Annotated in this window: 121 protein-coding genes (2 of these 121 running past the window's edge); 72 read left to right on the forward strand and 49 right to left on the reverse strand. The window is 66.3% G+C overall.

What is annotated here, in order from left to right; genetic code table 11:
* The 3 genes from QQ25_RS13645 to ald all read right to left on the reverse strand — a co-directional run.
* On the reverse strand, positions 1-167 hold the 5' end (the start) of the coding sequence (locus QQ25_RS13645; RefSeq protein WP_039379126.1) for an Hsp20/alpha crystallin family protein. It extends 304 nt beyond the left edge of the window; 167 of the gene's 471 nt are visible here — the first part of the coding sequence; the start codon lies at positions 165-167; its stop codon lies beyond the left edge, outside the window.
* A gap of 101 nt (positions 168-268) precedes the next feature.
* Entirely contained in the window at positions 269-820 is a 552-nt protein-coding gene (locus QQ25_RS13650) for a DUF4334 domain-containing protein (protein ID WP_039320474.1), read from the reverse strand.
* Positions 821-914: 94 nt separating this feature from the next.
* Entirely contained in the window at positions 915-2,030 is a 1,116-nt protein-coding gene (gene ald / locus QQ25_RS13655; RefSeq protein WP_039379128.1) for an alanine dehydrogenase, read from the reverse strand.
* Positions 2,031-2,123: 93 nt separating this feature from the next.
* Between ald and aldR the strand changes: the two genes are divergently transcribed.
* Entirely contained in the window at positions 2,124-2,636 is a 513-nt protein-coding gene (gene aldR, locus QQ25_RS13660; protein ID WP_039319193.1) for an HTH-type transcriptional regulator AldR, read from the forward strand.
* A gap of 16 nt (positions 2,637-2,652) precedes the next feature.
* Here aldR and QQ25_RS13665 read toward each other — a convergent pair whose 3' ends face one another.
* Entirely contained in the window at positions 2,653-3,423 is a 771-nt protein-coding gene (locus QQ25_RS13665; RefSeq protein WP_101906291.1) for an META domain-containing protein, read from the reverse strand.
* 419 nt (positions 3,424-3,842) lie between these two features.
* Here QQ25_RS13665 and QQ25_RS13670 point away from each other — a divergent pair, with 419 nt between their 5' ends.
* Genes QQ25_RS13670 through QQ25_RS13690 form a run of 5 tightly spaced genes read left to right on the forward strand, consistent with a single transcriptional unit; the run spans position 3,843 to position 7,188 of the window.
* A complete protein-coding gene (locus QQ25_RS13670) occupies positions 3,843-4,994 on the forward strand; it encodes an MCE family protein (protein WP_082017568.1) in 1,152 nt (383 codons plus the stop codon).
* Between the two features lie 60 nt (positions 4,995-5,054).
* Positions 5,055-5,792 (forward strand): 4-hydroxy-tetrahydrodipicolinate reductase, encoded by a 738-nt coding sequence (gene dapB, locus QQ25_RS13675; RefSeq protein ID WP_039319197.1) that lies wholly within the window; start codon positions 5,055-5,057, stop codon positions 5,790-5,792.
* The gene (locus QQ25_RS13680) at positions 5,789-6,259 is read left to right on the forward strand and encodes a hypothetical protein (protein ID WP_039319199.1); all 471 of its coding nucleotides are present in this window, start codon (positions 5,789-5,791) and stop codon (positions 6,257-6,259) included. Before dapB ends, QQ25_RS13680 begins: the two co-directional genes overlap by 4 nt.
* Positions 6,256-6,711: a flavodoxin family protein gene (locus QQ25_RS13685; protein ID WP_039379134.1), complete on the forward strand. Its 456-nt coding sequence runs from the start codon at positions 6,256-6,258 to the stop codon at positions 6,709-6,711. The genes QQ25_RS13680 and QQ25_RS13685 overlap by 4 nt, the downstream gene beginning before the upstream one ends.
* 12 nt (positions 6,712-6,723) lie before the next feature.
* Complete coding sequence (locus QQ25_RS13690) at positions 6,724-7,188, forward strand: hypothetical protein (RefSeq protein WP_039319204.1); 465 nt, start codon at positions 6,724-6,726, stop codon at positions 7,186-7,188.
* A gap of 7 nt (positions 7,189-7,195) precedes the next feature.
* Here the strand turns inward: QQ25_RS13690 and QQ25_RS13695 are convergent, their stop codons facing one another.
* Positions 7,196-8,113: an HpcH/HpaI aldolase/citrate lyase family protein gene (locus tag QQ25_RS13695; RefSeq protein ID WP_039319206.1), complete on the reverse strand. Its 918-nt coding sequence runs from the start codon at positions 8,111-8,113 to the stop codon at positions 7,196-7,198.
* Between the two features lie 22 nt (positions 8,114-8,135).
* The gene (locus QQ25_RS13700) at positions 8,136-8,885 is read right to left on the reverse strand and encodes a dienelactone hydrolase family protein (protein WP_039319209.1); all 750 of its coding nucleotides are present in this window, start codon (positions 8,883-8,885) and stop codon (positions 8,136-8,138) included.
* A 42-nt stretch (positions 8,886-8,927) separates the two neighbouring features.
* On the opposite strand from QQ25_RS13700, the gene QQ25_RS13705 reads away from it, so the two are divergent.
* Both QQ25_RS13705 and QQ25_RS13710 read left to right on the forward strand, forming a co-directional pair.
* Positions 8,928-9,728, forward strand: coding sequence for a thymidylate synthase (locus QQ25_RS13705; RefSeq protein WP_039319211.1), 801 nt, complete (start codon positions 8,928-8,930; stop codon positions 9,726-9,728).
* Complete coding sequence (locus tag QQ25_RS13710; protein WP_052235811.1) at positions 9,725-10,231, forward strand: dihydrofolate reductase; 507 nt, start codon at positions 9,725-9,727, stop codon at positions 10,229-10,231. Before QQ25_RS13705 ends, QQ25_RS13710 begins: the two co-directional genes overlap by 4 nt.
* Here QQ25_RS13710 and QQ25_RS13715 read toward each other — a convergent pair.
* Positions 10,213-11,454 (reverse strand): DUF4303 domain-containing protein, encoded by a 1,242-nt coding sequence (locus QQ25_RS13715; RefSeq protein WP_039379136.1) that lies wholly within the window; start codon positions 11,452-11,454, stop codon positions 10,213-10,215. The two genes, QQ25_RS13710 and QQ25_RS13715, sit on opposite strands and share 19 nt — an antisense overlap.
* Before the next feature lie 162 nt (positions 11,455-11,616).
* On the opposite strand from QQ25_RS13715, the gene QQ25_RS13720 reads away from it, so the two are divergent.
* On the forward strand, positions 11,617-12,819 hold the full coding sequence (locus tag QQ25_RS13720; RefSeq protein WP_039379138.1) for a winged helix-turn-helix domain-containing protein: 1,203 nt from the start codon (positions 11,617-11,619) through the stop codon (positions 12,817-12,819).
* Here the strand turns inward: QQ25_RS13720 and QQ25_RS13725 are convergent.
* Positions 12,796-14,202, reverse strand: coding sequence for an APC family permease (locus tag QQ25_RS13725; RefSeq protein ID WP_039379141.1), 1,407 nt, complete (start codon positions 14,200-14,202; stop codon positions 12,796-12,798). The genes QQ25_RS13720 and QQ25_RS13725 overlap by 24 nt on opposite strands.
* 29 nt (positions 14,203-14,231) lie before the next feature.
* Entirely contained in the window at positions 14,232-15,161 is a 930-nt protein-coding gene (locus tag QQ25_RS13730; protein WP_039379146.1) for a proline iminopeptidase-family hydrolase, read from the reverse strand.
* A 69-nt stretch (positions 15,162-15,230) separates the two neighbouring features.
* Here QQ25_RS13730 and QQ25_RS13735 point away from each other — a divergent pair, with 69 nt between their 5' ends.
* Positions 15,231-16,019 (forward strand): FadR/GntR family transcriptional regulator, encoded by a 789-nt coding sequence (locus QQ25_RS13735; RefSeq protein ID WP_039379148.1) that lies wholly within the window; start codon positions 15,231-15,233, stop codon positions 16,017-16,019.
* 24 nt (positions 16,020-16,043) lie between these two features.
* On the opposite strand, the gene QQ25_RS13740 is transcribed toward QQ25_RS13735, so the two are convergent.
* The 7 genes from QQ25_RS13740 to QQ25_RS13770 form a co-directional block, all read right to left on the reverse strand.
* Entirely contained in the window at positions 16,044-17,300 is a 1,257-nt protein-coding gene (locus QQ25_RS13740) for a sulfotransferase family protein (protein WP_039379150.1), read from the reverse strand.
* Positions 17,297-18,373: a DUF1214 domain-containing protein gene (locus QQ25_RS13745; RefSeq protein ID WP_039319228.1), complete on the reverse strand. Its 1,077-nt coding sequence runs from the start codon at positions 18,371-18,373 to the stop codon at positions 17,297-17,299. Before QQ25_RS13745 ends, QQ25_RS13740 begins: the two co-directional genes overlap by 4 nt.
* Positions 18,370-18,981: a TetR/AcrR family transcriptional regulator gene (locus QQ25_RS13750; protein WP_039379159.1), complete on the reverse strand. Its 612-nt coding sequence runs from the start codon at positions 18,979-18,981 to the stop codon at positions 18,370-18,372. The genes QQ25_RS13745 and QQ25_RS13750 overlap by 4 nt, the downstream gene beginning before the upstream one ends.
* A 147-nt stretch (positions 18,982-19,128) precedes the next feature.
* Positions 19,129-19,914: a bestrophin-like domain gene (locus tag QQ25_RS13755; protein ID WP_039379163.1), complete on the reverse strand. Its 786-nt coding sequence runs from the start codon at positions 19,912-19,914 to the stop codon at positions 19,129-19,131.
* A gap of 71 nt (positions 19,915-19,985) precedes the next feature.
* Positions 19,986-20,267, reverse strand: a complete 282-nt coding sequence (locus tag QQ25_RS13760; RefSeq protein WP_039319236.1) for a hypothetical protein — start codon at positions 20,265-20,267, stop codon at positions 19,986-19,988.
* A gap of 415 nt (positions 20,268-20,682) precedes the next feature.
* Positions 20,683-21,549, reverse strand: a complete 867-nt coding sequence (locus QQ25_RS13765) for a DMT family transporter (protein ID WP_039379181.1) — start codon at positions 21,547-21,549, stop codon at positions 20,683-20,685.
* Positions 21,550-21,713: 164 nt separating this feature from the next.
* Positions 21,714-22,676, reverse strand: coding sequence for a DUF3558 family protein (locus QQ25_RS13770; protein ID WP_039379183.1), 963 nt, complete (start codon positions 22,674-22,676; stop codon positions 21,714-21,716).
* Positions 22,677-22,778: 102 nt separating this feature from the next.
* On the opposite strand from QQ25_RS13770, the gene thyX reads away from it, so the two are divergent.
* The 4 genes from thyX to QQ25_RS13790 all read left to right on the forward strand — a co-directional run bounded on the left by thyX (position 22,779) and on the right by QQ25_RS13790 (position 26,937).
* Positions 22,779-23,543 carry an FAD-dependent thymidylate synthase gene (gene thyX / locus QQ25_RS13775; protein ID WP_039319244.1) on the forward strand — a complete coding sequence of 255 codons (765 nt, stop codon included), beginning with the start codon at positions 22,779-22,781 and terminating at the stop codon, positions 23,541-23,543.
* A 146-nt stretch (positions 23,544-23,689) separates the two neighbouring features.
* Positions 23,690-24,538: a 4-hydroxy-tetrahydrodipicolinate synthase gene (gene dapA / locus QQ25_RS13780; protein ID WP_234706119.1), complete on the forward strand. Its 849-nt coding sequence runs from the start codon at positions 23,690-23,692 to the stop codon at positions 24,536-24,538.
* Positions 24,538-26,214 (forward strand): ribonuclease J, encoded by a 1,677-nt coding sequence (locus QQ25_RS13785; protein WP_039319248.1) that lies wholly within the window; start codon positions 24,538-24,540, stop codon positions 26,212-26,214. The genes dapA and QQ25_RS13785 overlap by 1 nt, the downstream gene beginning before the upstream one ends.
* Before the next feature lie 48 nt (positions 26,215-26,262).
* Complete coding sequence (locus QQ25_RS13790; protein ID WP_131546163.1) at positions 26,263-26,937, forward strand: MFS transporter; 675 nt, start codon at positions 26,263-26,265, stop codon at positions 26,935-26,937.
* On the opposite strand, the gene QQ25_RS13795 is transcribed toward QQ25_RS13790, so the two are convergent.
* Together QQ25_RS13795 and QQ25_RS13800 are read right to left on the reverse strand one after the other, a co-directional pair.
* Positions 26,923-27,360 carry a hypothetical protein gene (locus tag QQ25_RS13795; RefSeq protein WP_039379187.1) on the reverse strand — a complete coding sequence of 146 codons (438 nt, stop codon included), beginning with the start codon at positions 27,358-27,360 and terminating at the stop codon, positions 26,923-26,925. The two genes, QQ25_RS13790 and QQ25_RS13795, sit on opposite strands and share 15 nt — an antisense overlap.
* Positions 27,360-27,992, reverse strand: a complete 633-nt coding sequence (locus QQ25_RS13800) for a helix-turn-helix transcriptional regulator (protein WP_039379188.1) — start codon at positions 27,990-27,992, stop codon at positions 27,360-27,362. The genes QQ25_RS13795 and QQ25_RS13800 overlap by 1 nt, the downstream gene beginning before the upstream one ends.
* 72 nt (positions 27,993-28,064) lie before the next feature.
* On the opposite strand from QQ25_RS13800, the gene QQ25_RS13805 reads away from it, so the two are divergent.
* Positions 28,065-28,472, forward strand: a complete 408-nt coding sequence (locus tag QQ25_RS13805) for a group III truncated hemoglobin (RefSeq protein ID WP_039319256.1) — start codon at positions 28,065-28,067, stop codon at positions 28,470-28,472.
* Here the strand turns inward: QQ25_RS13805 and QQ25_RS13810 are convergent.
* Genes QQ25_RS13810 through QQ25_RS13820 form a run of 3 tightly spaced genes read right to left on the reverse strand, consistent with a single transcriptional unit; the run spans position 28,469 to position 30,479 of the window.
* Positions 28,469-29,338 carry an SAM-dependent methyltransferase gene (locus QQ25_RS13810; protein ID WP_039379190.1) on the reverse strand — a complete coding sequence of 290 codons (870 nt, stop codon included), beginning with the start codon at positions 29,336-29,338 and terminating at the stop codon, positions 28,469-28,471. The two genes, QQ25_RS13805 and QQ25_RS13810, sit on opposite strands and share 4 nt — an antisense overlap.
* The gene (locus tag QQ25_RS13815) at positions 29,335-30,162 is read right to left on the reverse strand and encodes a mycofactocin-coupled SDR family oxidoreductase (protein ID WP_039379193.1); all 828 of its coding nucleotides are present in this window, start codon (positions 30,160-30,162) and stop codon (positions 29,335-29,337) included. Before QQ25_RS13815 ends, QQ25_RS13810 begins: the two co-directional genes overlap by 4 nt.
* Positions 30,163-30,164: 2 nt before the next feature.
* The gene (locus tag QQ25_RS13820) at positions 30,165-30,479 is read right to left on the reverse strand and encodes a putative quinol monooxygenase (RefSeq protein WP_029111111.1); all 315 of its coding nucleotides are present in this window, start codon (positions 30,477-30,479) and stop codon (positions 30,165-30,167) included.
* Positions 30,480-30,638: 159 nt separating this feature from the next.
* Here QQ25_RS13820 and QQ25_RS13825 point away from each other — a divergent pair, with 159 nt between their 5' ends.
* Positions 30,639-33,197, forward strand: coding sequence for a DNA translocase FtsK (locus tag QQ25_RS13825; protein WP_201774227.1), 2,559 nt, complete (start codon positions 30,639-30,641; stop codon positions 33,195-33,197).
* Positions 33,198-33,217: 20 nt separating this feature from the next.
* On the opposite strand, the gene QQ25_RS13830 is transcribed toward QQ25_RS13825, so the two are convergent.
* On the reverse strand, positions 33,218-33,739 hold the full coding sequence (locus QQ25_RS13830) for an amino-acid N-acetyltransferase (RefSeq protein WP_039319266.1): 522 nt from the start codon (positions 33,737-33,739) through the stop codon (positions 33,218-33,220).
* A 42-nt stretch (positions 33,740-33,781) separates the two neighbouring features.
* On the opposite strand from QQ25_RS13830, the gene pgsA reads away from it, so the two are divergent.
* The 5 genes from pgsA to pspM all read left to right on the forward strand — a co-directional run bounded on the left by pgsA (position 33,782) and on the right by pspM (position 37,174).
* Entirely contained in the window at positions 33,782-34,387 is a 606-nt protein-coding gene (pgsA, locus tag QQ25_RS13835; RefSeq protein WP_039379199.1) for a CDP-diacylglycerol--glycerol-3-phosphate 3-phosphatidyltransferase, read from the forward strand.
* Entirely contained in the window at positions 34,365-34,853 is a 489-nt protein-coding gene (locus tag QQ25_RS13840; protein ID WP_039319271.1) for a CinA family protein, read from the forward strand. Before pgsA ends, QQ25_RS13840 begins: the two co-directional genes overlap by 23 nt.
* Before the next feature lie 105 nt (positions 34,854-34,958).
* Positions 34,959-35,312: a transcriptional regulator ClgR gene (clgR, locus tag QQ25_RS13845; RefSeq protein ID WP_039379202.1), complete on the forward strand. Its 354-nt coding sequence runs from the start codon at positions 34,959-34,961 to the stop codon at positions 35,310-35,312.
* A 207-nt stretch (positions 35,313-35,519) separates the two neighbouring features.
* Positions 35,520-36,335, forward strand: a complete 816-nt coding sequence (gene pspA / locus QQ25_RS13850) for a phage shock protein PspA (protein WP_039319276.1) — start codon at positions 35,520-35,522, stop codon at positions 36,333-36,335.
* Between the two features lie 20 nt (positions 36,336-36,355).
* Positions 36,356-37,174, forward strand: coding sequence for a phage shock envelope stress response protein PspM (pspM, locus tag QQ25_RS13855; protein ID WP_039319279.1), 819 nt, complete (start codon positions 36,356-36,358; stop codon positions 37,172-37,174).
* A 7-nt stretch (positions 37,175-37,181) separates the two neighbouring features.
* Here the strand turns inward: pspM and QQ25_RS13860 are convergent, their stop codons facing one another.
* A complete protein-coding gene (locus tag QQ25_RS13860; protein ID WP_039319281.1) occupies positions 37,182-37,616 on the reverse strand; it encodes a limonene-1,2-epoxide hydrolase family protein in 435 nt (144 codons plus the stop codon).
* A 40-nt stretch (positions 37,617-37,656) separates the two neighbouring features.
* Between QQ25_RS13860 and QQ25_RS13865 the strand changes: the two genes are divergently transcribed.
* The 5 genes from QQ25_RS13865 (at position 37,657) to recX (ending at position 41,023) form a co-directional block, all read left to right on the forward strand.
* On the forward strand, positions 37,657-38,826 hold the full coding sequence (locus QQ25_RS13865) for a glycosyltransferase (RefSeq protein ID WP_039319284.1): 1,170 nt from the start codon (positions 37,657-37,659) through the stop codon (positions 38,824-38,826).
* Between the two features lie 10 nt (positions 38,827-38,836).
* Positions 38,837-39,031: a DUF3046 domain-containing protein gene (locus tag QQ25_RS13870; protein WP_039319286.1), complete on the forward strand. Its 195-nt coding sequence runs from the start codon at positions 38,837-38,839 to the stop codon at positions 39,029-39,031.
* A 45-nt stretch (positions 39,032-39,076) separates the two neighbouring features.
* The gene (locus tag QQ25_RS13875) at positions 39,077-39,280 is read left to right on the forward strand and encodes a hypothetical protein (RefSeq protein ID WP_039319289.1); all 204 of its coding nucleotides are present in this window, start codon (positions 39,077-39,079) and stop codon (positions 39,278-39,280) included.
* 158 nt (positions 39,281-39,438) lie between these two features.
* Complete coding sequence (gene recA, locus QQ25_RS13880; protein ID WP_039319292.1) at positions 39,439-40,494, forward strand: recombinase RecA; 1,056 nt, start codon at positions 39,439-39,441, stop codon at positions 40,492-40,494.
* Complete coding sequence (gene recX, locus QQ25_RS13885; RefSeq protein ID WP_039319295.1) at positions 40,463-41,023, forward strand: recombination regulator RecX; 561 nt, start codon at positions 40,463-40,465, stop codon at positions 41,021-41,023. The genes recA and recX overlap by 32 nt, the downstream gene beginning before the upstream one ends.
* A gap of 25 nt (positions 41,024-41,048) precedes the next feature.
* Here recX and QQ25_RS13890 read toward each other — a convergent pair whose 3' ends face one another.
* The 4 genes from QQ25_RS13890 to QQ25_RS13905 are packed head-to-tail and all read right to left on the reverse strand — an operon-like array spanning position 41,049 to position 44,262.
* Positions 41,049-41,942, reverse strand: coding sequence for an amino acid ABC transporter permease (locus QQ25_RS13890; RefSeq protein WP_039319297.1), 894 nt, complete (start codon positions 41,940-41,942; stop codon positions 41,049-41,051).
* A 31-nt stretch (positions 41,943-41,973) separates the two neighbouring features.
* Positions 41,974-42,654: an amino acid ABC transporter permease gene (locus QQ25_RS13895; RefSeq protein WP_039379204.1), complete on the reverse strand. Its 681-nt coding sequence runs from the start codon at positions 42,652-42,654 to the stop codon at positions 41,974-41,976.
* A 22-nt stretch (positions 42,655-42,676) separates the two neighbouring features.
* The gene (locus QQ25_RS13900; protein WP_039319302.1) at positions 42,677-43,495 is read right to left on the reverse strand and encodes a glutamate ABC transporter substrate-binding protein; all 819 of its coding nucleotides are present in this window, start codon (positions 43,493-43,495) and stop codon (positions 42,677-42,679) included.
* A gap of 38 nt (positions 43,496-43,533) precedes the next feature.
* The gene (locus QQ25_RS13905; protein ID WP_039319304.1) at positions 43,534-44,262 is read right to left on the reverse strand and encodes an amino acid ABC transporter ATP-binding protein; all 729 of its coding nucleotides are present in this window, start codon (positions 44,260-44,262) and stop codon (positions 43,534-43,536) included.
* 158 nt (positions 44,263-44,420) lie between these two features.
* Here QQ25_RS13905 and miaB point away from each other — a divergent pair, with 158 nt between their 5' ends.
* A complete protein-coding gene (gene miaB, locus QQ25_RS13910) occupies positions 44,421-45,971 on the forward strand; it encodes a tRNA (N6-isopentenyl adenosine(37)-C2)-methylthiotransferase MiaB (RefSeq protein WP_039319306.1) in 1,551 nt (516 codons plus the stop codon).
* Positions 45,959-46,591 carry an Rv2732c family membrane protein gene (locus tag QQ25_RS13915; protein ID WP_039379206.1) on the forward strand — a complete coding sequence of 211 codons (633 nt, stop codon included), beginning with the start codon at positions 45,959-45,961 and terminating at the stop codon, positions 46,589-46,591. The genes miaB and QQ25_RS13915 overlap by 13 nt, the downstream gene beginning before the upstream one ends.
* Before the next feature lie 24 nt (positions 46,592-46,615).
* Here the strand turns inward: QQ25_RS13915 and QQ25_RS13920 are convergent, their stop codons facing one another.
* A complete protein-coding gene (locus tag QQ25_RS13920) occupies positions 46,616-47,983 on the reverse strand; it encodes a DUF349 domain-containing protein (RefSeq protein WP_039319310.1) in 1,368 nt (455 codons plus the stop codon).
* A gap of 272 nt (positions 47,984-48,255) precedes the next feature.
* Between QQ25_RS13920 and QQ25_RS13925 the strand changes: the two genes are divergently transcribed.
* Genes QQ25_RS13925 through hflX form a run of 4 tightly spaced genes read left to right on the forward strand, consistent with a single transcriptional unit; the run spans position 48,256 to position 52,188 of the window.
* Positions 48,256-48,942, forward strand: coding sequence for a class III extradiol ring-cleavage dioxygenase family protein (locus QQ25_RS13925; RefSeq protein WP_039379209.1), 687 nt, complete (start codon positions 48,256-48,258; stop codon positions 48,940-48,942).
* Positions 48,939-49,847: a tRNA (adenosine(37)-N6)-dimethylallyltransferase MiaA gene (miaA, locus tag QQ25_RS13930; RefSeq protein ID WP_039320480.1), complete on the forward strand. Its 909-nt coding sequence runs from the start codon at positions 48,939-48,941 to the stop codon at positions 49,845-49,847. Before QQ25_RS13925 ends, miaA begins: the two co-directional genes overlap by 4 nt.
* 19 nt (positions 49,848-49,866) lie before the next feature.
* The gene (gene dapF, locus QQ25_RS13935; RefSeq protein ID WP_039320482.1) at positions 49,867-50,733 is read left to right on the forward strand and encodes a diaminopimelate epimerase; all 867 of its coding nucleotides are present in this window, start codon (positions 49,867-49,869) and stop codon (positions 50,731-50,733) included.
* Positions 50,734-50,778: 45 nt separating this feature from the next.
* Positions 50,779-52,188 (forward strand): GTPase HflX, encoded by a 1,410-nt coding sequence (hflX, locus tag QQ25_RS13940; RefSeq protein WP_039319315.1) that lies wholly within the window; start codon positions 50,779-50,781, stop codon positions 52,186-52,188.
* A 31-nt stretch (positions 52,189-52,219) separates the two neighbouring features.
* On the opposite strand, the gene QQ25_RS13945 is transcribed toward hflX, so the two are convergent.
* From QQ25_RS13945 to QQ25_RS13955, 3 genes are all read right to left on the reverse strand, one after another.
* The gene (locus QQ25_RS13945) at positions 52,220-52,795 is read right to left on the reverse strand and encodes a cupin domain-containing protein (RefSeq protein WP_039379211.1); all 576 of its coding nucleotides are present in this window, start codon (positions 52,793-52,795) and stop codon (positions 52,220-52,222) included.
* Entirely contained in the window at positions 52,792-53,529 is a 738-nt protein-coding gene (locus QQ25_RS13950; RefSeq protein ID WP_131546165.1) for a hypothetical protein, read from the reverse strand. The genes QQ25_RS13945 and QQ25_RS13950 overlap by 4 nt, the downstream gene beginning before the upstream one ends.
* Before the next feature lie 193 nt (positions 53,530-53,722).
* Positions 53,723-54,499: an IclR family transcriptional regulator gene (locus QQ25_RS13955; RefSeq protein ID WP_082017571.1), complete on the reverse strand. Its 777-nt coding sequence runs from the start codon at positions 54,497-54,499 to the stop codon at positions 53,723-53,725.
* A 173-nt stretch (positions 54,500-54,672) separates the two neighbouring features.
* On the opposite strand from QQ25_RS13955, the gene QQ25_RS13960 reads away from it, so the two are divergent.
* The 15 genes from QQ25_RS13960 to QQ25_RS14030 all read left to right on the forward strand — a co-directional run bounded on the left by QQ25_RS13960 (position 54,673) and on the right by QQ25_RS14030 (position 66,812).
* Positions 54,673-54,942, forward strand: a complete 270-nt coding sequence (locus QQ25_RS13960) for a nickel-binding protein (protein ID WP_101906180.1) — start codon at positions 54,673-54,675, stop codon at positions 54,940-54,942.
* A complete protein-coding gene (locus QQ25_RS13965; protein ID WP_052235814.1) occupies positions 54,939-55,961 on the forward strand; it encodes a TAXI family TRAP transporter solute-binding subunit in 1,023 nt (340 codons plus the stop codon). The genes QQ25_RS13960 and QQ25_RS13965 overlap by 4 nt, the downstream gene beginning before the upstream one ends.
* A gap of 15 nt (positions 55,962-55,976) precedes the next feature.
* Positions 55,977-56,312 (forward strand): ferredoxin family protein, encoded by a 336-nt coding sequence (locus QQ25_RS13970; RefSeq protein WP_039379218.1) that lies wholly within the window; start codon positions 55,977-55,979, stop codon positions 56,310-56,312.
* 1 nt (position 56,313) lies between these two features.
* Entirely contained in the window at positions 56,314-57,492 is a 1,179-nt protein-coding gene (locus QQ25_RS13975; RefSeq protein WP_039379220.1) for an FAD-dependent monooxygenase, read from the forward strand.
* 2 nt (positions 57,493-57,494) lie between these two features.
* Positions 57,495-58,202, forward strand: a complete 708-nt coding sequence (locus QQ25_RS13980; protein ID WP_052235815.1) for a class II aldolase/adducin family protein — start codon at positions 57,495-57,497, stop codon at positions 58,200-58,202.
* Complete coding sequence (locus QQ25_RS13985) at positions 58,199-59,257, forward strand: cupin domain-containing protein (RefSeq protein WP_039379223.1); 1,059 nt, start codon at positions 58,199-58,201, stop codon at positions 59,255-59,257. The genes QQ25_RS13980 and QQ25_RS13985 overlap by 4 nt, the downstream gene beginning before the upstream one ends.
* A complete protein-coding gene (locus QQ25_RS13990; RefSeq protein WP_039379226.1) occupies positions 59,254-60,090 on the forward strand; it encodes a fumarylacetoacetate hydrolase family protein in 837 nt (278 codons plus the stop codon). The genes QQ25_RS13985 and QQ25_RS13990 overlap by 4 nt, the downstream gene beginning before the upstream one ends.
* Complete coding sequence (locus tag QQ25_RS13995) at positions 60,080-60,784, forward strand: maleylpyruvate isomerase family mycothiol-dependent enzyme (RefSeq protein ID WP_039379229.1); 705 nt, start codon at positions 60,080-60,082, stop codon at positions 60,782-60,784. Before QQ25_RS13990 ends, QQ25_RS13995 begins: the two co-directional genes overlap by 11 nt.
* A gap of 33 nt (positions 60,785-60,817) precedes the next feature.
* Positions 60,818-61,477: an MBL fold metallo-hydrolase gene (locus tag QQ25_RS14000; protein ID WP_039379231.1), complete on the forward strand. Its 660-nt coding sequence runs from the start codon at positions 60,818-60,820 to the stop codon at positions 61,475-61,477.
* Between the two features lie 39 nt (positions 61,478-61,516).
* A complete protein-coding gene (locus QQ25_RS14005; RefSeq protein WP_039379234.1) occupies positions 61,517-62,440 on the forward strand; it encodes a fumarylacetoacetate hydrolase family protein in 924 nt (307 codons plus the stop codon).
* Between the two features lie 48 nt (positions 62,441-62,488).
* The gene (locus QQ25_RS14010) at positions 62,489-62,944 is read left to right on the forward strand and encodes an anthrone oxygenase family protein (protein ID WP_157847816.1); all 456 of its coding nucleotides are present in this window, start codon (positions 62,489-62,491) and stop codon (positions 62,942-62,944) included.
* Positions 62,945-63,055: 111 nt separating this feature from the next.
* Positions 63,056-64,657 (forward strand): bifunctional 3-(3-hydroxy-phenyl)propionate/3-hydroxycinnamic acid hydroxylase MhpA, encoded by a 1,602-nt coding sequence (gene mhpA / locus QQ25_RS14015; RefSeq protein ID WP_039379238.1) that lies wholly within the window; start codon positions 63,056-63,058, stop codon positions 64,655-64,657.
* Between the two features lie 28 nt (positions 64,658-64,685).
* Complete coding sequence (locus QQ25_RS14020) at positions 64,686-65,561, forward strand: fumarylacetoacetate hydrolase family protein (RefSeq protein WP_039379241.1); 876 nt, start codon at positions 64,686-64,688, stop codon at positions 65,559-65,561.
* 7 nt (positions 65,562-65,568) lie between these two features.
* Positions 65,569-66,498: a VOC family protein gene (locus QQ25_RS14025; RefSeq protein WP_039379244.1), complete on the forward strand. Its 930-nt coding sequence runs from the start codon at positions 65,569-65,571 to the stop codon at positions 66,496-66,498.
* Positions 66,495-66,812 (forward strand): Dabb family protein, encoded by a 318-nt coding sequence (locus QQ25_RS14030; RefSeq protein ID WP_131546168.1) that lies wholly within the window; start codon positions 66,495-66,497, stop codon positions 66,810-66,812. Before QQ25_RS14025 ends, QQ25_RS14030 begins: the two co-directional genes overlap by 4 nt.
* Positions 66,813-66,818: 6 nt before the next feature.
* Here the strand turns inward: QQ25_RS14030 and QQ25_RS14035 are convergent, their stop codons facing one another.
* The gene (locus tag QQ25_RS14035) at positions 66,819-67,583 is read right to left on the reverse strand and encodes a FadR/GntR family transcriptional regulator (protein WP_039379249.1); all 765 of its coding nucleotides are present in this window, start codon (positions 67,581-67,583) and stop codon (positions 66,819-66,821) included.
* Positions 67,584-67,833: 250 nt separating this feature from the next.
* Here QQ25_RS14035 and QQ25_RS14040 point away from each other — a divergent pair, with 250 nt between their 5' ends.
* Genes QQ25_RS14040 through QQ25_RS14095 form a run of 12 tightly spaced genes read left to right on the forward strand, consistent with a single transcriptional unit; the run spans position 67,834 to position 78,919 of the window.
* Positions 67,834-68,598, forward strand: a complete 765-nt coding sequence (locus tag QQ25_RS14040) for an MlaE family ABC transporter permease (RefSeq protein ID WP_052235816.1) — start codon at positions 67,834-67,836, stop codon at positions 68,596-68,598.
* Positions 68,595-69,443, forward strand: a complete 849-nt coding sequence (locus QQ25_RS14045) for an ABC transporter permease (RefSeq protein WP_039379252.1) — start codon at positions 68,595-68,597, stop codon at positions 69,441-69,443. Before QQ25_RS14040 ends, QQ25_RS14045 begins: the two co-directional genes overlap by 4 nt.
* 4 nt (positions 69,444-69,447) lie before the next feature.
* A complete protein-coding gene (locus tag QQ25_RS14050) occupies positions 69,448-70,749 on the forward strand; it encodes an MCE family protein (protein ID WP_052235817.1) in 1,302 nt (433 codons plus the stop codon).
* Positions 70,750-70,777: 28 nt separating this feature from the next.
* On the forward strand, positions 70,778-71,806 hold the full coding sequence (locus QQ25_RS14055; protein ID WP_039379255.1) for an MCE family protein: 1,029 nt from the start codon (positions 70,778-70,780) through the stop codon (positions 71,804-71,806).
* Positions 71,803-73,044: a virulence factor Mce family protein gene (locus QQ25_RS14060; protein ID WP_039379940.1), complete on the forward strand. Its 1,242-nt coding sequence runs from the start codon at positions 71,803-71,805 to the stop codon at positions 73,042-73,044. The genes QQ25_RS14055 and QQ25_RS14060 overlap by 4 nt, the downstream gene beginning before the upstream one ends.
* Positions 73,041-74,351 (forward strand): MCE family protein, encoded by a 1,311-nt coding sequence (locus QQ25_RS14065; RefSeq protein ID WP_039379257.1) that lies wholly within the window; start codon positions 73,041-73,043, stop codon positions 74,349-74,351. Before QQ25_RS14060 ends, QQ25_RS14065 begins: the two co-directional genes overlap by 4 nt.
* Positions 74,348-75,484 (forward strand): MCE family protein, encoded by a 1,137-nt coding sequence (locus QQ25_RS14070; RefSeq protein ID WP_052235819.1) that lies wholly within the window; start codon positions 74,348-74,350, stop codon positions 75,482-75,484. Before QQ25_RS14065 ends, QQ25_RS14070 begins: the two co-directional genes overlap by 4 nt.
* Before the next feature lies 1 nt (position 75,485).
* Positions 75,486-76,913: an MCE family protein gene (locus QQ25_RS14075; protein WP_039379260.1), complete on the forward strand. Its 1,428-nt coding sequence runs from the start codon at positions 75,486-75,488 to the stop codon at positions 76,911-76,913.
* Positions 76,877-77,419, forward strand: a complete 543-nt coding sequence (locus QQ25_RS14080) for an Rv1363c family protein (protein ID WP_101906179.1) — start codon at positions 76,877-76,879, stop codon at positions 77,417-77,419. The genes QQ25_RS14075 and QQ25_RS14080 overlap by 37 nt, the downstream gene beginning before the upstream one ends.
* Positions 77,416-78,039, forward strand: a complete 624-nt coding sequence (locus QQ25_RS14085) for an Rv1363c family protein (protein ID WP_039379262.1) — start codon at positions 77,416-77,418, stop codon at positions 78,037-78,039. The genes QQ25_RS14080 and QQ25_RS14085 overlap by 4 nt, the downstream gene beginning before the upstream one ends.
* Positions 78,040-78,059: 20 nt before the next feature.
* On the forward strand, positions 78,060-78,419 hold the full coding sequence (locus QQ25_RS14090; RefSeq protein WP_101906178.1) for a DUF732 domain-containing protein: 360 nt from the start codon (positions 78,060-78,062) through the stop codon (positions 78,417-78,419).
* Entirely contained in the window at positions 78,371-78,919 is a 549-nt protein-coding gene (locus QQ25_RS14095) for a CAP domain-containing protein (RefSeq protein ID WP_409371004.1), read from the forward strand. Before QQ25_RS14090 ends, QQ25_RS14095 begins: the two co-directional genes overlap by 49 nt.
* A 22-nt stretch (positions 78,920-78,941) precedes the next feature.
* Here the strand turns inward: QQ25_RS14095 and QQ25_RS14100 are convergent, their stop codons facing one another.
* The gene (locus QQ25_RS14100; protein WP_052235822.1) at positions 78,942-80,450 is read right to left on the reverse strand and encodes a PE-PPE domain-containing protein; all 1,509 of its coding nucleotides are present in this window, start codon (positions 80,448-80,450) and stop codon (positions 78,942-78,944) included.
* Positions 80,451-80,557: 107 nt separating this feature from the next.
* Positions 80,558-82,846, reverse strand: coding sequence for a molybdopterin guanine dinucleotide-containing S/N-oxide reductase (locus QQ25_RS14105; protein ID WP_039379264.1), 2,289 nt, complete (start codon positions 82,844-82,846; stop codon positions 80,558-80,560).
* A 101-nt stretch (positions 82,847-82,947) separates the two neighbouring features.
* On the opposite strand from QQ25_RS14105, the gene QQ25_RS14110 reads away from it, so the two are divergent.
* The gene (locus tag QQ25_RS14110) at positions 82,948-84,108 is read left to right on the forward strand and encodes an acyl-CoA dehydrogenase family protein (protein WP_039319318.1); all 1,161 of its coding nucleotides are present in this window, start codon (positions 82,948-82,950) and stop codon (positions 84,106-84,108) included.
* A 179-nt stretch (positions 84,109-84,287) separates the two neighbouring features.
* Positions 84,288-86,642 (forward strand): LGFP repeat-containing protein, encoded by a 2,355-nt coding sequence (locus tag QQ25_RS14115; protein ID WP_039379267.1) that lies wholly within the window; start codon positions 84,288-84,290, stop codon positions 86,640-86,642.
* Between the two features lie 57 nt (positions 86,643-86,699).
* On the opposite strand, the gene lexA is transcribed toward QQ25_RS14115, so the two are convergent.
* Positions 86,700-87,419 carry a transcriptional repressor LexA gene (lexA, locus tag QQ25_RS14120; RefSeq protein ID WP_039319323.1) on the reverse strand — a complete coding sequence of 240 codons (720 nt, stop codon included), beginning with the start codon at positions 87,417-87,419 and terminating at the stop codon, positions 86,700-86,702.
* A 254-nt stretch (positions 87,420-87,673) separates the two neighbouring features.
* Here lexA and QQ25_RS14125 point away from each other — a divergent pair, with 254 nt between their 5' ends.
* Together QQ25_RS14125 and nrdR are read left to right on the forward strand one after the other, a co-directional pair.
* Positions 87,674-88,159, forward strand: coding sequence for a LysM peptidoglycan-binding domain-containing protein (locus QQ25_RS14125; protein WP_039320487.1), 486 nt, complete (start codon positions 87,674-87,676; stop codon positions 88,157-88,159).
* 164 nt (positions 88,160-88,323) lie between these two features.
* Positions 88,324-88,779 carry a transcriptional regulator NrdR gene (nrdR, locus tag QQ25_RS14130; protein WP_019348288.1) on the forward strand — a complete coding sequence of 152 codons (456 nt, stop codon included), beginning with the start codon at positions 88,324-88,326 and terminating at the stop codon, positions 88,777-88,779.
* An 8-nt stretch (positions 88,780-88,787) separates the two neighbouring features.
* Here nrdR and QQ25_RS14135 read toward each other — a convergent pair whose 3' ends face one another.
* The 3 genes from QQ25_RS14135 to QQ25_RS14145 are packed head-to-tail and all read right to left on the reverse strand — an operon-like array spanning position 88,788 to position 91,618.
* The gene (locus QQ25_RS14135; protein WP_039379270.1) at positions 88,788-89,474 is read right to left on the reverse strand and encodes a PhzF family protein; all 687 of its coding nucleotides are present in this window, start codon (positions 89,472-89,474) and stop codon (positions 88,788-88,790) included.
* 59 nt (positions 89,475-89,533) lie between these two features.
* On the reverse strand, positions 89,534-90,556 hold the full coding sequence (locus tag QQ25_RS14140; RefSeq protein WP_039379272.1) for an alpha/beta fold hydrolase: 1,023 nt from the start codon (positions 90,554-90,556) through the stop codon (positions 89,534-89,536).
* Between the two features lie 36 nt (positions 90,557-90,592).
* Positions 90,593-91,618 carry a proteasome assembly chaperone family protein gene (locus QQ25_RS14145; RefSeq protein ID WP_039379275.1) on the reverse strand — a complete coding sequence of 342 codons (1,026 nt, stop codon included), beginning with the start codon at positions 91,616-91,618 and terminating at the stop codon, positions 90,593-90,595.
* 168 nt (positions 91,619-91,786) lie between these two features.
* On the opposite strand from QQ25_RS14145, the gene QQ25_RS14150 reads away from it, so the two are divergent.
* Positions 91,787-92,614: a trypsin-like serine peptidase gene (locus QQ25_RS14150; RefSeq protein WP_039379279.1), complete on the forward strand. Its 828-nt coding sequence runs from the start codon at positions 91,787-91,789 to the stop codon at positions 92,612-92,614.
* Here the strand turns inward: QQ25_RS14150 and sthA are convergent.
* The gene (gene sthA / locus QQ25_RS14155; RefSeq protein WP_039319334.1) at positions 92,611-94,026 is read right to left on the reverse strand and encodes a Si-specific NAD(P)(+) transhydrogenase; all 1,416 of its coding nucleotides are present in this window, start codon (positions 94,024-94,026) and stop codon (positions 92,611-92,613) included. The two genes, QQ25_RS14150 and sthA, sit on opposite strands and share 4 nt — an antisense overlap.
* A gap of 169 nt (positions 94,027-94,195) precedes the next feature.
* On the opposite strand from sthA, the gene QQ25_RS14160 reads away from it, so the two are divergent.
* Positions 94,196-95,263, forward strand: a complete 1,068-nt coding sequence (locus QQ25_RS14160) for a DUF4192 domain-containing protein (RefSeq protein ID WP_039320492.1) — start codon at positions 94,196-94,198, stop codon at positions 95,261-95,263.
* A gap of 4 nt (positions 95,264-95,267) precedes the next feature.
* On the opposite strand, the gene QQ25_RS14165 is transcribed toward QQ25_RS14160, so the two are convergent.
* From QQ25_RS14165 to QQ25_RS14175, 3 genes are all read right to left on the reverse strand, one after another.
* The gene (locus QQ25_RS14165; RefSeq protein WP_039319336.1) at positions 95,268-95,957 is read right to left on the reverse strand and encodes an iron-dependent transcriptional repressor DtxR; all 690 of its coding nucleotides are present in this window, start codon (positions 95,955-95,957) and stop codon (positions 95,268-95,270) included.
* Between the two features lie 194 nt (positions 95,958-96,151).
* Positions 96,152-97,141 (reverse strand): sigma-70 family RNA polymerase sigma factor, encoded by a 990-nt coding sequence (locus QQ25_RS14170; RefSeq protein WP_255376491.1) that lies wholly within the window; start codon positions 97,139-97,141, stop codon positions 96,152-96,154.
* A gap of 117 nt (positions 97,142-97,258) precedes the next feature.
* On the reverse strand, positions 97,259-97,687 hold the full coding sequence (locus QQ25_RS14175; protein ID WP_039319339.1) for a DUF3099 domain-containing protein: 429 nt from the start codon (positions 97,685-97,687) through the stop codon (positions 97,259-97,261).
* 106 nt (positions 97,688-97,793) lie between these two features.
* Between QQ25_RS14175 and QQ25_RS14180 the strand changes: the two genes are divergently transcribed.
* Positions 97,794-98,030, forward strand: a complete 237-nt coding sequence (locus tag QQ25_RS14180; protein WP_039320495.1) for a DUF3039 domain-containing protein — start codon at positions 97,794-97,796, stop codon at positions 98,028-98,030.
* Here QQ25_RS14180 and QQ25_RS14185 read toward each other — a convergent pair.
* On the reverse strand, positions 98,020-99,003 hold the full coding sequence (locus tag QQ25_RS14185; protein ID WP_039319342.1) for a YihY/virulence factor BrkB family protein: 984 nt from the start codon (positions 99,001-99,003) through the stop codon (positions 98,020-98,022). The genes QQ25_RS14180 and QQ25_RS14185 overlap by 11 nt on opposite strands.
* Positions 99,004-99,076: 73 nt before the next feature.
* Positions 99,077-99,268 carry a DUF7455 domain-containing protein gene (locus tag QQ25_RS14190; RefSeq protein ID WP_029111051.1) on the reverse strand — a complete coding sequence of 64 codons (192 nt, stop codon included), beginning with the start codon at positions 99,266-99,268 and terminating at the stop codon, positions 99,077-99,079.
* A gap of 158 nt (positions 99,269-99,426) precedes the next feature.
* Between QQ25_RS14190 and QQ25_RS14195 the strand changes: the two genes are divergently transcribed.
* The 4 genes from QQ25_RS14195 to QQ25_RS14210 all read left to right on the forward strand — a co-directional run bounded on the left by QQ25_RS14195 (position 99,427) and on the right by QQ25_RS14210 (position 102,813).
* On the forward strand, positions 99,427-99,798 hold the full coding sequence (locus QQ25_RS14195) for a DUF952 domain-containing protein (RefSeq protein WP_052235823.1): 372 nt from the start codon (positions 99,427-99,429) through the stop codon (positions 99,796-99,798).
* Between the two features lie 43 nt (positions 99,799-99,841).
* On the forward strand, positions 99,842-100,480 hold the full coding sequence (locus tag QQ25_RS14200) for a TetR/AcrR family transcriptional regulator (protein WP_039319348.1): 639 nt from the start codon (positions 99,842-99,844) through the stop codon (positions 100,478-100,480).
* A gap of 87 nt (positions 100,481-100,567) precedes the next feature.
* Positions 100,568-101,764, forward strand: coding sequence for an LLM class flavin-dependent oxidoreductase (locus tag QQ25_RS14205; RefSeq protein WP_039379951.1), 1,197 nt, complete (start codon positions 100,568-100,570; stop codon positions 101,762-101,764).
* The gene (locus tag QQ25_RS14210) at positions 101,764-102,813 is read left to right on the forward strand and encodes an alcohol dehydrogenase catalytic domain-containing protein (protein WP_039319350.1); all 1,050 of its coding nucleotides are present in this window, start codon (positions 101,764-101,766) and stop codon (positions 102,811-102,813) included. The genes QQ25_RS14205 and QQ25_RS14210 overlap by 1 nt, the downstream gene beginning before the upstream one ends.
* 88 nt (positions 102,814-102,901) lie before the next feature.
* Here the strand turns inward: QQ25_RS14210 and QQ25_RS14215 are convergent, their stop codons facing one another.
* Genes QQ25_RS14215 through QQ25_RS14230 form a run of 4 tightly spaced genes read right to left on the reverse strand, consistent with a single transcriptional unit; the run spans position 102,902 to position 107,139 of the window.
* A complete protein-coding gene (locus tag QQ25_RS14215) occupies positions 102,902-103,684 on the reverse strand; it encodes a glucose 1-dehydrogenase (protein WP_234706092.1) in 783 nt (260 codons plus the stop codon).
* Between the two features lie 2 nt (positions 103,685-103,686).
* Entirely contained in the window at positions 103,687-104,484 is a 798-nt protein-coding gene (locus QQ25_RS14220; RefSeq protein WP_039319352.1) for an SDR family NAD(P)-dependent oxidoreductase, read from the reverse strand.
* Between the two features lie 10 nt (positions 104,485-104,494).
* Positions 104,495-105,496, reverse strand: coding sequence for an alpha/beta hydrolase (locus QQ25_RS14225; protein WP_052235824.1), 1,002 nt, complete (start codon positions 105,494-105,496; stop codon positions 104,495-104,497).
* Complete coding sequence (locus QQ25_RS14230) at positions 105,493-107,139, reverse strand: AMP-binding protein (RefSeq protein WP_052235825.1); 1,647 nt, start codon at positions 107,137-107,139, stop codon at positions 105,493-105,495. Before QQ25_RS14230 ends, QQ25_RS14225 begins: the two co-directional genes overlap by 4 nt.
* Positions 107,140-107,285: 146 nt before the next feature.
* On the opposite strand from QQ25_RS14230, the gene QQ25_RS14235 reads away from it, so the two are divergent.
* A complete protein-coding gene (locus QQ25_RS14235) occupies positions 107,286-108,725 on the forward strand; it encodes a wax ester/triacylglycerol synthase family O-acyltransferase (protein ID WP_039379283.1) in 1,440 nt (479 codons plus the stop codon).
* Here QQ25_RS14235 and QQ25_RS14240 read toward each other — a convergent pair.
* The gene (locus tag QQ25_RS14240) at positions 108,672-109,703 is read right to left on the reverse strand and encodes an acyl-CoA dehydrogenase family protein (protein WP_039379286.1); all 1,032 of its coding nucleotides are present in this window, start codon (positions 109,701-109,703) and stop codon (positions 108,672-108,674) included. The genes QQ25_RS14235 and QQ25_RS14240 overlap by 54 nt on opposite strands.
* 74 nt (positions 109,704-109,777) lie before the next feature.
* On the opposite strand from QQ25_RS14240, the gene QQ25_RS14245 reads away from it, so the two are divergent.
* Positions 109,778-110,699, forward strand: partial view of an acyl-CoA dehydrogenase family protein gene (locus QQ25_RS14245; RefSeq protein ID WP_039379290.1) — the 5' portion only. The gene runs 176 nt beyond the window's last position; only the first 922 of its 1,098 coding nucleotides appear in the window; its start codon is at positions 109,778-109,780; its stop codon lies off the right edge, out of view.

Raw genomic sequence — 110,699 nt, forward strand, 5'->3', positions numbered from 1 at the left:
ATCTCGGCCCGCAGCTCGTAGTGATCCTCGGTGACCTCGTCCTCGATGCGCATGAGGTTGCGCTCGAAGATGGGGCGCAGGCTGGCGAACGGCGTGATTCCGGCGAAGAACTCCGAAAGCTCGGGCAGCAATGGGCGGGGCTGGTGCGCGACGGGCAGGTTAACCATGGGTGACTCCTAAGTTGGTGTAACGCTTGCTCTTTCGATCCAAGCATCGCTGTGGAGCCACCAGCGGAATGCGCGGTGAACACCCCGCGTACGCCGGACTGCTAGGCCAGCGCCAGTGAGTCGTCGCGGTGTAGGACGAAGAAATACGGCTTGCGGGAGTTCCGCAGGTCCATCGCCCCGATGACCGCGTCGGGGGACAGGCGCCGGAACACGTCGTTGATGGGCAGCTGGTCGTAGACCATCGTCGCGGTGTCGACGCCGCGGTAGCGGGTGGTGCGCAGCCGGGCCTTGGGCGCGCGGGTCTGCAGCACGGGCCGCAGCGCCGCGATGGGGGCAACCATCGACCTGCCTCGCAGTAGCGGGATCTTGGTCGACACAGCGAGGCCGCCGAACGCCAGCGCCGGATTGAGAGCCCACAGCGACGCGCCGTCACGGTTGGGGAACAGCAGCGGATGGACGGTCTCCCCGTCGACGAACTGCTTGCCCCACCAGCCGCTGGCCGCAAGCAGTCCGTCCATGGGATGTCCGGTTGGTAATTCGGCCCCGTGCCAGGTACCGAGCATGAACTCCGGTTCCACGGCCGGGGCAGCGTCGAATACCTCGAGTGCCTCGGGCGTGGTCGTCGGAACGGTGGCGAACAGCTGCTGCAACATGGACGCCACCATACTTGACACGTGTCAAGAATGGCTATGGCCAGAAGCGCGTCGCCCGGCTGGAGCCAACTCCAGCCGGGCGATCGGTGGGGCCTCAGGCCAGGATGGCGGCCGGATCGGTGAACGGCATGTCGAGGTCGGCGGCGACCTGCTCGGACAGCAGCGCACCCTCGTGCGTCGAAAGGCCCTTGGCCAGCGCCTGGTCGGCGGCGCAGGCGGCCTTCCAGCCCTTGTCGGCCAGCTTGAGCACGTACGGCATGGTGGCGTTGGTCAGCGCGAACGTGGACGTGCGCGGGACTGAGCCGGGCATATTGGCCACGCAGTAGAACACCGTGTCGTGGACGGCGAACGTCGGGTCGTCATGGGTGGTGGGCCGCGAGTCCTCGAAGCAGCCACCCTGGTCGATGGCGATGTCGACCAGCACCGCGCCCGGCTTCATGTGGGCCACCGTCGAATTGGTGACCAACTTGGGGGCCTTGGCGCCCGGGATCAACACGGCGCCGATCACCAGGTCGGCCTTCTTGACGGCCTCTTCCAGTTCCAGGCTCGACGAGTACCGGGTCTCGATGCTGCCGTTGTTCTCGTTGTCGATCTTGCGCAACGTGTTGATGTTCAGGTCGAACACCGTGACGTGTGCGCCCATGCCCTTGGCGATGCGGGCCGCGTTGTAGCCGGCCACGCCACCGCCGATGACGACGACCTCGGCAGGCGCGACACCGGGGACGCCGCCCATGAGCACGCCGCGGCCGCCCTGTGTGCGCATCAGGTGGTAGGAGCCGACCTGCGCGGACAACCGGCCCGCCACCTCGCTCATGGGAGCCAGAAGGGGAAGTGCGCCGTCAGCGGTCTGCACCGTCTCGTAGGCGATCGACGTGGTGCCCGAGGACAGCAGCGCGTCGGTGCATTCTTTGGACGCCGCCAGGTGCAGGTAGGTGAACAGCGTCTGGCCCTTGCGCATGCGCGAGTACTCGGCCGCGATGGGTTCTTTGACCTTGAGGAGCAGTTCGGCCTCTGCCCACACCTGGTCGGCCGTGGTCACGATCTCGGCACCGGCAGCCTTGAAGTCGTTGTCGGTGATGGCTGAGCCCTCGCCCGCGCCGGCCTGGACGATCACATCGTGGCCACGTCGGGTCAGCTCCGCCACGCCCGCCGGGGTGATCGCCACTCGGTACTCGTTGTTCTTGATCTCGGTCGGGATGCCGACGAGCATGCTCGCTCCTTCAAAGTTGATGTGCTGAAATAATTGTGAAGAACCTTCGATTAATGAGCAATATCTCGGATGAAGATTCGTTACGCTCGGTGAATGGCAGAAGAATCATCAATCGCGGCCGCGCGGGCGGCCCGTTCGCCGAAGGATGTTCGGCCTGAGCTCGATGAAGTCGACCGGCGCATCCTGCTGGCGTTGCACGCCGATGCCCGCATCTCCAACAGTGCATTGGCCGACGCGGTCGGGATCGCAGCGTCAACCTGCCACGGACGCGTGCGCAGGCTCCAGGAGATCGGCGTGATCCGGGGCTTCTACACCGACATCGATCCGGCCGCCGTGGGCCTGAGTCTGCAGGCGATGATCTCGGTGAGTCTCCAGTCGAACGCGCGGGGCAAGATCCGTAACTTCATCGCCCACATCCGCACCAGGCCACAGGTGATGGACGTGTACTTCCTGGCCGGCGGCGATGATTTCATCCTGCACGTGGCCGCGCGTGACACCGACGATCTGCGGGCGTTCGTGGTCGAGAACCTCAACGCCGACGCCGACGTGGCGGGCACCCAGACCTCGCTGATCTTCGAGCATCTGCGCGGGGCGTCACCGCTGTGAACTCACCGCTCTGAATTCACTGTGCCCGCAATACCAATCCGTTGCCGTCGGCACCGGAGAGCGTCAATTGGTCGGAGTCGACAGCGGTTTGCACTGTGCCCTTGAGGACCCGCAGCACAGCCTGCTCGATCTCGGCGACCTCTGGTGCGCAGGCCATCCTGGTGGTGGCCAGCGGACCGAACTCGATGATTGCCGGTGACCCCGAAACCGTTGCGTGGCCGGTGATCCGGTTGCAGCCGGTCGAACCGGTGACGGCGCCGTCATCGCCGATTCTCAAGGTGGGCTTGGACTGTTCGAGCGCGACCGACGTGCTGACCGCCTGCGCCGACACGAGGCTCGTGACCTGCCAGGTGGTGCCGGTGAGCGGGCGATCGGGATCGGCCACTTTCTTGTCCCGCAACGTGACGGTCGCAGCGTCGGTGCGCAACGTGAGCGTGTCGCCGGATAGGGACCAGCTTGGCCGGGCGTCGAAGAATTTCGATACCCAGGCATCTGAATCGCCTGCCGGCGGCGGGCAGGCCATCATCGTCATGGCCAGTTGTGTGCTGACCCGCCCTTCGGCCAGTTCGGCTCTGCCTGATCCGTGGTTGCAGCCTGCGAAGGTGCTGATCTGATCCCCCTCGAAAGCGACCGTCAGCGGCCCACCGCCGGGGATCTGCTCGCCTTCCACCTTCTCCGAGATGAACGTTCGGCCGGTGAGGTCCGCATCGTCGGCGGCTGCGTTGTCGGAACACCCCATGAACGCGAGCACGGCAACGGCGAACGGCACCACCTGGATCAGTCGCATGGCTCCACCGTAGATGCCGGGTGCACCCACGGGTCAGGCATGCGCAATCAGGCTGGGTGACAGTCAGTTTCGTCGTCATTCCCGGTCGTATCGATGCCGGACATCGCGGGGATGGCGCGGTCGGTGTGAGCCCGGTCCGCGCTGCTGCGGAGCGCTCGCGGGAGTTATGTCAGTTACTTCTACCCACAACTGTGACGCCCGCCGCCCGGCGGGGGCGATTTGATGTTTGCCGCACTCGGGGCCGTGCAGTTGCAGTCGTCTCTGATCGTTTGCGAGAGTTCTGCTCGCTCACTCGCTGACCAACTGGTTGGCCGTGTCAACAGTTTGGAGATTTGCGCGTGGCCTCATCGCGGTTCAAGCCCGAACGGCGGTTCAAGCACTGGCGATACGACCCGCCCTACAAGACGGCGTGCGCGGGGATGATCGTCGTGCTGGTCGCGGTGCTGACGCTGACGTGGATGCAGTTCCGTGGGTCTTTCGAGAAGAAGACCCAGTTGACTGTGCTGTCGGGCCGGGCCGGCCTGTCCATGGATCCGGGATCGAAGGTGACCTTCAACGGTGTTCCGATCGGCCGGTTGGCGTCGGTTGACGTCGTCACCGTCGATGGCAACCCGGAAGCCAAGTTGACGCTGGACGTCAAACCCCAGTACCTGAAGCTGATCCCGGAGAACGTGACCGCCGAGTTGCGGGCCACCACGGTGTTCGGCAACAAGTACATCTCGTTCTTCGCGCCGGAGAATCCCTCAGCGGCCCGGGTCTCGCCCTCCACGCCGATCCGCGCCCAGGGCGTGACGACGGAGTTCAACACCCTGTTCGAGACCATCACCGCGATCTCCGAGCAGATCGACCCGATCAAACTGAACCAGACGCTGACGGCGACCGCACAGGCGCTCGACGGTCTGGGGGACAAGTTCGGTCAGTCGATCGTCAACGGCAACGACATCCTGTCCGACCTGAATCCACGGATGCCCCAGATCCGCCGCGACATCGCGGGTCTCGCCGATCTGGGTGAGGTGTACGCGAATGCGGGCCCGGACCTGTTCGACGGACTGAACAACGCCGTCACCACCGCGCGCACTCTCAACGAGCAGCGCGGCAACCTGGATCAGGCACTGGTCGCGGCGGTCGGCTTCGGCAACACCGGCGGCGACATCTTCGAGCGCGGCGGGCCCTATCTGGTCCGCGGCGCCCAGGACCTGCTGCCGGTCAGTGAAATGCTGGACCGCAACAGCCCGGCGTTGGCGTGCTCTGTCCGCAACTATGCGGAGGCCGCGCCGAAGTTCGCCGCGCAGACCCGCAACGGGTACGCGCTTGAGCTGCACGATTTCCTGATCGGCGTGGGTAACCCGTACGTCTATCCCGACAACTTGCCGCGGGTCAACGCCAAGGGCGGGCCCGAGGGCCGCCCCGGCTGCTGGCAGCCGATCACCAAGGACCTGTGGCCGGCGCCATACCTGGTGATGGATACCGGTGCATCGATCGCACCGTACAACCACCTCGAACTCGGTCAACCGGTGATGGCCGAGTACGTGTGGGGCCGCCAGATCGGCGAGAACACCATCAACCCTTAGTCAAAGCCTCTCGGACCGGTCCGAACATCCACGACCGCGCCGGGCAGTAGGCTCCCCACCATGCGAGTTGGTGTTCTCGGGGCTAAGGGCAAAGTCGGTGCGACCATGGTGCACGCGGTCGAATCCGCGGAGGATCTGACATTTTCGACCGGGGTCGATGTGGGCGATCCGCTGACGTTGCTCACCGACACCAAGACCGACGTGGTCATCGATTTCACCCATCCCGATGTGGTGATGGACAATCTGAAGTTCCTCATCGACAACGGTATTCACGCCGTGGTCGGCACCACGGGATTCACCTGGGACCGCATCGAACAGGTCGAGGCCTGGCTCAAGGCAAAGCCCGATGCCGCCGTGCTGATCGCGCCGAACTTCGCCATCGGTGCGGTGCTGTCCATGCACTTCGCCCAGCAGGCGGCGCGCTATTTCGAGTCCGTCGAGATCATCGAACTGCACCACCCGCACAAGGCCGACGCGCCGTCGGGCACAGCGGCGCGCACCGCGAAGCTCATCGCCGAGGCGCGAAAAGGCATGCCGCCCAATCCGGATGCCACGAGCACTGGCCTCGACGGCGCCCGCGGCGCCGATGTCGACGGCGTCCCCGTCCACTCGGTGCGGCTGGCCGGCCTGGTTGCCCATCAGGAGGTGCTCTTCGGCACCCAGGGCGAGACGCTGACCATTCGGCACGACAGTCTGGACCGATCCTCGTTCGTACCGGGCGTGCTGCTGGCGGTGCGCAAGATCGGCGAGCGGCCCGGTTTGACCATCGGCATTGAACCGCTGCTCGATCTGTCGTGAACGACGGCGCGCGGTCGCTGCGCATCCAACTGGTGATCGGCTTCATGTGCCTGGCGCTGATCGTCTACTTCCTGATGCTGGGGCGCGCCGCGTTCGTCTTCATCACCTCGGGGGAGCCGGCCGCGATCGGACTGGGCGTGGCGCTGCTGGCGTTCCCCCTCATCGGCATTTGGGTGCTGGTCACCACGCTGCGCGCCGGCCTGGCGCACCAGCGGCTGGCCCGTCTCGCCCGTGAGCAGGACATGGAACTCGACGTCAGCGAGCTGCCGACACGGCCGTCGGGGCGCATCGAACGCGACGCGGCCGATGAACTGTTCGCGACGGTCAAGGCCGAACTGGAATCCGACCCGGACAATTGGGTTCGCTGGTACCGGCTGGCCCGAGCCTATGACTTCGCCGGTGACCGTGGCCGTGCGCGCGAGACGATGCGCACGGCGGTGCGGATGCAGGAACAACAGTCGGCATGACCAAGACGCTGCTGGTGGTGCATCACACGCCGTCTCCGGCAACGCGGGAGCTGCTGGAGGCGGTGTTGGCGGGAACGCACGATCCGGACATCTCCGGAGTCACGGTCGAATCGAAACCTGCGTTAGCTGCGACCGTCACGGACATGCTCGCGGCCGATGGCTATTTGTTCGGCACCACAGCCAATTTCGGTTACATGAGCGGTGCGCTGAAGCACTTCTTCGATACGGTGTATTACCCGAGCCTCGATCATGTGGCCGGGCGCCCGTACGGGCTGTGGGTGCACGGCAACGACGACACCGTGGGTGCGGCGAATGCGGTCGACAAGATCGTGACGGGGCTGGCGTTGGCCAGAGCGGCGGACGTGCTCGAAGTTACGGGTGCGGTCGATGCGGGGGTGCGGGAACGGGCCTACGAGCTGGGCGGCACCCTGGCCGCAACACTGATGGAGTGATGGAGGGACGTAATGCCAGGAATCGCCGAACTTGCGCTCGGGGCGGCGCCCATCGCCGGTGGTGCCCTGCTGGGCGCGGCCGCAGGCAACCTCAAACCACCAGACGTACGCGGTTTGATCACCAAGGATCTCGACCTTCTGGCGCGCATTCCAGCGGACCAGGTCGAACGGCGCGCCAGAATGCAGGCCAGCATCGACCGGCGGATCGATGAGCTGATCGATGCGGGCGAGCGCACCCGCGAGATCCGCGAAGCCGCGCTGTCCTATCGCGGCAATTGGCGCGACATCCTGGTGTTCATCTGCGCGCTGCTGTTCACGTTCATCTGGTGGAACGTCAGTCACAGCCGGCCCAACTGGACCCTGACTTTCGTGTTGATGATCGTGGTCTCAGTGGCGGCGGGCATCTACGCGGGCCGCGGTATCGCCCGCGCGATCAGCAGCTTCATCCACCGGCACGACGACAAACCGCGGGCCTGAGCGAACCTCAGTAGTGATACGTGTCGGACGGCGCCGGCACGTGATCGGGGTCGTCGCTGTACTCGGGCTCGTGGATGCCATAGGCCCGCGCCAAATCGAGGATCTTGTTGGCCCGGGCGATTCGAGGAAGGTCTGACCCGTTGCGGATCTCTCCGCCGTCGCGCTGGAACTCCGCGAAAAACTCTTTGGCCCAGCTGATCTCGTCCTGCGACGGGGCCAGCCCCTCGTTGACGGTCGGGCACTGATCAGGCGTCAGGCAGATCTTGCCGGTCATGCCGAACTCGGCCGAGACTGCCGTGGCCTCCGACAGTCGCAGCGCGCTGGAGCCGACGGTCGGCCCGTCGATGGCGCCGGGGAGCCCGGCGGCCTTGGCGGCGATGGTGAACCGCGACCGCGCATAGGCCAGCGTTGCCGGGTTGTCGCCGAAACCGGTGTCGCGCCGGAAGTCGCCGATGCCGAACGCCAGCCGGAATGCGCCCTTGGCCGCCGCGATCTCGGTGATCCGCTCGAGGCCGCGGGCAGTCTCGACCAGTGCCACGATCGGCACGCCGGGCAGCCGCCGAGCGGTCTCGGTGACGTGGTCCACCGATTCGACCATGGCCAGCATGACGCCGCCCACCGAGGTGCCGGCCAGCATCTCCAGGTCATCGGCCCACCAAGGGGTGCCGAAGCCGTTGATCCGGACCCAATCGCTGTTGCCGTCGGCCAGCCACCGGGTCACCTTCTCGCGCGCGGACACCTTGTCCTTGGGAGCGACGGCGTCCTCGATGTCGAGCACGACGATGTCGGCGCGGGAACGTGCCGCGGGGGCGAACCGCTCGAACTGTGCGCCGTTTACCAGCAGCCAACTCCGGGCCAGTACCGGGTCGATCCGGAATCCGGGTTCGGTGGGGTGGGACTCGTCGGAGAAGGGCTGGTCATACACGCCGACAATCGTCGCTTACCGCCTACGCCGGGGCCAAAGCGGCCCCGAACACCCGCTCCGTGTTCTCCCAGTGCCGCTTTGCGGCCGCCTCGTCGTACACCGCCGCGTGATCGGGCACCGCGAAGCCGTGCGCTGCGGGATAGAACTCGATGGCGTGCTCGACCGCGGCCCCGGACAGCGCGTCCTCCAACCGCTTGCCGTCGTCCTCGGTGAAGGAGGCGTCGTTCTCGGCTGCGGCCACGTACACCGTCGCCTGGATCTTGTCGGCCAGCAGGTGAGGACTATCGGGATCGTCCGCCACGGCGAGCCGGCCGCCGTGGAAGGACAGCGCGGCCGCAACCCGCTCCGGAACGCGCGTCGCGACGATGAGGGAGGCACGCCCGCCCATGCAGTAGCCGGTGGTGCCGAATTTCTCACCGGTGACATCCGGCCGGGCGGCGAGGTAGTCGAAGAACGCCTCGGCGTCGGCGGCGATGATCTCCGGGGTGAGAGTGCCCATCAGCTCGAAGAGCTGCCTCCGCTGCTCCTGGTCGGTGAACACGGTGTTGAGGTCGAATGGGCCCCAACCCGGAGTGCGGTAGTAGACGTCGGGTACCACTACGACGTAACCGAATCCGGCCAGCGTGGCCGCCATCTGTTCCATGGTGGGGCGCAGGCCGCCGGCGTCGGGGAACATCACGACACCGGGCCAGGGGCCGTCGCCCTCCGGAGTGGCGACGGTGACGGGGCAGGTGCCATCGGCTGTGGTGATCGTGTCCTTTGTGGTCGGCATGGCTACCGTTCTACTCCCCGGGCCGCCACGTAAGCTGAGTGTGTGCCGATCCAGACGCCCTACGAGGACCTGTTGCGGAAGGTGTCCGAGCACGGGGTGCCGAAGTCGGATCGCACCGGCACCGGCACCCGCAGTCTGTTCGGGCACCAGATGCGCTACGACCTGGCCGCCGGCTTTCCGTTGATCACCACCAAGAAGGTGCACACCAAATCGGTGATCTACGAGCTGCTGTGGTTTTTGCGCGGCGATTCGAACGTGCGGTGGCTGCAGGATCACGGCGTGACCATCTGGGATGAATGGGCCAGTGAGACAGGTGATCTCGGGCCGGTGTACGGCGTCCAGTGGCGGTCGTGGCCGACCCCGTCCGGTGAGCACATCGACCAGATCTCGGGTGCCCTCGATCTGCTCAAGCGTGACCCGGATTCGCGGCGCAACATCGTCTCGGCATGGAACGTCGGTGAGATCCCTCAAATGGCGCTGCCGCCGTGCCATGCCTTCTTCCAGTTCTACGTCGCCGAGGGCAAGCTGTCCTGCCAGCTGTATCAGCGCAGCGCCGACCTCTTCCTGGGGGTGCCGTTCAACATCGCGAGCTATGCCCTGCTGACCCACATGATGGCCGCGCAGGCCGGGTTGGGTGTCGGGGAGTTCGTCTGGACCGGCGGCGATTGCCACATCTACGACAACCATGTCGAGCAAGTGGCGCTGCAGCTCAGCCGTGAACCTCGGCCCTATCCGGAACTAGTTCTGGCACATCGCGATTCGATCTTCGACTACACCTATGACGATGTCGCGATCCTGAATTACGATCCGCACCCGGCGATCAAGGCGCCCGTCGCTGTATGACCGACAAGCATGTGACAGGTGACCTCCGACGCCTGGCGCTGATCTGGGCGCAGTCGAGTACCGGCGTCATCGGCCGCAACAACGGGATCCCGTGGCGTCTGCCCGAGGACCAGGCCCGGTTCAAACAACTCACCCTCGGCCAGACCGTGGCGATGGGCCGGCTCACCTGGGAGTCGCTGCCGGCGAAGGTTCGTCCGCTGCCGGGGCGGCGCAACGTCGTCATCACCCGCAACGCCCGATACGTGGCGGACGGGGCCGAGGTGGTCACCGAACTCGGTGACGTCTTCCGGGGCTGGGTGATCGGCGGTGCGCAGATCTATGCGCAGGCCCTTCCGTTCGCGGACCGTTGTGAGGTCACCGAGATCGACCTGGACCTGCCACCCACCGAGGGCGACGCGATGGCACCGGTGCTCGACGATTCCTGGACCAAGACCACAGGTGAGTGGCTGACCAGCAGTTCGGGACTGCGGTACCGATTCTGCAGCTACGTGCGGGCCCGGTAGCCGGCCAGCCGGCGCACTTCACTGTCCGGGTCTTGGACGGCGAGCTCGTCGATCCGCTGTTCCAGCGCCGCGACGTCGTCGCTGTCGAGATCGCCGGGACCCATGGGCCCGATCAGATCACCGATGACGATCACCGCGTGGCGACGGATCACCGGCTCGGGATGCTCGAGGCCGGGCCGGACTCCCGGGAGCTCGGCGGCATCGAGCGTGCAGTATCCGCGCCCTGGTTTGAGGTCCTCGGCCACGATTGCCGCGATGGCCGGGTCTGCGAGCCCGGCGGCCAGCAACGTGTAATCCAGCGGCGGATGCCCGCGCCCGTGATCGCGAAACGAACGGTACGGCGCGGCGACGGCGGCCGACCTGCTGGCGGCCGGTAGGTCATGGCGTGCCAGCACTTCCAGCCCGGCACCGAGGCGGCCCAGGGCCGTTGCCACCCAGTCGTGGGCATTGCCTCGCAGCGGCAATGCAGCCCACAAGGCGTCCAGCACCTCAGGCGTCGCGATGTTGAGATCGGCGAGGAGTTTGGCGCCTGTCCAGGCAGTCTCGGAGTGCCTGAGCGCCGTGATCCCGACCGGTACCGCGGCCGCACCGGTGTCGAGCAGAAGCTCGATCGCCCGTTCTCTGCCGAGTGGATTGTCCGGTCCGGCAACCAGACCCGCCGCCGCGGCGAGGGCTGCCACACGCTGCTCGACCGGCATGGCCAGGAGTTCTCGTTCGGCTTCCGCCGCGGCGACGTAGTCGGGGAAGTGACGCCGCAGTTCGTCGTCGGTCAACGAACGCATCAGAAGATCCGCGCCTTCGTCATCGAGGTAGACCACAGCGTCGGCGGGCAAGGTGCCTTCGGCGACGAGCGTGGTCCGCGTCCGCGCGGCGATGTTCAGCATCGCCTGTGCGAACCGGTCCCATTGCTGCTCCCACTGCGCGCGAGGCAGACCCGTAACTGCCGTGCGAAGCCGCTCACCCCACTGTGAATCGGTCTCGCCCCACTCGTAGTCCTGGTACTGCCAGTCTGGTGGGCTGAACCGGCAGTCCGGGTCCTCGACTGATTCCTCGGTGGCCAGCGCGATATTGGGCAGGTAGATCACCCCGGTGGTCTCGGCGTAGAACTCGCTGAAGGCCAGGGCGTACGGGGTTTCCGAACCGGCCGCCTCGACCATCGCGCGGACGGCATTCGCAGCGGCCACGGTCAATTCCGTCTCGAACGCATCCCACTCGAACGTCACGCAGACCAGTATCGCCAACGCGCTCCGCTACTTGTGGTGGTCCTCGCTCCAATCCGCTCCGCTACTTGTCGGGCCGTTCGCTCCAATCCGCTCCGCTACTTGTCGGGCCGTTCGCTCCAATCCGCTCCGCTACTTGTCGGTCCCCTAGGGAACGATGGCAGGGTGGCCACACTGACTACGGCGCAGGCCCGCCGCATTGCCGTCGCCGCCCAGGGTTTTCACGAACCCAAGCCCCGCGGCGCGGTGACCCGTGCGCACCTGCGCAGGCTCATCTCCCGGATTCAGGTGCTGCAGCTGGATTCGGTGTCGGTGGCCGTGCGAGCCCACTACGCCCCGGTGTTCAGCCGGCTGGGGCCGTATGACCGGGACACGCTGGACCGGGCTGCCTGGTCGCACAGCACCCGCTCACCCCGGCTACTCGTGGAGTACTGGGCGCATGAGGCCGCGCTGATGGCGGTTGAGGACTGGCCGCTGATGCGGTGGCGGATGCGTGAGTACACCCATGGCCGCTGGGGTACCGAGATCGTCCGGAAGAACCCCAAGCTGGCCGAGGACATCGTTGCGGCGGTCGCCGAGCTCGGCCCGTCGACGGCCGGTCAGATCGAGGCCCACCTGGAAGCCGCGCCGCGCGGTCGCAAGGGCCCGTGGTGGGACCGTAGTGAGACCAAATGGGTGGCCGAGGCCTTGTGGTCGTCAGGGGTTTTGACGACGGCGACCCGCGTCGGGTTCGCCCGGCACTACGACCTGACGGAACGCGTGCTGCCACCGGAGGTGCTGGCGCGCGAGATCGGCGACGAGGAGGCGGTCCGCGAGCTGGCATTGCGGGCGGCCACCGCGCTCGGGGTCGGCACCGAGGCCGATATCCGCGACTATTTCCGGTTGGCGGCCAAGCAGGTCAAGCCGGCGATCGCCAAGCTGGTGGCCGATGGGGAGCTGGAGCCCGTCGACATAGAAGGCGTTCCGGCCTACCTGCGGGCAGGCCAGACCGTGCCGCGTCATGACCGCGGGACGGCGCTGCTGTGCCCGTTCGACCCGTTGATCTTCTTCCGGCCCCGAGTAGAGCGCTTGTTCGACTTCCACTATCGGATCGAGATCTACACGCCAGCCGCCAAACGCCAATTCGGCTACTACGTATGGCCGTTCATGCTCGACGGGGAGCTGGTCGCGCGCGTCGACCTCAAACGCACCGATGCCGCGCTACACGTGCCCGGCGCGTTCATGGAAGACGGCCAGGACCCCGCGCGGGTGGCGGAGGCCCTGGCCGTCGAGCTGAGGACGATGGCGTCGTGGCTGGGGGTGGGCGAGGTCGAGGTGGGGGGCCGTGGCGACCTCGCCGAGCCGTTACGTCGTCGCGTCCTCAGCTAACTCGGGGACCCCACGGCCGCGGATCATGTTGGAGGCGAACACAATCCCGCCGATGACCAGCCAGACGATACCGCCGATCTTGGCCAGCGAGTCGGCGTTGATCAACACGTAGCCGATGATCAGGAATCCGATGGTCGGCACCACGAGGTGCAGCAGGTAATTCTTCGACTTTTGTCGCACGGCGTAGTACCAGATGACCGAGGCATGCAGCAGGCAGAAGCCGAACAGCGCACCGAAATTCACCAGCGACGAGATCAAGCCGATCTGGCCGACGAAGAACAGCACCAGCACCAGGCTCAGTGCGCTGACCACCAGGATGGCTGCGATCGGCACCTTGCGGGAGCTGATCGTGGACAGGAACGCGGGCAGTTGGCGGTCGCGGCTCATCGAGAACAGCAACCGGCTGGTGGCGGCCTGGGCGGCCATCGCATTGGCGAAGCCCACGGCGAGCACGTTGACCACGAAGAACGCGTTCATCCACCCGGTGCTCGACGCGGCCTGTACCAGCAGGAAAAATGCGTTGCCCACCTCGTCGTCACCGAACGATTCGCGGCCTCCGGCCAGCAGGCTGGCCAGCCAGGTCTGGGTGATGAACAGGAACGCCACCACGAACAGGGCGACGATCATCGCGCGGCCGGCCGGGTTCTTCTTTCCGGTCGATTCCTCGGCCAGCGTTGAGATGCCGTCGAAGCCGAGGAAGCTCAGCACCGCGATCGACAGTGCTGCTGCGATCAACGGCGCGGTGACCAGTTCGGAGTTCCAGATCGGCAGTGCACTCCATCCGACGTCGGGGAGTGACTGCCCGGTGATGGCGCGCACCGCGATGATGACGAACAGCACGACGAAAACCAGTTCGACAGCGAGGAATACGCGGTTCACGATCTTCAGCGATCCCACGCCGAGCAGGTTGATGATCGTGTTCACCACCACGAAGACGATCGCCCACACCCAGCGCGGAGTGCCCGGGAAGAGCCCGACCATCGATTCGGCGGCGAAGACATACAGCAGGGTGGGAATCAGCAGGTAATCGAGCAGGATCGCCCAACCGGCGAAGAACCCCAAGCCCGGGTGGATGCCGCGGCCCACATAGGCGTAGACCGACCCGGCAAGCGGGAACGACTTGGCCATCTGCGAGTACGCCAGGGCGGTGAACACCATGGCGATCAGGCCGATCAGGTAGACCAGCGGCACCATGCCCGATGCGCTGTTGTACACCGTGCCGAAGATCGTCCACGGTGCGATGGGCACCATGAAGACCAGGCCGTAGACGATCAGGTCGGCGGTGGAGACGGAACGGCTGAGTTCCTGTTTGTAGCCGAATGATTCGAGATCGCGTTGCCCTTCACCGGTGGTGAGATGGGCGGCGGCCGCTTCGGTTGCCATGGCGTTCCTGTCGAGTCGAAGGGGAGGGGTCAGACCCGGGCGGCAGCGGCCAGATCGTGCTGATTCAGGAATTCGGCGATGACCGAGCGGAACTCCTCGGGTTTCTCCAGGTGAGTGCAGTGGCTGGTGTCGGCGAACACATGACTGCGGGCGTCGGGAATGAGGTCGGCATAGGGCTGCCAGGTCGCCGGGGTGGCCTCGTCGAACTCGCCGGCGATGACGAGTGTCGGGGCGATGACCGATGGCAGCCGGTCGATGATGCTCCAGTCGCGCAGAGTTCCGATGACATGAAACTCGTTGGGGCCGTTCATCGTGTGGTACACCGTCGGCTCAGCCTCCATCTGGGCCACGGTGTCGGCGAAGTCTTTCGGCATCGGCTCGACCCGGCAGACATGGCGACGGTAGAACTCCTCCGTGGCGGCCAGGTACGCGGGATCTGTGACCGTGCCGTCGGCCTCGTGTCGATCCAGCGCCGCCCGGGCCTCCGGCGGCAGTTGGGCGCGAAGTTCGGCGGCGCCCTCGACCCACAGTTGCATCGAGGCGGGGGAGTTGCAGATCGACAGCGACGCCAGCCCCTCCGGGGCGCGGACGGCGATCTCGGCGCCCAGCATGCCGCCCCACGATTGTCCGAGTACGTGGTAGCGGTCGAACCCGAGTGCTTCACGCACGGTGTGGAACTCGTCGACGAACAGTGGAGGCGTCCAGAAGTCGGTGGGCGCGTCAGGCAGGTGGGTGCTGTTGCCGCAGCCCAGCTGGTCGTAGTGGACGACGGTGCGGCCGGTCTCGCCGGCCAGGGCGGCGATATTGGCGACGTAGTTGTGGGCCATGCCGGGACCACCGTGCAGGACGAACAGGGGGAGAGCGTCGGGCCGGGCGCTTTCGGGTGTGGTGATCTGAACCCAGGTCTCGTGACCGCGGAAGGACACTGTGCGGGTGGTGCAAGGCATGGGCGTCAGCATGAATGATTAATGGTCCCGTGACAAGACCATTAATCAGGATTTAATGTGACACGTCGATATTGTGTGCCCATGGGGAATCCCGAGCCGCAGACGACAGAGCCCACGGGCACCACGCCCGGGCTGCTTGAGCGCGAACTCGAACCCTCGTCGCGGGTGGATGAAATCACCGACCGTCTCGTCACCGCAGTGGCAATCGGCGAGTATCTGCCCGGATCGCGCCTGCCTGCCGAGCGTGAACTCGCCGCGTCCCTGCGGGTCGGCCGGATGACGGTACGTGCGGCCCTGGCCAGGCTGGTCGAGCTCGGCCTGGTGGAAACCCGGCGCAGCGGCCGCAGTGGCGGCACCTATGTGCTGCAGCAATGGCCGGAATCGTCGACCGCCGCCGTCGGGCGCACCCTGACCATGCGAATCGACGAACTGCGGGACCGCTGCGATGCCATCTGCCGAATCCACGGTGCGGTATGTCGTGCGGCCGCCGAGGCCCGGACCGATCGTGACCTCGCGGTGCTGAGGGAACGGCTCGAGGCCTACCGCCGCGCGGAGAGCGGTCTGGCCGCCCAGCAGGCGGACAGCGCGTTGCACCTGGCGATCATGGACGCGGCCGGCAATACCGTGCTCAAACAGATGCTGCTCGAGTTGGAGGCCTCCGTGAGCATCGCCGCACCGGCCCACCTGTGGGGTGAATCGGCGACCATGCGCCAGATGGAGCTGCGAGCCCTGCGGGAGCACGAACAGCTGATCGACGCGATCGCCGGACGTCGTGGGGACGACGCCGAAGCGCTGGCACGCGCGCATCTGGCGATCGACTTCGAACACATCTCGGCCGCGATGCGGCGCGCCGGAGGCCTGGCCGACTGACCTGCGGCCAGGTCCCGACCGTGGTTACGGTGTCTCGCCGAGGAACCGCTCGCGGTAACCCCGGAATCGTTCCGCCAGGGCGGCCGGGTCGAGTTGAAGGTTCGCCGCGTCGTAGATGACGCCTCCGTAGCGCCCGCGCGGGTGCTCGGTGAGGAAGTCGGTCATCGCCGCGCGTACATCGTCGCCGAACGGCTGATCGGCCAGTCGGTAGATGCCGGCCAGCGTGCCCCGCTCGTCGGCCATGAAATCGTCGAACCGGACGTCGATGGACTGCCCGGCCGGCAGCACCTCACGATCACGGATGCATCCCGCGAGCAGATCGTCGATGCGCTTGAGCCAATGCTCGGTCACCTTGGCCACATCGGGCTGAGTCACGGCCATCCGCATGGCATAGCAGATCATGGTCATCATCGACAGCGTCACGTCGACCGGATCACGGTGTGTGACAACGAAAGTCGCATCCGGGAAGGTGGCGGCGAGAGTGGGGAACTGCTCCAGATGCTGAGGTGATTTCAGTACCCACCGGGTACCGCCGCGCAACCACTGCATGGCCTGCAGACTGCGTTTGAGATAGGCGTAGGACGCAGATTGATCGTGTGCCTTGTAGTGAGCGGCGAAACTCGGCACGTAATAGGTGGTTTCGAACAGCATGCCGGAGATGTCGTTGGCCAGGAGCTGGATCTCCTCGTGCGCGTGCTCGACGGTCATGTCATGCATGCGCCGGAACTCCGGCATCGAGGTGTTCACCATTTCCAGGCCCGCGCCGCAACGCTGCCTGCGCGGTTCTGGCGTGTCCTCACCAGGGCCTGGCACCGGTTCGAGGCTCTCCCAGTAGGGCAGGTAGCGCAGTGCCGGGTCCGCGGCGAGCAGATTGTGCAGATGCGTGGTCCCGGTGCGGGGTAGACCACAGATGACGATCGGCCGCTCGATCGCGATGTCCTCGATCTCGGGATGGTCGGCGATCAGCGCCTCCAACCGCAGGCGGTTGACCAGGTTGCCCACCAGCTGCTCGAACGCGATCCCCAGACCGGTATCGGACAAACCCGCTTCGTCGCGGAGCGCCGTACAGAGCACCTCCAGACGTTCCCGGAAAGCCGGGTCGCCGAAATCGTCCAGGCCGGTGCGCTCGATGGCGGCCGTCAGCAAGGCCTCCGGGTGGAGGTCCACGGTCGCGCCGTAGGCTGCCAGTCCGTCGCGAATCGGTTGGGCAGCAGGGGGATACACCGGGCTCGCGAGGTCGTCGAACCTGACCGGCGCCGGCCGTTGCGTGCTCGTGGTCACAGGGCCGGTACCTCGGCCACGTCGACCACCCGGCACTGAGGATGTTCCGGTGTCTCGTCGGGCAGGAACCAGCGCAGCCAGATGAGACCCTTGGACCGGCCGGCCGTCGACACCCAGTTCGGATGGCCGGGGTCCTTGTCGCTGATCACGATTCGCCAGGATCCGTCCGGTTCGTAGCTGACGTGCGCGCCGTTGATCGTCACGCGTTCGTGCGTGTAATCGTAGGTGTGCAGGAACGGGTTCCACAGGCACAGGTTCCAGAACACGCAGTCCGGTGAGGTGCCTTCGATGATCAGGGCCTGATCCGGTGCGAGATCGTAGGCGCCCATCGCGTAGGCGGCGTCGGCAGCCGACCACCCGTAGGCGTTCTGCGGGACCGGGAACGGCGGGTGCAACTGGTTGGCGGGCTCGACCTTGGTCGGCAGGAACGAAACCTGTTCGTGCAGCCAGGTCCTGGCGTACTGGAAGCGGCGGGCCAGCTCGGCGGCACTGTCCGAACGCCGGGCGGGCGGATTGAGCGTCTCGATCCGCCACTCCGGCCGGCGGCCCGTGGTCGGATCGTTCAGATAGTCACGGGTCAAGGCGAACTCGGCGTCGGCTTCCAGTTTGAGCCAGGCGCCCGGGTGGGGCTCGGGGCTCATGACGAACTCGAAGTTGCCGTCCTCGTCGAAATCCAGGTCGCGGTTGTTGATCGTGCCGACGATGCGGTCGCTGTAGCGGCCTTCACCCGGTCCGCCGTAGACGGTCATCGACAGGTACACCGCATCACCGCGGTTGCCGACGACCCGGTAGGTGCGGGAGGGGTCCAGCGGGGCGAGCTTGTAGAAGGCGTCCGCGTTGTCACCGCCCCATTTGAGGTAGGGGCTGATGACGTCGACCAGGATCGGCTTGTCCCGGTCGCCCCACACGTACGCGTCGACGGTGACGCGCAGCAGGCTGAACGCCAGCCGGTACCCGTCGAGCAGGTCGGGTTCGCTGAGCGCGGGGTCGGCATCGAGGAGCTTCTGCTCGATGCCGCGCACCTCGTCGAGCAGCCCGTTGAATGCCGCGGACAACTCGGTCGTGTCGGTCATAGGTGGTCCTTCCTTCGGGGGTGGGTAACTCCGGCTCCTTCGATCAGCAAGGAGCACAGTCGATCTGCGGTGCCGTCGACATCGACACCGGGTTCCATGTGGGCGGTGTAGAACGCGGTGCCGATCAACGACTGGTAGACCATGTCGACGTCGACATCGGGATGGACCCTGCGCTGTTCGACGCCGGATGCGACCAGGGCGCGGAATGCTTCCTTGGTCCGCTCATCGAGCAGTTGTTGGGTCCGGATGTGCAGCTCGGGGTCGCGACGACGTTCGGTGAGTATCCCGAGCGCGGCGGCCTCGACCACGGGATCACGCCAGAAGGTGAGCACCGCGCGGGTGAAGGCACGCAGATCGCCTTCGAAATCGCCTGTGAGCGAGAGCAGTTCACCCCCGGGCGGCTGGTCGAACGCGGCGTCGAAGACCAGGTGCGCCTTCGACGGCCACCGCCGGTAGATGGTGGGTCGGCTGACGCCGGCCTCGCGGGCGATGGCCTCGATGGAGAGTTGGTCATAGCCGTCACGCGCGAGCAGGTGACGGGTGGCGCTCATGATGTCGCTCTGAGTTCGGGGGTCGCGCGGCCGTCCCGGGCCTGTGATCGAGGACACATGATTACGTTACGATACGTCACGTAATTAGGTCAATAGCTGCGCGCGCACCGGTTTCGTCTCGCCGGTTTCGACACCTGGGTCGTGGTCGGCATCGATCGACAGCCGTCGGGTGGAAAACGGCGTCGCGACTGGGTCCGCAGCGGGTCAGGTGCCCCGGTCAATCAGGTCGAACACCATGACGGCGTGGGAGAAACGGTGTGGGGTAACGCCAATCGGGCCGTACGGATGGTCCAGCATGAAAACCAGATACAGCAACAAGGCAAGCAGGACGGTCACTGAGCTCACCAAGATCATGTGAGCCCGGTTGTTCGCGAGCCGCATGAAGCTCGCGAGGCTGATCAATACCACGCTGCCGAAGACCAGGCTGAACCACAACAGCGTGGGTATGCGTGGGCTCGAGTTGAGGATCCGCGCGCTGCGGTCCGAGGTCAGCACGGCCAACTGGCTGAGGAACTGACTGTTGATGGCGCTCGCCGCGCTGTCCGATGTCGAGGCGCCGACGATGCGATACATCTCGGTAAGCGCGCTACGGCCGTTGTTGCTGATCGTGCCGAACTCTTCCCTGCCCCATTCGGGGCCCTGGACCGCGGCCGCATACCTGCGGAGTTGTTCACGCACCTGCGTCTGTTCCGGCTGGGGCATCGCCACGGTCTGGCGGTACAGAGTTACCAATGTCGAGGCCTCGTTGGACACGTTGGTCTCGGCCGAAAGGTACTGCTGCCATCCGACGACTACGGTGAACCCGAGTAGCGCACCGTAGACGAGGCCGACGACAGTCAGAAACGGCGACAACACCGAGTTGTGTTCTGGACGTGTGTCACGAGCGATGACACGACTGGCCAACAGCACCGTGCCGACGGCCAACAACACTGCGCCGACGACCACCACGACGAGCATGACCCACGCACCGACCGTCCCAAAGTCGCCCATGGTTGATCAGGATGGCAGCAAACTTCTCGCCACGAGGCCGATCGCTCGGTTTTCGCCCGCTGGGCTGCCGATCAGATCATCTGAAGTGCCGCGAGGTAGATATCGGTCGACGAGAAGGCCGTCGCGGGCTTGATGCGTTTGTGAGCGATGCCGCCGCGGCGCCGCTCGGAAAAGATGATGCGGCCGTCGGGGCTGAACCCGATCTCCAACTCGGTCGCCACACCTGATGCGCTGAGCAGAGGATGCTCCCACACCATCGTGCGGTACTCCGCCCGCGGGCCGCTGTCGAAGATCAAGTCCCAGTCCTTCTCGTTGGCGCGTTCTCGGACCAGATCCAACATTTGGTAGTGCATTCTCGTTTCCTTCACTGTCTGATTTTCATGGCGGGGAGGCATTGGCCCGCAGTGGTATTCGAGCTCTGCGGGCCTTGTTCGCCTGTCGGTGTATCCATCGTCGGTTGACCTGCATCCGGTGTCTGTCCTCCGATCCGCCTGCCGGGTGTACCAATTCCTGTCCGCCGATCAGGGGACATGAGGCGGGGACGAGATGGTCGCCGCCCCTCGATCAGCGACCATCTCGTCGGTCCGGGCTCGCCAAGTAGGCACAGGGGCAGGGTGTTTCGGTGCGCCGAGGATTCTGCGTAGCGTCGATAGACCTTCCTGTTCGGGCGGGTGGGCCAGGTGGCGAGGAAGGGGCCGAGCTGTGTGGACTCGCCGCCCTGTCACCGGGGAACAGGACAGTAAAGAGGAAGGGTCCGACAAGTCCGGATCACGAAATCTGAGCGCGCTCGTATTCCGCCGCGCTCGACACGGCGAGTGCCACCGCACCGCCCACGGCCGCGATAAAGGCGATGACCACCAGCCAGCCGTATCCCGGTCGTGAAACGTCGCCGAGCAGAACCACGCCGACGATGCCGGGGACCACGGTTTCGCCGACCACCAGGGCCGCTGCCACCCCGTTCACCGACCCGACTTGCAGGGCGACGGTGAACAGATAGAACCCGCCCAGACCGGCGACCAGAATGGCCCACAAGGCCGGATCGGCGAGCAGCACACCCACGTTCAGCGGCTCAAGACCGTCGACGACTCGTACCGCAACTGCCATGGCGCCGTAGAGCACGCCGGCGATCAACCCCACAGGCACTGCAGCGTTTTTCCCGAGCAGTCGGACCAGCGTGGCACCCAGGCCCAGGATGACCGCGGACACCACGAGGACACCCCAATGCATCACCGCGCCCGGGTCTCTGTCGCCCAGGCGGCCGGCAGTGGCGCCCAGGACGCACAGCGCCACAAGCACGATGGCGATCGCCGTCCAGTCGCGCCGATGGAGCCGGACGTGGAGCACAAAAATGCTCAACACGGCGGTGACCACGAGATTGGCGCTGATGATGGTCTGCGACAGGAACAGTGGAATCAGCCTGGCGGAGACCAGGCTCCCCACGAAACCGAACAGATCGAGTGCGATACCCGCGATGAAGATCGGTGCGAGCATGGCAGTGATGGTCGACCGCAGCGTGGGGCCGTTCTGCGCCGTGTCCTCGGCTGCCCCGGAATGTCCCGCGGCGTACGACTGCAGCACGGAAGCCGTGCCATACCCGACACACGCCAGCAGCGCGGCGGTTACGCCGACCAGCACTGCGAACCGTCGTGGGGTGCCGGTAAGAGCGGGACAACGCGGAACATCAGCCGAGTCTAGGAGCGTGCCGCCTCGGGTTCGGGTAAACGGCCGCCGATTTCTGCAGCAAGGTTGTCGTCTCGGACGAGCAACAGCCCGGAGGTAGAAACCGGCGCGTCAGCAGGTCAGCGCGGAAGTTGATTCAGCACGGCCGTCGTCACATCGAACACCACGGCTGCGTCGTCGCCGTTCACGTCAACGGAGGGGACAAGTCGACTGACGCGGCCCGCGTCGACGCCGTCGAACCCGTCACCCACGATCGCCCCGGCGAATGTCGTTCCCTCGTGGGCCTTGCGGTAACCGTCGTATTCCCCGAACTTCATCGGAGCGCCCCCGGCGGTCACGAGTTCTCGTGCCTCGTAGGCGAATGTCACCAAGATCTCGGTGCCGTCGACGGTGAAGAAGCAGGAGGTGAGGGACTGGTCCTTCCAGTCGAAAGTCACATTCCGGGACTTCTGCAGTTCAGCTACCACCGAGCATGGCAAGGCATCGGTGAGCACGGTGACGGTCGTGTTCGGGGAACTGCCCTGCCGGGGTTGTTCCGGCCACGTCGAGACCACCGCGCGCGCCAACGGTTCGGCGGTCGCGCACGCGTCGTGACCCCGTTCCATCGACACTCGCATCCGCACTGCGATGTCGTTCTCGAACGCCACGTCGTAATTGCAGGCGCTTTCGACGAGTTGGTCACGCACGTCGGGTGCAAAGGCCGACGCGGGATCTGCTCGGCGTACCTTGCGACCGTCGATCTCTTCCAGCGCGCCGACTGATGAGGTGAGGAAATCGGTTGCAGTGAAGGCGATTGACCAACTGATGTCGATCCCATGTTGGGTGCCGTCGTCGACGAGTGCCTCGCACGACGTCGAATTCGAGGATGTGCCGATCGCCTTGACGGTGCCGAGTGACGCGAGCCGGTCGGGGGCGATCAACGCACACGGGTCGATGCCGCGAGCCCACGCGATGGTTTTCTCGCGGGACAGTGCCGTCGGTACTGACGTGGTGGTCGACGGTGCTGTGGACGGAGCCGTCGCAGCCGAACAACCCGCGGCCAGCAATGTCACCGCGGACAGCGCCGCCCACCCCCGATTCACATGGGCAAGCCTAGGTCGGCATCGGGCGGGTCGATCGCGGCAATTCTGTCCGTTGCGGGTCTGAAGCGCTGGTGCCTCAAAGGCCGACAGTAAGGTGAGTCCGTGGCCGAGATCGCGCCGCTGCGCGTGCAGCTGATCGCCAAGACAGAATTCCAGGCACCGCCGGACGTGCCGTGGAGCACCGATGCCGATGGCGGGCCCGCGCTCACCGAGTTCGCCGGCCGGGCCTGCTACCAGAGTTGGTCGAAGCCCAATCCGAAAACGGCGACCAACGCGGGCTACATCCGTCACATCATCGATGTCGGGCATTTCTCGGTGCTCGAACACGCCTCGGTGTCCTTTTACATCACCGGCATCTCGCGCTCGGCCACCCATGAGCTGATCCGGCACCGGCATTTCTCCTACTCGCAGCTCTCACAGCGCTACGTGCCCGAGAACGACGCCGAGGTGGTGGTCCCCCCCGGGTTCGAGGACGACCCGGAACTGGTGGAGATCTTCACCACGGCTGCCGACGCCAGCCGCGCCACCTACACCGAACTGCTGGCCCGGCTGGAGGCCAAGTTCATGGGGGACCAGCCCAGCGGAAACTCTGCGGTTTTGCGCCGCAAGCAGGCCCGACAGGCCGCCCGGGCGGTGCTGCCCAACGCCACCGAGACCCGCATCGTGGTCACGGGCAACTACCGCGCCTGGCGCCATTTCATCGCGATGCGGGCCAGCGAACACGCCGATGTGGAGATCCGCCGGCTGGCGATCGCCTGCCTGCGTGAGCTCGTCGAAGCGGCCCCGGCGGTGTTCTCCGATTTCGAGATTTCGACGCTGGCGGATGGTAGTGAGGTGGCAACGTCTCCCTTGGCCACGGAGGCCTGACGGAGTGGCCCGGGTGCACGGCCACGGAGGCTTGACGGAGTGGCTCGGGTACACGGCCACGGAGGCTTGAGACCACCGGGTAATCTTGGCGCGTGAGTACGAGCGGAATCGATGTAACAGCGCAGTTGGGCACGGTGTTGACCGCAATGGCAACTCCGTTCAAGCCCGACGGCTCGCTTGACCTCGACGCCGCCGCTCGCTTGGCGAATCGCCTGGTAGACGCCGGATGTGACGGCCTGGTGCTCTCGGGTACCACCGGTGAGTCGCCGACCACCACAGATGACGAGAAGCTCGCGCTGTTGCGCGCGGTGCTGGAGGCCGTGGGGGACCGGGCCCGCGTCGTGGCCGGCGCCGGCAGTTATGACACCGCCCACAGCGTGCACCTGGCCAAGGCGTGTGCCGCCGCGGGTGCACATGCGCTGCTCGTGGTGACGCCGTATTACTCACGGCCCCCGCAAGCGGGTCTGCTGGCGCACTTCACCGCGGTCGCCGATGCCACCGATCTGCCGAACCTGCTCTACGACATCCCGCCGCGGTCCTCGATCCCGATCGCCTGGGAGACCATCCGCGCCCTGGCCACGCACCCGAACATCGTGGGTGTCAAGGACGCCAAGGGGGACCTGCACGGGGGCGGCCAGATCCTCGCCGAGACCGGGCTGGCGTACTACTCCGGTGACGACACGTTGAACCTGCCCTGGTTGGCCATGGGCGCGGTCGGTTTCGTCAGCGTCTGGGGCCATCTGGCCGCCGGGCAGCTGCGAGACATGTTGACCGCGTTCAATTCTGGCGACATCGCCACGGCGCGCAAGATCAACGTGTCGTTGGCCCCGCTGGCCCGAGCCCAGGCCCACCTCGGCGGGGTGACGATGTCCAAGGAAGGCCTGCGATTGCAGGGATTCGACGCCGGTCAACCCCGGTTGCCGCAGATCCCGGCATCCCCGGCCGAGATCGAGGCGCTGGCCGTCGATATGCGTGCGGCTGCGGTGTTGCGATAGTGAGCACCGAACTCGCGCCCCCCAAGCCCCTGGCCCCCGGCGGTCTGCGAGTTACCGCGCTGGGCGGAATCAGCGAAATCGGCCGCAACATGACGGTCTTCGAGCACCTCGGCAGGTTGCTCATCGTGGACTGCGGCGTGCTCTTCCCCGGGCACGACGAACCCGGAGTCGACCTGATCCTGCCGGACCTGCGCCATGTCGAGGATCGCCTCGACGATGTTGAGGCGCTCGTCGTCACCCATGCCCACGAGGATCACATCGGCGCGATTCCGTTCCTGCTCAAGCTGCGTCCCGACATCCCGGTGGTCGGCTCGAAGTTCACCATCGCGCTGATCCGGGAGAAGTGCCGGGAGCACCGCATCAAGCCGGTGTTCGTCGAGGTCGCCGAACGGCAGAGCAGCCAGCACGGCGTCTTCGAATGCGAGTACTTCGCGGTCAACCACTCGATCCCGGGCTGCCTGGCCGTGGCGATTCACACGGGTGCCGGCACCGTCTTGCACACCGGAGACATCAAGCTCGACCAGCAGCCGCTCGACGGCCGCCCGACCGATCTGCCGGGCATGTCCCGGCTCGGTGACGCCGGCGTCGATCTGTTCCTGTGCGACTCCACCAATTCCGAACACCCGGGTGTCAGTCCGTCCGAAAGTGAGGTCGGCCCGACGCTGCATCGGCTGATCCGCGGTGCCGAGGGCCGCGTGATCGTGGCCTGCTTCGCGTCGAACGTCGACCGCGTGCAACAGATCATCGACGCTGCGGTAGCACTGGGCCGGCGGGTCTCGTTCGTCGGGCGCTCGATGGTGCGCAATATGGGCATCGCCCGCGAACTGGGGTTACTGCGGGTCACCGACGCCGACATTCTGGACATCGGCGCGGCCGAGATGATGCCGGCCGAGAAGGTCGTGCTGATCACCACCGGCACCCAGGGGGAGCCGATGGCTGCGCTGTCGCGGATGTCGCGCGGCGAGCACCGCAGCATCACGCTGACCGCAGGCGACCTCATCATCCTGTCCTCGTCGCTGATCCCGGGCAATGAGGAGGCGGTCTATGGGGTCATCGACGCGCTGGCCAAGATCGGTGCCCGCGTGGTCACCAATGCTCAAGCGCGCGTACATGTTTCCGGCCACGCGTACGCGGGGGAGCTGCTGTTCCTCTACAACGGCGTGCGTCCGCGCAACGTGATGCCGGTGCACGGCACCTGGCGTCACATGCGCGCCAACGCAGCACTGGCCGCGAGCACCGGGGTGCCGCCGGAGAACATCGTGCTCGCCGAGAACGGCGTGAGCGTCGACCTGGTGGCCGGTAAGGCTTCGATCGCCGGGGCGGTCACCGTCGGCAAGATGTTCGTCGACGGGTTGATCACAGGCGATGTCGGCGATGCCACCCTCGGCGAACGCCTGATCCTGTCTTCGGGATTCGTGGCGGTGACGGTGGTGATCCACCGCGAGACCGGAAAGCCCGCTGCCCCGGCCCACCTGTATTCCCGCGGATTCTCCGAGGATCCGAAGGCGTTGGAGCCGGTGGCCCGCAGTGTCGAGCGGGAGCTGGAAAGCCTTGCCGCCGACAACATCACGGACCCGACCCGCATCGCTCAGGCGGTACGGCGCACCGTCGGTAAGTGGGTGGGCGAGACCTACCGGCGCCAGCCGATGATCGTTCCGACCGTCATCGAGATCTGATCGAATTTGGTGCACCGAGCGATTCGCCGGTGCCGTTAGATTGGGTCGGTGAGCCGTCCCGCACCTGAGGTGCCATTCGAGCGACGCCGCCCGCTTCCGCCGTTGGGTTCGGCCGAAGAAATCAAGCGTGCTGTCGAATATCCGTACTTTCTTCGGTATCTGCTCGTTGTAGGTGGTGTCCTATTCGCGCTCGTGTTTCCCTGGGCGCTGTACGCCTATTTTGTCCGGGAGCACGGACCGGATACCACCGTTACCGTGGTATTCGCGGTGGCGCTGGGCAGCGTCGTCGTTGGATCAAGGCTCATGCCCTCAATCCTGATGCGTCGCTTCTATGCTCGCGTGATGCGTGGCGGCCTGCTGTGCGACGTGTACCCGGCCGGTTTTCCGGATGCCGAGACCGCAATTCTGATCGACACCCGGTTACCCGACGCGCAGGCGGTATACGTCCACGACGCGGTCGTCTCCTGGCTCGGACGGCTGGCGTCGAATCCCGCGGCTCTCACACAGTCGGGCGATCTGTTCGCCGCCGGTCCGATTCGCAGCGCCGACGAACTCGCAGGCCCGGGTGCGCGGGGCGGGTTTCTTGTGGCCCGTGACAAGAATCCGTACAAGGGATGGCGGCTGATTCTTCCCGAGACGAACCCGCGTGACCCGCACCGGCCGTACGCGAATGGTCTTGTGGTTCAGGTTGACACGCCGAGCCTGGAATCAGCCGGCAAGTAGCAGGACCCCGCCGGTCAGCAGGCTCACGACCTTGATGAGCTCGAACGCGACGTAGATGTAGTGCGCGTGCGACCGCCCCTCTGCTTCCGCTCCCGGAGCGGCCGCCAGCACGGCGTTGGAGCGCTGAGTCAGCTTGGGCCGCACCGCGATCAGTTGGATGGCCAGCGCCACGATGGCGATCGCGAAGGTTGCGATCACCGCCCCGGACGGGCGGTGCACGGCGAGGGTCACGATGACGACCACGGCGAACGCGGCTTCTACGGCGTTGAGCGCGCGAAAAACCATGCGCCCGATGCCAAGCCCGATCTGCAGCGTCACACCTGGCGCCCGGAATTTCAGCGGCGCCTCGATGAACGAGATCGCCAGCACCATGCCCAGCCAGCAAAAGGTCACGGCGACCGCGACAGCCAGACCGGCATCCATCATGAATCTCCTTTCGGGCCCAATCGGGCCACGCACAGGTCCGGTTCGACGAACGGATCGAGCCGCTCGACCGCCAGCGGTGCCTGCCAGCTTTCCAGCGCACCCTGCATCAACCCCAGATGGATCGGACACACGACCGAGGTGCGGGTCTCGGCCAGCTCCAGAAATGGGCAGTGGCGCAACCGGATGTGATCCTTCTCGGGTGGCTCCGGCGCGAAGCCGATGTCATCGAGTGCCTGCACGAGGGCATTGATGGCCGAGTCGGGGGAGTCCGCTGTTCGCCGCGGCATCGCGCGTCCCCAGGCCCGCCCCATCTCCCGGGCCTTGGCGGCGGAATCATCGTCGTCGGCCAATCCGTTGACGAGGATCTCGGCCAGCATGCGGTAGTGGGTCGGCCCGTTCGGGTCCATCCGGTGGACCGCCCGGTACAGCTGCGGGGGGCGCCCAGGGCCGCGGTGGTGTGGTTGGACACGTTCCACCTGTCCCTGGGCCTCCAGGTGTTCCAGGTGAAACCGCACGGTGTTGGGGTGAACTGCGAGTTCGGCAGCGATCTGCGCGATGGTCATCGGTGTCGCCGAGGCCTTCAGCGTGCTCATCACGTCGACTCGGCGCTTCCCGATCGCGGTGATCATGGCTAGAGTTTATACAAACAGCGGTTGTAGAAACTAGGTGACGCGCTGTCGATCCGAGAAGGGGATTGTCCGATGGCTGACGACCTATCTGGCCACGACGATGTCGAAGTGCTGCTGTGGCGCTTCTACGGCAAGGCGCTTTCCGATCCGGTGCTCGCCGAGCCGTTCTCCGAACTGCGCGCCAATGGCCTGCGATCCCATCTGCCCGTCATGTGCGACTTCTGGGAGACCGTGCTGTTCCGTGCAGGGCTCTATCAGCGCAGCGCGCTGATCGTCCATCGCGAACTGCACGCCCGCCATCCGCTGTCGGCGAAGCATTTCGTGCGGTGGCTGACGTTGTGGACCGAGACCGTCGATGAGCTGTTCGAAGGTCCGCACGCGGAGCGTGCCAAGCTGCAGGCGGGGCGCATCGCCAAGGCCATGCACCGGCGACTGGTCGGCCTGGATGCCGCCGAGCTCGACGCTCTCGTTGCCTGCTAACGCTTTTCGGCGAAAGCCGTCCATTCCACCTGGGACGCGGTGAGATTCCGGCCGGACGGTGAAACGTAGTGCTCGATCAGGTAATCGGGCCCGGCCTGCTCGATCAACTGCCAGCCGTAGGGCTCGGCGAAGGCCGCCACTCCGTCGGGCTGCAGCCCGAACTGCCACAGCTGGCTACGGACCCGGAACCGGCGATACAACGACTGGGCGCCGTACCGATTGGTGCCGTCGATGAAATCGCTGCGCACATACGTGAACGCCAGCCGGCTCCCCGGCGCCGCCGAGCGGAGGAACTCGAACGTCGCCCCGACGCCGTCGGCGCTCAGATACTGCGTCACGCCTTCCCATACGAAGAAGGTGCGATGCGCAGCTACGTGGCCGTGCTTGGCCAGTTCGGCGGCCAGGTCGTCGCGTTCGAAATCCACCGGCACCAGGTGCACCGAGTCCGGCACGGTTCCCAGCGCGCGGCGCACCACCGAGCGCTTGCGCTCGATGTTGACCGGCAGGTCCACCTCGAACACCGGGATCGCGCTGTGCCGGGCGAGCCGGTAGCCCTTGGTGTCCAGCCCGGCGCCGAGAATCACCACGGCGTCGATGTTGGGCAATGCCTGCGTGAGCTTGTCGCCGATGTAGCGCTTGCGACAGGTCAGGTTCGCCCACAGTCCCGGGCCCAAGCGTTCGGTCGCCTGGATCAGCAGCCCGCGGGCAACCGGCCAGCGCATCGTCCGGATGAACGCGCGCAGCCCGGCCGGCAGAAAGGACGACGCCATGTCGTCGTCGACGAGCCGGCGCCGCACCGGTTCGTACTGCTCGACGGCTGCCAGCACCATCGGGCCGATCGCGGTTGCGGCGACGGGATTGCTCATCGCTTGTTGACGATGCCGGCATCCACGGGAAGTGTCACGCCGGTGACGTAACGCGCCTGATCCGACACCAGCCAGGCCACCGCGTTGGCGATGTCCTCGGCCTGCACCACCTGCACCGGCAGTGCGTTGCCGAAATCGGTTGGCGCATTGAGTTCCTCGGAGATGTGGCGCAGCCAGTCCCGGGTGAACTCGTTGTTGATCATCGGGGTGTCCACCCCGGTGGGGTGGATCGAGTTGACCCGGATGCTGTGTGGGGCAAGGAAATTGGCGTAGGCTCGCATCAGCCCCACCACTCCGTGCTTGGCGGCGGTGTAGCCGAGCGAGCCGCGGTCGCCGCCGCCCACGCCGATCAGGCCGGCGGCCGAGCTGATCAGCACGATCGATCCGCCGTCACCCTGTTCGACCATGAGCGGGATCGCCGCCTCGACGGTGTGGTGTACGCCGGTCAGGTTGACGTCGATGACGTCGCGCCAGCCGTCGGGGCCGGACTGCATCGGGGCGATCCCGGCATTGGCGACGACGATGTCGAGTCGGCCGAGCTGGTCCACTCCGGCTTGCAGCGCCGCCCGAAGGGCTTCCTCATCGCGGACATCGGCTCGCAGCGCGACGATCCGGCCACCGGCGTCCTCCACGAGCTTGACCGTGGCAGCCAGATCGTCGGGGGTGGCCAGGGGATAGGGCACCGACTCGATCTGGTCGCACAGATCGATCGCGATGATGTCGGCCCCGTCCGCGGCCAGCCGCAGGGCTTCGGCCCGCCCCTGGCCGCGTGCCGCGCCGGTGATGAAGGCGACCTTCCCGGCCAGGGGAGCCTCGGTGCTCATCATCAGCCCCGCAGCTGTCCCTTGGCCGGATCGCCCGCCACCACCGGTTGCAACATCTTGATATCGGGGGCGCCGTCGAGCAGCTCGCCGATGCTGCCGAACAGGGCACCGATGGCCGGGGCGGTGCTGTGCGCCTTCAGTGCATCGGCGTCGGCCCACTGCTCGACGAACACGAAGGTGCCGTCGGATTCGTGCAGCGAATACAGCTGGCATCCCGGCTCGTCGTGCACGGCCGCGACCGCGTTTGTGCAGGCCTCGCGCACGGCTTCGACGGACTCGGGCTTGGCCTTCATGGTGGCGACGACGACAACGGGCATAGGTGCAGAACTCCTCGATGAGTGCCGAAACTGGACGAGTGTCCACCCTAGGCGATAACCCGCTGGATTCGGTTCGTATGGCTAAGTGTCATTTGAGACCGTCTTGTGACCCGTGTGGCAGATGGTGAATATGGGGCATATGCGACTAGGCTTGCGGTCATGGCTAACAAGACCGCCGGCCGATCCGGAGCGCGCTCGAGCAGGTCAAACGCCAGCTCGCGGAGCGGTTCGCGGCGTCCGGCGCCGGCCCGGCAGGGCCGCCCGGCTGCGCCGCGACGCAAGCCGGCGCGCAAGCCGCAGGCGTCGCCCGTCTCTGTCGCCGGCCAGAAGCTGGGCCAAGGCGCTCGCGCCGGCTGGTTGATGCTCGCCAAGGGGGCCGGATCGACCGCCCGCTCGGTGGGCCGCGCCCGCGACATCGAGCCCGGCCACCGCCGTGACGGACTGGCGCTCGCGCTGCTCGGCGTCGCCGTCGTCGTCGCGGCCAGCTCGTGGTTCCACGCGGCCGGCCCCGTCGGGCAGTGGATCGACACGGCGCTGCGCACCCTGATCGGCGGTCCGGTGGTCCTGGTGCCCGTCGTCCTCGGCGCCATCGCCGTCGTATTGATGCGTACCGAGCCGGACCCGGAGTCACGCCCCAGGCTCATCCTGGGATCGGCAATGATCGCGCTGCCGATGCTGGGCCTGTGGCATCTGTGGTCCGGATCGCCGCAGGATCCCATCGCCCGTCAGCACGCCGCCGGATTCGTCGGCTTCGCCATCGGCGGGCCGCTGTCGGACGGGCTGACCGAGTGGATCGCCGCGCCACTGCTGTTCATGGGTGTGCTGTTCGGCCTGCTGCTGATCACCGGCACGACGATCCGAGAGGTGCCCTCGACCCTGCGCACCATGTTCAGCACCCGTGCGTTCCGGGACGAATACGACGACGAGTACGACGAATACGACGACGAGTACGGGTCCGAGCCCGACGATTTCTCCGACGGCTACTACGACGACGACACCGCGGGCAGCGAAGCCGCGGCCCAGGCCTGGCCCACGGCCGCGATCGAGGCGCCCAAGGCGCCCAGCGGTTCGCCGATGGACAACTACCCGCTGCCCGACGACGCTGACGCGCCCACCGTTCCCGAACCCGCGGTCAAGACTCGCCGCAAGAAGCCAGAGAGCAAACCCAAGCCCGACGACACCCTGGTGATGGACCGGGTCATCGAGGGGCCCTACACGCTGCCCCCGCTGGATCTGCTGATCGCCGGCGACCCGCCCAAACTGCGCACCGCCGCCAACGACCAGATGGAAGCCGCCATCACTTCGGTGCTGGAACAGTTCAAGGTCGACGCGGCCGTGACCGGCTGCACCCGCGGCCCGACGGTCACCCGCTACGAAGTCGAGCTCGGCCCGGGCGTGAAGGTCGAGAAGATCACCGCCCTGCAGCGCAACATCGCCTACGCGGTGGCGACCGAGAGCGTCCGCATGCTCGCCCCGATCCCCGGCAAGTCCGCCGTCGGTATCGAGGTGCCCAACACCGACCGCGAGATGGTCCGGCTGGCCGACGTGCTCACCGCACCGTCGACGCGGCGCGACCATCACCCGTTGGTGATCGGCCTGGGCAAGGACATCGAGGGTGACTTCGTCTCGGCCAACCTGGCCAAGATGCCGCACCTGCTGGTGGCCGGCTCCACCGGTTCCGGTAAGTCCAGCTTCGTCAACTCGATGCTTGTGTCCCTGCTGGCGCGGGCCACGCCCGAAGAGGTCAGGATGATCCTGATCGACCCGAAGATGGTGGAACTCACGCCCTACGAAGGCATTCCGCACCTCATCACACCGATCATCACCGAACCGAAGAAGGCCGCCGCGGCGCTGGCCTGGCTGGTCGAGGAGATGGAACAGCGCTACCAGGACATGAAAGCGTCCCGCGTGCGCCACATCAACGACTTCAACGACAAGGTGAGATCCGGGGAAATCTCGACGCCGCTCGGTAGCGAGCGGGTCTACAAGCCGTACCCGTACATCCTCGCGGTGGTCGACGAGCTCGCCGACCTCATGATGACCGCACCGCGCGACGTCGAGGACGCGATCGTGCGGATCACCCAGAAGGCTCGGGCGGCCGGCATCCACTTGGTGCTGGCCACGCAGCGGCCGTCGGTGGACGTCGTCACCGGTCTGATCAAGACCAACGTGCCATCCCGGCTGGCGTTCGCCACCTCATCGCTCACCGACAGCCGCGTCATCTTGGACCAGCCGGGTGCCGAGAAGCTCATCGGTATGGGTGACGGCCTTTTCCTGCCGATGGGCGCCAACAAACCCAAGCGCATGCAGGGCGCGTTCATCACCGACGAGGAGATCCACGCCGTCGTCGAGGCCACCAAGACCCAGGCCGAGCCGGAGTTCATCGAGGGTGTCACCGCGGTCAAGGCGGGCGAACGCAAGGACGTCGACCCCGACATCGGCGACGACATGGACGTCCTCCTGCAGGCCGTCGAGCTCGTGGTGTCCTCGCAGTTCGGGTCCACCTCGATGCTGCAGCGCAAACTGCGCGTCGGCTTCGCCAAGGCGGGCCGCCTGATGGATCTCATGGAGACCCGCGGCATCGTCGGCCCGTCGGAGGGTTCGAAGGCGCGCGAGGTGCTCGTCAAGCCCGACGAGTTGGCCGGCACGCTGGCATTGATCCGCGGTGGGGCCGACGCCAACGGTGCCGACGCCGACGACGATCCGGACGAGTTCTAGCCCGCGGCTCTACAAATCGCCTAGAGCGTCAACAACATCCGGGTGTTCCCCAAGGTGTTGGGCTTGACGTAGGACAGGTCGAGGAACTCAGCCACACCCGTGTCATACGAGCGGCACATCTCCTCGTACACCTCGGCGGTCACCGGGGTGCCGTCGATCTCCTCGAAACCGTGTTTGCCGAAGAAGTCGACTTCGAAGGTCAGCACGAAGATCCGGCTCAGGTGCAGCTCGCGGGCCACGTCGAGCAACTGCTCGACCAGCACGTGGCCCACACCTGTGCCGCGGACCTTGGGATGCACGGCCACCGTGCGCACCTCGCCGAGATCGGCCCACAGCACGTGGAGCGCCCCGCATCCGACGAGCTCGCCGTCGAGTTCGGCCACCCAGAATTCCTGGACCGCCTCGTACAGCGTCACCAGGTTTTTCTCCAGCAAGATCTTGCCCGCGTAGACATCGACGAGGTTCTTGATTGCCGGAACATCGGACGTGCGGGCGCGCCGCACCACAGGGTGTTTGCGCTCCTCGACACTGCCTGGGTTCACAGGCGCAAGAGTATCGGTTAGGGCAACGGATATTCTGTTGCGGTGCCGGGCCAACCTTCTACCGATCCGGTGGTCCCGCGCGCGCGCGTGGCCAACCTCGCCAACGTGCTCACTGGGGTGCGGATGGTGCTTGTTCCGGTCTTCCTCGTCTTCTTGTTCGTCGGCGACGGCCATGAAACCGTCTGGCGGATCGCCGCTTTCGCGGTGTTCGCGGTCGCGGTGATCACCGATCACTTCGACGGGGCATTGGCCCGCAGTTACGGAATGATCACCGAGTTCGGCACTCTGGCCGATCCGATCGCCGACAAGGCGCTGATCGGGGCGGCGCTGATCGGCCTGTCGATGCTCGGCGACCTGCCGTGGTGGATCACCGCGGTGGTGCTGACCCGTGAGATCGGAATCACGGTGCTGCGCTTCGCGGTGCTGCGTCACGGTGTGATTCCCGCCAGTCGTGGCGGCAAGCTCAAGACTCTGGTGCAAGCCGTCGCCATCGGGCTGTTCATCCTGCCGCTGCATGCCTGGCCCGACATCTGGCTGAACGTCGCCTGGGTGATCATGTGGGCCGCAGTGGTGCTGACCGTGCTCACCGGTGCCGACTACGTCATTTCCGCGATCAGGGATTCGCGTGGACGATCCGCTGCTCACTGACGACGCCAGGGCACTGGTCGCCGACCTGACGGTGCGTTCGCAGAGCGTGGCCACCGCCGAGTCGCTCACCGGTGGCCTTCTGGCGGCGACGCTGGCCGGGGTGTCCGGGGCCAGCGCAGTTCTGCAGGGCGGCCTGGTCACCTATAACGAAGACACCAAGATCTGGCTCGCGGGTGTGGCTCCTCAGGTGCTCGACGCGGTCGGCCCGGTTTCGGCTCCCACGGCACGGGCGCTGGCCGTCGGGGCCCGCCAGCGTTGCGCGGCGACCTGGGGCGTCGGCCTGACCGGCGTGGCCGGTCCGGAACCGCACGGCGGACACCCGGTGGGCACGGTGTTCATCGGGCTGGCCGGTCCGGTCGACACCGACGTCGTCGAGTTGTCGTTGTCCGGCTCACGCTGGGATATTCGCCGCGCCGCCGTCGACGAGGCGATCGCCCGGTTGCGTTCACTCGTCCAGGACCAGTAACCGAAATCGTCCAGGGCGATTGCCCTTGGGCCCTCGGGAACCATGCGGTGGCCCACGGCGTTGGTCTGATAGCGAACCTTGACAGGCGAGGCGAAGGAGAGCGCGATGACGACACTGCTGCGTGAGGTGATTGGCGACGTGCTGCGTAACGCCCGCACCGAACAGGGACGCACGTTGCGCGAAGTCTCCGACGCGGCGCGCGTGAGCCTCGGATACCTCTCTGAGGTGGAGCGGGGCCGCAAAGAGGCCTCCAGCGAACTGCTGGGCGCCATCTGCGACGCCCTGGACGTCCCGCTGTCGCGGGTACTCACAGATGCGGGCGAGAACCTGGCCGAACGCGAGCACGCCGGCGCAGCGGTCCAGGTGCCGGACCATACCGATGTCACCGCCAATGTCGCCCACATCGATGCGGCCATCAAGGTCGTCATTCCGCAGCCCGTGTCGATGGCCGTCGCCTGAGATGAGCGCGGTCCCGACGCCGGCCTGATTGCCCTGTTCGTGCCTGGGTCGCGAATTTTCGCAAAACACCCATGCGAACTGCGTGCGGGGCTGTGGCTGCATGTCCGGAACCGATAAGTTGGCAGCAGAGGAAATGCGGCAACCTGAAACGACAAGGCCCGGCGAGGGCCTGGCAGACAAGCCCGACAGATAAGGCGGAACGAAGCAATGGCCAATCCGTTCGTCAAGGCGTGGAAGTACCTGATGGCGCTGTTCAGCTCCAAGGTGGATGAGTACGCCGATCCGAAGGTGCAGATCCAGCAGGCCATCGAGGACGCGCAGCGTCAGCACCAGGCCCTGACCCAGCAGGCCGCCCAGGTCATCGGCAACCAGCGCCAGCTGGAGATGCGGCTCAGCCGTCAGCTCGCCGACATCGAGAAGCTGCAGGTCAACGTCCGCCAGGCACTGACGCTGGCTGATCAGGCCACCGCTGCCGGTGACGCTGCCAAGGCCACCGAGTACAACAACGCCGCCGAGGCGTTCGCGGCCCAGCTCGTCACCGCCGAGCAGAGCGTCGAGGACCTCAAGGGTCTGCACGATCAGGCCCTGCAGGCTGCCCAGCAGGCCAAGAAGGCCGTCGAGCAGAACGCCATGATGCTGCAGCAGAAGATCGCCGAGCGCACCAAGCTGCTGTCGCAGCTGGAGCAGGCCAAGATGCAGGAGCAGGTCAGTTCTTCGCTCCGGTCGATGAGCGAGGTCGCCGCGCCGGGTAACACCCCGAGCCTGGACGAAGTGCGGCAGAAGATCGAACGCCGCTACGCCAACGCCATGGGTGAGGCCGAGCTCGCGCAGAACTCTGTGCAGGGCCGCATGATGGAGGTCCAGCAGGCCAGCGTTCAGATGGCGGGCCACTCCCGGCTGGAGCAGATCCGCGCCTCGATGCGCGGCGACGCCCTGCCCAGCGGTGGTGCGACCCCGGCCACGCCTGCCTCTCCGGCGCCCAACCAAACTTCTCCCACCCCCGAAAACCCGCTCGGGCAATAACGATTCGAGTGTTTTAGATCATGGCTACCAAGACCGGACGACCGGACGCGTGGAGATCGTTGGCGCAGCGGGCTATCGATACCGCGGCCGATCTGTCCGGCGCGCTGACCGAAAAGCTCAGCGCCGCCGCCGATCCGCGCGCGAAGCTGTTGCGCAAGCGGCGGTGGGCGCTGCGCTTCAGCGTGTTCTTCACCCTGTCCAGCGTGTTCTGGGTCTTGGTGACGGCGTTGCTGGCCTCGTGGAGCACACCGGTCTGGGGCCTGATCATCAGCGGAGCGATCGCGGCCGGCGCGGCGTTCCCGGCCACACTGTTCTGGCTGCGCTACCGGTGGCTACGCGCGGAACCGCTTCCGGTGCAGCGGCCGGTCTCCGGGCGCCGGTTACCGCCATGGGGTTCGGCGGCCCGGCAGCCGATGGCGGCGCTGACGGCCTCCGAGCGGGGGATGTTCTCCCTACTCGGAGTGTTGGAGCGCGGGCGGATGCTTCCGCCCGACGAACTGCGGGAGCTGACCGCGGTGGCCAACCACACCGCACGGACCATGGCCGCCACCGCCACCGAGGTGGTGTCGATGGAGCGGGCGATCAGCAACGCCCCGCAATCGCGTCAGCATCTGGTGCCCACCATCAACGCGTTCGCCGCACAGCTTGGTGAGGGCGTGCGCCAGTACAACGAGATGGTCACTGCCGCAGCGCAACTCGTGTCCACGGTGAACAGCGGGCAGGATGCGGTGTCGCCGTTGTCGCAGCAGCGCTACCGCGGCGAGTTGACCGGGGCCACCGATCGACTGATCGGGTGGGCGCAGGCATTCGACGAGCTGGGCCGGCTGCGCCGCGCCTGAACCGCCGCTACAGCGACGTACGGAGCGAGGGCACGACCACCCCGACGAGGCCGCGCACCGTTGCCTTGACCATGTCGAACATGTCGAAGTAGTCCCGCCACAGCGTGATTCGGCCTTCGTGCACCTCGAATACCCCGCAGACCCAGAACTGCAGGCGCAGCGGCCCGAACACCAGCGCGTCGGTGCGCTCGGTCAGCACGGCGGCACCATCGGCGGCGATCCGGTGGATCTTCACCTCGAAGGCCATCCGGCCCGGCATCGACCGGAACAGCTTCATCGCGCGGTTGCGTCCGTAGATGGTCGGCAAACCGACGTTCTGGTACACGAGGTTCTGTGCGAGAGCGCTCTCGGCTGTGTCGAAGTCCTCCTCCTGCAGTGCGTTGAGGAAGGTCTCGACCGTGCTGGTCTGGGACGCAGCCGCGGTGGTGGATTGGTCAGCCATGCCCGCAGCCTAGTGGGGACAGCTGTGGCAGGGTAGGCCGGTGCGCGTAGCTGTTGTCGCCGGACCTGATCCCGGACATGCCTTCCCGGCCCTTGCCTTGTGCCTGAAGTTCCTGGCCGTGGGGGACATCCCGACGCTGCTGACGGGAGTGGAATGGCTCGACACCGCGCGGGCCGCGGGTGTCGACGCAGTCGAACTCGTCGGCCTGGATGCCACTGATGCCGACGACGACGCCGATGCCGGGGCGAAGATCCATCGGCGGGCCGGGCGGATGGCGCAGCTCAACGTGCCTGGGTTGCGGGAGCTGCAGCCCGATCTTGTGGTCTCCGACGTGATCACCGCCTGTGGCGGGTTGGCCGCGGAGCTCCTCGGATTGCCCTGGGTCGAGCTCAATCCGCATCCGCTGTACCTGCCGTCGAAGGGCTTGCCGCCGCTCGGCAGCGGATTGGCCCCTGGCGTCGGTCTGCGCGGACGGCTGCGTGACAACGTCATGCGCGCCCTGACCGCGAGGTCCATCCGGGCCGGCCTGGCAGAGCGGGCCGGCGTGCGGGCCGACATCGGTCTTGCGCCGGTCGACCCCGGCCCGTTGCGGCGCCTGATCGCCACCCTGCCCGCGCTGGAGGTACCACGCCCGGACTGGCCGGCCGAGGCCGTAGTGGTGGGGCCGCTGCACTTTGAGCCGACCGATGCGGTGCTGACCGTGCCGCCCGGGTCGGGGCCGGTCGTGATGGTGGCGCCCTCCACCGCGACCACCGGGACACAGGGGATGGCCGAGCTGGTCCTTTCGTTGCGCCCGGGCGAGACGTTGCCCGAGGGGGCCCGTGTGGTGGTGTCGCGACTGGGCGGGGCCGACGTCGAGGTGCCCCCGTGGGCGGCGGTGGGGCTGGGCCGCCAGGACGAGTTGTTGTCGCACGCCGATCTGGTGGTGTGCGGTGGTGGGCACGGTTTGGTGTCCAAGGCGATGCTGGCCGGTGTGCCGATGGTGGTGGTGCCGGGCGGCGGTGATCAATGGGAGATCGCCAATCGTGTTGTGCGCCAGGGCAGTGGACAGCTGGTGCGGCCGTTGTCGGCGGATTCGCTGACGGCCGCGGTCGGAACTGTGCTCGGGTCGTCGTCGTATCGCGCGGCCGCACAGCGGGCCGGCGCGTCACTGGCCGGGGTGGCAGATCCGGTACGGGTGTGCCATGACGCTCTCGCGCACACTGGGTAGGTTGGGGCCCGTGCGGCTGACGGAATTCAACGAACTCGTGGACGGCCAGTTCGGTCCGATACGGGGTCGCTCATTGCTCGTCGATCACGTGCTCGGCGCTCTCGACGGCCGCACGGCAGCACAGGCCATCGAGGACGGTGTGGACCCACGCACCGTGTGGCGGGCGCTGTGCGCCGACTTCGACGTCCCGCGCGACGTGTGGTGAACCGCGCTGCTTTCCCTGTGCCTGTTTTCGGCGTATACCGGAGGCATGGGTCTCGGTGACCATCCGATGCGGACACCTCTCTACGGTGTCCTGCTGGTGATCGCAGCAGTTCTGCTGTGCTGGTTGGTCGCGTCCACCCTCGACGGGTGGCAGGCCGCTCTCGGGTATTTCCTGGCAGTCGCCGTCGGCGCATTCGGTTTCGTCATGACGCTGCGGGATCTCGACAACTTTCCGAACTGGCGTCACTGACGGGAACCATCTCCGGCGTGTCCACTTGAGTCGAACAGATGTTCGTCTAGTGTGGGCAGTGCTCGACCGAAACATTTTTGTCGGTGGTCTGCTCTAGCGTCACGGCCAACCGATCGGAACACCGGTCAGCACGGACTACTCGGAGAGGCATCAACATCATGGCGCAACAGGCCCCTGATCGCGAAAAAGCGCTCGAACTGGCGATGGCCCAGATCGACAAGAACTTCGGTAAAGGCTCGGTGATGCGCCTCGGCGAGGAGGTGCGCCAGCCGATTTCGGTGATCCCCACCGGCTCGATAGCCCTGGACGTGGCCCTCGGCATCGGCGGCCTGCCGCGCGGCAGGGTGGTCGAGATCTACGGCCCGGAATCCTCGGGTAAGACCACCGTGGCGCTGCACGCCGTGGCCAATGCCCAGGCCGCCGGCGGTATCGCGGCGTTCATCGATGCCGAGCACGCGCTGGATCCCGAGTACGCCAAGAAACTCGGTGTGGACACCGATTCGCTGCTGGTCAGCCAGCCCGACACCGGTGAGCAGGCGCTGGAGATCGCCGACATGCTGGTGCGCTCGGGTGCGCTGGACATCCTGGTGATCGACTCGGTGGCGGCCCTGGTGCCCCGCGCCGAGATCGAGGGTGAGATGGGTGACAGCCACGTCGGTCTGCAGGCCCGGCTGATGAGCCAGGCGCTGCGCAAGATGACCGGTGCGTTGAACAACTCGGGCACCACCGCGATCTTCATCAACCAGCTCCGCGAGAAGATCGGTGTGATGTTCGGATCGCCCGAAACCACCACGGGTGGTAAGGCATTGAAGTTCTACGCCTCGGTCCGTCTGGACGTCCGCCGCATCGAGACGCTCAAGGACGGCACCGACGCGGTCGGTAACCGGACCCGCGTCAAGGTGGTCAAGAACAAGGTCTCGCCGCCGTTCAAACAGGCTGAGTTCGACATCCTCTACGGCCATGGCATCAGCCGTGAAGGTTCGCTCATCGACATGGGTGTCGAGCACGGCTTCATCCGCAAGTCCGGCTCCTGGTTCACCTATGAGGGTGAGCAGCTGGGCCAGGGCAAGGAGAACGCCCGCAAGTTCCTGTTGGAGAACGGCGACGTCGCCAACGAGATCGAGAAGAAGATCAAGGAAAAGCTCGGTATCGGTGCTGTTGTGACCGCCGAGGTAAAGGCTGATGACGTCCTTCCCGCTCCGGTCGACTTCTGAGCCGTCGGGTAAACCCGAGGGGGAGCAGGCGCAGGATCCGCGCAAACGCGAGGAGCAGGCGAAGAACGTCTGCCTGCGCCTGCTCACCGTACGGGCCCGCACCCGTGCCGAGTTGACCGAACAACTCACCAAACGGGGCTTCGAAGAAGACCTCAGCTCCAGGGTGCTCGATCGGCTCACCGACGTCGGCCTGATCGATGACGAGGACTTCGCCGAGCAGTGGGTGCGGTCCCGGCACGCCAACGCGGGAAAAGGCAAGCGCGCCTTGGCTGTCGAGCTTCGGAAGAAGGGCGTCGACAACGACGTCATCGAGGCCGCACTGGCCGAGCTGGATCCGGCCACCGAACGGCAACGGGCCGAGGAGATGGTCCGTGACAAGCTGCGTCGGGAACGGCTCGACGGCGATGACGACGTGAAGGTGACCCGTCGGCTGGTCGGCATGCTGGCCCGCCGCGGCTACAACCAGTCGATGGCCTTCGACGTGGTCCGTGTTGAGCTGGCCGGCGAACGCGAGCGCCGCCGGGTGTGATCAGTCTTTTCGGCGACTCGTGCCGTCAGTCTCGCTGCACGTGCAACACCTGAGCGCCTGGTGCGCCTTCCTGCTCGACGGCCTCTGCTTCCAGGGGCGCGGGTCCGCGGCTGGAGCGGCGCAACCGGCGTTCGATCCGCGTCGCCAAGACCGACAGCGCGAAGTTCACGCTGATCATCAGGAGGGCGATGACGATCAGTGCGGGCAGGATGTTCTGGTAGGCCGACCCGATGTTCTGGCCCTGACGCACCATCTCCACGAAGGTGATCTGGTAGCCGATGGCGGTGTCCTTGAGCACCACCACCAACTGCGACACCAGCACGGGCAGCATCGCCGTGATCGCCTGCGGCAGTTGGATCATCCGCATGGTCTGGGTCCATGTCATCCCGAGTGACCACGCGGCTTCTTGCTGGCCGCGGGGCAGGGAGTTGATGCCGGCCCGAACGATCTCGGCGATCACCGCGCCGTTGTAGAGCGTCAAGCCGGTGATCACGCCCGCCAACGCCAGGTGCTTGGAGGGGAACATGTCGTACGTCGCGTAGAGGAAGTACGCGAAGAGCATCATGATCAGCACCGGCACCGCCCGGAAGAACTCCACGATCACCGCGCAGATCCAGCGGATCGGGGGTATCGGTGCCATTCGCCCCACACCGAGGAGCAGTCCCAACGCCAATGCCAGCACGATCGACACCGCCGCCGCGGTGAGCGTGCCCTCGACACCCGGGAGGATGTACGTCGTCCACAGGTTCGACGTCAGGAACGGCTTCCACTTGTCGGGCTGCAACTGATCCTTGGCCCACAGCTGAAAGACCACGTATCCGATCACCGCGATGGCGACCAGCACGGTGATCGCCGTCATGACCTGGTTGCGTGCCCGCGCCCGCGGTCCGGGCGCGTCGAAGAGAACTGAGCCACTCATCGGGGTTGTCCGTTCTTCGCGCAAGCGCTCATCACCGCGCCACCGCCAGTCGCTTACCCAGCCATCCGAAGAACAAGCCCATCGGCAGTGTCAGCAGGACGAATCCGGCCGCCATGATGACGCCGATGATGATCACCGCTGCGGTGTTTTCGATCATGACCTTCATCAGGTACGCCGCCTCGGCCACACCGATCGCCGAGGCGATCGTGGTGTTCTTCGTCAACGCGATCAGTACCGATCCCAGCGGGATGATCACTGCCCGAAATGCCTGGGGTAGCAGGATCAATCGCAGATTCTGTCCGAAGGTGAACCCGAGGGACCTCGCGGCCTCGGCCTGGCCCAGCGGGATCGTGTTCACCCCGGATCGCACCGTCTCACATACGAACGACGCGGTGTAGACCGTGAGTCCGAGCACCGCCAACCGGAAGTTGCTGTCCGCGATGGAGGTTGGCGAGTCGGGATTGGTGAAGGTGACCCCCAGCGTCTGTCCCACCCCGAGTGAGCAGAACACGATGATCAGGGTCAGCGGGGTGTTGCGGACGATGTTGACGTACGCGGTGCCCAGCCAGTTCAGCACGGGCACGGGCGCCAGCCGCATGGCGGCCAGCACCGTGCCCAGGATGAGTGCCCCAACCGCAGAGAACGCCGTCAGCTGGATGGTGGTCCAGAACGCCGCGAATATCTCGTCGCGGTACTCATCGAAGATCTCCACGGTCGGAGCGTTACCTCACGGCTCAGTTGCGGTCGACGGACGGCGGCGTCGGTGCCTTGATCCCGGCCGGGCCCAGGTTCTTGTCGAACGCTTCCTTCCAGGCGCCGCTGGAGATCATCTTCTCGATCGCGTCGTTGATCTTGTTGCGCAACTCGGTGTCGCCCTTCTTCAGGCCGATGCCGTAACGCTCTTCGGAGAAGGTGTCGCCGACCAGTTTGAACGTCCCGGGGCTCTGGGCGGCGTAGCCGGCCAGGATCACCTCATCGGTGGTCAGCGCATCGATGTTGCCGTTCTTGATCGCATCGAGGCACAGCGAGTAGGTGTCGTATTGCTGCAGCTGCACCTTCGGGTATTCGTCCTTGATCCGCTGAGCCGGAGTCGAACCGGACACCGAGCACAGTTTCTTGTTGTTCTCCAACGACGCCGCACCGGTGATGTCGGTGTTGTCGGCCCGCACCAGCAGGCTCTGCCCGGTGATCAGGTACGGCCCGGCGAAGTCGACCTTCTCTTTCCGGGCGTCGGTGATCGAGTAGGTGGCCACGATGTAGTCGACCTGGTCGTTCTGGATCAGCGTCTCGCGCTGAGCGGACGGCGATTCCTTCCATTCGATCTTGTCCTCGGGGTAACCCAATTCGTTGGCCACGTATTTGGCCACGTCGACGTCGAATCCCGACATGGTGCCGTCCGGGTTCTTCTGGCCCAGACCGGGCTGGTCGTACTTGGTGCCGATGACGATCTTGCTGGAGTCACCGCCGTCGCCGCCGCCACAGGCGGTCGCGGCGAAGGGGAGGGCGATCGCGAGAGCGAGGGTACCGACCAACTTGAACGGCACAGAGGGCATGTTCGGGTTCCTTTCGGCGGAGCGTTAGTGGCAGAGCGCTAGTGATGGAGAATCTTGCCGAGAAAATCTTTGGCGCGATCGGATTTCGGATTGTCGAAGAACTCGGCCGGCGGTGCGTCCTCGACGATCGCGCCGTCGGCCATGAACACCACCCGGTCAGACGCGCGGCGGGCGAAACCCATCTCGTGGGTGACGACCACCATCGTCATGCCCTCGCCGGCCAGTGCGGTCATCACCGCCAGCACCTCGTTGATCATCTCGGGGTCCAGGGCACTGGTGGGCTCGTCGAACAGCATGACCTTCGGATTCATCGCCAGCGACCGGGCGATTGCGACGCGTTGCTGCTGACCACCCGACAGCTGTGCCGGGTACTTGTCGGCCTGATTGGCCACCCCGACGCGGTCCAGCAGGGCCATCGCCCTCTCCCGCGCTTCGGTCTTGGACTTGCGGCGGACCTTCACCGGGGCGAGCGTGACGTTCTCCAGGATCGTCTTGTGCGCGAACAGGTTGAAGGACTGGAACACCATGCCGACGTCCGAACGCAGCTGGGCCAGCTTGCGCCCCTCGGCCGGCAGGGTCCGGCCGTCGATCGCGATGGTGCCGGAATCGATGGTCTCCAGCCGATTGATGGTGCGGCACAGCGTGGACTTACCCGATCCCGACGGGCCGAGCACCACGACGACCTGGCCGCGGCCCACGTCGAGGTTGATGTCGTTCAGTACGTGCAGCGGTCCGAAGTGTTTGTTGACTCCCGACAGCGAGATCATCGGCACATCTCGTGGCGCTGCGTCGTCGACCTGCGGCTGCGCGCCGGGGCTTCCCATGGCAGGTGACCTTACCCAGGGAACGTCCACCCTGCCCGGATCTCGTGAATCCGCCGCGTTAACGTTTTGGGCGCCTCCGTACCATTGAGTCCGTGACGACGATGGAGACCCGGGACGCAGCACCCGACCCGGCCCTCGGTTGCGCACGCACCTATCAGGTCCGCACCTACGGCTGCCAGATGAACGTGCACGACTCCGAGCGGCTGTCCGGCCTGCTCGAGGATGCCGGATACCGGCGCGCCGAGGACGGCGCCGATGCCGACATCGTGGTGTTCAACACCTGCGCGGTCCGCGAGAACGCCGACAACAAGCTGTACGGCAATCTGAGCCACCTGGCCCCGCGAAAGCAGGCCGACCCCAACATGCAGATCGCGGTCGGCGGTTGCCTGGCACAAAAGGACCGTGATTCGGTACTGCGCCGAGCCCCGTGGGTCGACGTGGTCTTCGGCACGCACAACATCGGATCCCTGCCGACGCTGCTGGAGCGGGCCCGCCACAACCGTGCCGCCCAGGTCGAGATCGTCGAGGCCCTGCAGGAGTTTCCGTCCACCCTGCCCGCGACGCGGGAGTCCGCCTATGCGGCCTGGGTCTCGATCTCGGTGGGCTGCAACAACACCTGCACGTTCTGCATCGTGCCGTCGCTGCGCGGTAAAGAGGTCGACCGTCGGCCGGGCGACATTCTGGCCGAGGTTCAGACCCTGGCTGACCAGGGTGTGCTCGAGGTCACCCTGTTGGGCCAGAACGTCAACGCCTACGGCGTGTCGTTCGCTGCGGACGAGCGCTTGCGCGAGGACCCGACCAACTGGGCCGATGTACCCCGTGACCGCAGCGCTTTCGCCAAGCTGCTGCGGGCCTGTGGCGACGTGGACGGGCTGGAGCGTGTGCGGTTCACCTCGCCGCACCCGGCGGAGTTCACCGACGACGTGATCGAGGCGATGGCGCAGACCCCGAACGTGTGCCCGACGCTGCACATGCCGCTGCAATCGGGTTCGGACCGGATCCTGAAGGCAATGCGCCGCTCTTACCGGGCCGAGCGCTACCTGGGCATCATCGACAAGGTCCGGGCCGCGATCCCGCACGCCGCGATCACCACCGACATCATCGTCGGGTTCCCGGGCGAGACCGAGGAAGATTTCCAGGCCACCCTCGACGTCGTCGAACGGTCGAGGTTCGCAAGCGCATTCACCTTCCAGTACTCGATTCGACCCGGCACCCCGGCCGCCGAGATGCCCGACCAGTTGCCGAAAGCTGTTGTCACCGAACGCTATCAGCGGCTGATCGAGCTTCAGGAGCGAATTTCCCTGCAGGAGAACCAGGCTCAGATCGGCCGGGAGGTGGAGCTGTTGGTCGCCACCGGCGAAGGCCGTAAGGACGCCAGCACCGCCCGCATGTCGGGCCGGGCCCGCGACGGGCGCCTGGTCCACTTCGCCCCAGGGGCCAAGGACATCCGGCCCGGCGACATCGTCACCACGACCGTGACCGGCGCGGCGCCACATCATCTGATCGCCGACGCGCCGCTGGCCACACATCGGCGCACCCGCGCCGGTGATGCGCACGCGGCGGGGCAGCGGCCCCGCACCGGCGTCGGTCTGGGGCTACCACGGATCGGCGCGCCGACAACGCCGCCGGCATCAGAAGGATGTGGCTGTTGAGCAACGAGAGCGACTTCGACCGGTTCAAGGACGACCTCGCCGCAGTCGAACGCAGGGTCACCCGTGAGTTCGACTCGGGCCCACGGGCGATGGTGGTCGCGATCCTCGTGTTCGTGGTGTTGCTGTCCTTCGTCCTGCCACACACCGGCTCCAGCAAGGGCTTCGATGTCCTGGTCGGTGACGCCACGGCCCTGGCCGACGGGATTTCGCTGCCGTCGCGGGTGTTCACCTGGCTGGCGCTGGTGTTCTCGGTCGGTTTCTCGACGCTGGCGCTGATCACCCGCCGCTGGGCGTTGGCCTGGGTGGCGCTCGCCGGTTCCGCGGTCGCCAGCGCGCTCGGGATGCTTGCGGTGTGGTCACGCCAGACCGCCGCCGGCTACCCCGGCCCGGGCATCGGACTGATCATCGGCTGGCTCGCGGTGATCGTGCTGACGTTCCACTGGGCGCGGGTGGTCTGGTCGCGCACGGCGCTGCAGCTGGCAGCCGAGGAGGAGCGCCGCCGCGAAGCCGCCGAGCATCAGCAGCACGGCGTGCTCGGCTTCCCGAAGGCGGCCCCTGAGCCCGACTCGACGGGCAGCGACACCGCAGGCAAGAAGCCGGACCAGCCGGACCAGACCTAGCTGCGCCCTCCGAGCGCTCCAGCGCTACTTGCGCTCTCCGAGCGCGGCCGCCGCCGCGTCGGCCCACTGACGCCACTGCTCGGCGCTTGCCCTGGCCTCGGCCGCATCCTTCGTCCGCCCGGCCGCCTCGGCCTTCTCGGCCTGCCGCTCGAACTGTTCGGCACGGGAGCGGAATTGATCGGCACGAGCCTTGGCTTCGGGATCGACACCGCCGGACGGTGCGTCGCGGACCTTCTTCTCCACGGCGCGCAGTCGTCGTTCCAGATCGGCGGCGCGTTCACGGGGGACCTTGCCGATCGCATCCCACTTGTCGCCGATGGTGCGCAGTGCCGCGCGGGCCGCATCCAGATCGGTCGTGTCGATCTTCTCGGCCTCGGCCAGCAGCGCCTCCTTGGCGGCGGCATTGGCCTTGAACTCGGCGTCACGTTCGGCGTGCGCGGCGTTGCGGGCGCCGAAGAACGTGTCCTGGGCGGCCTTGAACCGGTGCCAGAGTGCGTCGTCGACATCCTTGGCGGCGCGGCCCGCGGACTTCCACTGGGCCAGCAGGTCGCGGAAGGCGGCGGCGGTGGCGCCCCAGTCGGTCGATCCGGAGAGCTGCTCGGCCTGCTCGCACAGGCCCTCCTTGACCTGGCGGGCGCCGACGCGGCCGCGGTCGAGTTCGGCGAAGTGGGAGCCACGACGGCGATTGAAGGTCTCCCGGGCGGTCGAGTAGCGCTTCCACAGGGCATCGTCGACCTTGCGGTCCAATCCGGTGATGGTGCGCCACTCGTCGAGGATCTCGCGCAGGCGGTCTCCGGCGGACTTCCACTGGGTGGAGTTCGCGGCCAGATCTTCGGCTTCGGCGGCCAGTGCCTCCTTGCGCGCGGTCTGCGCGGCGCGGTGCTCTTCCCGCTGGGCCCGCTCGGTCTTGGCGGCCTCGTCGGCGTGTTCCAGGATCGCTGTCAGACGGGTGTTCAGCGCATCCACGTCGCCGAGAACTGCTGCGGTGGGCAGACTTTCGGCCAGCGCGGCGGCCGCCGACTTGATCTTGCGGGCATCGCCGGTGCCGGTGGACAGCCGATGCTCCAGCAGCGCCACCTCGGTATGCAGATCATCGAAGCGCCGGCCGAAGTGAGCGAACGCAGATTCGGTGTCGCCGGCCTGCCACGAACCGATGACGCGCTCGTCGGATCCGTTGACCAACCACACCGTGCCGTCGTCGTCCACCCGCCCGAAGCGGTGCGGGTCGCTGCTCGGCGCGACCGCGACCACCGGGGCAACCCGGCTGGGACGGGGAACGGGACGGGGTGGGCCCGGCCGTGGGATAGCTGCAGGGGTGGGCCGCGGGTTGGTCTCGGGAGTGGGCCCCGACGTCGTCTGTGGGGTGGCTTCGCCTGGCTCACTGGTTGTCATATCCGCTCCTCGTACTCCGCACGGTTTGCCCGTGCATCTGCCGCGCGACGCGGCGCCTGATGCTGTCGCTTTGTCCGCTATTGAAGCAGGTCGCGCTGTGCCGTGCCCATGGCTTTCGGCGCAATGCCCCCACAAACCCCGATGGGCGGCGGCGGGATCGGCCTGATCCGGCCGTTTCACGGACCCTCGGCGCGGTCACGGCGAGGTCATTCAGGGGTTGGCACCGGCACTCCGTTACAAGCCCGGCGGCCGCCGCGCATTAGTTTGGTGACGTGCTCAGCGCCATCGCGATCGTCCCCGCCACGCCGGTTCTCGTGCCCGAACTGGTGGGTGCGGCCGCGGTCGAGGTCGCAGGCTTACGCGACGCGGTGATCACCACGGCAACGGCGCTGCCGCCGCGCTGGCTGGCTGTCGGCGTCGGCCCCGGCGACGCGGTGTACGGACCCGACAGTGCCGGGACCTTCGCCGGCTACGGCGTCGACATCCCGGTGGCCCTCGGTCCGGGACCGGTGGGCGAGCCGATGCCACTGCCGCTGTGCGCACTGATCGCCGGGTGGATCAGAGGCCAGGCCGCACCCCATGCGAGTGTCGACGTGCACTCCTACGCCGCGACGCATCCGGCGGCCGAAGCACTGGCCCTCGGGCGCACCCTGCGTGCCCGGATCGACGAATCCCCGGATCCCGTGGGCGTGCTGGTGGTCGCCGACGGGCTGCACACCCTGACTCCGGCAGCCCCGGGTGGTCACGTGGCGGCATCGGTGGCCACTCAGCAGGATCTCGACGACGCGCTGGCAACCGGTGACCTGGACGCCCTGGTGGAACTGCCCGAGCCGGTGCTCGGCAGGGTGGCGTTTCAAGTGCTGGCAGGCCTGACCGCATCGTCGCCGGCCACGGCGCGTGAGCTCTACCGAGGTGCCCCCTACGGCGTCGGCTACTTCGTCGGCGAATGGCTGCCGTGATCCGGCCCATCGCGATCATCGGGCCGACCGGCACCGGCAAGTCGGCACTCGGGTTGGCGATCGCCGAGGAATTGAACGGCGAGATCGTGAATGCCGATGCGATGCAGCTCTACCGCGGCATGGACATCGGCACCGCCAAGTTGCCCCTCGCCGAGCGTCGCGGCATCCCACACCACCAGCTGGATGTCCTGGACGTCACCGAGACCGCGACGGTAGCCCGCTATCAGCAGGACGCCGCGGCCGATGTCGAGGCCATCGCGGCCCGCGGCGCGGTCCCGGTGATCGTGGGCGGGTCGATGCTCTACATCCAGTCACTGCTCGACGAATGGACGTTTCCGGCCACCGACCCTGCCGTGCGGGCGCGCTGGGAGGCCCGGCTGGCCGAGGTGGGTGTCGCCGCACTCCATGCGGAGCTGGCCCGGGTGGACCCGGCCGCCGGGGCATCGATCCTGCCCACCGACGGGCGGCGAATCGTGCGGGCCCTGGAGGTCGTCGAGCTCACCGGTCAACCGTTCGCCGCGTCGGCGCCGAAGATCGGTGCCCCGCGCTGGGACACCGCGATCATCGGATTGGATTGGGACACATCAGTTCTCGATGAGCGCCTGGAGCGACGCACCGACCTGATGTTCGCCGACGGGTTGGTGGACGAGGTGCGGACGCTGATCGGCCGGGGACTGCGTGACGGGGTCACCGCTGCGCGGGCCCTGGGTTATGCGCAGGTGCTGGCCGATCTCGACGCCGGGGGAGACGGGGCCGCGGCGCGGGAGCCCACGTTCATCGGCACCCGCCGCTACGTGCGCAGGCAGCGGTCCTGGTTCCGGCGCGACCATCGCGTGGTGTGGCTGGACGGCGCCGCCGACGGGCTGGTGCACGAGGCGCTGCGGGTATGGCGGCACGTATCCTGATCAGGTGATCTCCGGCAGCGTGGGCTTTGTGAAAGGGCACGGCACCCAGAACGACTTCGTGGTGCTGCCCGACCTCGATGCCGCGCTGTCGCTCACGCCGGCCGCCGTGGCCGCGCTGTGCGACCGTCGCCGCGGTATCGGCGCCGACGGCGTGCTCCGTGTGACGACCGCCGCGGCTGCGCAGGCCGCCGGCGTTTTCGAGCGCTTGCCCGACGGGGTCGCGGCCTCCGATTGGTACATGGACTACCGCAATGCCGACGGCTCCATCGCTCAGATGTGTGGCAACGGGGTGCGGGTGTTCGCGCACTACCTGCGCGCCTCGGGCCTGGAGACCGCCGACGAGTTCGTGGTGGGCTCGCTGGCCGGGCCGCGTCCCGTGGTGCTGCACAGTGTCGACGGAACCTCGGCGGAGGTCACCGTGGAGATGGGGAAGGCCAACCGGTTCGGCACGGGAACCGCGGTGGTCGGTGGTCGCAGCCTCAGCGGTGTGGCCGTCGACGTGGGCAATCCGCATCTGGCGTGTGTTGGGTTGACCGAGGGCGAGTTGGCGGTGCTCGACGTCGCGGGGCCGGTGACCTTCGACGAGCAACTGTTCCCCGACGGCGTCAACGTCGAGGTCCTGACCGCTCCGGTCGATGGTGCGGTGTCGATGCGGGTGCACGAGCGCGGCGTCGGCGAGACCCGTTCCTGCGGCACCGGCACCGTGGCGGCCACGCTGGCGGCATTGGCCCATCAGGGCGTCGATACCGGCTCACTGCGGGTGCGCATCCCCGGCGGGGAGGTCGCGGTGACGATCACCGAATCCACCAGCTACCTGCGTGGACCGTCGGTGCTGGTGGCCCGCGGCGACCTGTCCGAGCAGTGGTGGAACGCAGCGCACACCTAATTGGAGTGCGGGCGGAACGATCCACATGACACCCTGTAAGTACATATGACTGATCCTGAACATCCCGTCACCCCCAGCACCGGTGAGCTGGCCCTCGAAGATCGCGCCTCACTGCGCCGCGTCGCCGGCTTGTCCACCGAGCTCACCGACGTCACCGAGGTCGAATACCGCCAGCTCAGGCTGGAGCGCGTGGTCCTGGTCGGCGTGTGGACCGAGGGCAGCGCAGCCGATGCCGACGCCAGCCTGGCCGAGTTGGCGGCCCTGGCCGAGACCGCGGGCTCCGAGGTGCTCGAGGGGCTCATCCAGCGTCGGGACAAGCCCGATCCCTCCACCTATATCGGATCGGGCAAAGCCGTCGAATTGCGCGAGGTGGTGCTCGCGACCGGGGCCGACACCGTCATCTGCGACGGCGAGCTCTCACCCGCGCAGCTCAACTCGCTGGAGAAGGTGGTCAAGGTCAAGGTCATCGACCGGACTGCGCTGATCCTCGACATTTTCGCCCAGCACGCCACCAGCCGGGAGGGCAAGGCGCAGGTGTCGCTGGCCCAGATGGAGTACATGCTGCCCCGGTTGCGAGGCTGGGGTGAATCGATGTCGCGCCAGGCCGGCGGACGCGCGGGTGGAGCAGGCGGTGGTGTGGGCACCCGCGGTCCCGGTGAGACCAAGATCGAAACCGACCGCCGCCGTATCCGTGAGCGGATGGCCAAGCTGCGCCGCGAAATTCGTGACATGAAGAAGATCCGCGACACCCAGCGCAGCCGTCGGCTGGGCTCCGACGCCGCGTCAGTGGCCATCGTCGGCTACACCAACGCCGGCAAGTCCAGCCTGCTCAACGCGCTGACCGGGGCCGGTGTACTCGTGGAGAACGCCCTGTTCGCCACGCTCGAACCCACCACGCGCCGTGGAGAATTCGAGGACGGTAGGCCATTCGTGCTGACCGACACCGTCGGCTTCGTCCGGCACCTGCCCACCCAGCTGGTCGAGGCGTTCCGGTCCACCCTCGAAGAAGTGGTCGACGCCGATCTGCTGGTGCACGTGGTGGACGGTTCTGACGAGCATCCGCTGGCGCAGATCAATGCGGTCCGCCAGGTGGTCAACGACGTGGTCGCCGAATACGACATCGCGCCTCCGCCGGAGTTGTTGGTGGTCAACAAGATCGACGCTGCCACCGGCCTCGGGCTGGCCTCGCTGCGGCGCGCTCTGCCCGACGCGGTGTTCGTCTCAGCGCGGACCGGTGACGGACTGGACCGGCTGCGGGCCCGCATGGCGGAGATGATTCCGCCCACCGACGCCACGGTGGATGTGACGATTCCCTACGACCGGGGGGATCTGGTGGCGCGGGTGCACGCCGACGGCCGGGTCGACGCGACCGAGCACACTGCGGACGGTACCCGCATCAAGGCACGGGTACCCATGGCACTGGCCGCGAGCCTGAGCGAGTTCGCCACGTTCTGACTTGCAGTGCAATGGGTATCAGCCCGTCCGGCTACGCATCCTCAGCAGACGAGCCGACGAACTGACGGTCCTCGGCAAGGTAGCCGCTCCAGCCCAAAGCATCGAGGTCGACCTCCGGTGCCACGGTTCCGCAGCAACGGCACATTCGGGCCTCGGTCTCGGCGTTGAACCGGGCACACGCGGTGGCGTATACGCGCGGCGGATCGGCGTCGTGATCATGTTGCCACTCAAGCCGATACAGCTCGTCACCGCAGGTTTCGCAGAACCAGGCCGCCGCCTCCAGACCGGCGTCGCCTGCGAGATAACGTAGCAGGATGCCTTCCTCGCGCGGCTCGATCCGGTGCGGGGTGCCCGCGGGAATGTAGGCGTGGTCGCCGATCTCCAGGCGCAGTGTGTTCACCGAACTCATCCGCATGCGGATGGTCGTGTCACCCGACATCGCCGCCAGCACTGTGTCCTCGGCGAAGATCTGATAGAACGGCTGGTCAATCCAGTTGCGGGACAAGGTAATTTGTGGGTCGACGTCGAGTGGTAGCACGGCAAGGTCGGCGTAATTGCCAACTGTTGCACCGACCTTGTAGGCATCGAGCATCCGGCGGCGAGTCATGCTTGGACCTCCTTGGCCCTGGTGGTCAGTTCGCGGACTGCGTTGTTGATCACCCGGGTCTGGTCCACCATCCGGCGCCAGCCCCAGGGATCCTCCGGGAACACGTCGTTGACATGGCCGCAGTTGGCGCAGGTCCGGCCCTCATCGGAGTTGCGGATGTCGACGAACTCGCCGGACGCGGCCAGGGTGGCGAACTGCGGAAACTTGTCGTCGGCGTTGCCGAACCGGGTTGGGTCGAAGTCGGGCGCCCCGGCGGGCCCGGCACCGTACTCGAGGCGCACGATCTCCTTCTTGCAGTTCTTGCAATTGGCGCTCAGCGCTTCGCACTGGCCGGGTTCCTCGGACTGGCGCTGGGTGATCGTCGCGACGATGAACGCGTTCGGATCGTTGTAGTCGCGCAGAAACGAGTTCACGCCATGCGTCTTCTGCGTCGCCATGATCGCGCCCGACGCCAGCATGGCCTGATGCGATCCGAAGGTCACCAGGACCTCCGAAATGCTGTTGGTGTGGAAGAAATGCCCGTGGTCGCGGCCCTCGCCGCCAAACATCACCGTGCCGCACGGGACGATAGCGCCCGCGTCGTCGTACGGGAAGATCGGGATGAGATTGGCCGCGGCCTTGGCCATCCGTTCGAAGATGCTCACCTTCAGCGGTTCGCGCTTGCCGTCGGGGGCAGGGATACGGCGGGTCGGTTCCATCGCCGGCAGCGGCGTTACTTCGACAACGTCGGTCATCGTGACACCTTTCTGTGTGCGCTGCGAGGCTGCCGCTCGAACTGGCGCCCGCAGGTGGATGTCGCACTGTGCGGAACAGTGATCGTCATCACGAACCGAACGGTATCAACGGTCAGATCACCCGCGCAAGCAAATCTGCTGCTTGACTTTTGGTATCACCGCTGCTCGGAGCGGGTCTGAGGGTAGGGGCGGGTCAGCCGAAGCGCTTGCCGAGCGTCTGCGCGCTGCGCAGCACTGCGGCCCCGCATCGCTCGGTCCAGGACGCATCGACTCGTGAGATGGGCGCGGTAACGGCCAGTACCCCGCGGACCCGGCCGTTGCCGTCGCTCACTGCAGCCCCGACCGCACCGATATCGCCTTCGATCTCGCCGTTGTTCACGGCATAACCGCGGGATCGGACGTCGGCGAGCTGTTCGAGGAGGGCGGTGCGCGTCCGGATTGCTGTCGGTGTCGGTGCCGACAATTGCTCGTCCGGGTACAGCGCCTTCAGCTCGGTCTCCGGCAGCGCGGCGAGGAGTGCTTTGCCACCGGCAGTCGTGTGAGCCGGCAGGGACCAGCCGACGCGGTTGCCGGCCCGGACCATCTGGGCGCTCTCGACGCTGTCGAGATAGATCACGTCGGTACCGCGCAACTGGCCAAGATGCACCGTTTCGCCGGTGTCCTCGGCAAGCTCGACGAGGACCGCGTGGGCCATGGCACGAATGTCCATGTTGCGGACGACGGCCAGACCGATGTCTATGAGCGCCGGTCCGGGGCGGTAGGCCCGCGACAGATCATCCTGTTCGACGAACCGGTGGTAATGCAGTGTCGAGAGCATCCGGTGCACCGTCGACCGGGACAGCCCCATGTCGCGGCTCACCTCGTTGACCCGGATGACCTTGTTGGTCTCGAACAGTGCGAGAAGGCGCAGAACGTTGTCGACCGCACCGATCAGGCCCGCCGGCCGATCGGTGCCAGGCTCCTCAGGCATCGGCACGTCTCGGACGGGTGCGACCTGCGGCGCAGCGGCGCCGTCCGAGGGAAATATCCACGCGTGCACGCTATCCCACAGCGCGATCAGGCACAGAAGGCTTGCAATGTGATGGCGGTCATGTCACCATTCCACGGGACAGTGTTCCGCACAGCGACACCGAAAGGCGCATCATGGCTCTCTTCCTCAGTACTCATCAAGCCCCCGGCCTCTCTGAGCAGGAGATCGGGTCCTATGCGCCAGAGGTGGCCAAGAACGTGCACGCCACCTTCAAGAATCTCTTCGCCAACACCACCAGCGGCGCCATCTTCACGCTGTACGAGGCCGACAGCGCCGACGAGGTCCGGGAAGAGTTCGAGCGCGTGGGCTTTCCCTACGACGACATCCACGAGATCGACGCGGCCGTGGACGCTGCCGCCGTGTCCGCGATGGCCAATCAATGACGGCAAACACCGCCCTTTCCGTTGACGCCGACGGTGAGATTCGCCTCGATCGGGTCATCACCCTGCAGTTTCGGGGGGACTGGGGTCAGGCGAACCTGACCCGGATCTGCGGCTGGCTGGCTCAAGAGGTCGGCGATCGGGTGGCCGCCGGTTCGCGCTTCGCGATCTGGTCCGGCCGGGGCAGCACGGACGCTGCCGTCGCGCTGGCGGCACGCGTTGCCGACGTGGCCGCGGTGACGCCTGCCGCGTCGTCGGCGCTGATCCGGTCGGGGGAGATGCTGGCCGACGCCGAACCACAGCCGTTCCTGCGAGCGCTGGGGCAGATCCCGCATCGGGATCGGCTGGTCATCGCCGTCGACGCCGACCTGCCGGTGTACAGCGTCGCCGATCTTGCCAGTGTTGCCGATCAGCTGGTGATCGCGACTTGCCCGGATGACGGCGTCAACATGGTCGGATTCGCGGCGCATGCCGCGTTGCGGCTGGCCGGCGCGGACCCAGATGCCCTCGTCGCCGCAGGCGCCCGGTTCGACTACGACGAACGCCCCTTCCCGGGCCTGCAGCACTTCGCCGCCGGTAGCGCCAATGTCCTTATCCAGGAAGCGATCATGACCCCGGGGTGGCAGCGGATCGCCGCCAACCGCCCGGTGCGTTACCTGGATTGGGGTGACGACGTGTACAAGGGTTTCGCCGAACAGGGCTGGGGCCAGGCCATCGTCCCGGCCGGCTACTTGCCCGGGCTGCAGGAAGACCTGCGCGCATTGGACTTCGCCGACTTCATCCTGCTCTGCCGCGACGACCTCGACGACGATCTGGCCTATCTGATCACCTGGTGCATGATCCGCACCCGCCAGGCACTCGAGGCCCAGTACGCGATGTTGCCCCAGGAACGGTCGCCGTTGGTGATACCGATCGATCCCGCGGAAATGGCCAAGACGGCGATTCCGCTGCACCCGGCCGCCGAGCGGGCCTACCGCGACGTCGGCTCGTCGGCCAGCGCCGCCTCGGCGATGTGGAGCTGAGAGAAGGAATTCGTCATGTACGCGATCAACGACGCCTGTATCGACGAACTCGACGGCTCATGCGTCGAAGTCTGCCCGGTCGACTGCATTTACGAAGGGCTGACGAAGCGCTATATCCACCCGCGCGAATGTGTCGACTGTGGCGCATGCCTATCGACCTGTCCTGTCGACGCGATCATGGAACCCGACGAGGCCGAAGACAATCCGGCGGCGTTCGACGACAACGCGCGCTTCTTCGACGAGCCACTACCTGGATGTGACCAACCCCTCGGCGACCCCGGCGGCGCCGGCCCCCTCGGGCCGGTCGGCGCCGACACCCCCACCGTCGCCGCCCACACGAAGGCCAACTGAAATGCGCATCCCCAAACTCATCGTCGGTGGCGGCATCGGCGGAATGACGGCCGCTCTGGCCCTCGCCCAGGCCGGCTATCCGGTGCACCTGGTCGAACAGTCCCCGGAGTTCACCGAAATCGGCGCCGGAATACAGCTGGCGCCCAATGCGATCCGGATCTTGGACCGGCTGGGCCTACTTGCCGAGATCGACCGGGTTTCGGTGCAGCCCAAGCAGGTCGTCCTGCTCGACATCCAGACCGCTGACCGGCTGGCCACCGTCGATCTGTCCGACCCGTTCATCAACCGCTACGGCTATCCCTACATCGTCCTGCACCGCGGCGATCTGTTGGAGATCTTGCTGGCCGCCTGCCGTGCGGACGATCGGATCACCCTGGAGTCCAACAAGACCGTCACCGACGTCATCGACGAAAAAGACAGGGCGCGGGTCGAATTCGCGGACGGTACGTCGTATGAATGCGACGCCGTTGTGGGTGCCGACGGGCTGTGGTCGCAGGTGCGACGCTTGGTTTCCGATGACCAGCCGGTGTGTTCGGCGTATGTCGCCTACCGCGGCGCGGTCGCCCCGGCCGACCTGCCCCTACCCGTCGACCAGGAAGCCGAGTTCATCTGGATCGGCCCCAACAAGCATCTGGTGCAATATCCGATCCGCGGCGGTGAACTCTACAACCAGGTCGCCGTCTTCCGCAGCGAGCGATACCGCCCGGGCGCCGAGCGCGACGGTGACTGGGGTACTCCGGACGAGCTCGACCAGCACTTCGGCACCGCCTGTGAACAGGTGCGGTCATCTGTGACGTTGTTCAAGCGCGAACGTCGATGGCCGATGTACGACCGTGAGCCCATTGACAATTGGACCACTGGTCGGATCACGCTGCTCGGCGACGCGGCGCACCCGATGCTGCAGTACCTTGCCCAGGGCGCGTGCCAGGCAATCGAGGATGCCGGCATTCTCGCCGGCTACATGGTCAAGCACGACGGTGACATCACCGAGGCCTTCGCGAGCTACCAGCAGGAGCGGCTGCCGCGGACCGCGCAGATCCAGCGGGTAGCTCGGGCCTGGGGCGAGATCTGGCATGCCACAGACGCGATCGTGCCCGCTCTGCGCAACCGTGTCTTCGCCCGTAGTTCGGCCGAGCACTACGTCGACCTGGACTGGCTCTATCAGTCGGAGTTGGTGTAGCCATGGAAGATTCGGTCCAACTAGATCCGATCCAACAGGTCATCGATGCCAGCGGCGCACTGGCCGCTGCCGGATTGTCCGACATGGTGTGGGGTCACGCATCGATCCGTGACCCTGACGGGCAGGGCGTATGGATGAAGGCCTCCGGCTGGGGATTTGAGGAGATCACCGCCGAGCGGGTTGTTCTTGTCACTCCCGAAGGTGCGGTGGCCGACGGCGCGGGCAGGCGGCACCTGGAGTATCCGATCCACACCGAGATCATGGCAGCCCGAACGGATGTCGGCTCGGTGGTCCATACGCACGCTCCTGCGCTGAGTGCGTTTGCATCCCTCGACACCGAACTCCGTCCGATTTCGCACGACGCCGTCGTGTTCGAGCGGCACCTGCCGTGCTTCGACGTCACCGGCGCACTGATCGCCGACCGGCAGTTGGGTCAGGCATTGGCCCAGGAGTTGGGTGACGCACCGGCAATACTGATGCCCCAACATGGCGCGGTGACCGTGGGCCCGGATCCGGCGACCGCGGTGATGTACGCCGTCCTGCTGGAAAGAGCTTGTCGCACACAGCTGCTCGCCATGGCTGCCGGCGGACCGGCGCGCTGGTCGGATCCGGAGGAGGCCGCGTTCAAGCGCGAGCAGATCTGGAATCCCAGCCAGCTCGACGCCGGTTGGCAGTACCTCGTGCGGATGAGCAAGGGAGGCAAGGAATGACGACGATCGACACCGCGGAGGAAGCTCGGCTGTACCAGGATTTCGATGCCAATAGCCTGATCCCGCTGTGGACCATTCGGGAAGGCTTGATGCCCGCGGTGCCCACACCTGCCGCGGTACCGCACATCTGGCACTGGACCGATCTGTATCCATTGGCACAGCGCGCCGGTGAGCTCGTTCCCGTGGGCCGTGGCGGTGAGCGCCGCGCCATCGCGGTCGCGAACCCGGGCCTGGCCCCGCACCCCTATGCGACGCCCACGCTCTGGGCCGCCATCCAATACCTCGGCCCCGGCGAAACCGCACCGGCGCATCGGCACAGCCAGAACGCATTTCGCTTCGTCCTGGAGGGCGAAGGAGTCTGGACCGTCGTCGACGGCGATCCGGTCGCGATGCGGCGTGGCGACCTGCTCATCACCGCCGGCTGGCAGTTCCATGGCCATCACAATCCCAATGATGCCCCGATGGCGTGGCTTGACGGTCTCGATGTGCCGTTCTGCGCGAGCATCAACGCGGAGTTCTTCGAGTTCGGCGCCGACGACGTCGAAGACCGTGCGACGCCCCGATTTTCACGGTCGGAGCGGCTCTGGGGTCATCCCGGGCTGGTGCCGGTCTCAGCGGCTGAGGAGCTGCCGCCGTACTCGCCCTTGGCGGCCTACCGCTGGGAAGACACCGATGCCGCGTTGCGTGCGCAACTCGAGCTCGAGGCCGAGGGGCACCTTGGGGTGGTCACTCCCGGTCACGCCGCGATCCGGTTCAGCCACCCCGGCACCGGAAGCGATGCGCTGCCGACGATTCGTCTGGAAATGCACCGAATCGCTCCCGGGACAGCGACGTTGGCGGTGCGAGAGGCGGGCTCCAGTGTTTGGCAGGTGTTCGACGGAGCCGGCGCGGTGACCCTCGACGGTGAGCACCGCGAACTCGTGCACGGCGACGTCATTGCGGTGCCGTCGTGGTGCGAGCACACCTTCAGCGCGTCCAGCGAGCTGACCTTGTTCAGGATGAGTGATCAACCGATCTTTGAGCGCCTCCATCTCAACCGAAGGGTCGCCCGGTGAAGCTGGCCACCGTCCGTACCCCGTCCGGTACCGTCGCGGTACGCCTCGATGATGACTGCGCTGTCGAGACCGGATACCGCGACGTCGGTGCACTGCTGTCCGAGCCCGATTGGCAGGCAATCGCCTGCGATGCAGGCGGTGCCGCACACCAGCTGGATGGGCTGGACTTCGCACCGCTGATACCCAATCCCGGCAAGATGGTGTGCGTCGGCCTCAACTACCGCTCGCACATCCTGGAGATGGGACGTGAGCTGCCGCAGTATCCGACCCTGTTCGCCAAGTTCTCCGACGCGTTGATCGGCGCCGACGACGACATCATCATCCCGACCGCTTCGCAAACACTCGATTGGGAAGCCGAGCTCGGTGTGGTGGTCGGCGCCGCGGTCCGGCACGCCGACACCATCGCCGCGGAGACGGCGATCGCCGGGTACTGCGTTCTCAACGACATCACCGCCCGCGATTGGCAGTACCGCACGGTGGAGTGGTTGCAGGGCAAGAACTTCGAGTCGACCACCCCACTTGGGCCGTACCTACTGACGGCGGACGCCTTCGACATTTCGTCGGCGACCATCGAGGCTCGCGTCGGTGAGGAGCTCGTTCAATCCGCCAAGCTCAGCGACTTGGTGTTCACGCCCGCGGACCTGGTGTCCTACCTCTCGACGATTTTCACCATGAGGCCCGGAGATGTCATCGCCACGGGAACACCCGGGGGAGTGGGCCATGCGCGTGATCCGCGGCGCTATCTCACCCCCGGCGCCATCGTCACCACGAGCATCACCGGGCTGGGTCAGTGTCGCAACGTCTGCCGGCCGGAGCACGCCCATGCCTCCTGAACGCAGCACCGTCGAGGCGTGGCTGCACGTCGAGACCGAACGCCTGCTGCGTACGGTCGACACCTTCCGGGATCGTGATCTCAGTGAAAACAGCTCGCTGCCCGGGTGGTCGGTCGGGCACCTGCTGACTCACATCGCACGCAACGCCGATGCGCTGTGCAATCTGTTGTCGTGGGCCCGTACCGGCGTCGAGGCCCCGATGTACCAGTCCGCACAGCAACGGGAAGACGACATAAAGCTCGGCGCGGTTCGTCCGGCAGAGATCATCGTCACCGACGTTTTGGACAGCGCCGAGCGGCTGCAATCGGCCGCCACACAGCTTTCCGCAGTGGATTGGGCCAACGAGGTCGTCACCGCGCAGGGACGATCGATCCCCGCCGGGCACGTGCCGTGGCTGCGGCTACGCGAGGTGGCGCTGCACCACGTCGACTTGGGCGCCCCCATCCAGGAGCTGCCGGCCGAACTTGTCCGCGCGCTGCTGGACAACGTAGTGGCCTCGACCAGGGGCAAGGCCGACTGGCCGGCGTTGCGGATCGAGGTCGCCGACAGTGATACCGCCGCAGTCGAATTCGGCACCACCGCGAGAGTCACCGGCGCGCCGGACCAGTTGCTGGCCTGGTTGATCGGGCGTTCTGCCGGCAGCGAACTCACCTCTCCGCCCGCCGGGCTGCCAGCCCTGCCGGCGTGGTTGTGAACCGACCATCACCTACTCGATCGGAGATAAGAATTGAAGATCACCCATTTCGGGCACGCTTGCGTCCTGCTGGAGTTCACCGCATCCGATGTTTCGACCAAGCCCAGTCGAATCCTGATCGACCCGGGAACATACTCGACGGGCTTCGAGTCGCTGCGCGATCTGGATGCGGTGCTGTTCACCCACGCTCATCCCGACCACATCGATATGAACCGGGTGCCTGCGCTGGTCGAAGCCAATCCCGGCGCGACCGTCGTCGCGGATCAGTCGAGTGCAACCGGGCTCACCGAGCAAGCGGTGTCCCACCGGGTGGGTGGGCACGGTGACACCGTCACGGCCGGGGATGTCGGTATCGACGTCCTCACCGGGGAGCACGCGGTCATCCACTGCGACATTCCGAATATGACCAACAACGGCTACCTGGTCGATGGACACACGCTGCATCCCGGCGACGCCTTCCTCGACGCGCCGGACTCGGTCGAGGTCCTGCTCCTGCCGGTCGGCGGGCCGTGGATGAAGATCGGCGAAGCCGTCGACTACCTGCGCCGCGTCAATCCACGAGTGGTGATCCCGATTCACCAGTCCGGGCTGGCGCAGGTGCACCAGGATCTGCACTACGGCTTGCTGCGCAACCTTGGCCCCGCGCAGTGCGAAGTAGTGGTTCCCGAGCATGGTGTTCCGGTCACCGTCTGAACCCGTAGCCCACCACAACGTTCGTTCAGGAGTCAGCACATGATTTTGACCAGTTTCCGCCACCCGGGCCTGGGCTCGGCCGTCGGGGCGCGGATCTCGGACACCGAACTCGTCGACTTGAGTCCGCTGACTCCGGACGGCACGGCAGGCTTCAGCGCAATGCGCCGCCTCCTCCGTGCCACTGAGGGGCGGCCGACTTTCACCGTGGCCGAACTCGACGGATTGCCCAGGGTCCGCATCGAGGATGTCGTTGTTGAACCCGTCGTGCCGGACCCGACCAAAGTGGTTGCCGCACCGGTCAATTACCGCGACCACCAAGAGGAAATGGCAGAAGACTACGGTATCGAAGCGCTGGGTGTGTTCCTCAAGGCTCCGTCTTCGGTGCTTGGGCATGGCGGCGTTGTCCAACTGCCGTACACGGACCGCCGTTTCGACCAGGAGGGCGAGTTGGCCGCGGTCATCGGACGGACCGCGCGCTTCGTACCTGTCGACGAGGCGCTCAATGTGGTTGCGGGCTATACATGTTGTCTGGATATCACGATGCGGGGTGGTGAAGACCGGTCCACCCGCAAGTCGTTCGACACCTTCACCCCGGTGGGCCCCTACCTGGTCACCGCCGACGAGATAGACGATGTGTCCAAGTTGCAGCTTCGGACGACGGTGAACGGGACGCTGCGGCAGGACACCGACATTGCCGATCTCATCTGGGACGTACCTCGATTGGTGAGCTATGCCTCATCTGTGATGACCCTGTATCCGGGGGATATCGTCACCACCGGGACGCCGGCCGGGATCGGACAGATCGGGGACGGCGACGTCGTCAGTGTCGATATCGATCAGGTTGGCATGCTGTCGGTATCGGTGAGTGCCAGGGGCGCGGTGGCTTGTCCCACCCGCGGCGCGCAACGTGGGCCGAAACCGCCCAGCGAGGTCACACCGGTACGTCGTCGTGACCACGAGTAGTCCGATGTCTCTGCGCCATTCGGTCGTGGGCTGATGACGGCGCTTGGTGTGTCCGGTGTCGTCGGGGCCTGGATCATGCTGGTGGCCGGCGGGCTCTTCGGTGGTGGCGTCCTGCTCGTCGCTCTGGAACGGGTCAATCAGTGGCAGCGGATGCCGGTCGAGCAATACGCCGTCGATTTTCGGCGCAGCCTGTACCGTCTCGACCCATTGCTGCCGATTCTCGGCAGTCTCGCCGCCGCGGGCGCGGCGGCATACGCTTTCGCCGTCGACGGACGACCGGCGGTGTTGGCGGCGATCGGGATTGGCACGGTCGCGGTCATCATCGTCGGATCGGTGCTGATCGCCGAGCCGATCAACTCCAAATTTCGCCGACTGCCGGAGGGTAGCGTACCTGCAGATGTGAACCGGATTCGCTTGCGTTGGAGGCGATTCCACTACATCCGCACGGCGGCCGCGCTCCTTGCGCTCGGCAGCTTCGCGGCGGCTGCCATAGGTGGGGGATGAACGAACCCATGTCGGAATTCTTGACATGTGGTCGTCGTCACGCCAGAGTGGATGATATTCAGCATGATGAATAATGGTGAATATGCTGACCCGGTTCAGAAAGCGAAGGATATGGGGTATCCGCAACGCAGTGGTCCCGACGTGGTCATCGTCGGTGCGGGACCCGTCGGTCTTTCCCTGGCCCGCTTGCTCGGTCTTCGGGGGCATCAGATCCTGATACTGGAGCGGTGGGCCGAACCGTACCCGCTGCCGCGGGCGGTGCATTTCGACGACGAGATCGGTCGGGTGTTGCAGTCGATGGGGCTGGCCGATCAAGTACGGGCGATCTCGGCAGCCGTTCCGGATCACTACGAATGGCGTAACGCTGCCGGTGAACCGCTGTTGCGCATCGACTGGTCGGGCACGGGTCCATGTGGTTGGCCAACCGCCAGTTTCTTCTCCCAGCCGCAACTCGAGGAGCTGTTGGCCACCGCGGCAACGGCGATGCCCAACGTGACATTGCGCCGGGGTGCCGACGTCGTCGGCATCGAGGACCGCGGTGAGGACGTGGCGGTCACCTTCCACGCCGAACGACAGCCGGAAACAGTGAACACCCGCTACGTCGTCGGCTGCGATGGCGCGAACAGCTTTGTGCGGGAACAGATGGACGTCACCGTCCACGACCTCGGATTCTACTTCGACTGGCTGATCGTCGACACCGTGCCGCTGGATGACGTCGACTGGTCGCCGCAGAACTGGCAGCTGTGTGATCCGGCCAGACCCACGACCCTGGTGTCCGGTGGGCCCGGACGTCGCCGTTGGGAGTTCATGCGACTTCCCGGGGAGACCCGCGAAGAGCTGAACACCGCCGAGCGCGCTTGGCAACTGCTGGAGCCATGGGGACGAACGCCGGAGAACACCGAGCTGGAACGACACGCCGTCTACACGTTCGCCGCGCGCTGGGCCGAGCAGTGGAATCGCGGGCGTCTGCTACTCGCCGGCGACGCAGCCCATCTGATGCCGCCGTTCGCCGGTCAAGGTATGTGTTCGGGACTGCGCGACGCGGCCAACCTGTCCTGGAAGCTTGACCGTGTGCTGCGGGGGATTTCGGACGCGGCACTGCTTGATTCGTACACCAGCGAGCGCAGCGTCCACCTCCAGCACGCCATTGCCATGTCGGTTGAGCTCGGCCGCGTCATCTGTGTCCTCGACGATCAGCAGGCAGCTGAACGCGATGCCCGGATGATCGCCGGCGAAGCCGATCCCGCACGCGTCCTGCCTGTTTCTGTGCTGCCGGTGCTCGGTGCCGGTGTCACCGCGGAATCCGTTGACGTACCGCGACTTCGTGGAACGCTTGCGCCGCAATTCCGAGTCCGGTGTCGCGGGAAGGATGCGCCGTTCGACGAGGCGGCCGGCTACGGTGCGGTCCTGCTGGTCCTCGGTGGTGGGACCCCGGCCGTCGATCCGGGTGCCGCCGATCCGGACGGACTCCGCATCCTGACCGTTGCCGCCGATGGTGATCCCGACCTCGATGATTCGACCGGCGGCTGGACACGCTGGCTCGAATCACATGGAGTCACAGCAGTTCTCATCCGTCCGGACCGCTACATTTTCGGCGCGGCGGCCGTCCCGGAAGCCATTCCCGCGCTGATCGATCAGTACCACAACCGAATTCATTCCACCGTCGGACATACCCCCGCTCCGTGGTCGCCGTCGGCGGCCACGGCGATGTGACGACTCAACCCAGGAGGACGACAACCCCATGCGTATTGCCAATCTCGACAACCGCGCCGCCCTTGTCACCGGGCGTGCCGGCGAGGAGCGGGCGATCGACATCGCCACGGCCTCAGGTGGTCGGTTCACTTCCGACCTTCCCGCGTTGTACCAGGTGTGGGACGAGTTCGTCTCTTGGGCCGATACTTTCGACGCGACGACAGCTGACGTCGTCGCGGTGGACCGGGCGCAGCTCGGTGCGCCCTCGCCGGTGCCGCGGCAGGTGTTCGCGATCGGACTGAATTACAGCGAGCATGCCGAGGAGTCGGGGTTCGACGCACCGACGGATCTACCGCCGGTCTTCGCCAAGTACGTCTCGAGCTTCTCGGGGCCCGACAGCACCGTGGTCATCCCGGACGGCGGTAATGTCGACTGGGAAGCCGAGTTGGTGGTGGTCATCGGCCGTGAGGCACGCAGGGTGGCCGAGACAGACGGTTGGTCCCACATCGCCGGGCTCACCGCAGGCCAGGACATCTCCGAACGCATCTCGCAATTACGCGGCCCGGCAGCACAATTCGGTCTCGGAAAGTCGTTCGCGGGCTTTTCGCCGCAAGGGCCGTGGCTGGTCACACCGGATGAGTTCGACAACCCCGATGACCTCGAGCTCGGCTGCTCGCTCGACGGTGAGGAGATGCAGAAGGGCCGGACCCGGGACCTGATCTTCTCGGTGCCCAAACTCATCGCGAGCCTGTCCGAGACCGTGACGCTGTACCCGGGCGACGTGATCTTCACCGGTACGCCGTCCGGCGTGGGCGTCGGCCGTGAACCGCAGCGCTTCATCCAGCCCGGTCAGCGGCTCGACACCTGGATCGAGGGCATCGGCGAGCTTCATCAGACCTTCATCGCCGACCCGCACACGAAGTAGGACCATCATGGCACTGCACGGACTGGGCAAGGTCACCATCGGTGTGCCCAATGTCGCCGAAACCATCGACTACTACCGGGAATTCGGCCTGGCGCATTGCGGCGACGGGGTGTTCGCCACCCGTTATGGCGGTGAGCAGCTTGAGATCGTGCATGCCCCGCTGCGTCGGTTGGTGCAGCTGACGGTTGCCGCCGACGACCAGGATGACATCGCTGCCATCGCAAGCCGACTGGAGAAGGCCGGAGTTCCCGTTGAATACGACGGCGCAACTCTGCGTGCCACCGAGTCGGTCACCGGCACCGTGGTCTGTGTCGCCGTGCGGCCGCGGATCGTCGTCGAACCGCCGATCCGGCCGACTCCGTACAACGGTCCCGGCCGGATCGACCGCTGGGGGCGCGCACCGTTCATCGCCCGAACCGGGCCCGTGCAGCCGGGCAAGCTCGGCCACGCGGTGCTGGGCAGCACTGACGTGCAGGCCACCATGAAGTTCTTCACCGAAGGCCTCGGCTTCAAGGTCAGCGACTACATGGCGGACCGGGCTGTCTTCCTTCGCTGCTCGGTCGAGCACCACAACGTTCTGGTGATGGCGGCGCCGGTCAACTTCATGCACCACACCAGTTGGCAGGTCGACGACATCGACGAGGTCGGGCGCGGTGCGCAGGCGATGCTGGAAGGCCACCCGGAACGGCACATCTGGGGCTTGGGTCGGCACTATGCCGGAGCCAACTTCTTCTGGTATCTCAAGGATCCGGCGGGCAACTTCTCCGAGTACTACTCCGACATGGATACGATCCCGGAGGACGAGCTGTGGAGTCCCGACGTCATGCACGGTGCGCAGGGCCTGTACGCCTGGGGACCGCCGCCGCCGGCGTCGTTCCTGGAACCCGAAGATCTGGCCGCCCTCATGGTCGGTGCCCACTCGGCACGTGCTCGGTGAAAGGCCCCGCAATGTCGGTCTGTCACGTCGTCACCTTCACCTTCAAACCCGGTACACCCGATGCCGCAATCGCGAAACTGGGTGCGGCGCTGGACGGTCTGGCCATCCGGTCGGGTGCAACCAGCTATCGGCATGGTCGCGATCTGCAGCGCCGTGTTGGCAACGCCGACTATTCCGTCACCGCGCTGTTCGACGACTACGACAGCTTCACCACCTACCTGGAATCGCCGGAGCATCTCGGTATCGTTTCGGAACTGCTTGCGCCGCATCTGGAAAGCCGGTCGGCAGTGCAGTTCGCAGTGCGCGGTCGGTGAGCGGCGCTACGCCGTGTCGGATTGACCGCGGGACAGCGCGGGAATCGATCGGCCTGTGGTGTTGTGTTCGTGAATGAGGTCTAGCGCACGCGGATCACGGGCGGCGATCGCATCGACCAGGTCGGCGTGCAGCATGTACCTGCTGTGGATGTAGTCCACCAGCGGCTCGCCCTCGACGGGCTGCACGGCCATCAGGTGAGACTCGATGATTTCCAACAGGTTCAGGTAGAACGAACGCAGTATCGCGCTCGGGCTCACGGCTGCGATCCGTGCGTGCAGAGCCCAGTTGGCGCGCACGAAGGCGGTGCTGTCGTCAGCTTCGGCTGCGACTTTCATGTGCTCCAGCTCGGCACGCAATGCCCTGATGTCGTGAGCCGAGGCATGCTCCAAGGCGTCTTCAACCAGCAACGGATCGAGGGCATTGCGGAGTCGTACCGCATCGGCCACCGATGCGGCATCGTCGTCGAGGGCCAGCATCGAGTTGCCCAATCTCACCACCGGGGACTGCCGGCTGGCGAACAAGCCACCGCCGGGGCCCGATCGCAATGTGACGAGTCCTCTCGATTGGACCATGCGTAGCGCTTCGTTGAACGTGCCCACCGACACCCTGCAGGCGGTGCGCAATTCTTCTTTCGTTCCAAGCCGGTCGCCCGGTTCGACCGACGCCGCTATCGCGGCCAGTTGCTCGGCGGCCTGTTCCGGTCGCGTCTGACCCCTGTCGACCGGTCGACGATCCCACTCCGCACGTCGTAGGGCGGGAATTTCGGTCATCACACTTCGCTTTCGTTCGTTGAATCCCTGACTGACCTAACGCAATAGAAGCAAGACCATTATTCATCATAATCAATTACGTCAGATCTATTGACACGTGACCGGCGTCACCTCAGACTACTGGCAGTCGCATCAATTGAGCATGCTGAATAGGGCGGAAGAGGATCCCGTTGTACGAACTCGACAGTTGCCGGCCGACGGTTTCCGCCGGTCACCAACTCGGATCTGCCGGTGGCAGTGCGGTCATCGGATGACGGCGCCGACGGTGTTGAAGCCGGCGATCGCTATCGGCGGCTTCTTCGCGATGGTGCTGGAAACAGTGGCAGCACTGCCTCGGCGGCCGTTCGCCGCGCGTGAGGTGGTGCTGCAGTCGTGGTTCGTCGCCCGGGTATCGCTACTGCCGACGCTGATGCTGGCCATGCCCTACACCGTGCTGGTGGTGTACACCTTCAACATCCTGCTGGTCGAGTTCGGCGCCGCGGACTTCGCGGGGACCACCGCAGCCTACGGAACCGTCACCCAAGTCGGCCCGATCGTGACGGTCCTCGTGGTCGCCGGCGCCGGGGCGACCGCGATGTGCGCGGACCTGGGTGCTCGCACCATCCGCGAGGAACTCGACGCGCTGCGCGTCATGGGTATCAACCCAATTCAAGCCTTAGTCGTACCGCGCGTGCTGGCGGCCACCATCGTCGCGGTGCTGCTGTCGGCAATGGTCATCTTGGTAGGCCTGATCGGCGGATTCTTCTTCACCGTCTATGTCCAGGACGTCACCCCCGGCGCGTACGCGGCAGGCATGACTGTGATGACCCAATTGCCCGACGTCATCCTGGCGTTGATCAAGGCCGCGCTGTTCGGGTTCTCGGCAGGCCTCATCGCCTGCTACAAGGGGACCTCCGTCGCTGGCGGCCCCGCCGGCGTCGGGAACGCGGTCAACGAAACCGTGGTGTACACGTTCGTGGCGCTGTTCGCCATCAATATCGTCGCCACCGCCGTCGGCGTGCGGGTGACACTGTGACCGTCGCCGCCCCGCGGTTCCCGCGCCTTGTCCACCGAGCCCGGGGTTGGGCCAGTGGTTGGAATCGTCTTGGGGCCCAGGCACGGTTCTACGCGGCGACGGTCCGTTCCATCGGCGACGCGTTCGCGCATTACAAGATCGAATTGCTCCGACTGATCGCGCAGATGGGTCTGGGCACCGGCGCGCTCGCCGTGATCGGTGGCACCGTCGTGATCGTCGGGTTCCTGACCGTCACCATCGGCGGTCTGGTCGCGGTAATCGGCTACAACCAGTTCGCCGATATCGGTGTGGAGGCGTTGACGGGGTTCGCGTCGGCCTACTTCAACGTCCGGTTGGCGGCACCTTTGACCGCTGGGGTGGCATTGGCAGCCACCATCGGTGCCGGCTCGACCGCCCAGTTGGGCGCAATGCGCATCAACGAGGAGATCGACGCACTGGAGGTCATGGGTATCCGCTCGATCGCCTACCTGGCTTCGACCCGGGTGGTGGCCGGGGTGATCGTGGTTGTTCCGCTGTACTGCGTGGCGGTGCTGTCCGCGTTCTACGCCGCAAAGGTAAGCACCACTGCGATTTACGGCCAATCCGCCGGTGTGTATGACCACTACTTCAATACGTTTCTGAACCGGACCGATCTGGTCTGGTCGTTCCTGCTGGCGGTGTCGATGGCCATCGTCATCATGCTGGTACACACCTACTATGGGTTCACCGCCTCGGGCGGGCCGGCAGGCGTCGGCGAGGCCGTGGGACGGGCGGTACGTACTTCGCTGGTGGCGTCGGCGGTCTTGATCGTGTTCATCTCGCTGGCCATCTACGGCCAGTCCGGCAACTTCAATCTTTCGGGATAGCGTCATGGAACGCGCTGAGAAGCATCGAATCCACGACGCCTGGTGGGCTGCGATTCTGATCTTTGTCACCGTCGCCGGAATGGTGTTGTGCTGGGCACTGTTCACCGGCGCGTTGACCCGGAGTGTGCCGGTAACCCTGACGTCGGAGCGGTCCGGCCTGGTCATGGAATCCGGCGCCAAGGTCAAAATGCGTGGTGTACACGTGGGTCGAGTGGCCGGAGTCGAAGGCGGACAGGGTCCGGTACGGCTGCGGCTCGAGCTGTTTCCCGACAAGGTCGACCGGATCCCCGCCAACATCGAGGCCCAGATTCGCGCCAACACCATGTTCGGCGCCAAGTACGTCGATCTCGTCTATCCGGACGAGCCCAGCGCTCAACACATTTCGGCCGGCGCGGTGCTGAGCTCCCGCAACGTCAGCACCGAGGTCAACACGGTGTTCCAGAGTCTGGTCGACGTGCTGCACCAGATCGACCCGCCCAAGCTCAACGCGGTCCTGTCGGCCGTTGCCGACGCTGTGCGCGGACGGGGCGAACGCATGGGTGAGGCCATCACCGCCACCAGCAATGTGCTGGCGGCGGTCAACCCGCGGATGGGCACCATCCAGCAGGATTGGCGCTCGATACAGGGTGCGAGCGACGCCTATAGTGTTGCCGCGCAGGACATTCTGAAAATCTTGAATGCGGCCTCCACCACCAGCGTGACGATCACCAACCAGGTCTCCGACCTGGACGCTCTGTTGCTCAACGCCGCGGGGTTCGCGCAGTCAGGCATCGATCTACTCGGCCCGAACAAGGACAACTTCGTCCACGCGATCAACGTGCTCGAGCCCACTACCAGCCTGCTGATGAAGTACAACCCCATCTACACCTGTCTGCTGCAGGGCGCCAAATGGACTCTGGACAACGGCATATACGACGCCGCCGGTGGTGACCACCGCACGGTCATGCTCGACGACGCGTTCATTCTCGGCGACGATCCGTACCGGTACCCCGACAATCTGCCAGTCGTCGCCGCCAAGGGTGGGCCCGGAGGTGAACCGAGTTGCGGCTCACTGCCGGACGTCACCAAGAACTGGCCGGTACGCCAACTGGTCACCAACACCGGTTTCGGGACGGGTATGGACATCAGGCCCAACCCCGGCATCGGATTCCCGGGCTGGGCCAACTACTTCCCGGTCACCCGGGCGGTCCCCGAGCCGCCGAGCATCCGATACCCCGGACCGCCTGCACCCGGACCGATCCCGTACCCCGGCGCGCCACCCTACGGGGTGCCGCCTCCACCGCCCCCACCCGCCCCAGTGCCGTGACCGTCGTGCATCAGTTAGGAACACAGCAGTGAGAAGTGATGTGCGCGGGGCGCTGTGGCGGCTGGGTATTTTCGTCTTGGTCGGCTTGCTCGGAATCTTCGCATTAGCAATGGTTTTCGCGCAGATGCGATTTGAGTCGCAGACTGCCTACCGTGCCGAGTTCACCAATGTCAGCGGTTTGAAGCAGGGCGACTTCGTCCGCATCGCCGGCGTCGAGGTCGGCAAGGTCAAGCAGATCTCGCTGCGCTCCGACACCATCGTCGAGGTCGAGTTCGCCGCCAACGACACCGTGATGCTCACCGAGGGGACCAGGGCGCTGATCCGGTTCGACAACGTGCTCGGCGACCGTTACCTCGAATTGCAGGAGGGCGCAGGCGGAATCAAGCGCCTCGAGGCGGGACAGACGATCCCGACCAGCCGCACCCAACCGGCGCTGAACCTCGACGAGTTGATCGGCGGCTTTCGACCGCTGTTCCGCGCATTGGATCCTGTGCAGGTCAACGCGCTCACCGAGCAACTCATTCACGCCTTCCAAGGTCAAGGTGCGGCGATCAGCTCGTTTCTCGCCCAGACCGCCGCCGTCACAACCACGTTGGCCGACCGCGACGAGCTGATCGGTCAGGTGATCGTCAACCTCAACACCGTGCTGGGCTCGTTGGCCGGGGAAAGCCGGCAGTTCGACAAGGCGGTCACTTCGCTGTCCGAACTGGTCGATGGGTTGGCCGCGCGCAAAAGCGACATCAGCAACGCGGTGGCTTACGGTAACGCCGCGGCGGGAACGATCGCCGATCTGCTGACACAGATGCGCCCGCCGCTTGGCAAAGTGGTCACCGAATCGGACCGGGCCAACAGCATCGTGCTGGCCGATCACGAGTACTTCGACGATCTTCTCAACACGCTGCCGGATGCCTACCAGGCGCTGGCCCGGCAGGGGCTGTACGGCGACTTCTTCACTTTCTACCTCTGCGACGCGGTACTCAAACTCAATGGCAAAGGGGGGCAACCGGTGTATGTAAAAGTTGCCGGGCAGGCCAGCGGGCGGTGCGCACCGAAATGAACTCGCTGTCCGAACGCAAGCTGGCCGTCATCGGTGTCCTCGGGGTGGCGGTCGTCGCCGGCATGGTGCTGGCCGCATTGCAATACGACAAACTGCCGTTCTTCACCGCGCAGAAGACAACCCACTCAGCCTATTTCGCCGAGTCCAGCGGATTGAGTTCCGGTGCACCGGTGCAGGTGTCGGGCTTTCAAGTAGGCGCTGTAACTGGCGTCAAGCTGGACGGAGCACGGGTACTGATCACGTTCAACGTGGATGAGAACACTCCTCTCGGCGATCGCACGGAAGCCGCGATCAGGGCCAAGAGCCTGCTGGGGGCCAAACTACTGGAACTGACCCCCCGCGGCGGAGGTGAGCTGTCGAATCCGATCCCCATCGAGCGCACCACCCCGGCGTATCAATTGCCGGACGCCCTCGGAGATCTCGCGCAAACCGTCAAGGGACTGGACACCGCACGGCTCAACGAATCCCTGGCCACCTTGGCGCAGACATTCCGAGACACACCGCCGGAACTGCGCGCAGCTGTCGAAGGAGTGTCCCGGTTCTCCCGGGCACTCAACGAGCGCGACGAGCAGCTGCGTGGGCTACTCGCCGACGCCGCCGAGGTGACCGGCGTGCTTTCCGAGCGCACCGATCAGGTGGTCGGACTGATCGTCAACGCCAACGCGCTGTTTGCGCAGCTGCAGAGCCAGGATGCCGCGCTGGATCAGATCTCGGGCAGCATCTCCGGGCTCGCCAACCAGATCTCCGGATTCGTCGACGACAACCGCGGACAGCTGCGCCCCGCGCTGGACAAGCTCAACGGGGTGTTGACCATCATCGACAACCGCAAGGAGCGAATCCAGAGGTCGCTTGCGCTGCTCCACAAATATGTGATGTCGCTCGGCGAGACCGTGGCATCCGGGCCGTTCTTCAAGGCGTATGTGCCGAATTTGTTGCCCGGCCAATTCATTCAACCGTTCATCGAGGCCGCATTCTCCGACCTTGGACTGGATCCGAACGTGTTACCGCCGTCGGAGCTGCATGACCCGCAGGTCGGCCAGCCCGGCACCCCCGCCTTGCCGGTGCCTTACCCGCGCACCGGCCAGGGTGGAGAACCGAACCTGACCCTGCCCGACGCGATCACCGGGAATCCTGGGGATCCCCGCTACCCCTATCGTGAGCCGCTGCCCGCACCGCCACCCGGTGGGCCGCCGCCGGGGCCGCCCGCCGCTGCAGGCTCGGGGGAGGGGCAACGATGACCCGTCGACACGCCAGGGTCGTCCTGTGCATCGGGCTGGTGGTCGTTCTGCTGGCCGGGATCGGTGCCGTGGTCTCGTTACCGAAAGTCGGCCGGACTCATGTCGTGGCCTACTTCGACAACAGCAAGGGCATCTTCGTCGGTGACGATGTGGTGGTGCTCGGGGTGAAAGTGGGCCAGATCGAGACGATCGAGCCGCAACCCGACCGCGCCAAGATCACCTTCTGGGTCGATGACGAATATCCGGTGCCCGCCGATGCCGGTGCGGCAATCCTGTCGGCGAAGTTGATCACTTCACGGGCAATCCAGCTCACTCCCGCCTATACGGGCGGTCCCACCATGGCCGACGGTGCGGTGATACCCCAGGACCGCACGGTGGTGCCGGTGGAGTTCGACGATTTTCGAGAACAGTTGGAGAAGCTCACCGAAAGCCTGCAGCCGGTGCAGCCGGGCGGCGTGAGCCCGCTGGGTGACATCGTCAACACCACCGCCGACAATCTGCGGGGTGAGGGCCGTGACGTCCGCACCACGATCATCGAGTTGTCGCAGTCTATTTCGGCGTTGGGCGATCACAGCACTGACATCTTCGGCACCGTGAAGAATCTGTCGACGCTGGTGTCGGCGCTGCGCGACAACGCCGGCCTGATGCGCCAGCTCAACAACAACCTCGCCTCGGTCACCTCGTTGCTGGCCAACAATCCCGACGAAGTCGGTCGCGTGGTCGAGGACCTCAACACCGCCGTCACCGATGTCAGCGGGTTCGTGGCGGAAAACCGTGAGGCGCTCGGCATCACGTCGGACAAACTCGCCTCGATCACCACGGCCCTGACCGACAGCCTCGGCGATGTCAAACAGAACCTGCACGTGCTTCCCAATGCGCTGCAGAACTTCCTCAATATCTACGACCCGGCTCACGGCGCAATCAGCGGAATCCTGACCTTCAACAACTTCGCCAACCCGATCACGTTCCTGTGCGGGGCGATTCAAGCGGCGTCACGGCTCAACGGTGAGCAGGCCGCAAAGTTGTGCGTGCAATACCTGGCTCCGATCGTCAAGAACCGGCAGTACAACTTCCCGCCCATCGGCGGCAACCCATTCGTCGGTGCCCGAGCACGGCCCAACGAGCTCACCTACAGCGAGGACTGGATGCGCCCGGACCATCGCCCGTCGCCGCCCGCGGACGTGCCCGGCCCACCACCCGGCCCGGCGCCGGCACCGGCGACGCCTCCGCTGGCCGCAGAATCGCCGGTGACCACCGATCCGGCCGACGGATTGCCGGGCCTGATGGTTCACGGAGGTGAAGGATGAGGCCAAACACCCTGTTGTGCAGGATAATCGGAGTGTTCACGGTGCTGTCGGTCTCTCTCGCGGGGTGCGGGTGGCAGGGCGTGAACTCGTTACCACTGCCGGGCACCGAGGGCAGCGAGGCCGGGTCCTATCAGGTGCAGGCCCAGCTCCCAGACGTCACCAACATCGAGCCGAACACCCGCGTCCGGGTCGACGACGTCACCGTCGGCACCGTGACCAAGATCGAACAAGAAGGCTGGCATGCGCTGGTCACAATGACGCTCAACCCGGACGTCACGCTGCCGGGTAACGCCACCGCCAAGGTCGGCCAGACGAGCCTGCTGGGCACGCTGCACATCGAACTGGCCCCGCCGAACGACGAGCCCGCGCAAGGCCGGTTGCACGACGGGTCGCTGATCCCACTTGCCCGTGCCGGCGCCTATCCGAGCACCGAGCAAACCCTGTCGGTGGCCTCGATGTTCCTGAACGGCGGAGGGCTGGGCCAGGTCCAGGACATCACCACGGCATTCAACACTGCGTTCGCCGGACGAGAGGACGACCTTCGTCGGGTCATCCAGCAGTTCGACGAGTTCGTCAGCCGACTCAATGAGCAGAAGGAGGACATCCTCGCGGCCGGTGACGGTATCAACAACCTCACCGCACAATTTGCCGACCAGAAGCCTGTGGTGGACAAAGCGTTACGCACATTGCCCGAAGCGCTGGCCGTACTCAACCATCAGCGAGACAGCCTCGCCCACGCATTCGATCAGCTCGGCAAGTTCAGCGCCCTGGCTGCGGACTCGGTGAACCTGACCAAGGAGTCGCTGGTCGCCGAACTGCACGATCTCGGCCCGGTGCTGGAATCACTGGCCAATGCCGGGCCGGCGTTGACGCGGTCGCTGAGTTTTCTCTCCACCTACCCGTTCCCGAAAGAGAACATCAGCAATTTCTTTCGTGGTGATGCCGCGAACATCACCATGATCATCGATCTCACGTTGAGTCGCCTGGACACCTCGTACTTCACCGGGACGCGTTTCGAAGGCGGCCTGACCGAGCTCGAGCTGCAGTGGGGGCGCACCATCGGCCAGCTGCCCAGCCCCTCCACAGCGGGCAACCCGCTCACCGCGCCCTACAACTGGAACCAGGGACCCTGACGTGCGCCTGAACCGACGTATCCAGATCCAGCTGGCACTCTTCACGGCCATCTCGGTGATCGCCGGGGCGACAATGGGTTTCGTCTACATGCGATTGCCCACGATGCTCTTCGGCGTCGGACAGTACAAGGTCTCCGTGGATTTACCCCGATCGGCGGGACTGTATCCGAGCGCGAACGTGACCTACCGTGGCACCGAGGTCGGACGCGTCGAAAGCCTCGACGTCACGGACACCGGCGCCCGGGTCGTGATGACACTCGACTCCGGGATCGCCATCCCCTCGGACCTGAAGGCAGAAGTCCACAGCCAATCGGCGATCGGCGAGCAGTTCATCGCTCTGCTCCCTAGAACCGGCGACGCCCCGCCCCTGAAGGACGGCGACGTGATTCCGGTTGTCAACACGTCCGTCCCGCCGGACATCGACACGCTGCTGGACGACATCGACGCCGGGCTGTCGGCGATTCCCCAGGACAACCTCAAGACGGCGATCGACGAAAGCTACGCTGCCTTAGGCGGATTGGGACCGGAGCTGACGAGGCTGGTCCAGGGGTCTACCCAGTTGGCTATCGACGCGGACGCCAATCTCGATTCCCTCACGACGCTCATCGACGAGTCGCAGCCAGTCCTGGATTCGCAAACCGACAGCGCCGACGCCATTCAGATCTGGGCGGCAAGGTCCTCGGCCATCACCGATCAGTTGCGTTCCCGGGACCAATCACTCTCCGGCTTGATCCGGCAGGGCGGCCCCGCCTTCGACGAAGGCCGTCAGCTGATCCAACGACTGCAGCCCACCCTGCCGGTGCTGCTGGCCAATCTGGTCAGCGTCGGGGACGTCGCGGTCGCCTATCAGCCTTCCATCGAACAACTGCTGGTGCTGATGCCGCAGGGCACCGCCGCGATGCAAGGCATCCTGACCGCGAATGCAAACACCAAGCAGGACTACAAGGGTCTGTTCCTGAACTTCCAGATGAACCTGAACCTGCCGCCCGTCTGCCTCACCGGTTATCTGCCGGCGCAGCAGCAGCGAGCGCCGAGTCACCAGGACTATCCCGACCGTCCGCCCGGCGACTTGTACTGCCGGGTGCCACAAAATTCGCCGATGAATGTTCGCGGCGCCCGCAACTATCCGTGCATCACCGTTCCCGGCAAGCGAGCCGCCACCGTCGCGATGTGTGAAAGCGACGAGCAGTACGTGCCGCTGAACGAGGGCTTCAATTGGAAAGGCGATCCCAATGCCACCCTCTCCGGACAAGGTGTTCCGCAATTGCCTCCGGGGCCCGCGCCGCCCGTCGCGGTCGCCGAGTACGACCCCGCGGCCGGTACGTACATCGGACCCGACGGAAAGCTCTACACCCAGTCCAACTTGTCTCAAACCGTGCCGAAGGAGCAAACGTGGCAGTCAATGCTGACACCCCCGACGGGGAACTGAACGAGCCGGAAAGCAACGACTCGACCGCAAACCCTCGACTGGCTACCACAGTCGGCTGCGCCACCGTTCTCGCGCTGACGGTGTTGGTCGGCTGGCTCGGATATACGGTCTACCAGTCGCATCAAACCCGACAGCAGGACAACGTGTTTGTCCAAGTCGGGCGTCACGGCGCGCTGAACCTCACCACCATCGATTTCGCCCAGGCAGAGGCTGACGTGCAACGCATCCTCGACGGGGCGACGGGGTCCTTCCATGACGACTTCCAGAGCAGATCACAGGCGTTCATCGAGGTGGTCAAGCAGGCGAAGTCCAAGTCCGAAGGGACTATCGTCGAGGCCGCGCTCGAGTCAGAACAGGGCGATCAGGGGCAGGTGCTCGTCGCCGTGGATGTGAAAACCTCGATGGCAGGAAATCCAGAACCGACACCGAGGGCGTGGCGGATGCGCGTGACCGTGCAGAAGTCCGGCCACGAGGCCAAGGTTTCCAACGTCGAGTTCGTGCCGTGACGACGTCAGAGCTTGCCGAGGGCGAGACCACCGAAGATGTCGAAACACCCGAACATGCCGATGCCGAGGCGGGCGTCGACGAACCGGGCGCCGGTGACCCAACTGACTCGAGTGGCCCGACGATGCGCGCCAGTGCCCGCCGATGGCGCCGCATGCTCACCTACGGCCTATTACCTGCACTGGCAATGGTATTGGCTCTGGGCGCGGGCTATCTGAAGTGGATGGACTCGTCAATCCACGGGCAGGATGCGGCACGCACCGAATCGGTCAACGCCGCCACTGAAGGCGCAATTGCGATGCTGAGCTATCGGCCGGACGCCGTCGAGATGGACTTGACGGGAGCCAGTGATCGTCTCACCGGTCCGTTGAAAGACTCGTACGGAACGCTCACCCGCGATGTGGTGATTCCGGGTGCACAGCAGAAGCAGATCTCGGCGGTGGCCACAGTGCCGGCGGCCGCCACGGTGTCCGCGACGCAAAAGCACGCCGTCGTACTGGTTTTCGTCAACCAGGAGATCACCATTGGGGCGGAACCGCCCACGAATACGGCCTCTCGCGTGCGCGTCACCTTGGATGAGGTCGGCGGCCGTTGGCTGATCGCCGGATTCGACCCGATCTGACCCATCGAGGAGTGTGAACCGTGAATACGAAATCACTGCAACGTATACCGCTCGCGGCGGCCCTGGCTGTGATCGGCGCGGTGTCATTCGCTCCATCTGGCAGAGCCGACGAAGTCGCCTATCTGGTCAACGTGACCGTGCGCCCAGGTTACGGCTTCGCCAATGCCGCCGATGCGCTCAACTACGGCTACGGCATCTGCGATGAGGTCGCCTCCGGCCGCGCGTTCAGCGACATCGTCGATCACGTCAAAGACGATTTCCGAACTGGAGACGAGTACCACGCGTCGTACGTGATCAGTCAGTCGGTGAATGAGCTATGCCCTCGGTTGATATGGCAAGTGAGAAACTCCGCCGCCAACTACCGGCCGCTGACATCGTGACTGTGCAATTTCGTATCGGCCGCCGTGCGGGACTCGCTGCGTCGGCGGCGGGAATGCTTCTCGCCGTGACGATCCTGGGCACGCCCGATGCACATGCGGATAACAAGCGGCTCAACGACGGTGTTGTCGCCAACGTTTACACAATCCAGCAACAGGCGGGATGCACAACGGATCTCAAGATCAGCCCGCAGCTGCAGCTTGCAGCACAGTGGCACGCCGTAGACGTGCTCAACAACCGCACTCTCGACGGCGACATCGGTTCAGACGGAACCACTCCGCAGGACCGAGCGCACGCCGCCGGATTCAACGGCAAGGTGGCCGAAACCGTCGCGATCAACCCCGCATTGGCGATCAGCGGAATCGAGCTGATCAACCGGTGGTATCACAACCCCGCCTATCTCGCCATCATGCGGGACTGCGCCCATACCGTCATCGGGGTGTGGTCGGAGAACAGCCTGGATCGCACCGTCGTGGTGGCCGTCTACGGACAGACCCAATGACAAGCAAGCTATTGCTCGCGGGTCAGGCCGCGGCCTTCGACTTCTTCTCGGTGATGCTACGGGTGTTGGCTTTGTCTTTCGTTTCGTCGGCCCCCAGCGCCTTGCGTACCGTGCTGCGGATCGACTTCGCCATGTCACGGGCCGGATGTCCCTTGACGCCTGCGGTTTTCGGCGACGGCGGACGCTGCTGCTCGGTAGCCGTGGCCTGATCGGCGTCGGGCGTGGTGACTGCTGTCGCGGCCTTGGCGGCCGTGTTCAGTCGCAGCACCGGTCGATTGGGCTTCTCGGCGATCTTCGTGGCGGCGAGGACGGCGTCGTGATGGGTGTCCTGGACTGTGACGGTATCGCCGGCCTCGGTCGGATCGGTCCACCCGGGCAGGGGGTCGAGGCCGGGGTTGAGCGCCGCCCGGATGCCCTCGGGGATGTCGTTGACGAGATCGTTCGCCACCGTCACGGGATTGAACCGGGGCAGCAGCTGGAACGGCGTGGGCGTGCTGTAGTCGGTTCTGGTGTAACCGGTTTCGATCAGAGTCTGCGCCATCGGTGAGACCAGGTCGACGAGCGGAACCACGAGGGCCGAGGTGCCGGTCGCCGCACCCAGTTCGAGGAACGGCTGCATGATCGGCAGGGTCTTCGCCGGCAGGGTGACGTAGTAGGTGTCGCTGCCGTCGACCTTCTGGCAGTGCGTTGCGCTGCTGCAGTTCTCTTTGGCGTTCTCGATCGCGGCCTGCACTTGCTCCGGCGTATAGCCGTAGGGCGTCGCCGTGGCCGGATCGTCACCCCGCGGATCCAGGTAAGTGCCGTGTACGTACTGGAAACCGGCCAGCGCGTTCGCCAGTGCGAGCGGATTGAGCACCCACGAAGGAGCGTCGGCGACCCCGTCGTACTGCAACGCGATGTCGTAGGTCTCGATGCCCGTATCGGTCGGGGTCGGTTGGCCGAACGTCGCGTCGAGGACGGGAACCGTGCCCAGGATCGCCAGCCGTTCGAAGAGCCCGCCGTCCGGGCGGTTCGGATTGCCGATCAGGACGAAGCTGAGATTCTCCTTCTGCTCGTCGGTGAGATCGGCCAGATTGCCTTTGACGATGCTGGCGACCGTGGCGCCCTGCGAATAGCCGAAGACGGCCACCGGGTGCGCGGCGCTGGGGTTGTTCTCACCGACCAACTCGCTGGTCAGCCGGGTGACTCCGCTGGCCACCGACACGTTCCACTTGGCGCCTTCCAGCCCGCCCCAGCCCGGCAACGGAATCGGCCAGAACTGGGCGATGTAGGGGACCGCCACGGGTGCCGCACAGTCGGTGGCGCCGCAACTGCCGCTCGGCTGAACGTAGTAGGCGACGGCGTTGGCCATGTAGTTGTCGGAGTCCTGGGGGTTCGGAGTTCCGGTCCCCGGTACGACCAACGGTGTCACCGCCACGACCAATCCGAGCGCTGCCGTGCCGGCGGGCGTCAGGCCGATGACCACTGAGCCTGACACGGCTACCGCGCCGACCAGCAGCGACCTGGCAGCAGAACGGGGTGAGAATCGCATCGGCTCAGATCTCCTTCTGCTGACGCCGCGGTCAGCGCTGAAGGGATCTTTGCACCGGCACGCAACCGTCACCGGGAAAACGGCCGAAGTGGTGGCCGCCCAACGCCTCAGCGTGTTCGGATCACCGGAGGCTCGTGCGCGCGCACGGGCGGCAGCGGTCCGTCAAACTTCTCGACCTGTACCAGGACGTGCGCGCCGGTGCAGCCCTGTGCGAGTGCGGAGGTGCCGACGTCCTCGGTGAGCACGTTGGGATTGCCGTGTACGCACATCGCATCGGGGTCGGCAGGATCGGCCGGGTCGAACCAGGCCCCGGTCGCCAGTTGCACGACCGCCGGGCGCAGCCGGTCATCGATCACCACTCCGGCCAGACAAGCCCCGCGATCGTTGAACACCCGCACCACGTCACCGTCGGAGAGGCCGCGCACCGATGCGTCCTCGGGATGGATCCGGATGGGCTCGCGCCCTTGAACTTTCGAGGACTGGCTGGTGGCCCCTCCGTCGAGTTGGCTGTGCAGACGGGACGCGGGCTGATTGGCGAGCAGATGCAACGGGTATCGGGCGGCCCGCGAGCCGCCCAGCCATTCAGCCGGCTCGTACCAGCGGGGATGGCCTGCGCAGTCGTCGTAGCTGAACCCGTCGATGTCGGTGGAGAAGATCTCGATGCGGCCGCTCGGTGTCGCCAGTCCGCGGCCGACCGGGTCGGCGCGGAAATCGGCGAGCAGTGTCAGGCCGGGTTCGGTGGGAAGCCGCACGTGGCCGGCGGCCCAGAACTCGTCGAAGGCGGGCACTTCGAAATCCAGCCCGGCGGACCACTTTTCGTACATGTGGACCAGCCACTGGCGTGCTGTACGGCCCTCGGTGAACTGCTCGCCGAAGCCGAGGCGGCGGGCCAAAGCGGAGAACGTGGTGTAGTCATCGCGGGAGTCGGCGTACGGCGGTGCCAACGCGGGCATGGCGAGAAGTAGCGGGTCATTGCGGGATCCCGAGAAGTCCTCGCGCTCGTAGGCGGTGGTCGAGGGCACCACGATGTCGGCGTGCTTGGCCATCGCCGTCCAGTACGGGTCGTGCACCACGACGGTGTCCACCCGCGACAGGGCCCGGCGAAACCTCGGAATGTTCTGGTGGTGGTGGAACGGATTGCCGCCGGCCCAGTACACGCACTTGATGTCGGGGTAGGTCAATCGCATGCCGTTGTAATCGAACGGCTCACCCGGGTGCAGCAGCATGTCGGTGACCGCCGCGACCGGGATGAACGTCTGCACCGGGTTGAGCCCCTGCGGGAGGGCGGGCAGGCGGCACCGCAGCGGCGGCAACCCCGGCTCGTTCATCGAACCGTAGCCATGCCCGAAACCGCCTCCGGGAACGCCGATCTGGCCGAGCATGGCCGCCAGGGTGAGCCCCATCCAGGGTGCCTGCTCGCCGTGCCTGATGCGCTGCAGTGACCAACTGACGGTGACCAGGGTGCGGGAGGCGGCCATCCGCCGGGCCAGCGCGGTGAGTTCGCCCGCGGGCAGGCCGCTGAGCGCCGATGCCCACTGCGGGCTCTTGGCGACACCGTCGTCGTGTCCCAGCAGGTAGCGCTCGAAGACGGGATACCCGGTGCAGTACGTGCCGAGGAAATCGCGATCAGCCAGGCCTTCGGTGGCCAGTACGTAGGCCAGCGCGAGCATCACCGCCACGTCGGTGCCGGGAACCGGGGCCAGCCACTGGCAGTCGCCGTCGACGTCGTCGCGCAGCGGACTGAACGAGATGATCTGTCCGCCGCGGTCACGCAGCCGGCGCAGCGCATCGCGGGCCGGATGTGCCGTGGTGCCACCGTGATTGGTGCCGGTGTTCTTCATCGCGACGCCGCCGAAGCACACCAGCAGATCGGTGTGCTCGGCGATGACGTCCCAGTCCGTGGAGCGTTTGAACAGATCGTCGTGGGTGCCGACCACCCGGGGCATGATCACCCCGGTGGCGCCCAGGCTGTAGGAGTGGCGGGAAAAGGTATAGCCGCCAAGCATTTTCAGAAAGCGGTGCACCTGACTCTGGGCATGGTGGAAGCGGCCGGCGCTGGCCCAGCCGTAGGAGCCGCCGTAGATCGCCTCGTTGCCGTGGGTGTCGACGACCCGGCGCAACTCGCCGGCGAGCAATTCGGTGAGCTCGTCCCAGGACACCGCGACGTACTCGTCGGCGCCCCGCTCGGTGCTCGGGCCGGGGCCGTCGCGCAGCCAGCCACGCCGCACCGCAGGCCCGGCGATGCGGGAGCGGTGCCGCAGCGAGCCCGCCAGATTGCCGAGCAACGGCGAGGGATCGGTGTCGCCGGCCGCGGGGGTGACGGCGGCGATGTCACCGTCGGCGAGTTCGGCGGTAAAGGCGCCCCAGTGCGCGAGGGTCGCGGGGGACTGCGGCATGGCCCGAGTTTACGGGCGGTATCGACCCTCCCCGGGGCTGACCAACCACCCGGTTGGTATAGGTTGGCCCCAAATCCGTAACCAGTACCGGAGGTCACACCATGGGCAGTGTCGTGAAGTACGACCGCACGTTGTTCGAGCCTGAGCACGAATTGTTCCGCGAGTCGTACCGGGCATTCCTGGACAAGCATGTCGCGCCGTTCCACGACCAGTGGGAGAAGGACAAGATCGTCGACCGCGGCGTCTGGCTGGAGGCGGGCAAGCAGGGCTTTCTCGGGATGGCGGTGCCCGAGGAGTACGGCGGCGGCGGCAACGACGACTTCCGCTACAACACGATCGTCTGCGAGGAGACCGTGGCCGGCCGCTACAGCGGCATCGGCTTCAGCCTGCACAACGACGTCGTCGCGCCCTATCTGCTGCGGCTGGCCAACGAGGAGCAGAAGCAGCGCTGGCTGCCCAAGTTCTGCACGGGTGAATTGATCACGGCGATCGCAATGACCGAACCGGGCACCGGCAGCGACCTCCAGGGCATCAAGACCCGCGCGGTCCGCGACGGCGACCACTACGTGCTCAACGGGTCGAAGACCTTCATCACCAACGGCATCCACTCCGACCTGGTGATCGTGGTTGCCCAGACCGACCCGGAGAAGGGTGCGCTGGGCTTCTCACTGCTGGTGGTCGAACGCGGCATGGAGGGCTTCGAACGGGGCCGCCATCTCGACAAGATCGGCCTGGAGGCCCAGGACACCGCCGAGCTGTCGTTCACCGACGTCAAGGTCCCTGTCGAGAACCTGCTCGGCGAGGAGGGCCAGGGTTTCGTCTACCTGATGCAGAACCTGCCGCAGGAACGTATCTCGATCGCCATCATGGCCGCTGCGGCGATGGAGGCGGTTCTGGAGCAGACGGTGCAGTACACCAAGGAGCGCAAGGCCTTCGGAAAGCCCATCGGCAGCTTCCAGAACAGCCGGTTCCTGCTGGCCGAACTGGCGACCGAGGCCACCGTGGTGCGGATGATGGTCGACGAGTTCATCCGCCTGCACCTCGAGGAGAAGCTCACCGTGGAGCAGGCCGCGATGGCCAAGTGGTACTCGACCGAGAAGCAGGTCGAACTCATCGACCGTTGCCTGCAGCTGCACGGCGGTTACGGCTACATGCGCGAGTACCCGGTCGCGCGGGCCTACCTGGATGCGCGGGTGCAGACCATTTACGGCGGAACCACCGAGATCATGAAGGAGATCATCGGACGCGGTCTGGGTGTCTGATGAGCCGGAAATTTCCCGGGTGAGAGGCCGAGAAGCCCAAATCGGGGTCTTCAGACCCCGATATTGCGGCTTTTTTGGTCATGATCGGCCACGTTCCTTGGTTATCGTCACCTGCTGAAGCAAAGTTGTCGGGGCGGGACAATTCTGAGGAAACTTTGCCGAACGAGCGGGGAGGGCGCATGACTAGGCCTGGAGCGAGGCTGAACGCGGCCGTGTGGCGGTTGGCGGTCGGCCTGCTCGCCGTCGTGGTCGCCGGTTTGATGGTGCCGGCCGTGGCTTCGGCCACCCCGGAGTCCGATGCTGACGCGGCGGTCACCGCCGCCTGGGAAGCCGGCGGCGGTGAGGGCGGGCCGCTCGGGCCGCGGCAAGGTGACGTCTACGCGGTGGGTTCGGGCTTCGCCCAGAACTTCGCCGGCGGCAAGATGTTCTTCACGCCGGCCACGGGCGCTCATTTCATGCAGGGCGCGATTCTGGAGAAGTACGAGTCGTTGGGCGGGGCGGCCGACGGCGATCTGGGATTCCCGACCATCGACGAAGGCGCCGGGCGTGCCGCCGACAGCCGCAACTCGACGCTGAGCGCACCTGATCACCCCGTGATCTTCTGGACTCCGGCGACCGGTGCCCACGTGGTCCGGGGTGCCATCAACGCCGCCTGGGACAAGCTCGGCGGTTCCGCCGGAGTGCTGGGCGTTCCGACCGAGGACGAGTCGTTCGACGGCGATGTGAGCTCCCAGAAGTTCACCGGCGGCGAGATTTCCTGGAACCGCAAGACCAAGGCGTTCACCACGGTGCCGCCGGAGCTGGCCGATCAGCTTGCCGGCCTGGAGGTTCCGTCGGATCCGGCCGCGGCGATCGCGGCGGCCCGCAGGGCGGCTGGCGGGCCGATGGGTCCGCTGGGAGCCAAGGACGGCGATCAGTATCCGATCGGCGACGGTGGACTGGGCCAGAACTACGCGGGCGGCAAGATCTTCTACAGTCCCGCCACGGGAGCCAACGCCGTCACCGGTCAGCTACTGGAGAAGTACGAAAGCGTGGGCGGCCCCGAAGGCGATCTCGGCTTCCCGACCGCCGGCGAGTCCGAAGGCGGGCTGGGCCCGAACAGCAGGATCAGCACCTTCGCCGCGGCCGACAACCCTGTCATCTTCTGGACCCCCGACTACGGCGCGGTGATCGTCCGTGGCGCGATGAAGGCGGCCTGGGACAAGCTGGGCGGAGCCAAGGGCGCACTGGGCGCGCCCATGGCCGACCAGACCGAAGACGGCTCGGTCATCAGCCAGCGGTTCAGCGGGGGAGCGATCTCCTGGGACCGCGAAGCCAACAAGTTCACCACCGAGCCGTCCAAGCTCGCCTCCGAGCTGAGCGGACTGCAGGTCCCAGGCATCGAGCAGCCTCATGCGGGCGGTCCGCAGCAATCCGGTACCGATAACAAGAAGCCGTTCACCTGGCATTGGAGCTGGTGGTGGCTGATCGCGGTGATTCCCGTGCTGCTGCTCGCAGGTCTGATCGTGGGGGCGGCGCTGTGGCATCGACGCCGGGCTGGTGGCGACGACGACTTCGACCACGATCCGTTCGACGATGACTACGACGGCGGCCCCGGCGAACCGCACTATGACGACGGTCGCTACTCCGAGGCCCGCTACGAATCGCGTGGATACGACCACGACGACTATGCGGACGACCGCGGCGCCGACGTGTCGGGCGGTTACCGACCTGGCCCTGTGTACGGTCCCGGTGAGGCCACGACCACGCGCTTCGCCGGGCCGGCCGATGATTCGGCGAGCGGTGCGGAGTCGCCGTACGACGGTCCCACCGATATCGCGATGCCGGTCAGTCAGTGGGCCGCTCCTTCCGGGTCGGCCGGTGAATACGGAGCACCGGGCGAGGACGACGAACCACCCGAGGACGCCTCGCGGCTGGCGGGCCCGGAGTCCGGACCGAGCTTCGACCGCTTCGAAGGCGACCGCTTCGAAGACGATGGCTACCGGGACGATGACGACTTCGAGGACGACGACTTCGAAGAGGACGACTTCGACGACGACTATGACGAGGACGAGGATCTCGACACTCCTATCGATGCGGAGTTCGAGGAGGTCGCCGAGGGCGAGGACACCGACGACGAGATCGAGGCCGAGCTCGCGGATGACGTGGCCGACACGGGGGCACTCGCAGGTGCGGCCGGTGTTGTGCGGGCTGGGCAGGGATTCGCGGCGCTGAGCGGCCTGGCCGGGGTGGGCGACCAGGACAATGTCGACACCGCTCCGACCCGTGTCATCACCGAAGCCGAGGCATACAGCAGCGAGGCCCACAGTGGGCGCCATGCCGCCATCGAACTCGAGGAGATTCCCAGCGCGACGGCCATCCACCTACCGCTGGACGACCCGTACCGCGCACCGGAGGGCTACCCCATCAAGGCGGACACGAAGTCCGGCCGGTACTGGGCACCCGACAGCAGCGAATACGACGACGCTGTGGCCGAGATCTGGTTCGCCAGTGAGGAATTCGCCCGTACCAACGGATTCGTGCGGACAGACTGAGCCCGGTATCGGAGGACCCGGCCACCGTTCGAAGTGGCCGGGTCGAGGATCGATCCGTCAGATCTTGCGGATCACGGTGACGACCTTGCCGAGCACCGCCGCGTCGTTGCCCGGGATCGGGTCGTAGGCCGGGTTGTGCGGCATGAGCCAGACCTGACCACGGGTCCGCTTGAACGTCTTCACGGTGGCCTCGCCGTCGATCATGGCGGCCACGATCTCACCGTTGTCGGCCACGCTCTGCTGGCGCACAACCACCCAGTCGCCGTCGCAGATGGCGGCATCCACCATCGAGTCTCCGACGACCTTGAGCAGGAACAGCGAGCCCTCGCCGACCAGTTCCCGGGGCAGCGGGAAGACATCCTCTACTGCCTGCTCGGCGAGGATGGGACCGCCTGCCGCGATGCGTCCCAGCACCGGGACGAAGGTCGGCTCGGGTAGTGCGTCCGAGCCGGCCACATCGGTAGACACCACCGCGGCCGCTTGATCTTCGGCACTCCGTACGTCGACCGCGCGCGGCCGGTTGGGGTCGCGTCGTAGGTAGCCCTTGCGTTCCAGGGTGCGCAACTGATGAGCGACCGACGAGGTGGAGGTCAAGCCGACCGCGTCGCCGATCTCCCGGATGCTGGGCGGATAGCCGCGGCTGGTCACCGACGCGCGGATCACGTCGAGAATGGTGCGTTGCCGGTCGGTGAGGCCGCCCTCGGCCCGGCGTGGGCCTGCGCCGTCCGATCCGGCCGGGCTTTCGGTGCTGCCGTCCCTGCTGCGGTCGTCGCTCATGAGGCCGAATGTAGTCGTTGGTCGAACATTAATCAAACATGTGTTCGACGCGTGTTGCGCGCGAGTTCCCAGGTGGACTGGGCGGTCCGCGCGGTGCGGGGGTGCGGCGTGCGGCCGCCGTTCTTCGCCGCCGGAACTTGTCGGTGCCCTGTTCTATCGTTTGGCAACAGTTCGATCACATGTTCTATCCATCGAACACTTGAGCGACTATGTTCGAACACATAAGCGAATCAGTCTCACCGAAAGGCAGTCAGATGGCGATCATCGATATCCCGGCCGATAGCCGTTCCCGCGCTGTTCGGGCCATGCCGCAGTCACCCCGCGCCCAGTTCGGCACCGGCGCGCCGCGGCCGGTGCGCCGGGTCCGCCGCCCGGCACCTGCCCGGCCTGCCGGTGGCGCGGTCCGCTACCACGGAACCGGGGTGCTGATGTCGCGGGCATCTCATCGCAGCCGTCCCATCACGCCGTTGACGACTGTCTTGCTGGCGCTGGTGGCGGCCGGCATCACCGTGTGGCTCGGGTTGGTGGCCCAACTCGGCGGGGTGATGGGTACTGAGCCTGCGGCGCCGGCCGAACTGGCCGTGGTTCAGGTGAAGTCGGGGGAGACACTGCAGCAGGTGGCCCGCCGGGTCGCCCCGGATGCCCCGGTGGCCCAGGTCGTCGAGCAGATCCGCGACCTCAACCAGCTCGAATCCGCAGCAGTCGACACGGGGCAGACGCTGCTCGCCCCGGTCGGCTGACCAGTTCCATGTCCGCTGAATCGTCCTGGCTGCCAGCCACACTGGCCGGCGCCGGCGTGAGCGCCTATGCGCCACTGGACCCGGCGGTGCGTCTGCCACGGGCATCACGGGTACGCTCAAGGACGCTCGAACTAGTTGTCCGGCGGCATGACGAAGGAGCGGTGATGCACTGTCCGTTCTGCCGTCATCCCGATTCGCGTGTCGTCGATTCGCGCGAGACCGATGAGGGGCAGGCCATCCGGCGCCGGCGGTCGTGCCCTGAGTGCGGACGTCGATTCACCACCGTGGAGACAGCTGTGCTGGCCGTGGTGAAGCGCAGCGGGGTGACCGAGCCGTTCAGTCGTGAAAAGGTAATCCGCGGCGTGCGCCGGTCCTGTCAGGGCAGGCAGGTCGACGATGATGCCCTCAATGTGTTGGCGCAAAAAGTCGAGGACGCCGTCCGCGGGCTCGGCACTCCGGAAATCCCCAGTCATGAAGTGGGGTTGGCGATTCTCGGTCCGCTCCGCGAACTGGACGAAGTCGCCTATCTGAGATTCGCCTCGGTGTACCGGTCGTTTTCGTCGGCCGAAGACTTCGAACGCGAGATCGAGGCACTACGGGCTCACCGCGCCGAGGCGTAGTTCGAGGTTCACTCCAGCCGGGCGGTGCCATCGTTGACCACGCGGCCGGCCAGGCGGACCCAGCCCTCCGGGCTCCAGCGGGTCTCGATCACAGAACCCTTGCCCTGGATGATCCTGAGGTCCCGGCTGAGATAGTCGGTCATCCGGACCGCTGCCGCGCCGGTCGCCTCGTCTTCGGGGATCCCCAGCGCTGGGGCGAATGATCTGGCTCGCACCGTGCCGTTCGCCTTGTCGATCCAGGCCCAGAGGTAGTTCTGGTCGGCGTCGTCGAAATCCTTGGGGTCGGCGGCAAGCAACTCGTCGACCGAGCTCAGGTCATAGATGGCGAACTCCGGTGCCCATTCGGACCGCGCGTTGACGACGGCACGATCTGCGTCGTACTCAACCTGGAGAATCCCGGCATGCACTCGCAGGGTGCGGACCGGCAGCCCGATCTCACGCAGCCACCATGATGCCCCGACGGTCGGGTGCCCGGCGAACGGCAGCTCGGTTGCCGGGGTGAAGATGTGAGCGCCGGCCGAGTTGGCGCCCGGCTGCGGCAGATCGATGAATACCGTTTCGCTGTAACCCAATTCGGCGGCGATCCGTTGCCGGTCGCCAGGAGCGACGGTGCTGTTGTCGACCACTCCAAGCGGATTGCCGTACTTGCCGTCGGAGTCGGTGAACACGCGCAGCACGGTGACATCGGTGGCCATAGACCGATGCTACGTCGCAGTCCCCGGTTGTCGGCGCGGCCCGGGCAAGGGTGAGAAGGTCAGGTGGCGCTGCGCTCGTCGGCGCCCATCGCGTCGAGCGCCGCGGCCTGGGTGTCGAACGTTCCGCTCATCGCCGCTTCGCTGCGCCCGCTGCGCAGAAGGCTGCGGAGCCGATCCTGGTCGTACACCGACGGTTCGGTCGTGTCGATGAAGCGCTCGACCACCTCGACGAAGCGGTCGGGATCGTCGTGGAACGGAAAATGCCCGGATCCGGAGAAGACCTCCAATTGGGATCCGGGCATCGCCGAGTGCGCCATCCGGGCGTGGCTGACGGGGATCACCGAGTCCGACTCGCCCCAAATCAGTTGCACGGGAACGGATTCAGTCAAGTAACAGCGGTCCAGCATGGTGACGACCTGGCCCCGCCAGTCCACGACGGCGCGCAGGGTCCGGGCAAATGCCGACGATGCCGTCGGCTCCGGCAGATCGGCCAGGATGCGCAGCATGTCCGGGATGTCATGCCCGAGCCCGGCCGAGCCCAACACGGCGCCCGCGGCCCGCCCGGCCAGCTGCAGAGCCGGCAGCACCAGTGGCAGCCGCAGCAGCGCCAGCGCCTCGCTGCCCATCGGCAGTGAGGCGACCCGCAGTGCCACGTTGACATCCTTGGTGACGCCTCCGGCGCCGACCAGGATGAGCCGGTCCACCAACTGCGGGAACTGGTAGGCGAATTGCATGGCCACGCCGCCGCCCAGGGAATGACCGACCACGGTAACCCGGTCGATGTCGAGGACGCTGAGCAGGTCACGCATGCCGTTGGCGTAGGCCGCCACCGAATAGTCCGCACGCGGCTTGTCGGAGCTGCCGTGCCCGAGCAGGTCCGGGGCGATCACCGTGAACCTCTGCGCCAGAGCCGATTGCACGGTGTGCCAGGTGGTGGAGTTGTCGCCGATGCCGTGGATCAGCAGGATCGCCGGCCCGGATCCGGCCACCCGGAAGGCGCGCCGGTATCCGTGGATCGTGCGGTATTCGAGCGTCGGGGTGAGCTCGCGAACGGTCCGCAGATGGGGTTTGCGCTCGGTCATGCTGGTCAACCTCGCTCTCGGCCCGGCGTCGGGCGGCTATGAGTGGTTGTCGCCGTTCGGGAATCCGTCGCCGAAGCCATCCCGTCCGTCTCGGTACTTGTCGTCTTTGTACTTGTCACCGGCCTGCTGGGCGAGGAACCGTTCGAACTCGGCACCCAACTCGTCGCCGCTGGGCAGTTCCTCGTCGCGCGCCAGCAGGGACCGATTTTCCTGTGCGGCAACGAACGCATCGTACTGGCGCTCCAACCCCGTCACCACTTGGGCGACTTCCGCGCTGGCCTCTACCTGCTCGTTGATCTTGCTGTACACCTCGGCACCGGCCTCGGACAGTTTGTCCAACGGCAGTTTTAGCGAACCGGTACGGGCCACCTCTGCCAGCAGCGCCTCGGCGGCGGGCGGATAGGCCGTCTGGGCCAGGTAGTGCGGGACGTGCACGGTGTAACCCACCACCTCATGGCCGTGCTGAGCCATCCGGAACTCGAGCAGGTTGGAGACACTCGCCGGCACCTGCACCTCGCCGACCCAGGGAGTGTGGTCCGCGATCAGTTCCTTGTCGTTGGAGTGCGCGGTGAGCATGACAGGGCGGGTGTGCGGCACCGCCATCGGAATGGTGCCGAGGCCGATCACCCGCCGTACCCCGAGCTGTTCGGACAGCAGCCGCACCGCGGTGATGAACCGCTCCCACCGCAGGTCCGGCTCCAGGCCGGCCAGCAGCAAGAACGGCGTGCCCACGTCGTCGTGCAGCGCGTAGAGATTGAGCTCGGGTTCGTCGTAGCTGGTGAAGTGGTCGGTCTTGAAGGTCATCAGAGGCCGCCGCGAGCGGTAGTCGAGCAGCTCGTCGATGGCGAAGGAGGCCACCAGCTCGGTGTCGAGCGTGTCCTTGAGGTGCTCCGCGGCCAGCCGGATCGCGTGACCGGCGTCGGAGTATCCCTCCAGGGCATGGATCAGCACCGGACCGCGGCCATCCGAAGAGGACAACTGCGGCGCCGGGAACTCGAGCTCGTACATTCCGCTCTGATCGGGCTGGTAGTGCTGCTCGGGGGTGTCGCTGCTGTCGGTCATTTCGCTTCGTCTCCTCGCTGCGGTAGGACGCTGTGACGGCCCACCACCGTGCCATCTAGTGTCTCGCATACCCACGCTGCGGGTTCGTTCCGCCCCGCTTGTGCATGCGAACGCGCCAGACCGGGGCCGTCATTCCGGCGGCGGTGCCCGCGATCAGGCAAAATCGTCATGATGCAGGTGACCCGGATGGTGAAGCTCACAATCGCGGCGGCCGTGATGACCGCGCTGGCCGCGGCGTGCGCCGGGCCGGGCACCCGGACCGCGGGGGTCGGGTCTGCCGGCTCCCCGACGGTCGCGCCGGACAACCCACCGGTGGAGGTCAGCCCGTTGTCCCAGGCCGGGGCGGAGTCGGTGATGCCGGACCGTCGCGTGGGAGCGTTGTTCCTCGGCGACACCACGACGCACACGTGCAGCGGATCGGTGTTGTCCAGCACGTCCGGTGATCTCATCCTGACGGCCGCGCACTGTCTTCTCGACGGCGCCGATACGGCGTTCGTCCCCGGTTTCGGCGAAGGCGGTGGCGCCACCTGGCATGTCGACGCGGTGTATCTGGACCCGCGCTGGATCTCCGAGCAGGATCCGCAAGCCGATTACGCCATCGTGCGGGTCACCGGCGGTTCCGGGGCAAGCCTGCTCGCGGCGGCCGACGGCGGGTTGAGCCTGGGGTCGGCGCCTGCGCCGGGAAGTCTCGTGACGGTGACCGGCTACCCGATGGGGGAAGGTGGCAGCCCGCTGGCCTGTCGGGGCGCGACCGAACGGTCACCGCAAGGGTTCCCGTCCCTGGCCTGCGCCGGCCTCACCGACGGTTTCAGCGGCGCCCCATGGGTTTCGGGGTCCACGGTGACCGGCCTGGTCGGCGGGCTCGACGGCGGTGGGTGCGACGACGACGTGTCCTACTCACCGCATTTCGACGACCGCATCGTCCGGTTGCTGTCCCGGGCCGAGGCAGGCGGGCCGGGCGACGCCGCGCCAGCGGCACTCGAATCCGATTGCTAGTAGCGAAACTGGTTGAGCGCGCGCAGTTTGTTCATCACATCCAGTGCGGCAACCTTGTACGCCTCCGAGAACGTCGGATAGTTGAACACCGCGTCGACGAGGTATTCCACTGTGCCGCCGCACCCCATCACAGCCTGCCCGATGTGCACCATCTCGGTCGCGTTGGTTCCGAAGATGTGCACGCCGAGCACCCGGAGATCCTCGGTGGACACCAGTAGTTTGAGCATGCCGTAGGAGTCGCCGGCGATCTGGCCGCGCGCCAACTCGCGGTACCGGGACACACCGACCTCGTAGGGGATCGAATCCTTGGTCAGATCGACCTCGGTGGCGCCGACGAAGGACACCTCAGGGATCGAGTAGATGCCGATCGGCTGCAGGCTCATCATGCCCTTGGTTGGCTCGCCGAACGCGTGGTAGGCCGCCAGCCGGCCCTGCTCCATCGACGTGGCGGCCAGCGCCGGGAATCCGATCACATCGCCCACCGCGTAGATGTGGTCCACCTTGGTGGTGAAGTTGTCGTCGACGTAGATGCGGCCGCGAGCATCGGATTCCAGGCCGGCGTTGGACAGATCGAGATGATCGGTCTGTCCCTGGCGCCCAGCCGAATACATCACCGTCTCGGCGGGGATCTGCTTGCCGCTGGCCAGGGTGGTCACCGTGCCGGACGGGCCGACGTCCACGCCGGTCACCTCTTCACCGAACCGGAAGGTGACCGCGAGGTCGCGCAGGTGGAAACGCAGTGACTCGATGATCTCGGGATCACAGAACTCGAGCATGTCGTCGCGCTTCTCCACGACGGTGACCTTGGTCCCGAGTGCGGCGAACATCGAGGCGTACTCGATACCGATCACCCCTGCGCCGACCACCACCATCGACGCGGGCAGCGACTTGAGATCGAGGATGCCGTCGGAATCGAGGACTCGCGCATCGTCGAACGTGACACCGGCGGGGCGGGCCGGCTTGGTCCCCGTGGCGATCACGATGAAACGGCCACGGACAGTGACCAACTCGGCGCGGTTGGGGTCCTCGACGATGATCGTGTGTTCGTCGGAGAACCGGCCGTGCCCGGTGTAGAGCTCGATGCGGTTGCGCATCAGCTGCGACCGCACGACATCGATCTCCCTGCCGATGACGTGCTGGGTCCGCGACAGCAGATCAGCAGGGGTGATCTTGTCCTTGACCCGGTAGCTCGCGCCATAGAGTTCCCGCTGACTCATGCCGGTCAGGTAGACGACGGCCTCACGCAGCGTCTTGGACGGGATGGTGCCGGTGTTGACGCACACGCCGCCGAGCATCATGCCCCGCTCGATCACCGCGACGGACTTGCCGAGCTTCGCTGCGGCGATGGCGGCGCGTTGGCCACCGGGGCCGGAACCGATGACGACGAGGTCATATTCCTGCATCGAACCCATGGCACAACTGTCTACGCGGGGTTGCCGGCCCGGCGCATGTGGCCGACGCCGAATACCCGGTGAACAAATGCCTCCCGGGTTATCCCCAACGCAGAGTCCATCCCCAGCCACCGGCGACCGGGGGGTGCTGGGGACGGTCCGTGACGGCACCGGTTGGGACGGTCAGGGCATGACAACACCACCGCCGTCCTCGTCGGAATTCGATTTCCACCTCAACCGTCCCGGCGCGCTGATCGCCGCACTGCCCGCGGTGCTCGGCTTCGTCCCACACCGCAGCCTCGTGCTGGTCACCGTCGACCGTGGCGCGTTGGGTTGCGTCATGCGCGCCGATCTGGCGGACGACATGACCCAGCGCATCGATCATCTGGTCGACCTCGCGGCCACCGCCGGCGCCGACGCGGTGATCGCCGTGGTGGTGGACGACCAGAGCACTGATTGCCAGGCGTGCGATGACCGCTACCGCGACTTGACCTCGGTGCTGGACCAGGCGCTGGCCGCCGACGGTATCGAGCTCTACGCCGCGCACGTGGTGGACAAAGTGGCCGCGGGCGGAATCTGGCACTGCGCCGACGGTTGTGGCGAACAAGGGTTCGTGGACGATCCGGGTGCGTCGCCGCTGGCGGCCGCCGCGGTGCTGGACGGTCGGCGGCTCTACGCCAGCCGCGAAGAACTGCTGCAGGTGATCCGGCCGGATCCCGTCGCCGGAGACGGCATGAAACGGCCACTGGCGCTCGTGGCCCAGCGGCCCGGGTGCCCGGAGTCGCGGCCCGACGCCGAGGTGCGCACCGACGTCGAGGCCGCGATGACGGTGGCGCTGCGGCTCGCCGAGGGCGACGGGCCCGGGCGTGCCGAGTTGGCGCGGCTCGCCGTCGGGTTGGCCGATCCCCGTGTCCGCGACACGCTCTATGCGTTGGCGGTGGGAGAGTGCGCGGAGCAGGCCGAAGCCTTGTGGGCTCTGTTGGCTCGTAGTCTGCCCGACCCATGGCGCGTGGAAGCGCTTGTGTTGCTGGCCTTTTCGGCATATGCGCGCGGTGACGGTCCGCTGGCCGGGGTTTCGCTGGATGCCGCTTTGCAGGCTCGGCCGACGCACCGGATGGCCGGGATGCTCGATACCGCGTTGCAATCGGGCATGCACCCGGAACGGATCAGGGAGCTGGCGGCCACCGGCTATCGGCTGGCCGAGCAGCTCGGCGTGCAGTTGCCGCGGCGCAGGCAGTGGGGGCGCAGAGCCGGTTGAGCGGCTAGACCTTCTCGACGCGCACCGCGTGCGCCATGTGATGGGGCAGCTCGACCTGCTCATGCCCGGGGATCACGATCATCACGCCGCCATGGTCGGTGGCCTCGACGGTGACCCTCGCGTTCGGCACCACACCGGCATCCTTCAGCCGGCCGATCAGCTCGGTGTCGCCCTGAACGTGCTCGGTGAGCTGGCGCACCACCACGGCCACCGGCAACCCGACCGGGAGTTCGGTGAGCCGGACCAGGCTGACGTCATCGAAGCCGGTCGTGCCGACCCCGAGGTCTGACAGGCCCGGGATCGGATTGCCGAACGGGGAGGTGGTGGGGTTGTCGAGCACCTGCACCAGCCGGCGCTCCACATCCTCACTCATCACGTGTTCCCAGCGGCACGCCTCGGCGTGGACGTCCTCCCAGGGCAGCCCGATCACGTCGACCAGCAGCCGCTCGGCCAGCCGGTGCTTGCGCATCACCGCGACAGCCAGGGCGCGGCCCTTGTCGGTCAACTCCAGGTGGCGGTCGCCGGCCACATGCAGCAGGCCGTCCCGTTCCATACGGGACACCGTCTGGCTGACCGTCGGACCGCTCTGGTCGAGTCGTTCGGCGATGCGGGCACGCAGCGGCACCACGCCCTCTTCCTCGAGGTCGTAGATCGTCCGCAGGTACATCTCGGTGGTATCGACCAGATCGTTCATGCGCGCCTTCCCAGCCCAAACGTCACGGCTCAGTCTACCGTTTCCGGCGTTTGAACTGCGGCGCAACGTCGGGGCGTCGGCCAGCTCACATCGTCACCCAAAAGCCCAGGACAGGCTGGGTAAACCGGCGAAAATCGCCCGGAATGGCCGATGGGCCCCGCCGGAAACCGGCGGGGCCCATCGGCTTGGGCGGACTAGCTGGCGTAGGAGCGGAGCCGGTCGGCGCGCTCGCCGTTGCGCAGCTTGGCCATCACTTCACGCTCGATCTGGCGCACCCGCTCGCGGGACAGGCCGAACAGCTTGCCGATCTGGTCCAGGGTGCGGGGCTGGCCGTCGTCGAGGCCGAACCGCAACCGGATCACCTGCTGCTCACGCTCGTCGAGCGTGGCCAGCACGTGGCGGATGTCGGTGTGCAACAGCTCGGAGATGACGGCGTTCTCGGCCGACATCGCCTCGGAGTCCTCGATGAAGTCGCCCAACGGGGCTTCCTCGTCGGTGCCCACCGGCATGTCCAGGCTCACCGGATCCCGGCTGTGCTCCAGCAGGTCGTTGATCTTCTCCACCGGAATGCCCGACTCTTCGGCCAGTTCCTCGTCGGTGGCCTCGCGGCCCAGGTTCTGGTGCATCTCGCGCTTGATGCGGGCGAGCTTGTTGACCTGCTCGACCAGGTGGACGGGGAGGCGGATGGTGCGGCTCTGATCCGCCATACCACGGGTGATGGCCTGGCGGATCCACCAGGTGGCATACGTGGAGAACTTGAAGCCCTTGGTGTAGTCGAACTTCTCCATCGCGCGGATCAGGCCCAGGTTGCCTTCCTGGATCAGATCCAGCAGCGGCATGCCCCTGCCGGTGTATCGCTTGGCCAGCGACACCACCAGACGCAGGTTGGCCTCCAGCAGGTGCCGGCGGGCGGCCTCGCCGTCGCGGACGACGGTGGCCAGGTCGCGTTTCCGGTTCTCGCCCAGACGCTTCTTGGTGTCCAGCACGTGCTGGGCGTACAAGCCTGCCTCGATGCGCTTTGCGAGCTCTACCTCATCGGCGGCGTTGAGCAACGCCGTTTTGCCGATGCCGTTCAGATACACGCGCACGAGGTCGGCGGCAGGGCTCTGGGCGTCCAGATCACTGTCGACGCGGCTTGTGGTGGCATTTGCCATGACGGCCTCCTGATCGGCTCGAACTGTCATGGTCTACAACGTCGTAGACGCCATCAGAGTTCCCGCCGATGTCCGGATTCATGCCCATTGAGCTGCAGTTTTTCCGGGCCGACCTGAGAATGTCCTAAGAATGGTTAAAGAAGCCGCTCAGCTGGGAGCATCGTCGCCGGTTCGCGCTGTGTCCGGTTGCGGTGGCATAACCGGCTCCTTCTGTAACGCCGGCCGCTCCGCGGTCGGGAACAGTGGAATCCGCTCGCCACGGCCCGCGTAACGCCGTGGTTCCTCGGCGCTGCGCGGTGGACGATCGTTGGCGATCAGCACGGCCATCCACGGGAGTGGGATGGACACCACGATGATCGCGAGGGAGATGAGCCCGTTCTGCCAGATGTTGTAGGCGACGGCAGCCAGGATGAGCGCAGGGATGCGGAAGGCCATCAACGTCAGGTACTTGCGGACGCGCTGGCGGTGCTGCACTTCGTAGGCAGGTGCGGCTTTGGTGATGAGAACCGGGCGGGCTTCCTTGCCGAAATCGTCGCCGAAATCGCCGTCGAAACTCAGCTCGTGGCTTTGTTTCATGCCTCTACTGTTCCACACCTGGCCCGGGCCGTGACAGGTGGATTTCGCTGCGGCCCGCACCCAGGCACAATGGATGCCGCGCGCACGTGAGGAGCAGAATAAGAACATGCCTACCCAGACCATCGAGCGCCCGGACACCGACGAACGCGTCGACGACGGGACCGACGACGACAGCCCCAAGTTCTTCCACTACGTCAAGAAGAACAAGATCGCCGAAAGTGCCGTCATGGGCACGCATGTGGTCGCGCTGTGCGGCGAGGTGTTCCCCGTGACGAAATCGGCCAAGCCCGGCTCTCCGGTGTGCCCGGACTGCAAGAAGATCTACGAGTCACTCAAGAAGTAGGCGGCAGGTCGACGGGCTCGGGCGCACGGCTTTCGGCCGGCGCCTGGGCGCCGCCGTTGAGTGCCTTGTCTCCCAGCCATTCCCGCAGTCTCCTGGCGTGGGTGTCCGATGCGGGCCACTCTTCCTGGATGGCCGCGTTGAGTTCGGCGCCGAACATGATGGCGAAGCCCAAAAAGAACGCGAACAACAGGAACGCGATCGGCGTGGCCAGTGCACCGTAGGTGTAGCCGGTGCTGGTGATCCAGGTCAGGTAGATCCGTAGCCCGAACGTGGCGACCAGGAACACCACCGTGGCCAGCACGGCTCCGAGAACCAGCCGATGCGTCGGAATCGGCGCCGGCAGGGAGACGCGGTACAGCACGGTCACGCCGACCAGCACCGCCAGGAACAGCGCCGGGTAATAGCCGTAGCGCAGCACGTTGTCCCAGCTGTCCGGGATGTGTTCGGAGACCGCCCGCGGCCCCAGCGCCAGCAGCGGTGCCACCCCGATCGCAGAGACCAACATGATCACGTAGAGGCCCAGCGCATAGAACCGCTGCCGCACGGGGTGCCGCAACGGTGTCTGATCGTGGGCCTCGACGATGGAGTCGACGAACGCCGACACCGCCGAGGATCCGGCCCACAACGAGATCACGAAACCCACCGACACCACCTCGCCGCGGGCGCCCTTCACGATGTCGCGGATCGTCGGTTCGATGATCTCGTTGACCACGTTGGGGGAGAAGAAGCTGTTCGCCGCGTTGATCAATTGATCCTGGATCGTCGGCAGGGTGTCCGGCCCGAACAACGGTGCGATGTAGGCCAGGCTGCCGAGCATCCCCAGTAGGAGGGGAGGCAATGACAACGCGCACCAGAACGCCGCCTGTGCCGACTCCGAGAAGATGGAGTCGTCCCAGCTCTTCGACAATGTGCGCCGAGTGATGTGCCAGATGTGGTGGCGTGATGGTGGTACCGGGAGTGGCTGGCCAGTCATGACCAGTCAAGCATTACTGACGAAACATGCTCCTGCCCAGGCGGGTGGTGTCGGCGGTGCCGTCCGGAGGCGGTCAGGCGTCTGCCGTGCTGATTTCCAGCACCGCAGCCAGCTCGACCAGCTTGGCTTCGTGCTCGTTGGCATGGTGCTGGCAGAAGAGCAGCTCGGCCCCCGAGGGCAACTTCGCGCGCACGCGTGCGGCCGCACCGCAGCGATCGCAGCGGTCGGCTCTGGTTAGCTCCGGGCTTGTCAGAGTTGCGTTCATGGCTCCTCCGTCTTCTGCTCTGCGCATCTCGGCAAAGGCGCCGTGATTGCGTATGTCCACTCTGTCAGACGTTTTGGATTCCGGCCTTGTTCCCCAGGGGTTCACCGGTGTGTCGTGTCTCACTTGGTCGCCGTGTTGCTGCCGGGCAAGCTATCGGTATGCATCCATCGCCGCGCGTCCTGGTTCACCTGTGCAGCACCGAGGAATGGCTGACGGCCCAGCGTAGCGGTGAGCTTCGTCCCGACTCGTTGAGCGTGCAGGGCTTCGTCCACCTTTCGGCTCCCGAGCAGGTGCATCTGCCGGCCAACCGGCTCTACTCGGGACGCGGCGACCTGGTGCTGCTGCACATCGACCCGGCGAAGCTGTCCGATCCGGTCCGGTGGGAACCCGGAGTCCCGACGGATCCCGAGGCGATGTTGTTCCCGCATCTCTACGGTCCGCTTCCGGTGGACGCTGTGATGACCATTACGCCGTACGCGCCGGACGCCCAGGGGCGGTTCGCGCCGCTCGCCGACACGCCGTCGGGGTAGAGCGCAGCTCAGCCGCAGGCGCGGCCCGTGCCATGCTCGTCAGGTGTCCGGCGCAGCCCAGAATCGGCAGGGCGCGGCCACCCGGCTGCGCCTGGTGAAGGCTGCCGAACGACTGTTCGCCGCCCACGGGGTGGACGCGGTGTCGGTGCGGGCCGTCAACGCTGCCGCGGGTCTGGGCGCCGCCTCGGTGCACTACCACTTCGGATCCAAGGACGACCTGCTGCGCGCGGTGCTCACCGACGTCGGAGCGCCGGTGCGTGACGAGATCGCGGGCAATGTCGCGGCGCTCGCGGCCGATCCGGTTGCGCCGACCGCCGACGCTCTCGTCCGTGCGGTCACCGAGCCGTATCTGAAACTGTTGCTGCGCCATCGGGTCCGGGGCATGCGGTGGATCAAGATCATCGCGCAGATCTCACAGGAGAACAATCCGGTACTGCTCGACACCGAGCAGCATCTGCCCGACGAACTGTTCGCTCAGGTGCGGCGAGCGTTTCCGGATTCCGACCCCGCGCGCTTGGAACTGCGCTGGGCCATCTCGATCATGAATTTCATCCAAGCGCTGAGCCGAGCCGACGAATGGCGCCGCAACGGCAGCCGGCTGGACGAGGGCGAGCTGCGGGATTTCTACGACGACCTGGTGAGTTTCGTGGTCGGCGGCGTCGACCGCCTACTCGGCTCCTGACTGATCCGTCACGTAACGGGGCGGCGTTTCACGGTCAAATTTATGGATCACTTGATCCAATCATCTGATCCAGATAACGTGCCGTTCATGTGGAATCCGAGTTCGATCAAGTTCGGGGCCTTCCTGGCGCCCTATCACCCCCTCAACGCCGACCCGGCACTACAGCTGCGCCGTGACATCGACCTGATGGAGCACCTGGACCATCTCGGTTTCGACGAGGCATGGATGGGTGAGCACCACTCCACCGGATCTGAAATCGTGCCCGCGCCAGACATGTTCATCGCAGCAGCGGCCGAGCGCACGGAGCGCATCCGATTCGGCACCGGCGTGATGTCGCTGCCGTACCACCATCCGTTGGTCACCGCCGATCGCATCACCCAGCTCGATCTGCAGACGCGCGGCCGGCTGATCGTCGGCACCGGGCCGGGCAAGATCCCGCTGGACGCGCACATGATGGGGATCAATCCGATCGACCAGCGGCGCATGCAGGGCGACGCACTCGAGGCGGTGCTGCGGCTGCTGCGCGGTGAGGTCGTCAACATGGAAACCGACTGGTTCACCCTGCGCGACGCGCGCGCCCAGCTGCCCACCTACGATCCGGCCGGTATCGAGGTGGCGACCGCCTCGACGATCTCTCCGAACGGGTCGGTGCTCGCCGGCACCCACGGATTGTCGCTCCTGTCGCTGGCCGCCAGCTCGCCGAGCGGATTCGACGTGCTCGACCGCAACTGGGGTGTGTACGAGAAGGTTTCAGCCGAGAACGGTTATCAGGCCGACCGCTCCACCTGGCGGCTGGTCAATCCGATCTTCATCGCCGAGACGCGGGTCGAGGCCGAGCGGGCGGTCGCCCGCCGGATTCACGCGATCGCCGAGTACGTCAACCGGCAGCAGGGCATCAACCCCGACTGGGCGCAGACACCCGAGGGCATCATCAACCAGTGGCGCACCGACAATCTCGGCGAGTTCGGCCAGGCGATCATCGGTACCCCCGAGGATGCGATCGCACAGATCGAACGACTCATCGAGAAGACCGGTGGGTTCGGGACGCTGTTGATCATGCACGTGGACATGGCCGGCTGGGATGCCACCTTGCGCAGCTACGAACTGTTCGCCTCTGAGGTCGTCCCGCATTTCAAGAACCGCAATGCGGGCCGGCAGGCCAGCTTGCAGTTCGCCGAGGACAACAGCGAGAACCTACTCGGCGGCCTCATCGGGGCGATCACCAAGGCTCACACGGACTACTACGGCCGGCCTGCCGAGCAGCTCGCCGGACAGGGGGCGTGATGCGCGCGGCGGAATACTTCGACGGTCGGTTCACCGTCACCGACGTCATCGAGCCGCCGGCGACGGGGCCCGGACAATTGCGCATCAAGGTTGTGGCCTGCGGTATCTGCGGCAGCGATCTGAGCATGTCGAAAGACCCCTGCCGATTCGTCGAGGTGGCGGCCGGCGCGGGCTACCCATTCGCGGTGTTCGACCACAGCAGGCCGGTCGTGCTCGGACATGAGTACGCCGGGATTGTCGTCGAACGCGGTTCGGACATCACCGATTTCGAGGTGGGCGACCGGGTCGCCGGTATCGGGGTGGCCACCGAGGCCAACGGTATGCCGACGATCATCGGCTACTCCAACGACTACCACGGAGCCTTCGGCGAAACGATCGTGGTCGACGCGTTCTGGGTGCGCAAGGTGCCCGACGGGTTGTCCCTCGAGCACGCGACGCTCGCCGAGCCGCTCCACGTCGGTGAGATGCACGTCCAGCAGTCGGGCCTGACCGAGGCCGATGCGGCGCTGGTGATCGGTTGCGGCTCGATCGGTCTCGGCACGATCCTGGCCGCCAAGGCGCACGGTGCGCACACGGTGATCGCTTCCGAGCCTTCGCCGAAGCGCCGGGAACTGGCGCTCAAGATGGGTGCCGACATCGTGGTCGACCCGGGCGAGCAGGATCCGATCGAGCTGTGGAATTCGATGTTGACGGAAGGGCGTGGGGGCGGCGGAATCCTGATCGCCTATGAGTGCAGCGGGCGGGCCGGCACCCTCAACAAGCTGACCCACACCCTGCCCTTCGGGTCCCGAATCCAGGTCGTCGCATCACCTTTCGGCGAGGAGACGATCATTCCGGTTGTCGCGCAGTTCCGGCAGATCGCGATCAACTTCGGCAACGGCCCCTACCACGAGGCCTACGAGACCGTGCTGAAACGGTTGGCCGACGGCGAGATCGACGCCGAGGCGATCATCACCGGACGGGTCGGACTCGACGGGTTGGGTGACGCATTCGAGGCGCTGCGTGACCCCGAGGCGCACGTGAAGATCCTGGTGATACCGCAGGGGTGAGCCATGTCCTCACAGGTGGCCAGGGCTGCAATGACGTCGTCGCGTCAAGTCACAGTCCTGGTCACCATCCTGCCGGGAGATCCACTCGTCAGGCGGAGTGAACCGGCGTCACCGGGATGCGGCCCGCACTGGCGCCACCGTCGACGGTCAGGTCGGCGCCCGTGATGTATGACGACGCGTCCGAGGCGAGGAATGCGACGACCTCGGCGACCTCTTCGGGGGTGCCGACGCGGGTGAGCGGTGCACCGGGATGGCCGCCCAGTCCGCGCTCCACCTCGAGGTGGGCGATCATCGGCGTGTCGATCATTCCGGGATAGACGGTGTTGACACGAATGCCCAACGGGCCCAATTCGATTGCCGCGACCTTCGACATGCCGCGCAAACCCCACTTGGACGCCCCGTATGCGGTGTAACCGGCGAGCCCCTGCACACCCGCCTGTGACGAGATGTTGACGATCGAGCCGCCACCGGCGGCCTTCATCGGTTCGGTGACGGCCTGGATGCCGAGGAAGGCTCCGATGAGATTCACCCGCAGCATCTGCTCGAATCCGTCGGTGTCCTGCTCGGCCAGTGGCACCACCTTGCAGATGGCCGCGTTGTTCACCAACACGTCGACGCGCCCGAAATCGACCATCGCGGTGTCGACGGCGGCGTGCCAATCGGATTCGCTTCCCACATCGTGGCGGAGGAAACGTGCTGCGGGACCGATGGATTCGGCCACTCGCTGACCGTCCTCGACGAGTACGTCGGTCATCACCACCTTGGCGCCGAGCGCGGCGAACAACCGCGCCTCGGCTTCACCCTGGCCGCGCGCGGCGCCGGTGACGATCGCGACCTTGCCGGACAGATCCATGAGCTTGGGGGTGGTCATCGCTACTTCTCGTTCTGGTCGATGCCGGTCAGCAGGATCTCCGACATGCGGCGGGGAAACTCGGTGACCTTGGCCATCGCCACGATCTGGCGCGGCATGACGACGTGGCGCTTGTTGCGTTCGATGGCGTCGGCGATCGCGGTGGCCACCACCTCGGGCTCCAGTGCCGCCGAGGGCAACATGCGCAGCCGCTCGAACCGCTCGATGGTCTTGCGGGCGGGCGTGAATTCCCTGATGTGATCGATCATGTCGGTCCGCACCTCGCCGAGCTGGACGAGTGTGGTGCCCACGGGCTTGCCGCGCAGCTCGGCGCGGATACCGGCGGTGAAATGGCTCAGGCCGGCCTTGGAGGTGCCGTACAAGGTGACCCCCGGGCCCTGGGCGATCGCCCCGTAGGACGACACGTTGACGATGTGGCCGCGGCCCCGTCGCACCATCCGCGGCATGGCCTGGCGGCACAGCTCCAATGGTGCGGCGAGGTTGACCTGCAGGAGGTTCTGCACATCGGCGGCGCTGGCATCGGGGAACAGGCCGACGCGGTCGATTCCGGCATTGTTGACCAGGATGTCGACCGGGCCGTCGGCCTCGACCTGGTCCAGCAGCGCCTCGACGGCGGCCGGATCGGTGAGGTCGGTGGGGTAGGCCTTGCCGTCGATCTCCTTGGCGAGCAGGTTCAGGGACTCCGCGTCACGCGCCACCACCGCGACGTCGACGCCGCGGGCGGCCAGCACCTCGGCGATGCTCTTGCCCAGCCCGCGGCTCGCGCCGGTGACCAGAGCGCGGGTGTTCCGAAGCTTCATGGGTTGCCTTTCAGAGGTTCGAGGTGTGGTTCTCGGAATTCAGGGCGCTGCGCACGACGGCGCACACATCTTCGGTGGCCTCGGCTGCGGCGGGGAGGTGGTCGGCGAGGTTGAAGAATCCGTGGAAGCCGCGCTCGTAACGCCGCACACTGACCTTCGCGCCACCGGCGGCGAGCATGCGGGCGTACTCCTCGCCCTCCTCGCACAGCGGATCCAGGGCACCGGTCAGCACGTGACCATCCGGAAGCCCGGTCATGTCACCCAGAATCGGCGACGCCGAGACGTCGGTCTGCGCGCCGCTGTCGCCGAGATACTGCGCGGTGAACCACTGCATGTGCTCGGCGGTCAGGACGCCGCTGCGGGTGTGCGGGCTGGACAGCGACGATTTGCGGCGCTGGTCGACCACCGGATAAATCAGTACCTGGAATGCGATCGGCGGGCCGCTGCGGTCGCGTGCCGTCATCGCCACCACGGCCGCGAGATTGCCACCCGCGCTGTCGCCGGCCACCACGATCCGGTGCGGGTCGCCGCCGAGTTCACCGGCGTGGGCGGCCACCCATTCGGTTGCGGCCCAGGCATCTTCGACCGCGGCGGGATACGGGTGTTCCGGCGCCAGCCGATAGTCGACCGAGACCACGATGGCGCCGATGCCGTTGGCGAGCCTGCGGCAGCAGGAGTCATGGGAGTCGAGGTCGCACAGTACGAATCCGCCGCCGTGGAAATAGACGAGGACAGGTAGTCCGGCGTCAGTGTCGATGCGGGATTCGGCGGGGTCGAGCGGATGGTAGATCCGCACCGGGATGTCACCGGCCGGCCCGGGGACGGCGCGGTCCGCGATTTTGGCCACCGGCACGGGTTTGGCGGGCCTGCGGCTGGCCTTGAGCCGGGCCCTCACCTCGGCCGCGGCGGCGATGGGGTCGAGTTCACCGGCGAAGATCGGCGCGAACGCGTCGCCCATCCGGCCGGCGACCTCGCGTTTCATGGTGTCTTCCTGGACATCTGAGCCACTCATCGGACGCCCCCGGTGAGCTCGCCGCGCAGTACCTTGCCGGTGGCGTTGCGGGGTAGCCGGCTCACGAATTCGACGTCCCGGGGGATCTTGTACCGGGCCAGGTTCGCGCGCACGTAGTCCTTGATGTCGTCGGCGGCCAGGGTGGCGCCGTCGACCGGCACCACGTAGGCGTTCAGGCGTTGGCCGAAATCGTCGTCGCTGACGCCGATCACCGCGACCTCGTCCACCTCGGGATGGCTGCTGATCAGGTTCTCGACCTCGAGCGGATAGACGTTCTCGCCGCCGCAGATCACCATGTCGTCGTCACGGCCGTCGATGTAGAGCCTGCCGGTGTGGTCGAAGTGGCCGACATCGCCGCTGCTCTGCAAACCGTCGATCGATTCTTTGGTGCGGCCGTCGGTGTAACCGGCGAAGCTGACGTCGCTGCCGGCGAAAACCCGGCCGATCACGCCGGGTTCGGTGATCTCGTTGCCCGCCGAGTCGTACAGGCGCACCGCGCATCCCACCGGTGCACGACCCGCGGTGCGCGGGTCGTGTTGCAGATCCTCGGGCATCGCCACGGTCATGACGGCGAGTTCGGTCGACCCGTAGAGGTTGTAGAGCACCGGGCCGAATTCGGCGAGGGTGCGCTTGACCAGATCGGGGGGCATGGCCGAGCCCGAGACGAAGATGATCCTGAGCGACGAGGTGTCGTATTTCTCGCGAATTTCCTTGGGCAGGGCCAGTATTCGCTGAAGCATCGTGGGCACCACGACCAGTACGTCGCACCCGTGGTTCTGGACCGCGCGCAGGGTCTCCTCGGCGTTGAACTTGCGCCGCAGCACCAGGCGGTTGCCCAGCGCCAGCGAGAGGACCGCCTGGCCCAACCCCGTGCCGTGGAACATCGGGGCGGCCAGCATGCACGTCTGACCCCGGCGGCGGGGCACCCGATCCAACAGTTGCGCCGAGAACAGCGGAGAGGTCTTGCCACGCGGGGCGCCCTTGGGCGTGCCGGTGGTGCCGCTGGTCAGCAAGGTCATCCCGCCGGGCTTGGCGGGCGCGGCGACCGGGGCGGGCGAGGTCGCGGCGATCAGGCCCTCCAGCGAGCCTTCGATGTCGGAGGTCGAGCGTTCTTCGGTCCACGCCAGGAAGCGCCGTACGCCCGGATCGATGGCACTCACCAGGTCGGCGAACTCCTCGTCGTGGATCAGCACGCTGACTTTCTCGCGGGCCGCGACATCGGCCAACTGCGGTTTGGCGAAGCCGGTGTTCATCAGCAGCAGCTGCGCTCCGACCTTGCCTGCCGCGGCCAGGATGGTGACCAGCCCGCGGTGGTCCCGGCACAGCGCCGCGATGACCGAGCCCGCTCCGATTCCCCTCGTGTTCCAGGCGCGGGCCAGCGCGTTGACCCGGTCGTTGAGTTGGGCGAACGTCACGTCGCCCCATTCGTCGGTGATGGCGATGGCGTTGGGGTCGCGCGTGGCGGCGCTCTCGATGACGGCGGCGAAACCGCCGAACTGGCGGACCAGTTTTGCCTGCCGGATGCCGTCGGCAGCTCCACCGGACAGCCCGGACTCGCGTAGGACGGCGATGCTGCGGGCGATCACCCGCATCCGGTTGATCCTGGCGGCGAGGCGGGCAGGGCGCGGAATGGCTCGCTTCATGGCGCAAACCGTAGGTGTCGGCGAGGCGGCTGCGGGCGGCCGAGTCTCGCTGGGCGGGACAGCTTGTCTACTGCGACACACGATTCGATAAGAGTGATGGCAGCCACAGACAGTGCCGTATCGGCGGCGGACAAGCGAGGTTGAAAATGCGGCGTTTGAAGGGTGAGGACAACAGCTTCCTGGCGTGGGAAAGCTCGGTTCAACCGCAGCACACGATGAAGGCCGTCGTACTCGACCCGAGTCAGATGTCCGAGCCGCTGACCTTCGACCGGCTCAAGGCCGCAGTGCAGGGCTGGGTCGACACCGTCGAGCCCCTGCAGTGGCAGCTGCTCGCCCCCCGGGTGGGATTCGGCCGACCCTGGTGGGTTTCGAGAACGCAGCTCGACCTCGACCACCACGTGCAGCGGACCACCGCGCCCGCACCCGGTGGCGACGCGGAGCTGGCCGCGACCATCGGCGAGATCTTCGAGCCGGCCCTCGACCGCGACCGGCCCGCCTGGCAACTCTGGTTCGTCGAGGGTCTGGCCGACGGCCGCATCGCCCTGGTGCTGAAGATCCACCACGCCGTCGCCGACGGCACCGCATCGCTGAGGCTGCTGGAAACCCTCTACAGCACCGATCCGCAGGCCCCATTGCCGCAACCCCGATCGACGCCGTTGCCGAACGAGCGGCGCCCGGCGCCGTGGGTGTGGTGGCCGCTGGTCATCCGCCACCAGGTCGCGGCGCTGGCCCGTTTCCCCAGCGTCATTGCCCGTACCGCGGCAGTGACAGGCGTCATCCGCCGGCGGCAGAAGGCCGGAAAGCCCGGTTACGCAGAGGCATTCGCCGCACCGGCGATGCCGTTCAACGAACCTTTCTCGGCCAGCCGCCGGTTCGCCTACCGGCGCTGTGACGTGACAGAGATCAAGCGGGTCGCAAAGGCTTTCGGTGTCACCATCAACGATGTCTTCCTCAGCATCTGCGGTGGCGCGTTGCGTGACTACCTGGCCGAGAACGGAAAGCTCAGCGACGAAACCCTGACCGCGGTGGTGCCCGTCTCGATGCGCCCGGCCGAAACCGAAGCCGAGTGGGGCAACAAGGTGGCGCGGTGGAACGTCGACCTCGCGACACACATCGCCGATCCGGTGGAACGATTGGCGGCGATCGCCTCGGCGACCCGCACCGCCCGTGAGGTGCAGGCCGAGCGCGACGCCTGGCTGCAGCACGACTGGATGGAGTACTGGCCGCTGTTCTGGCTGTACTCGCGGGTGCTGCCCATCCTCGGGGCCAAGATGAAGCGCCGCCCGATGTTCAGCCTCATCGCGTCCAACATGCGCGGCCCGCAGAACACGCTGTACCTCGGCGGCGCGCCGATCGAACAGCTCATCTCCTCGGGACCGATCGTGTTCCCGATGGGATTGAACTTCACCGGGTGGAGCTACCGCGACGAGATGGCTATCTGCGTGCTGACCTGTGGTGATCAGGTGTCGGACCCGTACCGCATCGCCGACCGGGTGCCGCAGGCGCTCGCCGATCTCGCGGCGCGGGCGGGTTCAGCCGATGGCGGGTTGCTGGACGCTGCGGATCGTCAGGCGGTATCCGGCTAGGACGTCGAACCAGAGACGGGCCACCGGATCCGTCGCATCCAGCGCGTGGCGGCTGCCGCTGCTCAGCAGCTGGTCGGCGGCATCGCGGGCGCGGGTGACGGCCTGGCACAGCGCCGTCCCGGCGGCGCCCGCATCGGCGCTCAGCGACGTGACGAGTTGCAGCCGCGCGGCGTCGATGTCCGATTCCGCCTTGGCCACCAGTACCGCCGACGAGGTCAGTTCGTTGGTGTCCTCGCTGCCGTACGAGGTGGCCAGGCGTTGACGGACCTGGCCGACGTGTGCTCGCCAGACCCCGGCTGCCGCACCGACGACGGCAGCGGCCTGCCCGGCACCGGCCACCACCGGGCAGGAAGGTCGGGACTCGTCGAAATCGCTGTTTTCACGGGAACTTTCGCCGGGATGCGAAAAGACGGCGTCGACGATCGCACCGGACACGCTGACGTCTCCGATGCCCGCCGTAGCCAAGCCGCGCCTGCCGACGTGTCGGTCTATCTGCACGACATCGCGGGGGACAAGGACGTAGCGGACGGATTCCCGTGCAGCTTCGTCATCGCCCTCCAGGGCGCTCAGCAGCAGCCAGTCCGCGAACGCGGCTCCGGTCACCGACTCCCATCGACCCGTCAGCCGAAGCTCTCCGTCCCCGGTGGTCAAGCGGCCCGCCGGCTGGGCGCATGCGGTGACCAACGCCGCGGCGTCGGCGCCCCACACCCGTTCGGCGGCAGTATCGTCCAGCCCCGCAACCGTGTAGGCCGCGGCATTCAGCGCCGCGGCCAGCCACCCGCCGGACCCGTCGCGCTCGGCGAGATCGGCCACCGCGACGACGAAATCGGTTGCTTCCGAGGCCGATCGGGACACCGCACGGCCGCCGTGCCGGACCGGCTGCAGCAACCGGGTCGACGCCGAATCGCGCAGGACGGCAATCGATTCAGCATCCGAGATGCCGGGATCGACTCCGGGTGCACCGGGCGGCTCGGCCATATGACCTCCTGGGAGGGGCGACGAATGGTATCCACGATGGTGACACACCCGACGGGCAGGATAGGGCGGCACTGATGACGCAGAATGTGCGCGCTGCGGTGCGCCGGACACTGCCGGCCATCGCCGATGCCGCCGCCGATGTCGACCACACCGGGGCTGTCGACCCTTCGGTGATCGGTGGCCTGCACGATGCGGGGTTCTTCGCGATGCTGCGGCCCAAGGCGTTCGGTGGGCTGGAGGCCGACCCTGCCGAGTACCTGGCGGTCACCCGCGACCTGTCCGCGGCATGTACCTCCACCGGCTGGCTCGCCGGCTGGCTGGGGGTCAACACCTGGCATCTGTCGCTGTTCGACGAGCGCGCGCAGACCGATGTGTGGGGGCAGGATCAGCACACGCTGGTCTGTGAGTCGTATGCCCCGACGGGCCGGCTGGAACGTGACGGTGACGATTTCCGGTTGTCCGGCAGGTGGAGCCGGTGCACCGGAATCCTGCACTCGTCGTGGCTCATGGCCGCCGCGGTACTCGTCGGCGAGGATGGAGCCGCCCAGGATTTCCTGGTGGCCCTCGTGCCACGAGCTGATTACGTCGTGGAATCCACTTGGGACAGCGTGGGATTGCGCGGCATCGGCGCTCACGACGTCGTCGTTTCGGGGGCCGTGGTGCCGCGGTACCGCACGTTCGGCTGGGTCAGCGGCGAGCAGCTCGGCACGCTCGCGCCGCTGTACCGCCTGCCGCAACCGACCATGTACACGCACACCGGCACGGTTCCTCTGCTGGGTGCCGCCGAGAACATCCTGTCGGCGTTGCAGCCCCGGGCCGGCTCGCCGGTCGATCCGGTGGCCATGGCGTGCAGTGATCTTGAGTTGTCGGTCAGCCAGATCGAGCGCAACCTCGGCGAGCTCATGGACTGTGTGCGCGCAGGCATCGCCCCGGACAGCGACCTGGTGCTGCGGTCGCGCCGGGACCAGGTGCTGTCGTCTGAACGCGCTGTCGCGG

Origin of the sequence: Mycolicibacterium setense, assembly GCF_000805385.1 — a bacterium.
Lineage (GTDB): Bacteria > Actinomycetota > Actinomycetes > Mycobacteriales > Mycobacteriaceae > Mycobacterium > Mycobacterium setense.

Excerpts from the sequence above, each read along its gene's own strand:
- QQ25_RS14165 (WP_039319336.1), bottom strand. The coding sequence starts at position 95,957 with ATGAACGATCTGGTCGATACCACCGAGATGTACCTGCGGACGATCTAC.
- QQ25_RS14125 (WP_039320487.1), top strand. The coding sequence starts at position 87,674 with ATGGCGATCATCGATATCCCGGCCGATAGCCGTTCCCGCGCTGTTCGG.
- QQ25_RS14235 (WP_039379283.1), top strand. The coding sequence starts at position 107,286 with ATGCGGCGTTTGAAGGGTGAGGACAACAGCTTCCTGGCGTGGGAAAGC.
- QQ25_RS14175 (WP_039319339.1), bottom strand. The coding sequence starts at position 97,687 with ATGAAACAAAGCCACGAGCTGAGTTTCGACGGCGATTTCGGCGACGAT.
- clgR (WP_039379202.1), top strand. The coding sequence starts at position 34,959 with ATGACGACACTGCTGCGTGAGGTGATTGGCGACGTGCTGCGTAACGCC.
- pspA (WP_039319276.1), top strand. The coding sequence starts at position 35,520 with ATGGCCAATCCGTTCGTCAAGGCGTGGAAGTACCTGATGGCGCTGTTC.
- ald (WP_039379128.1), bottom strand. The coding sequence starts at position 2,030 with ATGCTCGTCGGCATCCCGACCGAGATCAAGAACAACGAGTACCGAGTG.
- aldR (WP_039319193.1), top strand. The coding sequence starts at position 2,124 with ATGGCAGAAGAATCATCAATCGCGGCCGCGCGGGCGGCCCGTTCGCCG.
- miaB (WP_039319306.1), top strand. The coding sequence starts at position 44,421 with ATGGAGACCCGGGACGCAGCACCCGACCCGGCCCTCGGTTGCGCACGC.
- nrdR (WP_019348288.1), top strand. The coding sequence starts at position 88,324 with ATGCACTGTCCGTTCTGCCGTCATCCCGATTCGCGTGTCGTCGATTCG.
- QQ25_RS13955 (WP_082017571.1), bottom strand. The coding sequence starts at position 54,499 with ATGCCTGAGGAGCCTGGCACCGATCGGCCGGCGGGCCTGATCGGTGCG.
- QQ25_RS13800 (WP_039379188.1), bottom strand. The coding sequence starts at position 27,992 with ATGATCACCGCGATCGGGAAGCGCCGAGTCGACGTGATGAGCACGCTG.
- QQ25_RS14060 (WP_039379940.1), top strand. The coding sequence starts at position 71,803 with ATGAACTCGCTGTCCGAACGCAAGCTGGCCGTCATCGGTGTCCTCGGG.
- QQ25_RS13995 (WP_039379229.1), top strand. The coding sequence starts at position 60,080 with ATGCCTCCTGAACGCAGCACCGTCGAGGCGTGGCTGCACGTCGAGACC.
- QQ25_RS14210 (WP_039319350.1), top strand. The coding sequence starts at position 101,764 with ATGCGCGCGGCGGAATACTTCGACGGTCGGTTCACCGTCACCGACGTC.
- sthA (WP_039319334.1), bottom strand. The coding sequence starts at position 94,026 with ATGGGTTCGATGCAGGAATATGACCTCGTCGTCATCGGTTCCGGCCCC.
- QQ25_RS14185 (WP_039319342.1), bottom strand. The coding sequence starts at position 99,003 with ATGACTGGCCAGCCACTCCCGGTACCACCATCACGCCACCACATCTGG.
- QQ25_RS13825 (WP_201774227.1), top strand. The coding sequence starts at position 30,639 with ATGGCTAACAAGACCGCCGGCCGATCCGGAGCGCGCTCGAGCAGGTCA.
- QQ25_RS13665 (WP_101906291.1), bottom strand. The coding sequence starts at position 3,423 with ATGCGACTGATCCAGGTGGTGCCGTTCGCCGTTGCCGTGCTCGCGTTC.
- QQ25_RS14220 (WP_039319352.1), bottom strand. The coding sequence starts at position 104,484 with ATGAAGCTTCGGAACACCCGCGCTCTGGTCACCGGCGCGAGCCGCGGG.
- QQ25_RS13690 (WP_039319204.1), top strand. The coding sequence starts at position 6,724 with ATGCCAGGAATCGCCGAACTTGCGCTCGGGGCGGCGCCCATCGCCGGT.
- QQ25_RS14170 (WP_255376491.1), bottom strand. The coding sequence starts at position 97,141 with ATGACAGTTCGAGCCGATCAGGAGGCCGTCATGGCAAATGCCACCACA.
- QQ25_RS14025 (WP_039379244.1), top strand. The coding sequence starts at position 65,569 with ATGGCACTGCACGGACTGGGCAAGGTCACCATCGGTGTGCCCAATGTC.
- recA (WP_039319292.1), top strand. The coding sequence starts at position 39,439 with ATGGCGCAACAGGCCCCTGATCGCGAAAAAGCGCTCGAACTGGCGATG.
- QQ25_RS14195 (WP_052235823.1), top strand. The coding sequence starts at position 99,427 with ATGCATCCATCGCCGCGCGTCCTGGTTCACCTGTGCAGCACCGAGGAA.
- QQ25_RS14100 (WP_052235822.1), bottom strand. The coding sequence starts at position 80,450 with ATGCGATTCTCACCCCGTTCTGCTGCCAGGTCGCTGCTGGTCGGCGCG.
- QQ25_RS13685 (WP_039379134.1), top strand. The coding sequence starts at position 6,256 with ATGACCAAGACGCTGCTGGTGGTGCATCACACGCCGTCTCCGGCAACG.
- mhpA (WP_039379238.1), top strand. The coding sequence starts at position 63,056 with ATGGGGTATCCGCAACGCAGTGGTCCCGACGTGGTCATCGTCGGTGCG.
- QQ25_RS13875 (WP_039319289.1), top strand. The coding sequence starts at position 39,077 with ATGGGTCTCGGTGACCATCCGATGCGGACACCTCTCTACGGTGTCCTG.
- dapA (WP_234706119.1), top strand. The coding sequence starts at position 23,690 with ATGGCAACTCCGTTCAAGCCCGACGGCTCGCTTGACCTCGACGCCGCC.
- QQ25_RS13920 (WP_039319310.1), bottom strand. The coding sequence starts at position 47,983 with ATGACAACCAGTGAGCCAGGCGAAGCCACCCCACAGACGACGTCGGGG.
- QQ25_RS13950 (WP_131546165.1), bottom strand. The coding sequence starts at position 53,529 with ATGACCGACGTTGTCGAAGTAACGCCGCTGCCGGCGATGGAACCGACC.
- QQ25_RS13890 (WP_039319297.1), bottom strand. The coding sequence starts at position 41,942 with ATGAGTGGCTCAGTTCTCTTCGACGCGCCCGGACCGCGGGCGCGGGCA.
- QQ25_RS14115 (WP_039379267.1), top strand. The coding sequence starts at position 84,288 with ATGACTAGGCCTGGAGCGAGGCTGAACGCGGCCGTGTGGCGGTTGGCG.
- QQ25_RS13945 (WP_039379211.1), bottom strand. The coding sequence starts at position 52,795 with ATGACTCGCCGCCGGATGCTCGATGCCTACAAGGTCGGTGCAACAGTT.
- QQ25_RS14230 (WP_052235825.1), bottom strand. The coding sequence starts at position 107,139 with ATGAAGCGAGCCATTCCGCGCCCTGCCCGCCTCGCCGCCAGGATCAAC.
- QQ25_RS13860 (WP_039319281.1), bottom strand. The coding sequence starts at position 37,616 with ATGGCTGACCAATCCACCACCGCGGCTGCGTCCCAGACCAGCACGGTC.
- QQ25_RS13900 (WP_039319302.1), bottom strand. The coding sequence starts at position 43,495 with ATGCCCTCTGTGCCGTTCAAGTTGGTCGGTACCCTCGCTCTCGCGATC.
- QQ25_RS14020 (WP_039379241.1), top strand. The coding sequence starts at position 64,686 with ATGCGTATTGCCAATCTCGACAACCGCGCCGCCCTTGTCACCGGGCGT.
- QQ25_RS13760 (WP_039319236.1), bottom strand. The coding sequence starts at position 20,267 with ATGCACTACCAAATGTTGGATCTGGTCCGAGAACGCGCCAACGAGAAG.
- QQ25_RS13815 (WP_039379193.1), bottom strand. The coding sequence starts at position 30,162 with ATGAGCACCGAGGCTCCCCTGGCCGGGAAGGTCGCCTTCATCACCGGC.
- QQ25_RS14065 (WP_039379257.1), top strand. The coding sequence starts at position 73,041 with ATGACCCGTCGACACGCCAGGGTCGTCCTGTGCATCGGGCTGGTGGTC.
- recX (WP_039319295.1), top strand. The coding sequence starts at position 40,463 with ATGACGTCCTTCCCGCTCCGGTCGACTTCTGAGCCGTCGGGTAAACCC.
- QQ25_RS14070 (WP_052235819.1), top strand. The coding sequence starts at position 74,348 with ATGAGGCCAAACACCCTGTTGTGCAGGATAATCGGAGTGTTCACGGTG.
- QQ25_RS13650 (WP_039320474.1), bottom strand. The coding sequence starts at position 820 with ATGTTGCAGCAGCTGTTCGCCACCGTTCCGACGACCACGCCCGAGGCA.
- QQ25_RS13725 (WP_039379141.1), bottom strand. The coding sequence starts at position 14,202 with ATGGCAACCGAAGCGGCCGCCGCCCATCTCACCACCGGTGAAGGGCAA.
- QQ25_RS13755 (WP_039379163.1), bottom strand. The coding sequence starts at position 19,914 with ATGGGCGACTTTGGGACGGTCGGTGCGTGGGTCATGCTCGTCGTGGTG.
- QQ25_RS13980 (WP_052235815.1), top strand. The coding sequence starts at position 57,495 with ATGGAAGATTCGGTCCAACTAGATCCGATCCAACAGGTCATCGATGCC.
- QQ25_RS14050 (WP_052235817.1), top strand. The coding sequence starts at position 69,448 with ATGGAACGCGCTGAGAAGCATCGAATCCACGACGCCTGGTGGGCTGCG.
- QQ25_RS13670 (WP_082017568.1), top strand. The coding sequence starts at position 3,843 with ATGATCGTCGTGCTGGTCGCGGTGCTGACGCTGACGTGGATGCAGTTC.
- QQ25_RS13710 (WP_052235811.1), top strand. The coding sequence starts at position 9,725 with ATGACCGACAAGCATGTGACAGGTGACCTCCGACGCCTGGCGCTGATC.
- pspM (WP_039319279.1), top strand. The coding sequence starts at position 36,356 with ATGGCTACCAAGACCGGACGACCGGACGCGTGGAGATCGTTGGCGCAG.
- QQ25_RS14135 (WP_039379270.1), bottom strand. The coding sequence starts at position 89,474 with ATGGCCACCGATGTCACCGTGCTGCGCGTGTTCACCGACTCCGACGGC.
- QQ25_RS14040 (WP_052235816.1), top strand. The coding sequence starts at position 67,834 with ATGACGGCGCCGACGGTGTTGAAGCCGGCGATCGCTATCGGCGGCTTC.
- QQ25_RS13795 (WP_039379187.1), bottom strand. The coding sequence starts at position 27,360 with ATGGATGCCGGTCTGGCTGTCGCGGTCGCCGTGACCTTTTGCTGGCTG.
- QQ25_RS13915 (WP_039379206.1), top strand. The coding sequence starts at position 45,959 with ATGTGGCTGTTGAGCAACGAGAGCGACTTCGACCGGTTCAAGGACGAC.
- QQ25_RS14225 (WP_052235824.1), bottom strand. The coding sequence starts at position 105,496 with ATGAGTGGCTCAGATGTCCAGGAAGACACCATGAAACGCGAGGTCGCC.
- QQ25_RS14145 (WP_039379275.1), bottom strand. The coding sequence starts at position 91,618 with ATGACCGACAGCAGCGACACCCCCGAGCAGCACTACCAGCCCGATCAG.
- QQ25_RS13745 (WP_039319228.1), bottom strand. The coding sequence starts at position 18,373 with ATGACCGACACGACCGAGTTGTCCGCGGCATTCAACGGGCTGCTCGAC.
- QQ25_RS14140 (WP_039379272.1), bottom strand. The coding sequence starts at position 90,556 with ATGACCGAGCGCAAACCCCATCTGCGGACCGTTCGCGAGCTCACCCCG.
- QQ25_RS13975 (WP_039379220.1), top strand. The coding sequence starts at position 56,314 with ATGCGCATCCCCAAACTCATCGTCGGTGGCGGCATCGGCGGAATGACG.
- QQ25_RS14205 (WP_039379951.1), top strand. The coding sequence starts at position 100,568 with ATGTGGAATCCGAGTTCGATCAAGTTCGGGGCCTTCCTGGCGCCCTAT.
- QQ25_RS13735 (WP_039379148.1), top strand. The coding sequence starts at position 15,231 with ATGGGGAATCCCGAGCCGCAGACGACAGAGCCCACGGGCACCACGCCC.
- QQ25_RS13960 (WP_101906180.1), top strand. The coding sequence starts at position 54,673 with ATGGCTCTCTTCCTCAGTACTCATCAAGCCCCCGGCCTCTCTGAGCAG.
- QQ25_RS14095 (WP_409371004.1), top strand. The coding sequence starts at position 78,371 with ATGGCAAGTGAGAAACTCCGCCGCCAACTACCGGCCGCTGACATCGTG.
- QQ25_RS13805 (WP_039319256.1), top strand. The coding sequence starts at position 28,065 with ATGGCTGACGACCTATCTGGCCACGACGATGTCGAAGTGCTGCTGTGG.
- QQ25_RS14105 (WP_039379264.1), bottom strand. The coding sequence starts at position 82,846 with ATGCCGCAGTCCCCCGCGACCCTCGCGCACTGGGGCGCCTTTACCGCC.
- QQ25_RS14035 (WP_039379249.1), bottom strand. The coding sequence starts at position 67,583 with ATGACCGAAATTCCCGCCCTACGACGTGCGGAGTGGGATCGTCGACCG.
- QQ25_RS14160 (WP_039320492.1), top strand. The coding sequence starts at position 94,196 with ATGACAACACCACCGCCGTCCTCGTCGGAATTCGATTTCCACCTCAAC.
- QQ25_RS14240 (WP_039379286.1), bottom strand. The coding sequence starts at position 109,703 with ATGGCCGAGCCGCCCGGTGCACCCGGAGTCGATCCCGGCATCTCGGAT.
- QQ25_RS14110 (WP_039319318.1), top strand. The coding sequence starts at position 82,948 with ATGGGCAGTGTCGTGAAGTACGACCGCACGTTGTTCGAGCCTGAGCAC.
- hflX (WP_039319315.1), top strand. The coding sequence starts at position 50,779 with ATGACTGATCCTGAACATCCCGTCACCCCCAGCACCGGTGAGCTGGCC.
- QQ25_RS13970 (WP_039379218.1), top strand. The coding sequence starts at position 55,977 with ATGTACGCGATCAACGACGCCTGTATCGACGAACTCGACGGCTCATGC.
- QQ25_RS13985 (WP_039379223.1), top strand. The coding sequence starts at position 58,199 with ATGACGACGATCGACACCGCGGAGGAAGCTCGGCTGTACCAGGATTTC.
- dapB (WP_039319197.1), top strand. The coding sequence starts at position 5,055 with ATGCGAGTTGGTGTTCTCGGGGCTAAGGGCAAAGTCGGTGCGACCATG.
- QQ25_RS13905 (WP_039319304.1), bottom strand. The coding sequence starts at position 44,262 with ATGATCTCGCTGTCGGGAGTCAACAAACACTTCGGACCGCTGCACGTA.
- QQ25_RS13965 (WP_052235814.1), top strand. The coding sequence starts at position 54,939 with ATGACGGCAAACACCGCCCTTTCCGTTGACGCCGACGGTGAGATTCGC.
- QQ25_RS13820 (WP_029111111.1), bottom strand. The coding sequence starts at position 30,479 with ATGCCCGTTGTCGTCGTCGCCACCATGAAGGCCAAGCCCGAGTCCGTC.
- QQ25_RS14005 (WP_039379234.1), top strand. The coding sequence starts at position 61,517 with ATGATTTTGACCAGTTTCCGCCACCCGGGCCTGGGCTCGGCCGTCGGG.
- QQ25_RS14190 (WP_029111051.1), bottom strand. The coding sequence starts at position 99,268 with ATGAACGCAACTCTGACAAGCCCGGAGCTAACCAGAGCCGACCGCTGC.
- QQ25_RS13700 (WP_039319209.1), bottom strand. The coding sequence starts at position 8,885 with ATGCCGACCACAAAGGACACGATCACCACAGCCGATGGCACCTGCCCC.
- QQ25_RS13730 (WP_039379146.1), bottom strand. The coding sequence starts at position 15,161 with ATGCTGACGCCCATGCCTTGCACCACCCGCACAGTGTCCTTCCGCGGT.
- QQ25_RS14215 (WP_234706092.1), bottom strand. The coding sequence starts at position 103,684 with ATGACCACCCCCAAGCTCATGGATCTGTCCGGCAAGGTCGCGATCGTC.
- QQ25_RS13810 (WP_039379190.1), bottom strand. The coding sequence starts at position 29,338 with ATGAGCAATCCCGTCGCCGCAACCGCGATCGGCCCGATGGTGCTGGCA.
- QQ25_RS14150 (WP_039379279.1), top strand. The coding sequence starts at position 91,787 with ATGATGCAGGTGACCCGGATGGTGAAGCTCACAATCGCGGCGGCCGTG.
- lexA (WP_039319323.1), bottom strand. The coding sequence starts at position 87,419 with ATGAGCGACGACCGCAGCAGGGACGGCAGCACCGAAAGCCCGGCCGGA.
- QQ25_RS14180 (WP_039320495.1), top strand. The coding sequence starts at position 97,794 with ATGCCTACCCAGACCATCGAGCGCCCGGACACCGACGAACGCGTCGAC.